The sequence below is a fragment of the Flavobacterium sp. IMCC34852 genome (assembly GCF_030643905.1).
GTDB lineage: Bacteria > Bacteroidota > Bacteroidia > Flavobacteriales > Flavobacteriaceae > Flavobacterium > Flavobacterium rivulicola.
Genome location: NZ_CP121446.1, coordinates 2,883,015 through 2,998,357, shown reverse-complemented (window position 1 = coordinate 2,998,357; position 115,343 = coordinate 2,883,015). Strand labels below are relative to the sequence as shown.

Genomic DNA, 115,343 nt, shown 5'->3' with positions numbered 1-115,343 from the left:
TGAAATCGATTTTATTGTCTTTGCCACCATTTCACCGGATTTCTATTTCCCCGGACCGGGCGTAGCTTTACAGAAAGAATTGGGATTAAAAACCATAGGCGCTTTGGATATTCGCAACCAATGTTCGGGCTTTGTCTATGCGTTATCGGTAGCCGACCAATACATTAAAACCGGAATGTACAAAAATATTTTAGTCGTGGCTTCCGAAGTGCAATCTTTAGGATTGGATATGACCGATAGAGGCAGAGGTGTTTCCGTGATTTTTGGGGATGGCGCCGGAGCGGCTATGTTGAGCAGAGAAGAAGATGTGACCAAAGGAATCCTGTCAACCCATTTGCATTCAGAAGGAGAATATGCCAAAGAATTAGCGGTTTTAGCACCGGGAATGGGCGGTAGATGGGTAACTGATATCATAGCCGATAATAACCCGGAGGACGAAAGTTACTTTCCTTACATGAACGGACAATTTGTGTTTAAAAATGCGGTAGTTCGTTTTAGCGAAGTGATTAACGAGGGCTTGCAAGCCAACAATTTGCAGGTATCGGATATCGATATGCTGATTCCGCATCAGGCGAATTTGAGAATTTCACAGTTCATTCAGCAGAAATTCAAATTGAGAGATGACCAAGTTTTTAATAATATTCAAAAATACGGAAATACGACAGCGGCTTCCATTCCAATCGCTTTAACCGAAGCTTGGGAACAAGGTAAAATCAAAGAAGGTGACACCCTTGTTTTGGCCGCTTTTGGTAGCGGTTTTACTTGGGCAAGCGCCATTATTAAATGGTAAATTTACTTTTAGGATATAAAAAAAGCCAAACATTATGTTTGGCTTTTTCATTAACAACTATTCAAATAATTCTGTGATAATTATAAAAGGCCACCACTACCTTGTGTTTCGTTTTGATCTCTTTGTTTGCGTTGCATAGCACTGTTTTTTCCACCGCCAAACATGTAATTGAATCCTATGTAGAAAGTTTGGCTTTCCCAATAAAAGGCTCCGACCTGTCTGTAAGGAATGTTTCCGTCGAAGGCAAAATGCATGGTTTCAAAAACGTCGTTGAAACGGGCTGTGATGCTTCCTTTTCCTTTCAAAACGGTGTAAGTTGAACCAATATCCATTCGGTACATTGGTTTTCTCTCAAATTGCAATCCTAAATCTTTCCCTCTGTACATAGCAAATAAATTGAATCTCAATTTTTTAGTAGCCACAAAGTTGTTGTTTACTCTGGCGTTGAAGATAACTACATCGGCTTCGGCTCTTTCTTGTTCTTGGGTATTGGCGTTTTGCACTGTACCTCTTACGGTTCTGAAATAGGCATCGCTACTGGCATTAACCGACCACCAAGTAGCTAATTTTAAATTGGCGGAAACTTCAGCACCGATAGCATTGTTGTCATCAAAGTTGTCATAAGAAATGATATCCTGATTGATGTTGTCCGGATTTTTATAGATGATTCTTCCGATTTCATCATTGATTTGACGGTAAAAAACACCGGTTGTAATAGAACCAATCTTAGTAGTCCTGGTATAATTTACTTCGAAAGAGTTGGTAAATTGCGGTTCCAATGATGGATTTCCTCTGGATTCAACCAAAGGTGTTGTCCATTCTCTGATAGGACTAATTTGACCTATACTCGGACGGTCGACACGTCTTGAAAAGTTGAAATTAAAAGAGTCTTTGTCGCTGGCTTTGTAATTGAAAAACAAGGATGGATAAATGGCGAAAATATCGTCTTCAATGGTGCTTTGGTCGTTAATGTTTTCAGACGGAGTAGAAGAAGTCACTACATTTTGAAAGTCACCCTCAATTTCATATTGCTCTAAACGAACACCGGCTTGAACGCTCCATTTTTTCCATTGTTTTCCGATATTGGTATAAAAGGAATGAATGTTTCGGGTGAATTCAAAATTTGAATTGCCTTGTCTGTTGTAGGATTCTGAAGGTTCGCTGATGGTTTCATCAAAATAGTTGGTGATTTTTTGCAGACGCGTTTCAGCTCCGATTTCCAATTTAACCGTTTCGGATAATGGGTTTACATAGTCTAAGTTGATCTGTAAATAATCTGTTTCGCGTTTAATATCGTTATTGGTGAATCTGGTTGATGTTGGATTTTCTTGATTGAACCAATAATCCGAATTTTCAGGACTTTCGGTGTTGGAAAAATTCGCTTGAAAATCTAAAGTTTCTCCTTTTTTATCAAAATCATGCTTGTAGGCTAAATCATAAGTTTGGGTATAATTTTCCGTATCTGAATCAGAAGTTTGTCTGGAATCTCTCAGTAAAGCACCGGTATAATCAATATTGGTAAATCCGGTACCACCGCCATTTACGATATTTTGATTGGTGTAAAAGGAAAGGCTGTTTTTTTCATTGATATAATAATCCATTCCCAATTTTACCAAATGGGATGTATTTAAATTAGAACCACCAAATTCTTGACGGTTCTCAAATAACGGTCGGAAACTATTGATGTAACCATTATTTTCATTCTGTCCGTGATTGAATCCGTAGTTGGTATAGAAATTTACTTTCCCAACTTTGTAGTTGAGGTTCAAGGCCGAATTGACTTTAGGCGTTACTCCAAAAGTCACACCCGAATTGATGCTTCCGTTAAAACCGTCTTGAGAATTTTTGTGTAAAATAATGTTGATGATACCGCTCATTCCTTCCGGATTGTATTTGGCCGAAGGATTGGTAATCAACTCAATTTGTTTGATGGACGAGGACGGAATTTGTTGTAGTAACTGAGCGGCGTCAATGTTAGAAGGTTTGCCGTCAATCAAAACCCTAACATTCGAATTTCCTCTTAAGCTTAATTCCTTGGTTTGCGGGTCAACACTTACTGTTGGAATATTATTCATAATTTCCGAAGCGGTGTTACCTGATGCGATTAAATCCTTTCCGACGTTAACTACTTTTCTATCAATTTTTTGCTCAATAGTAGAACGCTCTTTTACAATTTCCACTCCGGCCAATTGTACTGCTTCTTCTTCAATGGCAATGGTGTTTAGATTGACACTTTTATTGCTTTCGGACAATGTAACTTCTTGGGTGACTTTTTTGAAACCGATAAATTGTACTTCAACAGTATATTTTTTTAAGGCTAAGTTTTTAATTGAAAAGTTACCGTTTTCTTGTGTAATGCCTCCGGTTATGATTTTGCCTTCTTCCAAAACCGAAACATTTACATAAGGAAGCGGTTGTTTGCTGTTTTTGTCGATTACTTTTCCGGTGATTGCTCCCGGATTATTGGTTTGTGCCAATAAAATGGAACATTGACTTACTAATAACAGTAGTAATAATTTAAATCTCATTTTCGTTTTTTTTGATGATTGTTTGTTGAATTATTATTTGTTTATTCGCTTCAACAGTTGTTAAATTAATTCGAGTAAGTAGACTCATTAAGAATCGATTTGTTACACTAAAAAGTAAAAAACTCTCAAAAATATTTGAGAGTTTTTTTTGGGTATATTGTTTTAGAAATTAACGTTTCATCGCAAAATGGGCACGGAATTCTCGACTTACCTGATTTTCATCTGTATAGTTCACACTAAACCAATAGTCATCAGAAGGCATCATGTTGCCATTGTAAGTACCATCCCATCCGTTTCCGTTAGGTTTGATTTGCTTGAGAATTTTTCCGTAACGATCGTAAATAATAATAACAGCTGATGGTTGGTTGGATAAATTTGTAATATTCCAAGTATCATGATAACCATCACCATTTGGGGTGAAATATTTTGGATAATTGATAACCACTGCTTGGATAGTAGTAGTGCCACAACCGTTTCGGTCTCTTACAGTGATGGTGTGCAAACCTGATGAGACATTATTGAAAATCGGACTGTCTTGGAATGGTCCATTGTCTAATTGGTACTCAAAGTTATTCCCTTGACCCGTGGCCGTAACTATAATTGATTGGGAATCTGCAAAATCCTCTTCAACACTGTAAGTTACCACTGCAGGTTCCGAAGGACTAACAGTTACATTTACGGGTACTGAAGTACATCCGGTAGCTGTTTTGGTTGCTATTACACTATAGATTCCGGGTAAAACAGCAGTATAATTGCTTCCTGTTCCTACTACTGTGCCGTCTTCACTGGTCCAAATAAAACTATGAGTTGCTGAACTCAAGCCACTATAAATAGTATAAGAGTTTAAAAGCGTTTGTGTTTCGCTGTCAAAGCAAATGATTCCGTCTGCCGGTGTTGGTTCGGGTAATGTATTTACTACTATTGATAGTGGTTTTATATCAAAACAACTTGAAGTCAAGGTATTATTGATCCTGATATAAACAGTAGAAAGTGTAGTATTACTAATTGCATTAGTTTGATCTAAAGCATCTGTCATAGTTGCATAAAAGGCAATGGCAAATTCACTACCGGTTTGTGTACCTAAAGCGGTAGCGGCTAAACTTGTCAAATCAAATGAAGTGACACCATCATTATTTCCGTCTTCATCGCAAACTGTGCTTAGAGTGTTTGGAATTGTATTAACAATCGGAGTGTCAATTATGGTTACTTCGAATGAACTTTCATCAGAACATCTAGGTAAATAAGGAGAAACTGCATAAATGTAAATAGTTTGAGAAGTGGTAATGTTTGCACCGGCATTCAATTGTATACCTGTACCGTTAGGTCCGGTAAAATACTGCCCAACAGTTAAATTCGGTAAGATATAATTTTCACAAATGGTAATATTCGGTAAATCATTAACATTAAAAATGGTAATGTTGAAACTAATTTCATTTGTACAATCGGGCGAAGTATTTGAATTAGCAAAGACATAAACGGTTTGACTTTCTGTAATAGTGTCACCTGCTTGTAAGGCTGTTCCGGTTCCGCCGGTTCCGGTGTAATAATTGCCAATGGTTAAAGGGGGCAAAGTATAAGAATTACAAGCGTAAATATTAGCTATAGCCGGAATGACCGGTGTATTATTGATGGTAATCGTAAAAGTGGTTTCATCAATACATGAGAATGAGGTTCGGATTAATGACTCTTTAAAAATATATATGGTTTGGTTGGTAGTGATAATAGTTCCGGGCAAAATTTCTACTCCTGTTCCGTTTGGTCCTCCGGATTGGGTATAGTATTTATTATTAGCGGTTAATGTTGGCAAAGTATAACTGTCACAAGCTGTAACGTTTGCCAAGACATCCGCTGAAGTTGAAAATATGTTGATTTGAAAACTGTTTTCTGCAATACAAGCCGGTGATGTGCCGGAAATAGCATAGATATAAATTCTTTGTGAGGTAGTGATCACGGTGCCGGCTGCCAACATGGTTCCGGTGCCGTTTGGTCCTGTAAAGTAATCGCCTACTTGCAAAGCAGTTAAAACATATTGGTCACAAATATCGATGTCTGACCTTGAACTGATAGCCGGTAATGGTTGAATGGTTACCGTAAAACTTGATTGATTGAAGCAAGTACTGTTAAGTCTCTTGAAAATATAAATGGTTTGGGTTGAAAGAATAACATCTCCCGGATATAATTGAGTTCCATTACCATCTGTTTCAGTGAAATATTCTCCATTAGTAAGTGTAGGCAAAGAATAACTTTCACAAGCAGTTATATCGGTTAAACTATCAATTTGAGGTTGTGAAATGTTTAATGTGAAATGTAAATTATCTGTACAATTTGCACCACCACTAGTTGTCTGTGCGTAAATGTAAATGGTACTGCTGTTATTAATTACAGTACCCGCCGGAATTTGTTGCCCGGTGCCCATTGGTCCAGTGAAATAATTACCAATCGGCAATTGAGGTAAGGTATACCCGTTGCATTGCGTAATATTTTGTGGTTGAGGCAAACCTATAAATACTTCAAAACTGTCTTCGTCACTACAAGGAGTTGTTCCGTTAGTTGTAGCATAAACATAAATAGTTTGACTTGAAGTAATTTGTGTTCCGGGTGCCAGTTGAGTGCCAGTTCCACCTGTGTTTGTATAATAATTTCCCATTGATAAAGCCGGTAAAGTATAAGAGGTGCATTCAAATACATCTACTCTGTTTCCAACTTCAATAGTTGGCAAGATGGTAACGTTAAAACTGCTATCAACAATACAAACAGGTTCTATTTCAGTAATGAAATAATAGTAAATCGTTTGTGAAGTACTGATTACCGTTCCTGCAGGAATTTGTGTGCCCGAAGCATTTGGACCGGTGTAGTATTCACCATAATTCAACGCAGGCAAAGTGTAGCTTCCACAACTGGTTTCATCAGCCGGAATTAATTCAGAAGGCTCTAAGATAGTCACCGAAAATGAAGTATTGGCAACACATGACCCCGGACCGTTAGATTGATTGTAAATGTATATTGTTTGGGTTTCCGTTATAATATCTCCCGCAAATAATGGTGTTCCGCCTCCATTGATTGCTGTAAAATAGTTACCGTTGGTTAAAGGTTGCAAAGTATAACTCGTGCAAACTAAAACATTTTCCAAGTCATCAACCAGAGGCATTGGATTAACAATTAATTCAAAACTCGTCAGGCTAAAACATCCGGTATCAGTGGCATTATATACTCTTACATAAATGGTTTGCCCTGAGGATAAAAAACTACCGGCACCACTAATGGCATTGATGCCATTAGTGGCATCATTCAAAGAAGTATAATATCTGACAGCATAAACGGAAGAAGGTTGTCCGTTTAATATGGCAGCATTTTGTGAGTTTAGACTGAACTCTGCATTATTTTGGGTTAAAGATGTAGCACATAACACCATATTTTGTGGTTGTGTAGCAGTGGGTGGTGGTGACACCAAGAGTTCGAATGATTTAACTCTGAAACAACCGTTTGGCAATTGAATTCTAACATAAATCATTTGTCCCGTAGCACCGCTATATTGAAGTGGTAGCTGATTAATGTTGTTATCAGCATCGCTTTGAGAGGCATGATAAGTAACTATAGTGGCCGGATCTAAACCTTGTTTGACTCTATTGGTATTCGAATTTAAGTCGTAAGTATAAGTCGTAGCTCCGGTATCACATTTAGACAAATTATATGGATTTGGAGAGGATATCTGAGGATAGTATTCCACAATAATAGTATCTGTTATTGGCTCACAAAAATTAGCAATACTCGTGTAAGTAACACTATAAGTTCCGGCTTGATTGATTACTAATGAAGGTCCTGTTTCACCGGCAATGGTAGTGCCATTTCTTTCCCATGAGAAAGTATATTCTGTAGCATTTAAACCGGTGTCTAAAGTATGAGTAGTGCCAAAACAAAGTGCGTTATTACCATTTGTTGTTAAGTCAAGCCCTAAAACATCTTGACCAATATTAAAACTATCCGAAGAAATAAAAATAGCAGAATCAGATTGCGGATCTAATCGGTCGGCAATAACTAATTTGATATGATAAGGTATGCCCGGTGTTAAAACCGATGCGGCTGTTAGAACAGTGGTTTGACCATTAAAATTGATGGCAGAGTTTGCCGCATTGGAACCACCATTGAAACTTCCAAAATATTGTGGATTAACAGATGGACATGAGGAATTGTACAAAAAATCTCTGATTGTAACTACTGAAATTGGGTCAGTTGTACCCGGAACTACTGCCAAATTGGTTGTTGTCCCTGTATTCATATTGGTGAGTAAAAAAGCAAAAGCATCCGAGTATTGACACTGAAAATTGCCATATTCTTCAGAAGCAAAAATAAAGTCAAAGCTAAAGTTGGGTGAAATGGGTGTAAAGTCAAACTCCAAAACCGTTGCATTATTAGAAACCATTGCTATTCCTGCTGTTGCCAAAGTACTTTCCAATGTGGTGTCACCGGTCCATGTAGCCGACCCGTCATTTAAAATAGAAGTATTTGGTCCGGCCGCATTCATTGCATTTCCGGTACTCAAAACAACACCGCTTTGCATGGGAAAGGTCGGATTTGTATTCTGAAAAAAACCAATCCCGTTTGATGAACCAAAGTTGGTTCCGGTTCTCCAGGTGATATTAGTGGCCGATACACAAGGTGAATTGATTAACACATTGTTGACCAATTGCGGTACTGTATGAGCAGTTGTGCTAACAGTTATCGGTTGCGAAAAGCCAAGAGCACTTACTAATAAGCCAATGGTTAAGACAAGTTTATTCATTGTTTATGGATTTTGACAAAACAAATATGATAGATAATGTCGTTTAAATACAAAAAAAATCGATGAAATGCATAATGTTTTATTTTTAATATATAATTTACTTACAAAAAAAATATTTAGACTTTCTTCAATTTTGACTTTTATATTCCTAAAACCAATTCATTAAAATTTATATTCTAATGATTATCTTTGCCCACTTAATAGAAAAACCATGAAACTTTCACAGATTTTAACGCAACACATTCAAGTAGCCATTCAGGAATTATTCAACGTTACCGTTGATAGAGTAGAGTTCCAGTTGACTAGGAAGGATTTTGAAGGCGATATTACAATGGTTATTTTTCCTTTGTTGAAATTAATTAAAGGCAATCCAATTGAAATAGGTACCAAAATAGGAGAGTATTTGGTCGCTAATGCTGATGAGGTTGTTCGTTTTAACGTGGTTTCGGGTTTCTTAAACTTGGTCGTTTCTGATGTTTATTATTTGAATTTTTTCAATGAAATCAAAGACAAAGAAAGTTTTGGATTTGTTTCGGCTGCGCCAAATGAGAAAGCGGTCATGGTAGAATATTCTTCGCCTAACACCAACAAACCTTTGCATTTAGGTCATGTTCGCAACAATCTTTTAGGTTATTCGGTAGCCGAAATTATAAAAGCTTCGGGTAAAAAGGTATACAAAACCCAAATCATCAACGATAGAGGAATCCATATCTGTAAATCGATGTTGGCTTGGCAAAAATTCGGCGAGGGTCAAACCCCTGAATCTGCCGGTTTAAAAGGTGATAAGTTGGTAGGAAATTTTTATGTAAAATTTGACCAAGAATATAAAGCACAAATCAATGGGTTAATGGCCCAAGGTAAAACCGAAGATGAAGCCAAAAAGCAAGCACCAATTATCTTAGAAGCCCAACAAATGCTTTTAGATTGGGAAGCCGGAAAGCCTGAAGTTATTGAGCTTTGGAAAAAAATGAACCAATGGGTTTATGATGGTTTTGCCCAAACGTATAAAAATTTAGGCGTTGATTTTGATAGTTATTATTACGAAAGCAACACCTATTTACTGGGTAAAGAAGTGGTCCAGTTTGGTTTAGAAAAAGGTATTTTTGAAAAAGATCCCGACGGTTCGGTTTGGATTGATTTAACCGAAGATGGTTTAGATCGAAAAATTGTACTGCGTTCAGACGGAACGGCAGTTTATATGACGCAAGATATCGGAACGGCTATCCAACGTGTCAAAGATTTTCCGGATGTTGGCGGTATGGTTTATACCGTGGGTAATGAGCAAGATTACCACTTCAAAGTGTTGTTTTTAATTCTGAAAAAGCTCGGGTTTGATTGGGCGGAAAGCTTATTTCATCTCTCTTACGGAATGGTCGAATTACCTTCGGGGAAAATGAAATCACGTGAAGGTACAGTAGTCGACGCCGATGATTTAATGGAAGAAATGACCAACACTGCCGGAAATATAGCCACCGAGTTAGGAAAATTAGAAGGCTATTCTGCTGAAGAAAAAGCCCAACTTTTTAAAACCATTGGTCTAGGCGCTTTGAAATATTATATTCTTAAAGTTGATCCCAAAAAACAAATCCTGTTCAACCCGGAAGAATCGGTTGATTTTGCCGGAAATACCGGTCCGTTTATTCAATATACTTATGCGCGTATTCAATCGATTTTGCGCAAAGCCAATTTTGACTTAAATGATGCGACAACAACTATCGAATTACACGAAAAAGAGAAGGAATTATTAAAACAAATTGAACTTTTCCCTGAAGTGATTCAAAATGCGGCACACAACCACAGTCCGGCATTAATAGCCAATTACACTTATGATTTGGTGAAAGAATACAACTCATTCTACCAATCGGTGTCTATTTTAGGAGAAGAAGATTCGACTAAAAAAACCTTCAGAGTACAACTTTCCAAAAAGGTTGGCGACATCGTAAAATCGGCATTTAAGTTACTCGGCATTGATGTTCCTGAGAGAATGTAAAATATAAGGTCGGATTTTCCGGCCTTTTTTTTCGATTAGAAATTAAGTCTAATATTAAAATTCGGCGTCATTTCAAGCGAATAGGTATCCACACTCTCAACCGTATTATCTGCGGTATTTACCCGATAAAAACGATTCAAACTGTTTTGGGTATTTAGTAAATTGAGAATAGAAACTGAAGTCTGTAATGTAATTTTCTCAGTCAATTTCCAATCTTTAGAAGCCGAAAAATTCATTTGAAAATAATCTTTTAACTTCGAATTATTGGGCGAATTATAAACAATATCAGGATTAGCCGCCGTAACGCTGAAGGTAGTAGGTGTAGTAATTGGTCTTCCGGTATGCCACTTGGTTCCCAAAGCCAATTTTAATTTTTGCCACTCATAAATTCCGGCCCAGGAAATGGCATGGGTTATGTCATAATTATTAGGGAAAGAAGTGTTCAGCAATGCATCAAAATTGTATTGGTTGTCATTATAACTATAGCTTAACCAAGTATAAAATCGATTAAATGACTTTTGAATCAAAAATTCGGAACCGAATACTTGATAACTTCCAACGGTTTTTTCCAACTCGAATTGATTTTGAAAACCCTGACTACTGCTGGTAATTCCGGTGACTTTTTTGTAGAAATTGTCTAAAGTCAGCAACCAATTGTTCTTTTTAAAACTCAAACCCAAAGAAACCTGATTACTTTTTTGAATCGGAATTGTCGAATTGTTTGCCAATGTCCAACGCCTTTTTTCTATCCCCAAAAAATCTTGCTGCAAATCTATAATCTGCGAAAGGGTTTGGCTTTTCTGTTCTCCTAAAATCTCCAGTCTCAGGGTCGAAGTCAAGGCTTGGTTAAATTGCACTCTCGGTTCCAAAAGAAAGAAATTAAACTTGTCAAAATAATTAGCACGAACACCGGTTTTGAGGAATGTTTTTTTGTTCTCGGTTTCTAAAACGCCTTCTGCCACAGCAACATGAGTAAGTAAAACATTGGTAATGGTTCTGGAGAAAAACGGCAAATTGATTTCGTCAAAATTGGTAATCCCTATTTCATTAAACTGATAACCGGTATTCAAAGTAATTCTATTGGAAATTACATTCGAATTCCGAACTTGAAAACCGGTGTCTAGCACTTGGTTTTTTTGGTCTAAAACCTGATTGCTTTCCAGTGTTTTAAAGGATGAATTCAAATCATAACTCGAAAAATAGCCTTTAAATTCTGTATAGTGTTTGGCGTTCCATTGGGTTTTCCATTGAATAGTCCCGCCGAAATTTTCTTGTTCTAAAGTACTGTTCTTGTTCAAACTCACCGAAGATTGGTTGAATTGTAAGGTGTTTTCAATAGCGATGACATCAATGTTCAACTCGTTTTTAGTACCAATTTTTTGCTGAAATTGTGCCGTAATATCATAAAAATAAAAGTCAACGTCGCTTTGATAATCTACTATTTCATTGGTGTTCAAATCGGTAATAACCGTATTTTGGAATATTCTGTCGCTGTAATTTCGATAGGTTGGCGATTTAAAAAAATCAGTCAATGAACGTCTGGCGGATAAGGTAAGATTGGCTTTTTCGGAAACTTTCAATTTGGTATAAAATTCGGCACTAATGAGGTTGGTGCTAAAGCTGTTGTTCGTGGCTTCAACCGTTTTGGTTCGCGATGAAATATCGACCAAACTCGAAACACTTTCCCCATAAAAAGCAGAACTACCGTTTTTAGTAATCGATATGGTTTGCGCCAAGGATGGATTGAAGGCCGAAATCAGACCAAAAAAGTGTCCGGTTTGAAACATTCGAATACCATTCCACAGAAACAGATTTTGATCGTGTGTGCCACCGCGAACATTAATGTTGGATATGGTTTCATCAATACTTATAATTCCGGGAACTTGTTGCATGGTTTGCAAAACATCGGGCTCAATTAAACCGGGTAAAATACCAAATTTTTTAGGCTTTACCTCAATGGTGCCATCAGTTTTCTTGCTGATTCCGGTGGTCAAATACCTTTGGGTAACTACTTCATCAAGCGATTGGGTTATAGATTTTAACCTGAATTTCGGACAATTTGGAACATTTAAATCTTCGGGATTAATATTGAATGATTCATATCCTTGGTGCTCAATTTGAATTAAATCTGAAGAAATTTTCGGAATTATAAAATGACCTTCGGCATCGGAAAAAGTAATAAAGCTCATTTTTTCTATTCTTATGGTCGCATTTTCTATTCCTTTTCCGCTCTCGGAATCAAGCAAAAAACCACAAAGTGGCTTGTCTAATTTTTGATCGTTATAAATGGTAAAATATTTTTCGCTGACTGGTTTAAATTGCAGTTTTGTCTCTCGCTTTAAATATTCTATTTTTTGTTCTAATGACCATTTTTTTTCAGGCGCAACCAAAGCATACACCACAATCTCGTCTTCAATGTAACTGAATCTTACCTCATGTTGCTTACTGATGATGTTCAAAATGTTTTTCAATGGAATTTCTTTCCTGTCTTTTTGGGCATTACCCAAGAAAGAAAAGAGACTAAAGAGCAGTAAAAAAAAGAATCTGTTATTGAGCATCCAGACTTTCTAAGCGGTATTCGTTTTTACTTACTTGGGTTGATTTTAAATGATAAGTTGTGGCCAAAATTTCTAAAGACAAAGCTATATTTTTTGCCGGAATTGTACCAGTAAATAATTGTGAATTGTCAATGTTTTTTATAACCAAAGATACGTTAAAATGTCTTTCCAATTCGCTTACTATTGATTTTAAATCTTCTTGATAGAAAACGAGTTCGTCATTTAACCATTCCGGACTTTGAACTGTGCTTTCGGGAATTGTGATGGATTTTCCATTATCAAATGCAATGCTCATGCCTTTGGTGATCACCAATTCTTGGTCTTTATAGTTTACTTTTACTTTTCCCTCGTAACAAGTAACATCAAAACGGTTGTCGCGTTGTTTGACGTTGAACTGTGTACCGAGAACAGTTACTTTACCCAAAGGCGTGTTGACTTCAAATTTTTGACCTTTGGCTACTTTAAAATATGCTTCACCTTCTAGATTTAGTGCTCTATTGTTGTCCCAATTCCATTTTTTATATTGAATTTCAGAACCCGAATTTAAGACTACTTCGGAATTATCCGGTAAAGTAAAAGTATTTAAAACACCGTTTTCAGCATATTCGGTATAAGAGGCAAAGTTTTGAAAAGTAAAAAACAGTCCCAATCCAATTACTAAAACGGCGGCTATTCTGAAAAACCAATTCTGCATGAGTGAAATGGTTTTTATTTCTTTTTTAGGAGAAACTAAGATTTTAGACAAAACCAATTGCTCGTTAAAAGTTGGTGTTTCCAACTCAGCCGAGTATTTTTTGATTTTATCGTATAAGGCAAAGTCAGGCTCAGCTTGGAATGCTGCCAATTCATTCTCAGGCATTTCACCCGAAAGCCACTTTGCTAGTTTGTAATTTTCTTCCATAATCTATAGCATTTCAGTACTAAAACAAATTTAAATTTTTTTACCCTACTTGAAATAATCAAATTCTTTGCGCAATGTTATCAACGCTAAGTGTATGCGTTTTTCAACTGCTTTAACAGAAATGTTTAGTTCAGTGGCGATTTCGGCATATTTTTTTCCGTCAATGCGATGCATTAAAAACGCCACGCGTTGGGTTTCATTTAGTTTTTGAATGGCATTTAATAATTTGGTTTTAAATTCGTCTTCTTCTACTATGAACTCCGGACTTTCATTAGTGCTTTCGCTCTTACCTGAATTTTTGGCATAATTAAGCACTACTTTTTGATGCGCAATTACGTTTAAAGAAGCGTTATTGGCAATGGTGTAAATATATGATTTGGCTTTTTCTAAAGGAACATCAGCACAATTTTGCCACAATTTGATAAAGGCTTCTTGGGTGATATCTTCCGCTTGGTCTTCGTTGCCAAATTTATAATAGAGATAATTTCGTAACGCTTTGGCATGACTTTTAAAGAAACCGGAAAAAATGTTTTCTTTGCAAATCCCTGATAATTCCTCTTCTGACATATAATTTTATGGCTTAGTCTTTTGGTAAAAATAATTATTTTTTTCAACTAAAGTAGGGTAATTTTACAAATGCGTGTTTTACTAACAAAATCAAACCAATTATTGTTTATGAAATCTATCAAATACTTAATTTTTGGATTTATATTTCTTTCTTTCGGTAGCTGCCAAAATGAAGAAGAAACTGTAATTCAAGACAACAACCAAAGCTTTGTAGCCAGTGCTCCAATTGCAGGTTTATTGTCGAGAACAGCTCAAAACCCAACTTCTTTAGACAATGTTTTGGATAATTCGAGTTGTTTTAGTGTGCAATTGCCGGTAACGGTGATTGTGAATGGTCAGCAAATAACCGTTGCAGATGAAGCCGATTATCAAATTGTACAAGCGGCCATTGACGAATTTTCAGATGATGATGATTTGGTCAATTTTGTGTATCCGATTACCATTATTTTTCAAAATTTCCAAACCCAAGTCTTGCAAGATACAGATGATTTAGACGATGTGATAGACGATTGCGGAGAGGATGACGGTTTTGATGAAATTGATTGCATCACTTTGGTTTACCCCATTACCATCAACATCTATGATAGTAATAACCAATTGGCAAACACGGTAACCATCACCAGTAACAGTAGTTTATTCAATTTTTTAGCCAATTTAGGAAGTAACACCTTTGTGGCTATTGATTACCCTATTTCGGCTGTAAATTCTAATGGACAAACAATTGTAATTAATTCTAATAGTGAGCTTGAAAATTTTATTGAAGATTCTATCGACGATTGTGATGATGACAATTCAGGTGGAAGCGGCGGTTCAGGCAGTACAGCTTTTATTGATGTTTTAACTTCCGGAACTTGGTACATTTCTTATTACCACGAAGATGATGACGATGAAACAAGTGATTTTAATGGATACACTTTTACTTTCAATGCTAACGGAAATTCAACAGCAGTGCTTAGCGGTGTAACCACTAATGGAACTTGGAGCACTTTTGTAGACAGCGGACAAAACAAATTAGAGTTGATTTTTGACGGCGTTGATTTATTGGATGAAATTGAAGATGATTGGAGAATAATTGAGTATTCCAATACACAAATTCGACTCAAAGATGTAAGCGGTGGTGACGGTAGTGTAGATTACTTGACTTTTAGCAAAAATTAAAATCAAAGACATGAAGTTTTGGCATCAAAAATTCTCGGAAAGTGAGATGGAAGAAAAACACGATATCAAACCTTTGAAGACAAGCGATAAAAGTAAAACGACTTATCTGCTCAACCAATCATTAATATGGATTTCGATATTTTTTGTCCTTATCTCAATAGTAAACTTTTTAAAAAATAATATTCACCTAACTAATATTTAAAACTATGAAAAAATTAATTTTAATTCCGGCTCTATTTTGCCTTTTTATGCTGAATGTAGCCTCGATGTGCAGTTCTGATGACGACTCATCTTCTTCGTCACAAGATCCAACTCCGGTAGTTAATACCGTTACTCAAGGTACATGGCGTGTAACCAGTTACGTGGATTCGGGAACAGATGAAACCAATCATTTTACAGGGTATGATTTTACTTTTGCTTCAGGAAATGTATTGAGTGCTACCAACGGAACCAATACTTATACCGGAACATGGTCAGTAACTAACGACAGTAGTGATGATGATAGCCCAAGTAGTGATTTAGATTTCAATATTGCCTTTGCGTCACCGGCTAACTTTGCCGATTTGACCGATGATTGGGATATTGTTACTTACAGTGCGAACACTATATCATTAATAGATATCAGTGGCGGAAACGGCGGAACGGATATTTTGGTATTCACTAAAAACTAAACCCTCTATTTAAAAGAAATTATAGTTTCTATTTTGAACCATCTCAACACAAAGAGATGGTTTTTTTATTTGGTCTTGCATAGAAGTTCTAAATCAAATCCTTAAATTTGCACTTCATTAAAACAAGCATACCATTATGTTCAATAATTTAAGTGATAAACTAGATAAAGCATTACATATCCTAAAAGGACATGGAAAAATCACGGAAGTCAATGTGGCCGAGACTTTAAAAGAAGTACGTCGTGCCTTACTTGATGCCGACGTTAATTTTAAAATTGCCAAAGATTTTACCACAAGAGTTAAAGACAAAGCCATAGGTGAAAATGTATTAACTACGTTACAACCGGGTCAGTTGATGGTCAAAATCGTTAAAGACGAATTGACCGCCTTAATGGGTGGAGAAGCAACAGGAATAAACCTTTCAGGAACGCCATCAATTATTTTGATGTCGGGTTTGCAAGGTTCGGGTAAAACGACTTTCTCCGGAAAATTGGCGAATTATTTAAAAACCAAAAAAGGGAAAAAACCTTTATTGGTAGCTTGTGATATCTATCGTCCTGCGGCAATTAATCAGTTACATGTGGTTGGTGACCAAATAGGAGTTGAAGTATATTCAGAACCTGAAAATAAAAATGCTGTTGCTATTGCTCAAAATGCAATTCAATATGCTAAATCAAATGGCTTTAATGTAGTCATTGTCGATACCGCAGGTCGTTTGGCCATCGACGAAGAAATGATGAACGAAATTGCCAATGTGCATGCCGCCATCAAACCACAAGAGACTTTGTTTGTAGTTGATTCGATGACAGGACAAGATGCTGTTAACACTGCAAAAGCGTTCAACGACAGACTGAATTTTGACGGAGTAATTCTAACTAAGTTAGACGGTGATACTCGTGGTGGAGCGGCGATTTCAATTAAATCGGTGGTTGATAAACCAATCAAATTCATCGGAACCGGAGAAAAAATGGAAGCCATTGATGTATTCTATCCTTCGCGTATGGCGGAAAGAATTCTCGGAATGGGTGACGTGGTTTCCTTAGTAGAAAGAGCGCAAGAACAATACGACGAAGAAGAAGCCAGAAAACTTCAAAAGAAAATCGCTAAAAACGAATTTGGTTTCGACGATTTCTTGGCCCAAATTCAGCAAGTGAAGAAAATGGGGAACATGAAAGACTTAGTAGGTATGATTCCCGGTGCCGGAAAAGCTTTGAAAGACGTGGAAATTGAAGACGATGCTTTCAAACATATAGAAGCCATAATCCACTCGATGACGCCATTGGAAAGAACCAAACCGGCTGTTATCGACATGAAAAGAAAAAATAGAATCGCTAAAGGTTCCGGAACTAAAATAGAGCAAGTAAACCAATTGCTAAAACAATTCGACCAAATGAGTAAAATGATGAAGATGATGCAAGGCGGTGGCGGCAAAAATTTAATGCGCATGATGGGCGGCATGAAAGGAATGAGATAATGTAAAGACGCGATTCATCGCGTCTTATTTTTTTAACAACACACAACAAGAGAACTACATGGAATTATTAGACGGAAAGAAAGTCTCCAACGACATCAAGACAGAAATCACGGCTGAAGTCAATAAAATGAAAGCCAATGGTGAAAAAGTACCGCATTTAGCCGCAGTAATTGTTGGTAATGACGGTGCAAGTTTGACCTATGTCGGGAGCAAAGTAAAAGCCTGTGAATTGGTTGGTTTTGAATCGACTTTAATCAAAATGCCAAGCACAACTTCGGAAACGGAATTGTTGAAAAAGATAAAGGAGCTGAATGAAAATGACGACATCGACGGTTTTATTGTACAGTTGCCTTTGCCGGAGCAAATTGATACCCAAAGGGTTTTGATGGCAATTGACCCGAGCAAAGATGTGGATGGTTTTCACCCTGAAAATTTCGGGAAAATGGCTTTGGATATGACTACTTTTATTCCGGCGACGCCATTTGGTATTTTAGAATTATTGGAACGATATAATGTAGAAACCAAAGGAAAGCACACGGTAGTTATTGGTAGAAGCCACATTGTTGGTCGACCCATGAGTATTTTGATGGGTCGAAAAGGTTTCCCCGGAAATTCGACCGTTACTTTGACGCACAGTTATACCAAAAACATAGCGCAGATTACTACGCAAGCCGATATTATCATCACCGCTCTGGGTGTGCCGAATTATTTAAAAGCCGAAATGATTAAAGACGACGCAGTAGTAATTGACGTTGGTATCACACGCGTTGCCGACGATACTGACCCAAGAGGTTACAAAATTACCGGTGATGTTGATTTTGAATTTGTATCCAAAAAGGCATCTTACATTACTCCGGTTCCGGGTGGCGTTGGTCCAATGACGATTGCGATGTTACTCAAAAATACGCTACTCGCCAGAGAGCAGAAACGATTGAAATTAGAATAAAAAAAATCCTGAGTTTAAGCTCAGGATTTTTTTATTTATGAAAGTTTAATTTTTACAATTTTGCTAACCAAAGAGAAGCGTTAAGGTGTAAAATAGAATGTGATGATAATTCTGTCCAACCAGGATATAAAGTATCTCCGGCAGCACCTGTTCCATCATCAGCAGGAGAACTGTCTCCAATAGCAACCACTCTTCCGGTGCCATAAGTAGCAGAGGCACACATGATATTTGAGCTGCCTTGGGTTGAGCTACCTCTCCAAATTAAACCTCTTACCGTTGAATTAGCTGTAGTGTTTATAGACATGGTGGCACCAGCGGAATATTTTAATTGGGTCACAGTTCCTTGTGAACCGTTTAAGATGGTGTTTGTTGTAGTGCTAAGTCGGTTAGATGTTGTTTCTGAAATACTGTTTAGCGTAATAGTAATTCCAAAAGGATTTGTTTTTACGGTATTATTTGACATCAAATCATTCCATGTTTTGGCAGAATCATAGCCGTCATTATTTCGGTCTGACCCATTGTGATTGGCTATCATAAATAATCCGCCACCGTTTTTAACAAAATTTATTATGGCTTTTTTTTCAGCACTGGTAAATCTTATGTTAGGCTCAGTTATTACATAGACATCATAATTTTTCAAATCTTGTGCACCTGTACCACCATAAGTAATGGCTGTTCCAGAAGGTAAAGTTTCTACAGTATGTCCAAGTTTAACTAAAGCAACACCCCAAGCTGATAAACCGCCTCTCCAAAAATTTTCGGTAGTGGTATCAGTGATATTTGATTGAGCCGGAGTGGGAAAACGTTGTGGTGAAGTATCCGCATCTATAACCCAATCTGCATTACCGGCTGTTTCCGCTTTAGTGGCATCAAATAAAAATTTCTTTGGAGTTACAGCTAAAGCTGTAGTTGTATTTGTTTTGGTAGAATTAACTTCTAAATCTTTTTCATTATCACAAGAAAAAGTGATAATTGCCATAACGACAATTAGTAATTTGCTAAATAAATTCATTTGGTTTTATGTTGGTTAATTTGTTTAAGAACAAACAAATATATAATTTACCCTAATATAAAAATTATTTTTTTCCGTTTTTGAACTTAACTTTTTCCACCACTTGCACTTTTGGGGCTTGCTTTTTGTCTTTGGGATTAAAAGGCTTTTTCTTCGAATTTGTTTTGGGCTTTGGCTTGAAGTCAGTTTTCGGTTTGAACTCTGTTTTTACCTTTTCAGATACATTTTTCTTAACCTCGGCTTGATTTTGTTTAATCACATCCATCGCATTTTTAGGATCTTCTTTCGTGCCACGCAAATGAATTACCAATCCGTTTAGGAAATTGCGCAACACTTGGTCGCCACAATCCATGTATTTCGGGTGATCGGCATTGCGAAAAAAAGCACCCAATTCGGCAGCAGAAATTCGGAAATCAACCAATTGCATGATTTCTACTATTTGGTCATCACGCAGTTGTAATGCTACGCGTAGTTTTTTAAATATATCGTTGTTGTTCATTTTCTAAATTTTACTTCGTACTTCGTATTTCTTTCTTCGTACTTTAAAACAGCCAAAGATACGCCTTTTTGAAGTTCTCTCGCCACAATTTTTCGTTGTGTTGGCCGCCTTTGATAATTACTTTTTTATTGAGCTTTTTGCATTCGCAGCGTTTGGTGTTGACCCATTTTTCAACCTTTTCCATATCCGGAATTACATCGGCATCGCCTTCATTATCGCCGCATAGGAAATATATTTTGGTGTTGAATTTTTCTGTTTTGGCCATTAAATCATTGATTTCGTTTCGATTAAACCAAAAAGATGGCGAAAGGCAACCTACTTTTCCAAAGACATCAGGATATTTTAAAGCGGCATAAAACGAAACTAAGCCACCCAAAGAACTTCCCATAATGGCGGTGTTTTTAGCATTGGTTTTGGTTCGGTAAGTTGCGTCTACTTTAGGTTTTAGGGTTTTGACGATAAAATCCAAATAAGTATCTGCTTTTCCACCGGCGTATTTGGGATGGGGAAATGGAGTTAACTCATCAATACGTTTTTCGCCGCCATGCTCAATCCCAATGACTATCACTTGAGCGTTGATACTGTCTAGTGTTTCATCAATATTCCATTCGCCTACGTAAGAGGTTTTGGCATCAAATAAATTTTGAGCATCGTGCATATAAATCACGGGATATTTTTTGGCGGAAGCCGAATAATTTTTAGGCAAATACACCCAGATTTTCTTGGTGGTTTTCAGCTGTGGTGCTTCAAGCTCAAAGGTTGAGACTTGAGGACTCGCGGTACTTTGCTGAGCAATTCCATTCCCAAAAGCCAGAAAAACAAGAAGTAGATAAATGGTTTTCAAAATATTTATTTCTCTGTTTCGGTCTCTTTAGCTTGGCCTTGTTCGGGATTGGCTTGTGACTTTTTCTTCTTCTTTTCTTCTTTTTTGTCCGGTTTTTGGGTTTTTAATAATTGGTATTTTTCTTTTTGAGCCGGATTTAAATAGCCCATAATGGTTTTTTCAATTTTCTCTTGAATTGATTTCAGTTCATTGCTTTTTTCCTCTTCAGACAAGTCACTTTTTAACAAGATATCTATTCTTTTACTGTTAGTCGTTACCTCGTTTTTAATGGCTATGTACTGCAGTTCATCAAGGGTTAAGTCTTTTTTTAGCAGTATCATATATCCTTCGATTCTTTCGTTTCTGTTTTTTTCTATTTCTTCCGGAGTTGGTTCTTTAGGGGTTTGTTGGGTGTTTGGGGTTCCCATATTTCTATTCATACCCATTCCGTAGTTGTTGCCATAACCATATTGCGCTGTAGCTTTAACGGCGGAAAAAAGAATAAGAAACAATACTATTTTTAAGCTTTTCATGGAGATTCAATTTTGTGACGTAAAATTAGCTAAAATTATTGAGTGTCAATGTTAAAAAATAAATGATTGCCATTGCTCAAAAAATTATATTTTAGCAAAAAAAACTTTTTTATTGATGAACAAATACGAAGAAAAATTAGCCTTATTAGCAGAAATGATTGCATTTTCTGTAGTTGATGGCAGATTGCATGAAAGAGAATATCTTTTTTTGACGATGATAGCCGATGAACTTCAGGTGACACAAGATGATTTTAAAGCTTTGTTTCATCAGGAAAATTACCCTAGTGTAATTAAATCTGAGTTTGAAAGAATACAACAATTCTATCGTTTGGCTCTGTTAATGCACTGCGATGGAGTATTGCATGAGCGTGAACAAATTAAAATACATGAAATTGGGATTAACATGGGATTGAATCCGCATGCTATTAAACGCGTTTTAAAAGCCATGGAAATTTCCCCGACCAAAATGATTTCTCCCGAATTTTTGCTCGAAGTTTTTCAGGAGCAATTGAATTAAAAACTTATATTCAATACCATTGAAGCATCTCGAAAGGGATGCTTTTTTATTTGGGTTTTGGTTGAACTTTTTTATGTTCTCAGGATTTTATCCATAGACTTGCCTTTGGCCAATTCGTCAACGAGTTTATCCAAATACCTTATTTTTTGCATCAATGGATCTTCAATAGCTTCGACACGGTAACCACAAATGACACCGGTGATTTTGGATGCATTCGGGTGTATTTTGGGTGCTTGATTGAAAAAGTCTTCAAAATTAGTTTTGTTCTCTATTTGTTGTTGCAATACAAGTTGGTCATAGCCGGTTAACCAACAAATAACGGTGTCGAGTTCTGCTTTTGTTCGGCCTTTTTTCTCCACTTTATTGATGTAATGCGGATAGACACTGGCAAACGGCATTAAGAATACTCTTTTGTTGTCCATGGGTTGTTGTATTAAAGTGGTGCTTTTTGGTTTGGGTCAAAATCTACCATCCATTCGATTCCATATTTGTCTCTAAACATGCCAAAGTAGGTTCCCCATGGACTGTCTGCAATTGGCATTTCGATTTGTCCACCGGCGGAAAGGCCATGGTATAATTTATCGGCTTCTTCTTTACTTTCTGTACTGATGGCAATTTTGCTTCTGTTTTCATTTTCGTTTGTTCTTCCCAAAATTTCGGGGACATCGTTACCCATCAGCATATTGCATCGGCCAATAGGCAGAGCGATGTGCATGATTTTATTTGCTTCTTTTTCTTCTATTTTGAATTCATCATTGGCCAAATCTTTAAAGCGAATAATTTTTGTAAATTCTCCTCCAAATACAGATTTGTAAAAGGTAAATGCTTCTTCGGCATTTCCGTTGAAGTTTATGTGTGGATTGATTAGTGCCATAATTTTTGTTTTTAGTGTTTAAGTTTTTTTAAAAATTTCTTGTTGTTTTTTTTTTGGTTTAATCAATCTGATAAATCTCTGCAGACATCTCATACAGATTAGTAGCATCTGTATTACTCAAGATGATTATGGTTTTCTTTTTTTCGAGTGTATTAATCCAATTAGAACAGGAACCTAATATACCGCCGGTTCTGTAATAAAACTTTTCATTAAAGGTTCCCCAACCTGTAGAACCCCAAAAACCATATGCGGTATAACCCAAGTTTTCATTTATTTCCAGCATTTTGTTTGTGGTATTGTCTGATAAGATTTTATTTCCAAAAAAAGCGTTGTTAAACAGGAGCATGTCTTGAGCGGTTGAGTACATGTTTCCGGCGCCAAAATAGTTTTCAATATAGTACGGTTCCTCTTTTACAAATGATTTTGTTTGGGTATCAAAAGTATAACTATTGGTTAAAGAATTCATTATTTTATCCGATTGTAAAACGCCGGTGTTATTCATTTTTAAAGGTTTAATAATGATTTCGTTTAGTAAGTCTTCATATTTTTTATGCGAAACACTTTCAATAATTTTATGCAGAATAATGTATTCGGTATTGCTGTAAGTACTTTTTTCTCCCGGAGAACTTATTAATTTTCCGGAACAATATTGATCGATATATTCATCTAAAGTAAGTTTTTCTTGGTAGGATTTCATGCCAATAGGTTCGGCTAAATTTTCGATACCCGATGCATAAGTAAGTAAATGATGGATGGTAACTTTATCTTTTGCTTCTCCTTTGTAAGTAGACAAATAGAATCCTATGGTTTGGTTGAGTTCAATTTTTCCTTCTTCATAAAGTTTCATGACCAAAACCGCAGTGAAAGCCTTTGTCATAGAGGCGATTTTAAATTTTGATTGCGGAGTTAATGGAATATTTGTTTCTCTGTTAGCCATGCCTATACTTGACAGGTAATCAATTTTTCCTTCTGTTGCCACCAGAATTACTCCACTAAAATTCTTTTCTTTGTGGTATTGCTCCATTATGGATTGGAACTTATTTGTTTGTCCGTAAGTGATGAGGAAAAACAGAAGTGATGATATAATTAGAATCTTTTCTTTCATACGTTTTTTTGTTTCAGAGGTGTCTTTTATTCCAATGGGCTCTTTATTCAGGTTGTTTTTAACGTGTGTCTGTGTAAGCGGTTGAATTATTACTAATTTCCATGTCTAATAATGACTTTGTGAAAATCTGCTGGATTTCCGGTATTCCGATTCCTTGCCATTACTACGAACTACTTTTATAAGGTATTCTTCTTCGCAGTCAAAATTGTATGTATATCAAATTGATTTTCTGAAATTTTATATTTCACTTTGAATGTTTTTAGTTCTCCAAATTTGAAATGATTGAGCTGCGTTTGAATTTCGTCCAATTTATGGTAATTAAAATAAACTCGACCACCACTACCTTTTTTAAATTCGGATTTTTCAGGTTCACCTTCTACGAAACTTAAATAAAGCAAACCGTTTTCGTTCAACAAGTCATAAGCGTCAGCAATTAGTTCTTTTGCTTCCATTTGCGATAAATACGGTAAACAAAAACCACCAATAATTCCGTCAAAAGCTGTGTCAATTTTGTTGATTTGTCGGCAGTCCATAACCTCAAAACGTGCTGTCGGATTGTTTTGTTGGGCAAGTTCTACCATAGTTGGCGCCACATCAATTCCAAAAATGTCAAAGTCCGGCCTACAAGACAACAGGTATTTGGTAATATTCCCAGGTCCGCAACCGATTTCTAATAGTTTAGCTTTGGGTTTGTCGATGGAGTTACAAATGAAGTTATAAGTGTCATTATACAAATCTAAATCCATGAATTTTTCTTGGTATATCTCGGCAATATTGTTCCAAGTATCAAAAGTTTCTTTGTATTTGTCCATGTTGTAATCTTTTAAAATGCTTTGAGACGTTTCTCGACCGGTAGCAGTTGATGACTGAGTTATTTCGTTCTTTCTGCCAAGATAAATAATATTACGGAAACTGACCTTGAATTTACCACTAAACTAACAATTGCTTGAAACCACTGTTAAGTGCTGTTCATCTTTTACATTTTTCAAGGTGCAATTAAATAATATACAAGTCCGAAAATCGCACTAACACCAATCCAAGTGATCATTCCGATTTTAAAGCGATGCATTGCAATGAATGAAATTATTGTCCAACCTAAAGTAGTATAGTCAAGTGAAGCGAACGAAAAGGCGTTTGGAAAAATTACTGCTTTGCCTAAATAAATGGTCAGGTTGAGAATTACCCCAACTACTGCTGCTGTTACAAGAGCAAGAATTTCTTTTACTCGTTTATTTTCCTGTGTCCGTTCAATGATTGGCGCACCAACAAGTATGAAGAGAAAGCAAGGTAAAAATGTATAAAAGGTTGTCGCTAAAAGTCCTAGGCTTCCCATTGCAAGAGAGTTTCCGAAATGGTTATGGCCAGCCATAAATCCAACAAACACAAGCACCATAATTAAAGGTCCGGGTGTAGTTTCGCCTAGTGCAAGTCCGTCTATCATTTGGAGGTTGGTCAGCCAATTGAATTTTTCGACGCTTACTTGGGCAACGTAAGGCAAAACCGCATAAGCTCCACCAAATGTCACAAATGCTGCTTTTGTAAAAAACAAGGAAAGTTTTTTCCAAAATTCAAAATCACTTGTAAGAAAGTAAAAGGCAGCCAAAGGAATAAACCAAAGCAAAACACCTACGCTTATTTGTTTCCAAAACCGAGTTGGCTTAAAACCGATGTTAGGAGTAATCGTGTGCTTGTTTATATAAAATTCCTTTTCGTCAATTTCTTTTTGTGAAGTCTTGTTGGTGTTTACATCAAATAACATTGGAAAAAACTGTCTGCAAATAGAGGCTAAGATAATTGCACCAACTATGATTAGCGGAAAGGGAACATTAAAAAAGAAAATGCAAACAAAAGCAGCCAAGGCTACAAAATAATGAAACGTACTCAGAAGAGATTTTTTTCCGATTTTAATTAGTGCGAGAATAACTATTGCTATTACCGCCGGCTTTAGTCCGCTAAATATTGCAAATACCCACGGCAGGTTTCCGAACGAGACATAAATAACACTTAGTCCAAGTAGCATAAACATTGATGGAAGGACAAACAAAATTCCTGCTGCAAGTCCGCCCAAAGTTCCGTGAAGCATCCAACCGATATATGTTGCCAATTGTTGGGCTTCGGGTCCGGGCAAGACCATGCAATAGTTCAATGCGTGTAAAAATTTGCTGTCACTGATCCACTTTTTCTTTTCGACTAAAAACTCGTGCATTATAGCGACTTGTCCGGCAGGTCCGCCAAAACTGATAAAACCAAGTTTGGTCCAAAATTTTAATGCCTCTTTGAAAGTTGGTTTCTCCATTAGGGAAGTTTATTTTTCAATTTCAATACGTTCTTTCAGAGTAATTCAGTTTTATTTTTCACAATAACAAACTTATAAATTTCTTTAAAGTTGCGTTAGATTATTGAACCGGCGAAATAATAGCCACTAACGTTTCGCGGCTTCGCGTCTGTTGCGATTCCAGCGAACTGCGTACTTTCTGCTAAGATAAAATATTTCCGTGAAGAAAGAAGTTCAATTCAAGAAAAACTAGCAATAGCGCGAAACCGCTGTTGGCAGTAGTTATTTTTTTATGATTATTGGTTTTAGCTTATAATTTTTTGGCAAGTTTATGAAGTCTTTTTCAGTGAGTATATATTCATTATCAGAGTCATTACTAAAATTTATTCTATATCTAATTTTTGAATATGAAAATCCAACTTCTCCATATTTAGAATTTTCAGGCATCAAAGTTTCACTTGAAGAATTAAAGTCGTCAAATTCGATACTTCTTTTTATTTCTTCATTTAGCTTTGCAAATTCAAAATTATCAGGAGCTAGACCTCCTAAATATGTAGTCATTTCGCCAAATTCATTTCGTTCTGTTTTTGCGATATTTTTAACTAATTGTTCAATGATAATATATTTTTCACCTTTAAGTTCAGCAATTCTAACTATTAAATTTTCCTCGAGAACAATTTTCGGCTGAACATTAATTTCAATTTGGTTTGTTATATATTTTTTTCCGTTAAATTCAAATTCAAAAGGACCAACTTTATTTAATCCAACTTTGTTGAATACTATTACTCTTTCAAAATTATCGGATTGCATACCGTGAACAGAAGTAGAACGTGTCAATTCTATTTCTGAGCCTAATTTTTCTTGAATGTTGTCTTTTAAAAAGTCAATATTTATGGAAAACAGAACACTTTCTCCAACTCTAGGTTCTGGATTGTCAATTTCTATTTTTAAATTGTTCTGACAAAATGCATTGAAATTAAAAATAATTATTATCAGGAGTGAAATGTTCTTCATTTTCAGGGGTTTTATAATTACTGCCAACGTCTTGCAGCTTGTGACAGTTGCGACGATTTATTACTGATGATTCCAAAGTTAAAATTACTTTTTGAATTTTCAGAGAAAATTCGGAGCAAGCCCAAGCGCGCAGTAGTTACAAACTGCTGTTAGTGGCTGTTTCTATTCATTTGGCATTTTCTTTCTAAACTCATTGTATAAGTTCCAATTTTTGTCAGTCAAAATTTCAAAGTCAAATGTTCTTTGTTTTTCAGAATTTTTTATGAGATTGATTACTTCTGTCGCACCAAGTTTGTCGTTAGTTACTATATAAAAGTTTCTAATTCCTTTATGTGTGTCCCGAAAAATGTAATAGTTTTTAATTTCGTTTTGTGTCAAATTGTTCTCAATAAAATACTCAAACTTGTCTAACTCGTCAAGTTCGACGTCAGTTGGCAACATAACTTTTTCGTCTTTCTTATATGATGTTGTTACTTTTATGAAATAGCAAAATTCTTCTTTATGTGGAAAATTGTCAAAAGCAACATTACCAATTAGTAAACAAGGGAAATCGTCTTTTTGATAGTCAAGTGTCTTAAATTCTTCTGGAACTGCATACGTATCTCTTTCTATTGCTTTGTTTTTGTCAATATTCCCAACATCAAAACCGTCATAAGTGATTTCATATTTGTCTGCTATTACATAAAGTTCTTCGTCAAGTGCATACAAACTTTTTGGGTTATGAATTTCTTTGCGTTCCAAATGCAACCAATAACTTTTGTCTTCTGCTTGAAATATTTCAACAAAATCAAAACCTTTATTTTTTAGGTCGTTAGCAACTTGGTCGAATTTGTCTTTTTTGTTTGAAGTAAAGAAATAACCCCAAAGCATTTTCGTCTCGATGTTAACTCCGCTTGCTTTCATATTAGAAAACATTTCTTCAATTTTTTCTAATGGAATTTTGTTTGATTGTGATTTTGAGTTGTTACAACCAAAAAGGCCTAGTATAAATGTCAACATAATTATTATCTTCATTATTCTAATTGTTGTCTTTTTGCAGTGTCGTTCTAAAATAGCCACTAACGTTTCGCGGCTTCGCGTCTGTTGCGATTCCAGCGAACTGCGTACTTTCTGCTAAGATAAAATATTTTCGTGAAGAAAGAAGTTCAATTCAAGAAAAACCAGCAATAGCGCGAAACCGCTGTTAGTAGCCGTTACTTTAGAATTTCATTCATCCAACTTTCTGTTTGTTTTTTTAAAAAGTTACTTTCTGTAAACATTTCTTCAATACTTAATTCTTCTTCATTTGTACAGCCTGAACAGATTGTAATCTTTTCTGAACTTTTGGTATTTATATTAATTAGATTTTGTTCTCTTTCACTGAGTTGGACTTTTCCTTTTTCTTCTAACTTTTTGCACACAATTATAGCTAAGTATTTTATGGCAGGTTTTTTGTCTTCAAGTCTCTTTCTGATTTCTGAGTAATTTTTATCAACGATTAGTTTAGAAAACAATTTGACAGGATTTGATTTTTTTCCGGAATAATAGCAAGCAAATCCAATCAAGTTATTTGGATCAATTTTTTTTTCTGGTGGCGGAATTTCAAATTTCTCATTTTGAGTTTCAAAATTTTCAGTTTCTTTTACACCACAACTAAGAAAAACAAAAGTCAATAGATAAAATATAAGTTGTCTTTTCATGCTGGGTTTTGTAATGGCTACTAACGTTCTGCAGCTTGTAACTGCTGCGATGATTTATTACTGATGATTACAAATATAAAATTCCTTTTTGAGTTTTCAGAGAAAACTCGGGATAATCCCAAGCCTCGCAATTATCACAAACTGCTGTTAGCGGCTGGGCGTTATTTTAAATTTATTGTATTTATTATAATTGCACCGTTAGTTTCTCTCTTTCCATAAATAGCCGGACTACTTTGTTTATTTAGATATACAATGTTCGTTATGTCCATCTTCTTTAATGGCAAAACAATTGTATCTTGGCTTTTATCGTATTTAAATACTATTCCGTCTATTGCAACTATTGGAGAATTTATAAAACTACCTTCGCTATAAGCCTCTTTTATTGCTTCAACAAGTTCAAATTTTGATTTGTCTTTATCTTGCAATAAAAAAGTGTGTGTTTTTATACTGTTTTCAGTAATTTTTTTCTGAGAAGAACAGCTTAAAAGAAAACAAGTTAAAAGGGCTAAAAATATTCTTTTCATGTAAAAAAGGATTAGAATTCTATGAATTGCTTAGCAAGCCTTGCCGCTAACGTGCCGCAGATTGTGATTGTGGCGTTCTTCACTCACTGGCGTTTTCAAATATAACTAAAATTTCAGTCAGCCGAGACATTTCTGATAAACCCAAAACCAGCCATAATCACAAACTGCTGTTAGCAGCTGCCTTTAATTTTAACTCACCCAACTTGATAAAGTCATTATTTTTTTCCATTTTCCATTCAATAGTTGAAAAATTGCAGTTTCACCACCACCACACAAGCTACCACAATGAAAACCATAAGTGACTACTGCAGTTTTTCCATCAACACAGAATAGTGGCATATCAATAGAACTAAAACCGTGAGTTTTATATTTTTTTTCAAAACGCTCCCAAAATTTATCATTTGAATCACCTTTTTGCTTTAGATGTTGAATAGAATCGATTGGTATGATTTTTTGTGTATTTAATAAATCACTTTTCAGTCTAAAATTCATTCGTTTATCAATTTGCTTGTGAATGAAAACTATGTCTTCCTTTTTGAAAATTGAATCTAGTTCGTTCATTCTAAAATACTCATCTTGGCCAGGATTTAAAAGTATGGAGAAACCTTCGGTTAGATAACCTGCGTGACCATTTTGCGATGATTCTAATTCTGTTTCGGCTACGAAATTAATTAAACTGTATATTTTATCATCAGCAACCAATTCGCTTTTTTCTTTTGGTTGGCAACTAAAAAAAGCAACAAATAATATTAAATAAATTTCTTTTCTCATTGAATTGATATGTTGTATGAGGTTGCTGCTAACGTTCCGCAGCTTGTAACAGTTGCGATGATTAATTACTGATGATACCAAAGTTAAAATTACTTTTTGAATTTTCGAAGAAAATTCGGGATAATCCCAAGCCTCGCAATTGTTACAAACTGCTGTTATGCACTGTTTTTATTCCATTATCACCGTCTAATTCCCATTTCTTTATATGCGTGAAATTCACAAAACACAAGATTATTTAAAGCCTTTTTGCTGCAATCTTTCCATTTACATTTTTCACTTGATAAACCTCTATGTTCTTTCAAAAGCTCAATTCTTAAATCTTGGTCATTATAATCCGTCCAATTTTCCACCGATTCAAGTTTAACAAACATTTGCAAGTCATATTTTTCCGGTTCATCAAGCCGCCAAAATGATTTATCCACTTTGTTTTGATAAAGTTTATACCAACCACTTTTCTCAATCAATTCGAAATTTGATTCGATTCTTTTCAGAACAATTTCATCAACATAAAGTATTTTCTCTTTTAGCATATTAATTCTGAAATAGTGCATAACGTGCCGCGGCTTGCAACAGCTGCGACGATTTATTACTGATGATTCCAAGTACAAAACTTGGCTTTGAATTTTCGGAGAAAATTCGGTGAAAGCCTAAACCTTGCAATTGTTGCAAACTGCTGTTAGCGGTAGTTTGCTATAACTCTATTGTCTCGTTATATTTTAAACTCATTTCCCAAATTTTATCTTCATCATCACCGTCATATTGGCCAACAATACAATTAGCAGCCTTAACATACCAATTTTCATTATTGTTGAAAATGAATTTTTCACCTTCCTTTTTAATTTCTATCTCATTAAAACTATCAGGTATTGATATAAAATCTACGCCATTAAAAATTACATCAATAGTTAAATCTGGTTCATCATATTTGAACGCATAATCTACGTCAAAATATTGTTTTTCACTTCTAAGTATTAAGGTTGAATGACTAACTGTATACATCCAAATTCTATAAATGCGTTGACTATTAAATTTTGATGACTTGCTCATTTGTTCTAATTTGAGATATTTTGTGGCAAATTACCGCTAACGTTCCGCAGCTTGTGATTGTGGCGTTCTTCACTCACTAGCGTTTTCAAATATAACTAAAATTTCAATCAGCCGAGACATTTCTGATACGACCAAAACCAGCCATAATCACAAACTGCTGTTATACGCCGTTTTATTCTTCAATCAATGCTATTCCTTGAACAATAACATTATATGCTGAATTACTAAATTCATTGACGCCACAATATGTTACATATTCTGCTTTACATTTTTCACATTTTATTTTGTCAAATACTGCTAATCCGCCATCAGTAGCTTTTCGAAACTGTCCAATTCTGTAAAATGTTTTTGCTTCAATTTCTTCTTCAACATTTATATTTTCAGTTTTTCCAAGCCACAAGTTTTTAATTTGATTTTCAAGGTTTAATTCTAGTTCGGATTCACATTTTATGCAATTAAATTTAAAACAATTATTCAGAATACTACCTGTTGTGAAGTCAGGTTTCTTGTTGATATTTGGTTTCTTAAGCTCTTGAACTATTGTCATAATATATTACTTTTTCTTTTGAGCAACATTGGGAAATGGCGTATAACGTTCAGCAGCTTGTAACTGCTGCGATGATTTATTACTGATGATTCCAAAGATAAAACTCCTTTTTGAATTTTCGTAGAAAATTCGGGGCAAGCCCAAGCGCGCAGTGGTTACAAACTGCTGTTATACGCTGCCATTAAATTTTTATCTGCAATACTTTTTCAAAGCGACATAATTAGTGTCTGCTTTTATTTTTTCAGGTACTTTTTTCAATAAAACTTTTATTTCTTCTTTGGTAAAATACTTCTTCAGGAGATTCAATCTTTTAACACCGCTTTCGGATTTTATAAACTTAACCGCTAGCTTTTTATTTTTATTAATAATATATTCCTCAGTGATACTATCTAATGATTTGAGCATTTCCTTTTCAGAGAGTTTTTCTCTATTTTGTTCAACAAACTTTTGAGATTCTGTTGTGAATTCTTCCTTTATCCTTTCATTTTCCAAAGAAAATTGTTGGTCAAGATTTGATTTACATGCGGATATTGTCAAAATGCAAATTAATATTAAGATTTCTTTGAAAAATTGTGTTTTTCTCATAGGTCGTGTGATGGTTGCGTATAACGTTTCGCGGCTATCGGTCTGTTGCGACGCCAACGAACTGCGTACTGTCTGCTAAGATAAAATATTTTACGTGAAGAAAGAAGTAAAACTCAAGAAAAACCAGCAATAGCTGATAGCCGCTGTTATAGGCTTGGGCTTTTTTACATTTCAAATTTTCTAGTTTTCTTTTTATAAGTTTCTTTCGCAGTTCTGACAATGTCGATTCTTGATTCAAATATGGAATACTCCTTAGTGAAAGGAGTTAAATTTCCATTTAGGAACTTATTAGACCAAGAAATCTTTTCAGGAAAGAACTCTTGGTTATTTCTCTTGTATTTTAGAACAGTATTTTCTTCTTCGGTTGTCTTCCTAACAATATAATGTGCTTTGCTTTTAGCTTTCTTGAGTTCTTTTGCTAAATCCACGAAAGCCAGGCTTTTCAGTGTGTCAGTTTCGCTGGCTATACAGAACGAACCTCTAATGTTTCCCTCTGTAAATACACCGAAAAGTGAGTTATTGTCTTTTAAAAACGTCACGAAATTTTTATTGTCTATAGTAAGTAGATATTCTGGTTTTAAACCAATGTAATTTGGATATTCGTATTTTATTTCCTCTCCATCAGGGTTGAAGTTCCTTTCTGTTTGATAGATGTAAACTTTTTTAGGGTCAAAAATGAAAACAATATCAAGATAACATTTCATGTCTTCTGGAACTAATGGAGACGGCACTTTGTTTGATTTCACCCAAGCGTCATTAATTGAATCTTCTCTTGAAATTATATATTCTACTTTCTGATTTTGTTTTTCTGCGTCTTTTCTACAGCTAGTAATTCCACAAGCAATTATGATAGAAAGTAAATATGTGAATTTTAATTTCATAGTTGTAAAGTAGGTTGCCCTTGCCTATAACGTTCTGCGGCTTGTGATAGTGGCGTGTTTCAATCACTTACCATTCCAAATATAATTAAAATTTCAATTAGGGAGAACTTTTCTGATAAAAACTAAAACCAGCCATTATCACAAACTGCTGTTATAACTTCGGTTTTCCTACCAACTTGAGCACTCAATCTTTGCCAGTTTCAACTTCGGCTTCTCCTTTTCATTTTTTTTATAATTCTGTGTGGTTTTTTTTAAAAAAATATTTTTCACACACTTTTGGTGTGAATTTTTTTTAAGTAAAATATTTTCACACAACTTTTAAACGCTAAATTTTCTCAACACTAACTTTTTCTACGTCAAAAGTTTGTCATATTTTTTTCTACTACTTAATTTTCGATTTCATTTTTCAAGCAAACTTTTTTGGATTTTTTCTAGCTTAAAACTTCAGTTGTAGAATAAGGGAAAACTGAGTTATAACGTGCCGCAGATTGTGATTGTGGCGTTCCTCAATCACTTGCGTTTCCAAATATAACTAAAATTTCAGTCAGCCGAGACATTTCTGATAAACCCAAAACTAGCCATAATCACAAACTGCTGTTATCGCCAGTATTTTACTTTTTCACATCATAAGCTTCCGGCAACTTTAGCGCAAAACTTTTCATTTTTTTGCGACTAATTTTCCCAGTAATTTTATAATTTTCCTTTTCAAGAAACTGAACTAAAATCGGATAATTATGCTTTTCATTTACATTTACTAATTTACCACTTACGAAGTTAAAAAGATTAAAATTCCAATAACTATGATTTTGATAACTTAACAATTGCATAGTTATAATTTCATAATTTCCATCACCATTTAAATCTCTTTCAATGCGATTCTCATATTGTTTATCATCAAATGAGATTTTTATGAAGCCTTGGTTTGCTTGTTGAAAAAGATAAATAACTTTCACATTCATAGAAGCCGTTCCGTTTCCCATGTATGGAGCAATAATCTTTAAATCTTTCAATCCATCTCCATTAATGTCCGCAACTCTGATTGTGTCTATGGCGATTGGATTAAATCCCATATTTTCCTTGAACTGTTTGATTTCCACATCTTTTTTAGAAACCTTGATTATTGAGTTTTCAAACCAATGCTCTTTGAATGAAGTCAATTGAATAGTCAAAGATTCTCCATTTTTATAAAAGCTTGAAATGGTTTGTGAAAATTCTACTTTATCTTTTGTGTCATTAATTTTCCAATTGTTGTAAGCCTTAAACTTTACGGCTGGATATTTTTCAAAAGCGTATTGACCACTAACAATTAGCGGCAACAAAAAGAAAAATGTTATTTTTAATGCTTTCGTCATGAATATTGGCGATAACGTTCCGCAGCTTGTAACTGCTGCGATGATTTATTACTGTTGATTCCAAATATAAAACTACTTTTTGAATTTTCGAAGAAAATTCGGGACAAGCCCAAGCGCGCAGTAGTTACAAACTGCTGTTAGCAGTAGTTGCTAAATCATCCACGTCCACACTTTTATAAACAGTAAGTTGATTCCAATAAAACTCAAAACAACCGATAAAATTGAAAAGTAAAAGTCTTCTCTTTTTCTGATTGACAATATTCCAAATATGAAACTTACAATTAAAGCTAATCCGAGATACAATTTCACGTCCAATCGGGTAAGTTCTGTAATTCCGAAAAGCGCTCTGTTTTTACCTCTTGATTCATTAAAGATTTGGGCAATTCTGTAATTCTGATAAATTATACCGATTATAGATACTAAACTAATGAATATCGAAATGTGATATTTTTTCATTGATAAGTGGTTGTTTTTACCTTAAAGTTGTGGCAATTACTGCTAACGTTCCGCAGCTTGTAACAGTTGCGATGATTAATTACTGATGATACCAAAGTTAAAATTACTTTTTGAATTTTCGGAGAAAATTCGGGAATAACCCAAGCCTAGCAATTGCTACAAACTGCTGTTATGCTCAGTATTTTTTTTCGTAATATAGGTCTTTCGCTTCTTTCAATGCCCTTTCAAATATATCCTTTCCAAACTTTTCAACGATTAGATTTTCCATTTTTTCTGAATAACATTTTCTGAAATCATCTACAATACAACCTCCATTACCATAAATAATCCCATATTTGGTTTTAATGTAATTGTCGTAGAACTTTGTAAACTCTGTGTCGAATTCTGCTTTTAAACCAAAAGATTCACAATAGTAATAACCTTGGCTAAAATCTTTGGCCGCTTTTTCCATTCCACTTTCACATGTTCTTATTGACCATGAAATTTTCTTTTCTTGGGAATGTAATATTCCACAAAGAAGCAGAAAAAAAAATGTTATCGATATTCTCATAAGGTGTTTAAATATTGAGCATAACGTTCCGCCGCTTCTCGTCAGTTGCGAACTTCGGAACCGATTATTTTCTGTTAAAGATAAAAATTCTTGCGAAACGTAAACGTGAACTTACCACAAAATTCGCAATTGCGAGAAACGGCTGTTACCAGCTGGCTTTATGCTTATTTCAGCAAAATTTACTTTTTATAGTTAGCCAAATCAATTCTAACTTATTTATTTTTTTTTCATGAAACGGTGGAGTTTTTAAAAAGTTTCTCCAAATAAGTAATCGTTCTTTAAAGTCCATTAGTGGATAAACGGCTATCATTTTTTTACCTTCTTCATCCCAAAATTCAATTCCATCTTTACTTAAAAATACAATTTCATCATTTGTGCTTATATCAGTATTTTTTATGTTTCTTCCATTAAGTGCGTTATCAATATCTTCGATTAATATTTCTACATCGCAAATATCTTTATAAGTGTTTATAAAACTAAAAATCCATTCCGCTTCGCTTGTTAAAGCTATTTTTTCAATAATTCCGCCTTCAAATTCGTTTATAAATTCCACATTATATAGTTTTGTCTTATTCATGTCTTTTCGCAATATTGAGTAAGCTTGCTGGTAACGTTCCGCAGCTTGTAACTGCTGCGATGATTTATTACTGATGATTCCAAAGATAAAACAACTTTTTGATTTCCGCTAGGAAATCGGGGTTAAGCCCAAGCCACGCAGTAGTTACAAACTGCTGTTATAAGCTGTTTCTTAACTTCAATATACTTCCAGAAAAATTTCACCGCAACCAATTCGAATTACTTTGCCACTTTCAAAAATATAGAAAATATCGTCGTTCTCATTTGGCTTTTCTCTCAATGTTAACTCCTCAGGTTTCCTTGGTTCATCATTTTGGTAAAATGTTATTTCGGTCAGCGAATCTTCGCGATTTCCACTTTGATTTTCAACTACTAAATTATTTACATTATTATGAACTAAAATTATCTGTTCTGGTTCTTCTTTATTTACCCAAACTCCAAAACTTTTTCGGCAAAACAATTTCAGTTGATTTTCTGCTACACGGTAATCGAAACCCACAAAATCAAAATTGTTATGGACGTCAATTAATCTGTCGTTAAATTTCAATGCGTAATTGTCGATAATCTTAAAATTGGTTGTCATGATTCTTATGCGTTCTGGAAATGGCTTATAACGTTCCGCAGCTTGTGATTTTGGCGTTCTTCACTCACTTGCGTTTCCAAATATAACTAAAATTTCAGTCAGCCGAGACATTTCTGCCACAACCAAAACCAGCCATAATCACAAACTGCTGTTAGTGGTAGTGGCGTTTTCAATCGATTGTTTGAAGTCTTCAATTTCCTCTTTGCCTTTAACTTTAAATATTTTCAATAATTGATCAAAATTTAATTTTCCAGCTAGATAATAGTTAATTAATATATCATCAACTTTGCCCATGTCATATTCATAATAAAGCTCAAACATACATTGAATTCGCTGTTTGTTTTTTAAAATCAAAATTAAACGGTTGTCAACACCATTAGAAAAATTGGAGTCGAAACCTCTCGAACTTCCGGTTGATTTTCCGTAATAATCATTATTTACTATTTCGATTTTTTCGATTTCATCTAATAGATATTCATCTTTATCTATAATTATAGAGTTAGATTTGAATTCTAAAAAGCCTTCTAATTTCCCGTGCAATTTTTCCGGTCTATGAATCTTCGAAAACTTATAAAAAGTACCGCCGAAAAACATAAAGAGAAAAATATACATTAGTGATTTATCGATGTACATATAATATTTTGAATCGGGAAAGTTCTCATTGATACGCCATGTAATAAATCCTATAACAAATAAAAGAAATATTAGGCTGTTAATTGTCCAATTAAACTTTTTCGATTTTATGAATATGTTAAATCTTTGCAATTTCGTTCTTTTTAAATCGGTGTTGAGCCATTACCACTAACGTTCCGCGGCTTGTGGAAGTTGCGAACTTCGTAACCGCTTATTTTCTGTTAAAGATAAAAATTTTGCGAAAAGGAAACTTGAATTTAGCAGAAAACTCGCAATTGCCACAAACCGCTGTTAGTGGCTGCCTTTATTTTTTTTCAGTTTCACTTCCAGTTTCTTTTCCAGTTTCTTTTCCAGTCAAATTGTCCAAGTCTGGTGTTGCGCTAACTTGAGAAACAAACCACATCGTTCCTTTAGTCTTCCATATTCTGTTTGCCCAAACTATTCCGATAAATAAGCCCAATAAAGCAACAATAATCGCAATAATCAGTCTTATTTCGGTTGGATTTGGAAAATATATAAATGCTGCAATTCCTAAACCAATTAAAAGCGGCGAAGCAACAATTTGAAGCCATCCAATAATTTCCATTATGTATTCAAAAACTCTGTGCATAATGTCTTTTTTAAGCGATTTCTGTGAAGGTTGCCACTAACGTTCTGCGGCTTGTGATAGTGGCGTGTTTCAATCACTTACCATTCCAAATATAATTAAAATTTCAATTAGGGAGAACTTTTCTGATAAAAACTAAAACCAGCCATTATCACAAACTGCTGTTATAACTTCGGTTTTCCTACCAACTTGAGCACTCAATCTTTGCCAGTTTCAACTTCGGCTTCTCCTTTTCATTTTTTTTTATAATTCTGTGTGGTTTTTTTTAAAAAAATATTTTTCACACACTTTTGGTGTGAATTTTTTTTAAGTAAAATATTTTCACACAACTTTTAAACGCTAAATTTTCTCAACACTAACTTTTTCTACGTCAAAAGTTTGTCATATTTTTTTCTACTACTTAATTTTCGATTTCATTTTTCAAGCAAACTTTTTTGGATTTTTTCTAGCTTAAAACTTCAGTTGTAGAATAAGGGAAAACTGAGTTATAACGTGCCGCAGATTGTGATAGTTGCGACGATTTATTACTGATGATTACAAATATAAAATTCCTTTTGAGTTTTCAGAGAAAACTCGGGATAATCCCAAGTCAAGCAATTATCACAAACTGCTGTTACCAGTAGTACTTTTAGTTTAAAAATCTATTTTGTACATTCTTGGGAATTCTTCATTGTATATCAACTTCAGTGTATCTCCAATTTGAAAATTGCCTTTTTCGTCTATGTGATAATAAGTCATAAACTCAGAATTTTTTACGAGATATTTACAGTTTATGAGCCAATCATTTTTCGATTTTTTTCTGTCAACTACGATGCATTCTGTCACCTTTCCATTAATTCTTAGCGCTTCGTTTTCTCGGTAGTTTTGAAATATTGCATATGTTGGACCGACAATCAAAATTGATAAAGCACAAATCCCTTTCACTTTAATTGAGCTGAAATTTTGATTTGATCTTTTTATTATGTTGTAAACAAAATAGGGTACAACTCCGAAAATTAGAATAAAGACAAACCAAACCAAATATTTATATTTTGGATATGCTATTTCTTTTGGGATAAAATAAATGAAAATTAGTAATATGATTGTTGAACCAATCCAGAGTTTATTCGACTTTTTTTCTTCCATTTAGGTTCTATTTTCCGGTGAGTTGCTGAAGTATTACTGGTAACGTTTCGCCGCTAACCGACTGTTGCGAAGCCAGCGAACTGCGTACTGTCTGCTAAGATAATAGTTTTACGTGAAAAACAGACGTGAAACCACTAAAATCCAGCAATAGCGGTTAACGGCTGTTACCGGCTGGCTTTATAATTTATCCAGTATAATTTGTTTTCCACCATACTTTTCAAAGTTTCTATTGTTAATTTTTCTACGTCTAAATTATCTTCCTCTATTTTCACAAGTTCCTCTGAAACTTGACTACAGTAATGATGAAAAATTAAACCAACTTTATTTTCCAACTTTTCTTTTTTCAAGTCATGGAAAAATTTAATCCATTTGTCAGCTTCTTTATATTCAGAGTTTTCAGTTTGAGTTTTTCTCAAATTTAGCTGTTCTTGTTTCTGAATTAGTAATCGCTCGATGCGGTTATTGGAGTATCTTTTTCTTTCGAGTTTCTTTTTTTCTTTTTCTATGTTAAATTTCTCTTCTTCTTTCCATTCACGGCAACCAATTACAGAACCACAATTGCAATTATCTTCACTAAGATCAGTTACATAAGAATGTAGATTAGGAATTGAAAATTTTGTCAATACATTTTGAAACCGAAAATTAGAGGCTTTTCCAACTTCTATAATTACATTTTCGAGAGCATTATTTTCTAATATTAGAAAGTTATATTGGCACATTTTTAAGATATTTTTGTGAGCTTGCCGGTAACGTTCTGCGGCTTGTGATAGTGGCGTGTTTCAATCACTTACCATTCCAAATATAATTAAAATTTCAATTAGCGAGAACTTTTCTGATAAAAACTAAAACCAGCCATTATCACAAACTGCTGTTATAACTTCGGTTTTCCTACCAACTTGAGCACTCAATCTTTGCCAGTTTCAACTTCGGCTTCTCCTTTTCATTTTTTTTTATAATTCTGTGTGGTTTTTTTTTTAAAAATATTTTTCACACACTTTTGGTGTGAATTTTTTTTAAGTAAAATATTTTTACACAACTTTTAAACGCTAAATTTTCTCAACACTAACTTTTTCTACGTCAAAAGTTTGTCATATTTTTTTCTACTACTTAATTTTCGATTTCATTTTTCAAGCAAACTTTTTTGGATTTTTTCTAGCTTAAAACTTCAGTTGTAGAATAAGGGAAAACTGAGTTATAACGTTTCGCCGCTATCCGACTGTAGCGAATCCAGCGAACTGCGTACTGTCTGCTAAGATAAAATATTTTCGTGAAGAAAGAAGCACAACTCAAGAAAAAACCAGCTATAGCGGATAACGGCTGTTATAAGCTGGCTTTTTATTCCTCTTGGCCGTTTCGTTTTCATTTCTATTTATTCTCTTTCAGATGCTCATTTGTTTTAGTAGCATAAAGTATTATGGCTGGAGCTACAAGTTCACTTTTATGAGGTTTTTTAAAAAACATAAATGCAAAATCACGATTAATCATAGCATTTATATTTATGACATAATCACTTGTTTTTTTTGTGTTTATATCATATGTTTTGGAGTAATAGTTAGCTAGGTTTGATAGTTGAAATTTTAATCTGGTCCCGTCTTTAGTTTCCGGTTGGATGGCAGTATTGTTGTCATCATAATATGACTGTAATTCCAAACAGGCGAAAATATTCTTATCGGTTATATTGATATCGTAATCTTCTAAATTGATTTCAACTTTATTTTTGGTTCCTTTCTCAATGGTAAAAATTGGGCTTTCAAATAGTAGTTCATTTAACTCTAAATATTGCAGAGTCATAAAATTCCCAGTTTCATGAGCAGCATAAAATTTTATTTTATAAGTAGTCTTATATTTCACCTTTTCAACGAAAAAAGTCAGCCTTTTAATCACCTTGTTTTTCAAATCATTTTCACGAAATATAAGCCCGTAATCAGGATTGGCGGTTAGTATTGATGATTTTCTTTTTACAAATCGACACTCTTCACCAATTACAATTTCTTTAGGTTTTGAATTTGGAATAATTACTTCGTCTAAATCATAAGCTGTTTTGGTAAGTAAAATTATTTCGGTCAGATTCTCTTTTTTATAACCTATCGTTTTATAGTTTAATTTGTTAAAGCATATTGAATCAAATGTAATATCTTTAGGTAAACGGGTAATACTGTCCTTACTAGTTAAATTCGAGAAAATTGGTTTTTTATTTGCATAAAGTGTATAATTTACTTCACTAATAAATTCCAAAGTTTCATTATCTATAGGGATAAACTTTTGAACTTGAGCAAAAGTTGTGCACGTAAAAAATAATAGTAGGTATTTCATGATTTGTTTTTTCTGCGCATTTTTGGGAAGCTAGCTTATAACGTGCCGCAGATTGTAACTGCTGCGACGATTTATTACTGATGATTACAAATATAAAATTCCTTTTTGAATTTTCAGAGAAAATTCGGTACACAAACCAAGCCACGCAGTAGTTACAAACTGCTGTTAGCAATAGTTTTTTATCCATTCCAACTCAGATTTCTTCTTCATTATATTCAAAAACATACCTATTTAGAATGTTATAAATAGTTTCAAATGAATGAGCTTTATTTACGTGATTTTTTATATCCTCTGAATCAATAAACTGAGTTAAAACATCTTCGTCTTTTTCAATACTTTTTATTAATACACTTTTAATTTCATCAATTTCAAATTCACCTATCATTTTCCATTCCGGAATTACATCTACAGTTGGATTATAAAATGTATTTGCCAGAAATCGCGTGATAAAATTATCACTGATTTTATCAGAAGTTAATTTAAAACTCCATTTATTTCCTGCGCTATCAAAAGCAATAGAATTCGAATTGCCTTTTAAAACGCCTAAAACTTTTGCTTTACTCAAATAAGTTTGATTGGGAATTAAATCAACAGCATTGTTATAAATTGATATGATAGGAAACTTAGGTTTCATTTTTAATCTATTTAACTTTGGTTTAGCGGACTTTAAAAATTATTGCTAACGTTCCGCAGCTTGTAACAGTTGCGATGATTAATTACTGATGATACCAAAGTTAAAATTACTTTTTGAATTTTCGAAGAAAATTCGGGATAATCCCAAGCCTCGCAATTGTTACAAACTGCTGTTATGCACTGTTTTTATTCCATTATCACCGTCTAATTCCCATTTCTTTATATGCGTGAAATTCACAAAACACAAGATTATTTAAAGCCTTTTTGCTGCAATCTTTCCATTTACATTTTTCACTTGATAAACCTCTATGTTCTTTCAAAAGCTCAATTCTTAAATCTTGGTCATTATAATCCGTCCAATTTTCCACCGATTCAAGTTTAACAAACATTTGCAAGTCATATTTTTCCGGTTCATCAAGCCGCCAAAATGATTTATCCACTTTGTTTTGATAAAGTTTATACCAACCACTTTTCTCAATCAATTCGAAATTTGATTCGATTCTTTTCAGAACAATTTCATCAACATAAAGTATTTTCTCTTTTAGCATATTAATTCTGAAATAGTGCATAACGTTTCGCCGCTAACCGACTGTAGCGAATCCAGCGAACTGCGTACTGTCTGCTAAGATAAAATATTTTCGTGAAGAAAGAAGCACAACTCAAGAAAAACCAGCTATAGCGGATAACGGCTGTTACAAGCTGCCGTTTTTATTCTCCGCTTACTTTCCGCAACTCTGTCAATACCTTGTTTCCTTCTTCAAATAGTTTTACCCAGGCAAAAGAATTATTTTCAAAGTTTTTCATTTCTTCTTTTCCAGCATAGATACCTTTGTTTGTTAAAAGATAAAATATGACTTGATTTTTTTCTGGTAAAGCTGTTGTTTCTGATTTAATAGATTTGTCGAGAAATGTCTGTGCAAAATTCACAAAATGTTTTGCCGCAACATTTACATTTTCATGCTGCCCGCCACCAATGACACCGCCGCCAGAACTTAAATACAAACTTGCGTCACCAGTTTGATAAGCGACTGTACTTGCTGTTGCTCCGCCCATTTCCCAGTCCATAACTACACCATAAACAATTGTTTTGTCTTTCGACAACGAAAGTCCAAGCTGTTCAGGTGTTACTTTAAAAGCCATACTTCGTAAGTCTTCAAAAGTGTTTTCCTGTGTTTTATGGATTTTCGTTTTTAGAGTATCTTGAGTTATTGCTACTTCATTTCTCTCTGTTGATTTATTTCTACAACTTGTAAAGAAGAAAGCAATACAGCTTATTACAATAAGTCCAATAATTGTATATGTCATTTTCATTGTAAATTTCTAAATTATAGTGGGATTAACGGTTGCTTGTAACGTTTCGCGGCTATCAGTCTGTAGCGAAGCCAACGAACTGTGTACTGTCTGCTAAGATAGAGTTTTTACGTGAAAAAAAAGGTGCAACTCAAGAAAAACCAGCTATAGCTGATAACCGCTGTTAGTGGCAGTGTTTAATTCCATGATAATTTTCTTTATATTTCTTCTGTCTTTCAAAATCGTTATTGGCTGAAATGAAAAAGCACTTACAGTTGGCCTACTGTTAACTAAAATTCTATTTCCATCTTGAATTATAGTAATTTCTTCGCCCCAAGAAAACCAAGAAGTTTTAGTTTTTGCAATAAAGTAACCTGATTTGTAGAAATTAGTTGTTTCAAAATTCGCTTTTTTAATTGCTTTGTCAAGTTTTTCAAATGTTAAGTCTTCAACTTCAAATGATTCAAAAGTTTGGTTTTGCCATAATCTTTTTCCAGTAAAAAGCGTTAGAAAAATTCCGATTGTTGTAACGACAAAAGCCGGAATTCTTAACTCCTCAATACTATTCTTAAAACTTGAATTCAGCATTATGTAACCAATTGCTAAAATTGCTAAAGGAAATAGGATGAAGAAAAAACGACTATAAAAATCAGAGAATTTTGTTGGCCATTTTTTTGTCCGTTTAATATCTTCTAATTCTTTGTTTGTCATTTATTGCAGATATGTTGATGTTTGCAGGTTGAACATTGCCACTAACGTTCCGCAGCTTGTAACTGCTGCGATGATTTATTACTGTTGATTCCAAATATAAAACAACTTTTTGATTTCCTCTAAGAAATCGGGTAGAAGCCCAAGCGCGCAGTAGTTACAAACTGCTGTTAGCAAACGTTTTTATCTTTTATAGATAAGAGAATCTTCTATTCCTTTTACTGTTTCATACCATTCTTGGTCATCTAACATAAACATTTCGAGAGGCAAATCTAACTTTTCACCATCCATTGAATTTTGAACTGAGTTTATAGATGCTGCTCGTGAATTATCAGTATATGTATCAAGTACAAAACCAAGCATTAATATACTTTCATTATTTCGTACCATTACGTAATGATAAACCTCTTCAATCACACTGACTTTTGAGAAATTAAATCGAAATTTTTTTAGTAATTCTCCAGAGATTGGATTAATTGGAGTACCTACTGTAACTTGTGTACTTTTTTGAACGGTTTCTGTTTTTACATTTTCGCGATTTCTTTCAAGAACAAACATAGTTGGCAAGTCAGAGTCAATTACGATTCTATCAATCCTATTTGTTTGACAAAAGTCAATTACATCTTTTGATTTCATTGCAGTATATTGAGTGGCTTGCTTAGTCCATTCAACTAACTTTTCAGGTGTTGTGAAAGCTCCTAACACCATTAGTCCATCTTGATTAAAAACACAAGTCAAATCTAAAGTAGATTCTTTTTCTAAAGTTTTCCAATCATCATTTGTTTCTTCATTATTTACTGAGCTTAATATCAAAAATGAATTTCCATTAACAATTTCGTCAAATGCTTTTTTATAGTTTTCGGGGCTTTGATTTTTGTTATATTTTTCAAGTAAGGCAATTAATTTAATGTTGTCAGGATTTTTATTTTTAGTTGATTTCTTTTTATTGCCGAAAATTTTGTCAAGTATTCCCATATTATGATTGTTTCTCTAAAATGTTTGCTAACGTGCCGCAGATTGCTACAGTTGCGACGATTTATTACTGTTGATTCCAAATATAAAACTACTTTTTGAATTTTCAGAGAAAATTCGGTGAGAAACCCAAGCCCAGCAATTGTTGCAAACTGCTGTTATAAGCTGCCTATTTCTGTCTGTTAAAAGTGTAACCTTTTAATAAACTTCCATCTTCGGCTTTATAATAATATATTACTTTATTTTCGGTTATTTTTAAACAATGCATTTCATTTTCTACTCGACTTATAGGATCAATTAATGAATAATATTTTCCTTTTTTGGAAATTATATTAATTTTTTTTTCTGACTTATATTTTTTATATTTTTTCCATTCTCTTTTATTCGGTAACTTATAATCGAATCTTGTCATTGTTGAATCTGACGAAATATAGATTTCGGTCACTCCATAACTATAAACAGTGCTATAATTATGAGCTCTTCCAAAATAGATTTTTTCGTCTGATTGAACATCCGAGATAAAAATCGTAAAAAATAATGTTATTATTAATTGCATTGTTTCTGGGTTGCTTATAACGTTCCGCCGCTTGCGACAGTGGCGACTTTTAAAATTATTAGATGTAAATATAATTAAAATTTGAACTTAGTATTTTCCGCCTAAGAAAAATAAAACCAGCCATTGTTGCAAACGGCTGTTACCGCTAGGTTTTACACATCGATTACAGACACAAAATAGACTTAGCCGAGAAACGTAATCAGCGTCCAAACAAGTTACTGTTGAACTTCCACAAAGCCTAAACCTTACCAAACACAAAAAAGAACAAAGCTCAGAAACGTAATTCGGTTACAGATATTTTTTTTCAACGCAAAACTTAAGAAACTTGATCTTTTCGGCTCAATTTTCCATTAAAATTAAACCACAAAAAGACGAAGAATATGATTTTTAAAACGCAACCAAAACTTAGCGGTAACGTGCCGCGGCTTTGCGACTGTTGCGAAGCCAGCGAGCTGCGTACTTTCTGCTAAGATAAAGTTTTTTCGTGAAGAAAAAACGTAAAGGTGACGAAGCAACCAGCAATAGCGCGAAACCGCTGTTATATGCTGGCCGTTTTTTTCCACTTCCATAATGCAAACGCAAACAATGAAAAGAAAATAAATATGCTTATTATTAAACAAAAGATTAGTCCAACAGGTATATATATTGTATTCCATTTATAAGCAATCGGATTTCCAAGATAATATCCCGGACTGTTATAATCACTCAAATCAGAAAATACAAAGTAAACAAACGGAATATTAAACATTAAATATTGAGCAGCTTTAATTCTAAATCTTAAGTATTTCTCAATCACCAAAAAAATAGAACCTAATACTAAATATATTAATGATACGAATATTGCGAAATCATTTCCAGAAATTACGTAGTATGTGTCATCAATATTCAAAACTTGTTTGTTTTGACTTATGATTGAATACAAACACAAGATTAATCCTGTTACGAAATATAAATGTGATATTTTAATTGTTTTTTTCATCGTAAAATCTGACGCCGGCTTGCATATAACGTTCTGCGGCTTGTGATAGTGGCGTGTTTCAATCACTTACCATTCCAAATATAATTAAAATTTCAATTAGGGAGAACTTTTCTGATAAAAACTAAAACCAGCCATTATCACAAACTGCTGTTATAACTTCGGTTTTCCTACCAACTTGAGCACTCAATCTTTGCCAGTTTCAACTTCGGCTTCTCCTTTTCATTTTTTTTATAATTCTGTGTGGTTTTTTTTAAAAAAATATTTTTCACACACTTTTGGTGTGAATTTTTTTTAAGTAAAATATTTTCACACAACTTTTAAACGCTAAATTTTCTCAACACTAACTTTTTCTACGTCAAAAGTTTGTCATATTTTTTTCTACTACTTAATTTTCGATTTCATTTTTCAAGCAAACTTTTTTGGATTTTTTCTAGCTTAAAACTTCAGTTGTAGAATAAGGGAAAACTGAGTTATAACGTTCCGCAGCTTGTAACTGCTGCGATGATTTATTACTGTTGATTCCAAATATAAAACTACTTTTTGAATTTTCGAAGAAAATTCGGGACAAGCCCAAGCGCGCAGTAGTTACAAACTGCTGTTAGCAGTAGTTGCTAAATCATCCACGTCCACACTTTTATAAACAGTAAGTTGATTCCAATAAAACTCAAAACAACCGATAAAATTGAAAAGTAAAAGTCTTCTCTTTTTCTGATTGACAATATTCCAAATATGAAACTTACAATTAAAGCTAATCCGAGATACAATTTCACGTCCAATCGGGTAAGTTCTGTAATTCCGAAAAGCGCTCTGTTTTTACCTCTTGATTCATTAAAGATTTGGGCAATTCTGTAATTCTGATAAATTATACCGATTATAGATACTAAACTAATGAATATCGAAATGTGATATTTTTTCATTGATAAGTGGTTGTTTTTACCTTAAAGTTGTGGCAATTACTGCTAACGTTCCGCAGATTGTAACTGCTGCGATGATTTATTACTGATGATTTCAAATATAAAACTACTTTTTGAATTTTCGGAGAAAATTCGGGATAAGCCCAAGCGCGCAGTAGTTACAAACTGCTGTTATATGCCGTTGCGTTCATCGTCTAATTGGATTCTTTTGCGTTTTATTGTTTCTATATCGACTTCCAAACTTGAAATTTCATAATCAACTTTTCTGTTGTTCTGATAAATTGCTGCAACTACTATAAAAATATAAAACAAGAAACATGATACAATGGCAGATTTAAAACCAATCCATTCGATTAAATTTCCTCCGCCTTTCATTGGAAGAAAGGGCATTGCTATCATAAGTAAAGTAACCACTACTATATTTTTGACAATATTCCATCTCTTTTTAGGAAGTTCTGCCAATTTTTCTTCTAAAACTTTTTGTTCGGCTTCTAATTCTGTTTTGGTCATATTTTAGCAGGTTTTTGGCAATGGCATATAACGTGCCGCAGATTGTGATAGTTGCGACGATTAATTACTGATGATTACAAATATAAAATTCCTTTTTGAGTTTTCAGAGAAAACTCGGGATAATCCTAAACCTAGCAATTATCACAAACTGCTGTTAGGAGCTGGCTTTATAAATCGGATTTTATTTTTTTCTCTTTCAACCAAATCTTGAGTTTTTCCAAAATCTCTTCCTTTTCAGTTTTCCCGATAGTTTTTCTTTCCGGCAATTCCCATTCTGTTAGCCCTTCAAAGGAAATCAGAATATCAAACTCTTTTACTCCAGAAACTTCAAAATAAATTTCGCAAACTTGGTTTTCTTGAACGAAATAAATTGTTCCACTTCTGCCTTCAGATTTCATGTGGAATCCATTTTCACGAATAAGTTTTTCAACGTTATCTTTTTTCCAGCGCTTTATTTTCCATGCTTCAAGTTCTTCTTGCGGAATAGTTAGCAAATAGGTGTCTTCAGAAATCTTTTTTTCTGTCCAACCTTTAGGTAAAAAATACTTCTTTAAGTTCATTTTTGTGTAAGTTCTGAAAGCTTGCTCCTAACGTTCCGCCGCTAACCGACTGTTGCGAAGCCAGCGAACTGCGTACTGTCTGCTAAGATAATAGTTTTACGTGAAAAACAGACGTGAAACCACGAAAATCCAGCAATAGCGGTTAACGGCTGTTAGTGGCTGTTATTTTTTGTCAAAGTATTTGTTTGAAAACTCAATTATTTCTTCGGTAGTTATGCTGTCCGTTGTTGAACCTCTGTAGTCATATCTATTTCCATCCGTTTTAGCAAAATCACTCCAATTATTATGAAGACATTTCATTAAGTTGATAAGTTTTAATGTCACAATATCTATATCCGCTAATTGACTTTTTACTATACCATATTCAAATTCTCTAAGTTTAAAATTGTTAACATCAGATTCCATTGAAATTATTCTTTTATAAAAATCGCCTTGTTGAAAATTTATAAGTGATTTTTCTAGTATTTCCAATGCTTGAATTGTCAATTTTATGTACTCAGGTTGTTCGTAAGATTCAGTTTCAGGATTAAAAATTGCAAATTCTCCTTGTGCTATATAATTAAAAATTCTATTGATTTTTAAAAGCAAATCCTGTTTGTATGAATAAAATTGTACGAAAGCAATAATCTTTGCCGCTACATCTTTATGAATTTTTTGAGGTGTGAAGTATTCTGCAAATTCAATTTCTGGAAGTCCAATAAACTCATTTAACGTTCTAATTCCTTTACCATCTTTTTTGTCACTTAACAGTAATGCTTTTAAAATATGAGTTAACTCTAATTTCAAGTAATTTCTATAAATGCCTATTTTTCTGGTTGCTTCAATAAAAAGACCATTTTGGTTAGTTTCTAAAACTGCAATTATATCGGCAAATTTATCAAAAGTGTATCGCCATCTTCCAATTTGTTTGTCGAGTAGTGAGTTGTTAACTAACTCGTCAATGAAGTCGTGCTGTATTTTAGGCATATTGTCAAAATCTTTGTTGACGTAATATTCCCATGCTTGCTTTCTTACGAATGCAAGCAAATTTATATTTTGACCATTTGATTTTAATTCTAAAAAGTGTTTAAACTCTTCAAATGTTACGGTGGTTTTTGTGCCATCAGATAATTCAAATTCAAAACCTGGCTTTACACCAATGATTAAAAAGTAATAATCAGAACTAGAAATTCTTTCTTTGCAATTTTCAAGTGAATCTTTATCACAGTCTGCACCAAAATCTGGCTCTTCAGACATTAATACTCTGAAACCACTTTTGCCTAAAAAATATCTCAATGCTCCTCGGAGATCGTAAAACTCCGATATTATTGAACTGATGAAAATTGTTGGTTGTAAATTCATAGAATTGTCCGGTTTTGGGGAATAATAGCCACTAACGTTCCGCCGCTTGCGACAGTGGCGACTTTTAAAATTATTAGATGTAAATATAATTAAAATTTGAACTTAGTATTTTCCGCCTAAGAAAAATAAAACCAGCCATTGTTGCAAACGGCTGTTACCGCTAGGTTTTACACTTCGATTACAGACACAAAATAGACTTAGCCGAGAAACGTAATCAGCGTTCAAACAAGTTACTGTTGAACTTCCACAAAGCCTAAACCTTACCAAACAAAAAAAGAACAAAGCTCAGAAACGTAATTCTGTTACAGATATTTTTTTTCAACGCAAAACTTAAGAAACTTGATCATTTCCGGCTCAATTTTCCACTTAAAATTAAACCACAAAAAAACGAAGAATATGATTTTAAAACGCAACCAAAACTTAGCGGTAACGTGCCGCCGCTTGGTAGTCGTGGCGACTTTTTAAACAATTAGTTGTAAATATAATCAAATTTTGAACTTGGTACTTTCCGGCTAAGAAATACAAAACCAGCCATGCTACCAAACGGCTGTTACAAGAAGGTTTTCATACTAACTTGAGTACACAAACTTTGCCAGTTTCCACTTCGGATTTTTATATTTTGACTTGCCAAGAAAACTCATCCTTAAAATCATTAAAACATTCAATACATATCCAACGATAACCGTCTTCCGACATATATCCTTTTTTTAAATCAACGTCATTTAAAGAAAACTTGTCATTGCAAAATTCGCAATGATCGTGTTCCCATCCTTCACCATATAAAAAGTAATCTCTTAGTTCGAGTTTAATTCCTTTCAAATATTTTTCTTGACCTTGTCGCCGCCAATCGTCTGCAGCAGGTTCTTTATCCTGACTTTTTTCATTCATAATTATATACTTTCTGAAGAAAACTTTCAAATACTATTTAGAAAACGAAAACCGAAATATTATACTGAATTTCCGTTAAAAAACTAAACGTCGAAAACTTTCTTGTAACGTTCCGCAGCTTGTAATTGCTGCGATGATTTATTACTGATGATTCCAAAGATAAAACAACTTTTTGATTTCCGCTAGGAAATCGGGGAGAAGCCCAAGCGCGCAGTAGTTACAAACTGCTGTTAGCAACCGGTTTTATTTCTCGTTTAATATTTTATATAGTTTATCAAAATCACCACTCATTCCAAAACCGTCTTTATTTGCTTTTGTTCCATGAATTTGACTAGAGCTACATTCAAAGCATATCTTTGCGATTCCAACTATTTTTGATTTTCTCCTGAATATCATAATGTCTCTGTAAACGTAAACGCAAGCTAATGCATATATTTCTTCATGTTCTTTTTGAGTGAATATTTGGTTTATCTCATCAAATTTTTCCGAATCAATTTTGGTTTTTAAGTAGCCTAATTTTTCCAATTTCTTTATAAATGTTGTGTCGCTAATTGATTTTGGTATATCATTTAAAATCACACCCATTTTCAACGAATCTAATTCCGACTTCTTTTGATTATCATAAAGTTCCCCAATTTGGTCTTCTCTGATTTTATTTTTGTAATGAATTAATTCATCATACTCAAAATATTTATCTCCAGTTATTTTTGGTTCTTGTAAACAGGTTCTTCAAAGACAACTTCAGGTGTTTCGACACTATTTTCTTCTTGTTTGGGATTTGAATTGCAACCAAAAAGTGTAATTATAAATATGAATAATATTTGTTTCATTTTTCTTTTTGAAATCTGTTTGTCTAAGTTAGGAAAACTGGTTGCTAACGTTCCGCAGCTTGTAACTGCTGCGATGATTTATTACTGATGATTTCAAAGATAAAACAACTTTTTGATTTCCGCTAGGAAATCGGGGCAAGCCCAAGCGCGCAGTAGTTACAAACTGCTGTTAGTGGCTGGCTTTTTTGTTAATTTTTGTCCAATAATTTTTCTCAAAACTTTTCCATTCATTAATTTTTCCCAACGAATCTCTTTCTTCTTCTAATATGTTCAAGCAATCAATGCAAATCAGACTGTCGTTTCTTTTTAATAAACATTTATTCGAGTTCTCAAGTTTTATGAAATAATCGTTTTTTTTACATATTCCGCCAACAGTTTCATACACTGAAATATTTTCAATGTTTTTGTTCTTTTCTATTGTCAAAACATAACCACCACCTTTATATTTTTCAATTTCTTTTATGAAGCCTTCTTCCTTTCTTGGAAAATATTCCATGTATTCGTCAATCATTGTATTTTGATTACATGAAAGAACGCATAATAGTGAAATTAAGACAATTTTCTTCATAAGGAAATTCGTTTAAAGCTTGCCACTAACGTGCCGCGGCTTGATACGGTAGCGGCAATTTACGAAAAATATTAAAAGAAAGACGAAATAGGAGTGAACCGGGTATTTTCCAAGAAAGATAAACGAGCTATCGTAACAAACCGCTGTTACCAGCAGTTTATTTTAAGTACATCTTAAACCAAGCCTTCGCTTCTTTGTAAAAAGCATTTTTTTTATTTTCGGCGAGGAATTTTTTTATTTGAATTTTATAGAATTTGCACCCACCACAAACTGCTATTTCTTCTTCAGAATTATATATTAGTTCGATTTTGTTTAATGTTTCATTTGATAAACTAACTCGCTTCTCTTTATTTAATTTTCTACAAACAAATGCCGCCAACACTTTTTCAGCATTATTTTCAGATTCAATTAGCTCTTGGCATTTGCCAAAATCTGATGTCGATAGGAGATAAGTAAACTTTGCTACTACTTCCGTTTGCCTTCCACTAGCAGAGCAACCAAAACCAATCGTAGTGTTTAAGTCAATATCATCTTGTGCGTTTGCTGTTGTCCAAACACAAATAAAAAACATGAATTTTAGCAGATAGTTCATATAAATTGCTGGTAACGTGCCGCGGATTGTGATTGTGGCGTTCCTCATTCACTTGCCTTTCCAAATATAACTAAAATTTCAGTCAGCCGAGACATTTCTGATAAACCCAAAACCAGCCATAATCACAAACTGCTGTTAGCAACTGGCATTATTTATCTTTCCATATTCCCAGTTTACTTTCTCTGGCTAATATTTCTGCGGATTTTATTTTCTCTATGAACTGATCATATTTCTCTTTGTCGACGTGAACAATTACATTTGAATCTTCCGGAGTATAAATTTTCTTTTCTGTTTCCGACAACTCTTTGTATGTGTTTGGTCTCATCATTGTTCCGCCCGGAAAACAACCATTTTTAATTAAATATTCATTGATTGTTTCTCCATTTTTATCAATTAGCCAACAATAATTAATGTTTGCTTTTTTATCAACTAATGTCGAAATCAAAACAACTTTTGCATCTTTATTTTTATCAATCCAATTTTGAATTAATTCGTCAGCATTCTCAGATGTTGGCGCTCTAAAAAAACCTGTTCCCAAAAGACAATAAACATTCAAACTATCCTTTTTGTTTTCACCAAAAATTGATTTAAATTCTAACTCATTGAGATTGATTTTATCACTTTGGCTTTTACAGCTTTGAAGCATAATGACTAAAAAAAGCAATGTAAATAGTTTTCTCATAAGTTTCTTTTGTTGCACAATCTAAAATGCTAGTTGCTAACGTTCCGCGGCTTCGCGACTGTTGCGATGCCAGCGAACTGCGTACTTTCTGCTAAGATAAAATATTTTCGTGAAGAAAGAAGTTCAACTCAAGAAAAACTAGTAATAGCGCGAAACCGCTGTTAGTAGCCGTTTTTTACCATATGATGTCTCCGTTAGATAGTATTTTTTTTGCGTAATGTTTATTTTTAATTGAGGCAAGTGTGATAAAATCAGGATGATTTCTAACATATTTTTTTTCATAGTATGTTTCCTCAATTTCAAACTCAATAATTTGAAATAACTGAAATTCTTTGTCAACAGATGCAGGATGAATGGCGAGGTTGTTAGTTTCCAAATCATTTCCAACACTTGGATAAATTATGCAGTCATAGTTAAATGAAGAATTAGGATCATTTCTGACTTCAAGAATTCTTTCTGAAAACAGTGCGCTTATAAAATATTCATAATGATGAGAAATTGGCTTTGTAAATTCCCTCCCTAACAATTTAAAATAATGGCGTGACCATTCGACAAAGAGTTGTGAATTTTCTTCACCATATTTTTCAATTGCTGCCGTAGCATTTTGTACTCCTTTGTTAATTAATATTGCTCTTTCGCTGTGTGAAATGGGATAAGAAATTATTTCTTTTTCAGTTTTTGTTTTCCAAAATCCGACAGTAATAATCTTGTCTTTTGGAGGTTTAATTTCCTTTAATGCAGTATCAATGTTTTCTGCTGTGTATAAAACATTAGTTTTAGGTGTATTAGCTCTGTTGAATTTGTTAGTTTCTTTTACGATGTCTAATGAAGGATACTTTAAATACTTAACATTGTCTAATCGTTGATTTTTTTTCGTTACCCATTCGTTAACTACAAGTCGATAAGTACGATAAACAGTTAATTTATTTGATATTAAAGGAACATAATTGAAAGCATAACTAATATAGTTTTTAAAATTTTCAAAGTCATCAAGGGTAAATGATGAATAATCTAATTTTTGAAGTTTTAAATCTAGTTCTTCATAAAATTTAAAAACCTTGATGAATTCTTTTTCTTCAGCTTCTGTAATTTTTTGATTATTAAGTATTCTATAAGATATACTCTGTTCTGGTGTAATATGATTATCACTACTCCATCTTTTCAAAAGGGGAATTTCTGGTAAATCTCTAAAACTTAATTGCCAATTAGGTGTACTCATGTGTGTTAAAATGGCTACTAACGTTCCGCAGCTTGTAACTGCTGCGATGATTTATTACTGATGATTTCAAATATAAAACTACTTTTTGAATTTTCGGAGAAAATTCGGAGCAAGCCCAAGCGCGCAGTAGTTACAAACTGCTGTTAGCAACCGGTTTTATTTCTCGTTTAATATTTTATAAAGTTTATCAAAATCACCACTCATTCCAAAACCGTCTTTATTTGCTTTTGTTCCATGAATTTGACTAGAGCTACATTCAAAGCATATCTTTGCGATTCCAACTATTTTTGATTTTCTCCTGAATATCATAATGTCTCTGTAAACGTAAACGCAAGCTAATGCATATATTTCTTCATGTTCTTTTTGAGTGAATATTTGGTTTATGTCATCAAATTTTTCCGAATCAATTTTGGTTTTTAAGTAGCCTAATTTTTCCAATTTCTTTATAAATGTTGTGTCGCTAATTGATTTTGGTGTATCATTTAAAATCACACCCATTTTCAACGAATCTAATTCCGACTTCTTTTGATTATCATAAAGTTCCCCAATTTGGTCTTCTCTGATTTTATTTTTGTAATGAATTAATTCATCATACTCAAAATATTTATCTCCAGTTATTTTTGGTTCTTTGTAAACAGGTTCTTCAAAGACAACTTCAGGTGTTTCGACACTATTTTCTTCTTGTTTGGGATTTGAATTGCAACCAATAAGTGTAATTATAAATATGAATAATATTTGTTTCATTTTTCTTTTTGAAATCTGTTTGTCTAAGTTAGGAAAACTGGTTGCTAACGTTCCGCAGATTGTAACTGCTGCGATGATTTATTACTGATGATTACAAATATAAAACTCCTTTTGAATTTTCGAAGAAAATTCGGGATAAGCCCAAGCGCGCAGTAGTTACAAACTGCTGTTAGCAGCAGTTTTTATGATGAACCGTTAACTTGTAAGTCAAATAAAGTTTCAGATTCCAAGTAATATTTTACATTCCAAAAATGACTACAGCCATCAAACCAAACTTGCCAATTCTTTTTCCAATCTCCAAGCTCATTGTAGTATTCCTCTTTTGGATTTTCATGTAAACTAGATCTACTCCAAAGAAAATTAATCATCAAATATTTTTTTCCAGATTCATCTATAAATCCTAAATATTGTCTGATGTATTTTTGAAGGTTATTATGTATAACTGGACATTTGCCTTTTTGATTCAAGCGACTTTTATTTATTAGCTTTAATTTATCATGTAATTTTTTTTCAAATAACAGAATTTCTTCTTTCGTTGGTGTAAATCTATTTTTGTCCTCTAACCAATTGTATGAAGTATTCTTGTATGAACTTGGAAATATTGCGCCACGAAATTTCTTCCCTTCAATTAGATTAATTGATTGGCCAATAATAATGTTCGAAAACATTAGAAAAAAAAATGTTGTTGTCAGAAATCTGTTCATGTGAAATTGCTGCTAACGTTCCGCAGCTTGTAACTGCTGCGATGATTTATTACTGATGATTCCAAATATAAAACTCCTTTTTGAATTTTCGGAGAAAATTCGGAGCAAGCCCAAGCGCGCAGTAGTTACAAACTGCTGTTATGCACTGTTTTTTTCGCTTCGTTGAGTTTAAAAAACCAAACTCCAAAAACGATTGTCAGAGTATATATTCCAACTAAAATTATGTCCTCAAATTCATTTTCAAAAAATCTCTTATCAAAAGTATATAACGCAATCCATACAGAACCAATCGAATATATACTCAAAACTAGTTTAATTATATTTTTTGACAAAGAAGTATTCTTAAGAATCATTTGGATTATCCAAAAAAATATCATTACCGGAAACGATAAAACTAATCCAAACAGTATATAAATAACTAGTACTGTTCCTAATTCCAATAATGCCTTTAGCGACGATATATCTGAGAAAACTCCCCAAATCATAAATACTAAAATAGGAGATATGATAGTAGTAAAAAGCCAGACTTTAATCAAATATTTCATATATGTACTTTCGTTTGAAAATAGTGCATAACGTGCCGCGGCTTGTGATTGTGGCGTTCTTCACTCACTAGCGTTTTCAAATATAACGAAAATTTCAGTCAGCCGAGACATTTCTGATAAACCCAAAACCAGCCATAATCACAAACTGCTGTTATGCGTAGTATTTAATCTTTTTCACTATATAATTTTTCTGCTTCCACTCGTGACCTTTCAAATATGTCCGAGCCAAACTTTTTTAAGACTAACTTTCTCATTGTCTTTGAATAACATTTTGAATAATCAGTAATTACACAGCCTGCATTTCTTGTAATTATTCCATACTTCTTTTCTCTGTATTCGTCGATAAACTTGCTCAAACTTGGATTTGTCTCAAATATTAATCCATAAGAAAAGCAATTATATATTCCATTTTTAAAATCAATTTTGGCGGCTTTTTTTCCGTTTTCGCAAGACAATTTTGTCCATACAATTGAGTCATTTTCTGTTTTTGTTTTTTGAGAATAAGTATTTCCAAAACCAAGTATAAATATTAAAATAAAAAATGTTCTCATAATAGATGATGTTCTGAATATTACGCATAACGTGCCGCAGATTGTAACTGCTGCGACGATTTATTACTGATGATTACAAATATAAAATTCCTTTTTGAATTTTCAGAGAAAATTCGGTACACAAACCAAGCCACGCAGTAGTTACAAACTGCTGTTAGCAATAGTTTTTTATCCATTCCAACTCAGATTTCTTCTTCATTATATTCAAAAACATACCTATTTAGAATGTTATAAATAGTTTCAAATGAATGAGCTTTATTTACGTGATTTTTTATATCCTCTGAATCAATAAACTGAGTTAAAACATCTTCGTCTTTTTCAATACTTTTTATTAATACACTTTTAATTTCATCAATTTCAAATTCACCTATCATTTTCCATTCCGGAATTACATCTACAGTTGGATTATAAAATGTATTTGCCAGAAATCGCGTGATAAAATTATCACTGATTTTATCAGAAGTTAATTTAAAACTCCATTTATTTCCTGCGCTATCAAAAGCAATAGAATTCGAATTGCCTTTTAAAACGCCTAAAACTTTTGCTTTACTCAAATAAGTTTGATTGGGAATTAAATCAACAGCATTGTTATAAATTGATATGATAGGAAACTTAGGTTTCATTTTTAATCTATTTAACTTTGGTTTAGCGGACTTTAAAAATTATTGCTAACGTTTCGCCGCTAACCGACTGTTGCGAAGCCAGCGAACTGCGTACTGTCTGCTAAGATAATATTTTTACGTGAAAAACAGGCGTGAAACCACGAAAATCCAGCAATAGCGGTTAACGGCTGTTATGAGCTGTTTTTATTTTTCGCGCAAATTTTTCCATTCTTTCCAGAATGTTAAGTAGCCTTTTCTGTCAAATTCGTCGCTTGGGATATTTCTAGGTTTACTTTGATTGTAAAAATTTTCTACTTCGTCAGCGAACTTATAAACTATTTCTTTGTATAAATCTTTATTAATTATAATCTCATTTCCGTTTTCTAAAATGTGTTGAATGTTTTGATTGTCAATGTGATTAATTTTCCAATCAATTCCATTGTCACAGCCTTGAATTATTACGGTTTCCTCTTTTTCGTCTGCAATAAAGAAATGTCCACAACAAGGTAAAAGCTGATTCGAATAATCGTCTTTATCATAATTCTCTTTTGTTGAGCGCAAAAGAGATAACGCAGTTGAACTCAATGTCCAATCTCCGCTTTCATAGTTTGATATAATTTCATTTCCAATTCTTAATTCTACATGACCATGCGCACAAAGATCATTTCCGTCATCTACATTTTTTATCCAATGCAAATCAAGTATTTTTATTTCGAAAAGATTATTATTTTCCATTTATTGCGAGTTCCAAAAAAATAGCTCATAACGTTTCGCGGCTATCAGTCTGTAGCGAAGCCAACGAACTGCGTACTGTCTGCTAAGATAAAAGTTTTTACGTGAAAATAGAAGTACAACTCAAGAAATTCCAGCTATAGCTGATAACCGCTGTTAGCGGTTGTACCACTTTCATTTCAAACTTTTTCGATTAAAGTTATATGATTAATTAAAATACTGAAATTTTGGCTCTCTAACATCATATGTCATTTAATAGTCAGTATTTTAGAATGTTGAGTTATTTTAGAGGGTTTATTTTTTTAGTCTAAATCATTACTTATTCTCCAAAAACCATCTGTTTCATCATCCATACGTTCTATATCGTTCTCATAAGCCTTTGTCCAATCAATCCCTTCTGTTTCGCCCAATTCATTTTCTCTCAAATATTTATGATATGTTGCTTCACTTTTCTCATGCATTTCATCACATCTGTTTAACACATCACGAATAAAACAATCGTTTAATTTTTCTTCTGGGAATTGTCTTAAAACTATTTTTTTTCCTATTTGTTTAACTGTCCTTTTGTATATTTTTTTAACGGATACATTTTCCTTTCCCATATAAAGATAGCTATAACAATAGTACATGTGAATTACTATATCTAGTAAAGTCTTGACTTTTACATGTTTCACTTTTCCACCTTTCCAATCTATAAAAAATCTGTCGGTCTCGTTTTCTACATACTTGACAGTAAATTCCCAAGGGTCTGCTTCACCAAAAAAAGTATAATAAGCTGAAAATGGCATAAATCATTATTTTAAGTTCGTATATGATACAATTACTATTAATTACGTTAGGTTATTGAATTCTTCGAGTGAGTTTCGGTATAACCGCTAACGTTCTGCGGCTTGTGATAGTGGCGTGTTTCAATCACTTACCATTCCAAATATAATTAAAATTTCAATTAGGGAGAACTTTTCTGATAAAAACTAAAACCAGCCATTATCACAAACTGCTGTTATAACTTCGGTTTTCCTACCAACTTGAGCACTCAATCTTTGCCAGTTTCAACTTCGGCTTCTCCTTTTCATTTTTTTTATAATTCTGTGTGGTTTTTTTTAAAAAAATATTTTTCACACACTTTTGGTGTGAATTTTTTTTAAGTAAAATATTTTCACACAACTTTTAAACGCTAAATTTTCTCAACACTAACTTTTTCTACGTCAAAAGTTTGTCATATTTTTTTCTACTACTTAATTTTCGATTTCATTTTTCAAGCAAACTTTTTTGGATTTTTTCTAGCTTAAAACTTCAGTTGTAGAATAAGGGAAAACTGAGTTATAACGTGCCGCGGCTTGCAACAGCTGCGACGATTTATTACTGATGATTCCAAGTACAAAACTTGGCTTTGAATTTTCGGAGAAAATTCGGTGAAAGCCTAAACCTTGCAATTGTTGCAAACTGCTGTTAGCGGTAGTTTGCTATAACTCTATTGTCTCGTTATATTTTAAACTCATTTCCCAAATTTTATCTTCATCATCACCGTCATATTGGCCAACAATACAATTAGCAGCCTTAACATACCAATTTTCATTATTGTTGAAAATGAATTTTTCACCTTCCTTTTTAATTTCTATCTCATTAAAACTATCAGGTATTGATATAAAATCTACGCCATTAAAAATTACATCAATAGTTAAATCTGGTTCATCATATTTGAACGCATAATCTACGTCAAAATATTGTTTTTCACTTCTAAGTATTAAGGTTGAATGACTAACTGTATACATCCAAATTCTATAAATGCGTTGACTATTAAATTTTGATGACTTGCTCATTTGTTCTAATTTGAGATATTTTGTGGCAAATTACCGCTAACGTTTTGCCGCTTTGCGAAGGCGGGGATTTTTAGCACTAAACTTCATTAAATGCACTAAGCATTAATTTAGCACTTCAATGTCATAGAAGCACGAAAACCCCGCTTTTGCAAAACGGCTGTTAGCGGTTCGTTGTTATTTCGAAATTTTGATTTTTAGTCAAAATCCTATTTTCTATTTTCACTTTTGAGTTATTTTGGTTACTATTTCACTCCGTAATTTTAAAAATTTAAATACAGTTTAGTTTTTAATTTAATGGATAAAATTTGTGTCTTAATAATTAAAAGAAACTACCAATTGTTATAAACGTACAAATAGTCAATGCTAAAACACTAACTAATGTTAAGAAATCCTTTTGGTTTTTTATTAAAAATATTATTCCGATGATTAAAAAGACTATTTGTGCAAGTAAAAATGGTATTGTCAGTAATTCTCTAAAAACACCTATTAAAACAAAGTCTATTTTATAAAAGTTAATAAAGTAAATAAGGATGAAATAGAATACAATTCCAAAATTTATAATTGTCAAATTTCTGTTTGTTATTAATTTATTCATATTTTCTAATTTAGTTATTTTTGTTACAATGACCGCTAACGTTCCGCCGCTTCTCGTCAGTTGCGAACTTCGGAACGAATTATTTTCTGTTAAAGATAAAAATTCTTGCGAAACGTAAACGTGAACTTACCACAAAATTCGCAATTGCGAGAAACGGCTGTTATGGGCTGTTATTTTTACTTAATTGTTATAAATTGCCTAACACATTCTGGTAAGTCGTTTGTTGCTTTTATAGTTTTATCAAGATATAAGTTTATAATCACACCTTTTCCATTTACACTCCCTACAATAAGCAAACTATCATATGAATCTACTTTCGATAAATAACCAATCAAATCAGTTTTTAAAACTGAAACTTTTATTTCTTTCGGATTTTTAATTTGAGCAATCAATTCTTTTTGATGCCTTGGTAAATCTATTATTGGTTCATAACTCCAAGTAAAAACATAGTCTTTACACTGAATCATATTCCCCATTGTTTTACACTCATTTGGAGCAGTAAAATATTGTCCGCAAAATTCGCTCGAATTCTCTTCTAATGTAGTTTGTCCATAAGTAAAAAATGGAAGAATGATGAGAATTCTCAATATAATATAAGTCTGTATTTTATGCATGTTTTCTATTTTGCAGAGTTGTCGAATAATAGCCCATAACTAGCTTATATGTATGAACAAATCATACATATCCGCCCAAATTTGGTGGTATAGGTATGAGTGGTATCATACTTTTGGTTCGCTTGTGCTAATATATTAAAAATATTACAAATTATCATACGGACTTTTTATTTGTTGTAAACTTTTCGTGCTCACATGCGTATAGATTTCCGTTGTCTTGCTTCGACTGTGGCCTAATAATTCCTGTATGTAGCGCAAATCTGTGCCGCTTTCCAACAAATGGGTAGCATAACTGTGACGCAACCAATGCAATGTTACCGGCTTTGAAATGTTCGCCTTTTCCAACGCTTGCTTAAAAATACTTTGCAAACTCTGCTCTGAGTAAGGTTCGCCCTTTACTTGTCCCTCAAACAACCAAATCTTAGGTTTATAACATTTGTAATAATCCCGCAACAACTCCAAAACCCTCGGACTCAAAGGCGCAATCCGATCTTTTTTGCCCTTGGCTTGTATGATTTTTACAATATTCCGCTTCGAATCGATGTCGCTGAGTTTTAAAGTGAGCAGTTCTTTTCTTCGCAAACCGCAACTGTAAATCAAACACAACATCGCTCTGTGTTTAATATTGCCATGCGCTTCCAAAATTTGTTTGACTTCTTCTTTGCTCAAAACATTGGGCAATACTCTGGCACGCTTCGGCCGATGAATGCTTTCAATCTCAATTTTTTTATTCTGAACCGTCGTGAAAAACAACTTAATTGCACTCACCACTTGGTTTTGATATGATGCCGATAAGTTGTTCTTCAAAATGTATTCGTTGTTGTATAAAATAACATCGTCATTAGTTATATCAGAAGGACTTTTTTGATTAAAGAAAACCAAAAAGGATTTAGCCGCATCCATGTAAACCGTAAGCGTACTTTCGCTGTAACGTTTAGAGCGAAGCCAACGCTTAAAATTTTCCAAACTCCTCAAACCTTCTGCATTGGGCGACAGTTCCGTCAATGTGCGCAGTCCCAATTGTTTTCGATTATTTTCCGTATCAGGCAAATGCCAATACCCATTTGATTGACTCCATCGAACACCCGGAAAACTTTTGATCCATGCAATTAAAGCGTCATCCTTTCCAAACCAAACGCCAATGCGCACTTCGCCTTTGTACTTTACTATTTTAGCATTCCATTTCATATAAAGAAATTAAAATAAGAATAAAGATACAATAAAATGAAATCAACAGCTCAAAAATGTAAGTTATTTTTTCTTTTATGAAAAGTAGAAAAAGTTATCCGAAGCTCTTTTTTACCGTTCCGAAAGCCATAAATGGTTGTCCGAAAAGTAAAATTGACACTCCGAAAAGCATTCGAAACAGTCCGAAGTAGATTTGAAAGTGTCCGAAGCATTAGCATAATAGTCCGAAGCTTTTTTTCGTGAGTCCGAAGCTCGTTTGTGGGAGTCCGAAGCTCGTTTGAAGGCTGGGAAGGCCTGGAAATGCTCGAAAGTTGGTTTTTGGGCCAAAAATTAAAAATCTATTTTAATCGCAATCAATTTTAGGATGTCTACGTTAGTTTTTGAGTCTTTAATGTCGATTCGGATGCCTCGACCTTCCGCATAAACTTTGGCCGCTTGAAGTTCGTTTTTGATAGATTGGGAGATGTTGCTTTGCAGGATGGCATCGGTGGCTTTTTGGCCAAATACAAAAGCGACTTTGAAGAATTTATCTCGGGGCAATAAGTAAATCAGGATTCTTTTTTTATCCTTAATTCTGAAACTCCAACCGAATTTTTCACCGGCAAAAGACCATTCTTCGGTAGCATTAGGATATAATTTTTTGGTATGCTCCGCAAAAGTTTGCCAATACACATAGGTGTCACCCAAAGCATCTTGAAGTTGCTCCAGGGTTGGGTTTTCCGATTTTTGGGTGAAAATGCTTTTCATGAAATATTGGCTAATTTGCGTTGCAAGGCCTGAAATTTTTTCTATATTTTTAGGTTGCTTTAGGTATTAATAATTTGGCACCAATCCGCAACCACCACAATTACCGCAAGAATTAGTACGAGTTGTTGTTTCAACAAGCTTTTTTCCCGTGGTATATTCATAATCGGCTACTGTTCTTTTATAAGAATTTGAAATATAGCCTTTGCCATTACAAGAGGTACATGATTTTGGGCGCATTGTATATTTGTATAGCGCTGCATTTTCTAAATTATCTATCTTTTCATAAACCTCCATTTTTTGTTTTGGGTCATCATGCAATGCCTCCATCATCACTAAATCACCTTCGTAAATAGGTTTTCCGGGTACGACGTAATAAATTCCTTTGGTATTGGTGTTGTAATAAAAATTGCCTTGCAGTTGAAACAATCTTCTTTTAAGCACATTTTCAGGAAGGTTCAGTTTATTTTGTTCTTCTGCCCAAACTTTATTCTTTTGTAACTCATTGGCTTTGGCAACTTGATTGGCTTTATCGGTGGTGTTAGTCAACTCAAAAGTCTCCGTAAGCTGACCGTTTGTTATGTTGTAGGTATTTATGAAACTTAAATAATAACCGTCACGAACTCTTTTATGCTCCAGCATTTTAACGGTTTCCGGATCGTCGTAAGTTGGACATAATCTTTGTGAAAACGACGAAATATTATTTTCGTTTGGATTATGAGTTTTAATTTTGAATGTAGTATTGTCGGCTTTTTTTACCAAAATTTCATTGGGTTGATAAACAATGTAGTAACCATTTTTATAAAAATAAATCTTGCGGAACTTATCAATGGGTCCCGGACTTTCTTCAAAGAATTTTTTGGTTTCTACGTCATAGGTGCGACCATTTGCAAAATCATAGATGTCGCCTTTCTTTTTGAGTACACGTATTTTTTTGCCCGATTCATATACGTCCATAGAGCCTATTTTATCTACAATGACTTCTGATTGAAAAGTTTTGGGGTCAATTAAAAGAAGTTTATTAGCATTCTTCTTTTCAAAATTATAGTCCAAAACAGCTAATCTTCCATCCGAAGTGAAATGGCAATGGTCGTAATTCCAACGCGTAACTTTAAATGTATTTAAGTCGACTAAATTCCTAACCGATGTATTGTCTCTGATAATAATAAAATTTAAATCGGGATCAGCTGTGGTAAAGAAAGAATATAACATTTTATAAGGCACTCCGAAATCAGCGGTCTTTTTTACCCATATTGGTTTCTTTGATGCCATATCCCACAAGATGGTTTCCGCAGTTGAAATAGTCAGGCATTTGTTTCCGTCTTTGCTAAAGAAAGCATCCTGAACCCAATCACTTGGAGTATGAATACCGGTTTGAGCCTTAGAAAAAGTAACAAAAAGTAAAAGCGTAAGGCATAATAAATGTTTCATAACTAAGCATTTTAGTAAGTCAAAGTTAAAAAAAACAACAAGTATTGAAATACGGTATCTGTCGTATTTTATATCCTTTCTTGTAAACTCTTAATTTCATCGTGGTATTCGGCGGCATTAAGTTCGTTATTGATTAAGCTATATTGTTTATTCTAAAAAACTTCAGCCTAAATAATTTCTGCTTGGTTTTGCTAAAAATATTTCAAGAATACTTGAATTGCTATGCTTTAAAATTGATATCCAATTCTGATGAGAGGAGATACTTTTGTCCAATTCCACTGATTGACGTCATAATTTATATCACCATATAATTTAGTATGTTCAGAATAGTCTTGAGATGGTACATAATAGTCTGAAGTTTCAACTCGGGTCGATTTGTCGTTGGTAAATGTCTTCATAAAATACACCTGGAGTTCAGCGGCAACCACTAAATTTTTAGTAATGGCATATTGTGGTTTAAAAACCGGACCCAATCCAAAACCATAAATCTTCCCAATCCTGTCTTCAACAGTTATAATTTGATGGGAAAAGGTGCTGTTGTCAATCAAGTTTGTTATATGAGAATCGTAATCATAATCTCCACTTCCTTCCAAATAATAAACAGAAGCCAGGTCAATTCCGAAGTCAAAATCAAAATTATTGGCCAAATGGATGCGCTTCGCAATACCTACAAAAACATTGATATGGTTCTGGCTATAGTGGTAGTTTTGATTTATATTTATTTTGGTATTCTCATTAGTGTTGATGTACTCAAAATCCTGATGCTCCTTAATTTCTCTTATAGTAATTCCCAATCTTGCCCGGAAAACAACATCATTTTTAGTCCTTTCGTAGCTAATTCCAAAAGCATTTGAAAACGAATTTCTTGAATAATTGTTCCTTTCGGTTGGATAAGTGGACAATAACCAATCATCATTATAAAACTCCCTAAGTGAATTTTGAATGGGTTGATAAAACTCAATAGAAATTGTGTTTTTCTTTTTGGTTTCCGGCTTTGTTGTTTCCTGAGCGGAAATATTGCAGGCGATTAGAATGAGGAGTAAAGAGAATTGTTTTATCATAATTCTTATGTTATTGATAGTTTACTTTGCAACGCCTGAATTTCATCGCGGTATTTGGCGGCTTGCATGAAATCTAACTCTTTGGCCGCTTTTTCCATGGCTTTTCGGGTTTCACGAATTTTCTTTTCGATTTCCGCTTTGGATAGATACAGACTTTCCGGCTCGGCGGCTTTGGCGATTTTGTCTTCGTAATATTGCGTCGAAACCGAATTGCCGCTCAAGGCATTGCCCAAACTTTTGTTCAAAGCTTTGGGAACCAAATTATGCTCAGTATTGTAATTGATTTGCTTTTCTCGACGATAATTGGTTTCGTCTATGGTTTTTTGCATTGAAGCAGTGATTTTATCCGCATACATAATCGCTTTTCCATTTACATTTCGAGCAGCCCTACCAACAGTTTGCGTCAAGGAACGATGACTGCGTAAGAAACCTTCTTTATCGGCATCCAAAATCGCGACCAATGACACTTCGGGTAAATCTAAACCTTCGCGGAGTAAGTTTACGCCAATCAACACATCGAATAAACCTTTGCGCAAATCCTGCATAATCTCTACGCGTTCCAAAGTATCAACATCCGAATGAATATAACGACATCGAATAGAAACTTTGGTCAAATATTTCGTTAGTTCTTCCGCCATTCTTTTGGTTAAAGTCGTAACCAAAACCCTTTCATCGACTTCACAACGTTGCTGAATTTCTTCGATTAAATCGTCAATTTGGTTTAAACTCGGCCGCACTTCTATAATCGGGTCCAATAAACCCGTTGGGCGAATGACTTGCTCTACATAAATCCCTTCGGACTTTTGCAATTCATAATCAGCAGGTGTTGCCGAAACATAAACGACTTGGTTTTGCATGCTTTCAAACTCCTCAAACTTTAGCGGACGGTTGTCCATAGCAGCGGGCAATCGGAAACCGTATTCCACCAAATTCTCTTTGCGACTTCGGTCACCACCGTACATAGCGTGAACCTGAGAAATCGTCACGTGACTTTCATCGACAACCATCAAATAATCATCCGGAAAATAATCAAGCAAACAGAAGGGTCGCGTGCCCGGAAGACGTCGGTCTAAGTAGCGCGAATAATTTTCAATTCCCGAGCAATAGCCCAATTCACGTATCATTTCTAAATCGAAATTGGTGCGTTCTTCCAAGCGTTTGGCCTCAAGATGTTTGCCGATTTCTTTAAAATAATCGACTTGTTTTACCAAATCTTGTTGGATATCCCAAATCGCTGCTTGTAACACATCGGGTGAAGTCACAAACATATTGGCCGGATAAATGTTGAGTTTTTCGTAGCGCTCGATGACTTTAGAAGATTTGGCATCGAAGGCTTCAATGTCTTCAATTTCGTCGCCAAAGAAATGCACGCGAAAAGGTTCATCGGCATAACTTGGGAAGATTTCCACAGTATCGCCTTTAATTCTGAAGGTTCCCGGTGTAAATTCAACTTCGGTTCTTGAGTATAAACTTTGGACCAAGCGATGTAATAATTTGGTGCGCGAAATGACTTGGCCTTTGTCAATCGAAATCACATTCTTTTGAAACTCCACCGGATTTCCGATACCGTACAAACACGAAACCGAAGCGACTACTAACACATCTCTGCGCCCTGATAATAGGGCAGAAGTAGTGCTCAAACGCAGTTTCTCTAATTCGTCATTGATAGACAAATCTTTTTCAATAAAAACACCTGTAACGGGAATATAGGCTTCGGGTTGGTAATAGTCGTAATACGATACAAAATACTGCACCGAATTGTTAGGGAAGAATTGCTTAAACTCAGAGTACAACTGAGCTGCCAGGGTTTTATTGTGTGCCAAAACCAAAGTCGGTTTCTCCACTTCCTGAATCACATTCGCCATGGTAAATGTCTTTCCCGAACCGGTTACACCCAAAAGGGTTTGGTATTTTTCACCACTAACAATGCCTTTGACGAGTTTGTCAATCGCTTGGGGTTGATCGCCGGTAGGTTGGTATTCGGATACGACTTGGAATTTCATATTTTAAGTACGATTTAAGAAGTACAAAGTACGAAGTTTTATTTGGTTTGAATATTACTTTTTGTTGTTTTTATGGCCGAAACAATAATGGCTGTTAATTCTTTTGCCTCTTTCATTAAAGGTTGAAAAACAGCTTCTAAATTTAACTTTTCCATTTGACAAACCTCAAAAAGTAACTCTAAAAAATAATCGCTTTCATCAATTTCTTCTTCAACAATTTTGAGTTTGTTTAAAAAATCTGCAGATGATTTAGCCCGTTGTGACGCTCTGTAATTGGCTCCGACTGAGCTTGAACTTCTGATTAATTGATTGATATAGGCATTATACTCTCTGGTTTTTGGTAATTGTGAGCATAGAATCTAACAATCCAAAGCAAACTTTTTTGTTCTTTGTTTCAAATCATTCGTCATAGATATAAAATTAAAATTTCTACTTCCCACTTCGTACTTCCCACTTCGTACTTCCCACTTCGTACTTCCCACTTCGTACTTCCCACTTCGTACTTCCCACTTCGTACTTCGTACTTTTAAAATATTTGCTGTTGTTTTTTGGTCAAAAAAGTCCAAGCAACAATTCGGCTTATCTTTTGGCCTTGCGCCATGTCGATGGTTTTGATATCAGCAGCGCCTACTTTTCCCAGAGTTTTGTATATGCTTTTCAAATTGTCTTTTTTGGAAACCAAAGTCGTAAACCACAAACATTGTAGCGGATATTTGGCACTTTCATAAATCATTTGGGTGATAAAACCAATTTCGCCACCACTGCACCACAATTCTGCATTTTGGCCACCGAAGTTTAAAGTCGCTTTTGAAGTTTTTACATTACTTAAAGTATTCACTTTTCGCAACGCACTTTTTGCCGCTTCTTCGGCTGAGTTATGAAACGGCGGATTGCAAATGGTGAAGGCAAATTTGTCTTCGGGTAAAATGATATTTTTGAAAATAAATCTCGGCTCCACTTGCAATTGCAGACTGATAGCGTCAATTAGTTTCGGATTATCAGCGATGATTTTCTTGCAGTTTTGAAGTGCTTTTTCATCGATGTCGGTGCCCAAAAAACTCCAACCATAAGCACTGCTTCCAATAATCGGGTAAATACAATTGGCACCAATCCCAATGTCTAAACCAATCACATTTTCGCCTTCGGGAATGATTCCGTTGTGGGTAGTGGCCAATAAATCAGCGATATAATGAATGTAATCCGCTCTTCCGGGAATCGGCGGACAAAGATAATGGGTTGGAATATCCCAATTTTGAATGTCGTAGTTTGAAATCAATAAAGCTTTGTTCAAGGCTTTCACCGCTTCCGGATTACTGAAATCAATGGTTTCTATGCTGTGTTCGTTAATATGTACAAAGTTTTGCAATTCCGGACAAGCTTTTATTAAAGCTTCAAAATCATACCGAAATCGGTGTGGATTTCTCGGATGCAAACTTGTTTTTTCTGAGCTATTTTGAGTTTTCAAGGGCTGTTATTTTTAGTCCCAACATTCCATCAGCAATAAATCGCCTTCGGTGTGGGTAATGGTGACGATGCCGTCTGTGGTAACGTGATTGCTGCTTCCGGTTCGATAACCAATGGTTAAATCTTCATTGTTCAACGAATAAAAAAGATTTTGGGTAGAAATCCCGCGTACTTTTCCAATCGGAATTAAGGAAAGTATGGTGTTAGCCGTGTACCATTTTTCAAAAGTATTGGGCAACAAAAACACTTTAGAATGATCGTCGAGAATCACGACTTTTAATTGATTGCGATAAGCAACGATGTTGGTCAAATTGGTAATCGTATGGTCAGCTCGTCTTCCGGTAGCCCAAATCACATTGGCCGCTTTGTGTCCTTTTTCGATTAAATAATCAAATGCTTTTTCCAAATCGGTTTTGTCTTGGTTGGGTGCGTACACAATTTCAATCGGGTATTGTTTTTCTTTGTAATACTCCGAGTCAAAACCGCGGTCAAAATCGCCTAACAATACATCGACTTTAATCCCCAATTCCAAAACACGCTCAATAGCCGAATCGAGTACAATGACTAGTGGCGACCATTCGAGCAATTGGCCTAACAATTCTTGGCTACACATTTCGCCATTGGCAATGATTAAAGCCGGTTCTTGGTCGTCGCGAACAATGTGGTGTGATGACATTTATAAGTACAAAGTTAAAAGTTATAAGTAAGAAGTGGTAAAAATAACTAAAACTCTTCACACTTCTTACTTTGTAAATCGTACTTCGCACTGCTCATTTACTGGATTACGTATTCCGAAACCTCTGTTTTACTTAGGCGAAAATAGCCTAAGGCGAAATTGTTAAAATTAGTTTGATTGACAATATTACCTCTAACAGAGGCTGTTGGAGTGGAAAATGGTCCCATGCTGTTGGTTCCCGTTTGCTCCAATAAAATATCCATATAATTAAAGTAGTTTAGGGTCACACCGTTTAAGGTGAATTTCAAAGTATCACCGGGTTTTAAATCTTCGCTGAAATACAAACCAAACATTTCGTTGTTTTGAAAAAATCGGTCTTCGATTACACCATATTCGGGGATGACTTTGTACGGATCATCAATTCTTACCAAATAATGATTGGTTTCGTTGACCAAATCGTTGAAAAAGAATTTTACTTCAGTTTCGTTACCCAAAATACCGCCTTCATCATCTTGTTCTACTCTTGTTACGGTTGGCGTATTCAAAAGTTTTTCGGTAGAAGTATAAGTTTCACCTTCGTAAATGACGGTTAGGGTGTAATCTTCGTTAACTACAGGATTAAAGTTAAGGCATTTGTAAATACCCGGTTCAGTATCTTGGGTGAAATTAAAGACTTCATTGGCGCTATTGGTAATATAAACTACAGCATCAGTCACCGGCGGAATTTCGTTGGAGAAATAGTCCGTTGTGGTCGAAAGTTTTACGATTTGTTCATTGCCCGAAGTTCCGTTTAGCCATTGAATTGAGGCTTCAATGACCAATCTTGGTGCAGAGGTTGATAGGTCAACATCAACGACTTTTTCGCATGAACTGAGTGAAAGTAAAATCAGGAATAAACTATAATATATCTTTTTCATGGTTTAAAATTTAACGTTATAAGTAGCGCTCGGGACGAAGCCGAAAATAGACAAACGAAGCGCTTCATTAGAACCCGTTTCTTGGTTTTGTCTGAAGGTGATAGAAGCAGCGTTTTGTCGGTTGTAAATGTTGTAGATGCCAAAAACCCATTCGGCTTGCCATTTTCTGCCTTTGTTTTTTCGCGGCGTCAAAGTAGCTGAAACATCTAAGCGATGGTACATCGGTAAATTATTTTCGTTTCTGGAACTAAAAATTGGAACCGTGATGCCTTGGTATTCATATTGACCGGTTGGGAAAGTAACCGGTTGACCGGTTTGTAAAATAAAATTGGAACTGAAACGCCATTTTTCATTTAATTTATAATTGCCAACAATAGCTAGATTGTGGAGTTTGTCAAAACCGGTTCGGTACCAATCTCCGTTGTTGATTCCGGTTTCTTCAGGTGTTCTGCCCACTACTTGCTGTTCCGTTCTGGATAAAGTATAAGAAACCCAACCTTTGAATTGTCCGGTGTTTTTTCGGAACAAAACTTCCAAACCGTAAGCTCTGGCTTGGCCGTTTAAAACCACTCTTTCAATGGCTTCATTCGCTATCAAATTAGCGCCGTCGATATAATCTACACGGTTTTTGATTTTTTTATAAAAGGTTTCCACTTCCAAGGAATACACATCGTCATTAAAGTTTCGGAAATAACCCAAGGCAAATTGGTCTAAATTCTGCGGTTTCAAATATTGGTCACTTGGCGCCCAAACGTCTAAAGGTGTTGGCGATTGTGTATTTGAAATCAAATGTAAATATTGGGTCATTCGGTTGTAGCTTGCTTTGATAGATTGGTCATCATTTAAAGTATAAGCTATCGAAAAACGCGGCTCAAGATTGTTGAATTGAGCAATGGTTTCATTCTTGCCGTAACTCACTGTTCCTGTCGGTTCAGCACTTTCGTAGATTTGAAATTCGGAATTAAAAGTTACCGGTTGGTTATCGGCATAAGTATTCAATGTCTGTTGGCCCAATCGCAGAAAATTGCTGAATCGAAGTCCGTAAGAAAGCGAGAGATTCTTGGCAATTTGGTGTTCGGCATCTAAATAAACGGCATTTTCCAACGCATATTTTTTGTCCAATTGGTCGGGATTAATCCCTGATTCTTCACCAGTAGGTTCAATTTTACCCGGATTAAAGTCATAATAATTGGATTGTACTCCGTAAGTCAGTTTGAATTTGTCGGTTAAATAATGTTTGAAATCGTATTTGAAATTGTAATTTTTGATACCGCTGTCCCAATTGAACCCGATGAAATCCAATCGAAGGCCATAGTAATAATCAGAATAAATGAGTGACAAGTTGGAGAACAGCTTATCCGAAAACAAATGGTTCCAGCGGAAATTAATCACCGCATTCCCGTAAGTGTTCACAAAACTGTTGTTCAGTTGGAACACATCTCTGCCAAAATAGCCCGAAAGATAGACGTTGTTTTTCTCGTTGATGGAATAACTTAGTTTGGTGTTCAAATCATAGAAGTAAGCCAAATTCGGATTGTCAAACAATTTCAAAAACAGATGTGCATAAGAACCTCTTCCGGCAAAAACAAACGAACCTTTGTCTTTTACAATTGGTCCTTCGGCCAAAATGCGGCTTGAAATTAGTCCGATACCACCGTTCATGTGAAAGTCATTTTTGTTACCTTCTTTTTGGTAAATGTCTAAGATAGAGGATAATCTTCCACCGTATCTCGCGGGAATGCCACCTTTGTACAGTTTCAAATCTTTAATTGCATCCGGATTAAAAACGGAGAACAAACCAAATAGGTGAGAAGAGTTGTAGATAGTGGCTTCGTCTAATAACACTAAGTTTTGATCAGCACCGCCGCCGCGCACATTAAAACCCGATTGTCCTTCGCCGGCATTGGTCACACCGGGAAGTGTCAGTATCGATTTAATCACATCGACTTCCCCAAAAATCACCGGCATTTCCTTGATTTCCTGAATGGTGAGTTTGTTGACACTCATTTCCGGTTTTCTGACATCTATGCGTTTGTTATTTTGTACAATGACTACTTCCTTGAGTTGTTGACTGGTTTCCGTAATTAAAAAGTTTTTTTTGATGTCTTTGTTAAGTTCAATCGTTTCCTCTAGGGTTTGATAACCCACATAGCTAATAGATAATGTATAATTGCCTTTGGGTAAAGTGATGGAATAAAAACCATATTCATTTGTTGTAAGACTGGTTTTGGTTTGAGCAATGTAAAGCGAAACCCCAATAAGCGTCTCTTTATTTTTCCCATCAGAAACCAATCCGCTGAGCGTGAATTTCTCTTGTGAATTGGCTGAAAACGTTAATAATATTAAAAATATGGAAGTTAGAATATTTTTTGACATAAATTTGACGTTTGTTAGTACAAAAATCTTAATAAAATTGGTTTTTCACTCCTAATCATTTGTTAAGGTTTGGTTAATAGAGATAATAATTTTCAGCTAATAGATAATTTAAACCACAAAAAAGCAGTTATAATGAAGTCGGGTTTTACTTTATTGTTTTTACTTGTTTTTATTTTTAAAGGTTTTTCACAATTTGAAACGCCTAAAAAGACGTTGAAAATTGCGCCGGTGAGTAATCCTTCCGGTCAAGTGGCGCCTACTTCCTCTAAATCATTTACTTATCCGAGTATTTTTGATAAAAAAGACAAACTTTTGGAAGGTGTTTCCTTGCTCAAGAAAAAACCAGAAGCGGAAAAAAGCATTATGGAGAAGGAGCAATTTGAAAATCCATCCAAACAATACACTGACAAAATGAACCAGAAAAACAGCGATGGTGAAATTTTGGAAAAGTTCAAAAGCGATAGTTTTTTGGGACAGTTCAAAACCGGTACCAAAATCATCAGTATTGCCTGTAGAGATCATGAAGCACCCGATGGCGATTTGGTTAGAATTTGGCTCAATGATAAAATCGCAGTAGATGCTATTTTACTTGAAGTAAGCTATAAAGAGGTTTATTTAGATTTGACTGAAGGCATCAATAAAATAGAAATCGAAGCTTTAAACCAAGGAGAATCCGGACCAAATACCGCTCAATTTGTGATTTACGACCAAAAGAAAGGCATGATTACCACTAACAAATGGAACTTGACTACCGGTGTCAAAGCCAAATTGATCATCCTAAAAGACGACGGCACTTTAGAAGAGCAGAAATAAAAAAAAGCGACCGTTTTGGTCGCTTTTTTTATTGGAATTAAAATCTGTATTAAACCAATTTTGATAAAATAGTATTGAAAGTTTCGCTTGGTCGCATGGCTTTGTCGGTCAATGCTTTTGTGGGTTGGTAATACCCGCCAATTTGCTGAGGTTTTCCTTGTGCGCCGATTAATTCCTCGTTAATCTTAGCTTCGTTAGCATTTAATTCTCCTGCAATTTGGGTAAACTTAGCTTGTAATTCAGCATCTTTGGTTTGAGCTGCTAAAGCTTCTGCCCAATACATCGCCAAGTAGAAGTGTGAACCTCTGTTGTCAATTTGGCCGACTTTACGGGCGGGAGATTTATCGTTGGCTAAGAATTTTTCGGTGGCAACATCTAAAGCTTCGGCTAAAACCATCGATTTTGGGTTGTTTTGGGTTTGTGCCAAATGTTCTAATGAAGCGCCAAGAGCTAAAAATTCGCCTAAAGAATCCCAACGCAAATAGCCTTCTTCAATAAATTGCTCAATGTGTTTTGGGGCTGAACCACCGGCTCCGGTTTCGAATAAACCACCGCCATTCATTAATGGAACAATAGACAACATTTTGGCCGAAGTTCCTACTTCTAAAATCGGGAATAAATCGGTTAAATAATCACGCAATACGTTTCCGGTCACTGAAATCGTGTCTAATCCTTTGCGGATTCTGTCTAAGGTCAGTTTGGTAGCATCAATCGGATTCATGATGCGAATGTCTAATCCGTTGGTATCGTAGTCTTTTAAATATAAATTTACTTTTTTGATAATTTCTCTGTCGTGCGCTCTGTTTTCATCCAACCAGAAAATGGCCGGTGTGGCAGATAAACGCGCTCTGTTTACGGCTAGTTTAACCCAGTCTTGAATCGGAGCGTCTTTGGTTTGACACATTCTGAAAATGTCTCCGGTTTCAACGGCTTGTTCCATATATACATTGCCATCAGCATCTAAAACTCGAATGGTTCCGTCAGCTTCGGCTTGGAAAGTTTTGTCGTGTGAACCGTACTCTTCTGCTTTTTGGGCCATTAAACCCACATTCGGAACAGAACCCATAGTTCTTGGGTCTAATGCGCCGTTAGTTTTACAATCTTCGATAGTGGCTACGTAAAGTCCGGCATAACAACGATCCGGAATTAAAGCAAAAGTATCTTGGGCTTTGCCTTCTTTGTTCCACATTTGACCCGAAGTACGAATCATTGCCGGCATTGAAGCATCAACGATAACATCTGAAGGTACGTGGAAGTTGGTAATTCCTTTATCAGAATTTACCATGGCTAAAGCCGGTCCATTGTTGATAGCTGTTTCAATAGCAGTTTTGATTTCTGCCTCTTGAGGATGACCGACAATCTTGGCGTATAAATCGCCTAAACCATTATCGGCTTTGTAGCCTAATGATTTGAAAACGTCACCGTATTGGGCAAAAACATCTTTGAAATACACTTCCACCATCGCGCCGAAAATAATCGGGTCGGACACTTTCATCATCGTGGCTTTTAAGTGTGCCGATAATAAAACGCCTGCTGCTTTGGCTTCTTCAATAGTTTGAGAGACAAAAGTTTTTAGGGCTTTTAAATTCATTACCGAAGAATCGATTACTTCGCCTGCTTTTAAAGCAGATAAGCCTTTTAATTCTTTGGTCGAACCGTCTTTGCCGACGAATTCTATTTTGAATTGAGCCGCATTGGCTACCGTAACCGATTTTTCAGTACCGTAGAAATCGCCTTCGGTCATGAAAGCTACTTTGGTTTTAGAATCTTTAGACCAAGCGCCCATAGAATGTGGGTTGGCTTTGGCGTAGTTTTTAACAGCTTTTGGTGCTCTACGATCGGAGTTACCTTCTCTTAAAACCGGATTTACGGCTGAACCCAATACTTTGGCATAAGAAGCTTTAATGGCTTTTTCTTCGTCGGTTGTTGGATTGTCGGGATAATTCGGAACGTTGTAACCGTGAGCTTGTAATTCGGCAATAGCATCGGTCAGCTGCGGAATAGAAGCGGAGACGTTGGGTAGTTTTATGATGTTGGCTTCAGGCGTTGTAGCCAGTTGGCCTAATTCGGCTAAAGCATCGCTTACTTTTTGGTCTTCTTTTAAATAACTCGGAAAATTGGCTAATATTCTGCCGGCCAGTGAAATGTCTCTTAATTCAATATCAATATTAGCCGGAGCTGTGAAGGCTTGTACTATAGGCAAAAACGAATGCGTGGCCAACATTGGCGCTTCATCCGTTAAAGTATAGTGGATTTTTGCTTTTTGTGTCATTGTAAAGGGTTTTATTCGTAATGTTTGTTTGTGTTGTATCGCCTCAAAAGTGTTTGTTTTGAAGCATGCAAATATAAAGAAATCAAGGCGAACCTTTTACGAAATCGATTGAATTATCAAATCGACAATTAAAGGGAAAAAAAATATTGAATTGCTAAAATATCGAATTTAAATTATCAGGAATAAAAAAAGTCCCGACAAAATCGGGACTTTTTTTATGAGCACAAAGCGAAGTATTATCTTCTTCTTTCTTTGATTTTTGCTTTTTTACCGGTAAGTTCTCTAAAGTAGTAGATACGAGCTCTTCTCACTTTACCTCTTTGGTTTACTTCAACTTTTTGCAATGCAGGCATGTTTACCGGGAAGATACGCTCTACACCAACAGCACCTGACATTTTGCGGATTGTGAAAGTTTCAGTCAATCCGGCACCTTTTCTTTGAATAACAACTCCTTTGAAAAACTGAGTTCTTGTTTTTTCACCCTCTTTAATTTCGTAGTACACAGTGATAGTGTCACCGGCACCAAACGCAGGGAAATCTTTTTTTGTCGATAATTCGTTGTTAACGAAATCTACTAAATTTGCCATTTTTAATACTTATTATGGTTTAAATCTGAGCAACATTCACGGTTTTCGCCAGAGGTTGGTCAAATGTGGGGGCAAATATAGAAAAGAATTACGAATTATGAATTATGAATTATGAATTTTTTTTATGATTTTTGAAGAGTGTAAAGTATTAAAAGTCAAATTATTATGGGTTAGTCTAACAACTCATAACTCATAATTCATAACTTTTTCTACTCTTCAAGTAAGTCAGGTCGCCTGTTTTTGGTATGTTCGTACGCCATATCTTCCCGCCATTTTTCTATTTTGGCAAAATGACCGCTGGTCAATACTTCAGGCACTTTCCAACCTTTGTAATCTGCCGGTCGTGTATATATCGGTCCCGATAGTAAGTTGTCTTGAAAACTGTCAGTCAAGGCCGAAGTTTCATCGCTTAAAACACCCGGAATCAAACGGATAATCGCATCGCAAAAAACAATGGCACCAATTTCACCACCGGAAAGTACATAATCACCGATGGAAATTTCTTTGGTAATAAAATGATCGCGAACGCGTTGGTCCACGCCTTTGTAATGTCCGCACAGAATAATAATATTCTCGTACATCGACATGGTATTGGCCATTTTTTGGTTCAAAGTTTCTCCGTCGGGCGACATATAAATGATTTCATCATAGTCGCGTTGGCTTTTCAAATGGGTAATACAATCGTCTATCGGTTGAATCATCATCACCATTCCGGCACCACCGCCAAATTGGTAATCATCAACACTTTTTTGCTTGTTGGTCGTATAATCTCTCAGGTTGTGAAAATGCACTTCCACCAATCCTTTTTCGATGGCACGTTTCATAATTGAGCCTTCAAACGGACTGCGCAATAAATCGGGTAATATGGTAATGATGTCTATTCGCATGGCGATAAATATTGGGCAAAGATAACCATAATGAGTTGTTGATAAAATAAACCTTATTCAAAATGAACTTTTTCTATATTCGCAAAAAACACAATGCAATATGGAAGTAAAAGAGAATCTTGATTTTGGAAAAGGATTTATCAGTGGTTATGCGTCAATTTTTTTAGGGATATTATCCTTTTTGGGAGTATTGTGTTTCAAATACCCGGAATGGTTGACTACCCCAGAATTCAGAGAGGTTTATACCGGTGAGTCAATGAAAACTCTTCTTACTTCTGCCATTATAGCTTCTTTCTTTTTCGGATTAATCAGTTTTATAGTAAGTAAGCAAAAGAAGTTTGCTTTAATAGGTTTGATTTTTTGCACTTTGGCCATTGTTTTGGGTGGATTTAATGTGGCACCATCGGCTGTTGGAGCGACCAAGTGGCATTTAGGGTTGGATTGGTTATTGTTAGATTTGCTTTTGATGGCGGTTATTTTTATTCCGATAGAAATGGTTTTTCCCAAACGTAAAGGACAAAAAACCTTTCATGAAGAATGGCGAACCGATTTGGTTTATTTTGTGGTTAGCCATTTGTTAATTCAGTTTTTCGGGGCAATCACGCAACAACCGGCTAAATTGTTTTTTGGTTGGATGGGACTTTCGGATTTGCAATCTTGGGTTCAAAATTTGCCTTTTTTGATTGAATTGTTCATGGCATTTTTTATTGCCGATTTGTTCCAATATTGGACCCATCGATTTTTTCATAGTCATCATTTTCTTTGGCGTTTCCATTCCATTCATCATTCTACAGAGAATATGGATTGGTTGGCCGGATCGAGAACTCATTTTGTAGATATTTTTGTGACCCGTTCCATGGCTTTTATCCCGCTTTACGTTTTTGGGTTTTCCACTATAACTTTTAGTGTTTATGTAATATTTATGGCGATTCATGCGGTATTGATTCATGCCAATACTCGAATAAATTTTGGTTTTTTAAAATATATTTTCGCCACACCACAATACCACCATTGGCATCATTGTAAAGATTCTGAGCATTACGGGAAAAACTTTGCAACCGTTTTTCCGTTTATAGATAAAATTTTTGGAACTTATTATTTGCCGGGTGAAGAATGGCCCAAAGATACCGGTTTATTAGAAGCCAATTATCCGAAGGGTTATTTGAAACAAGCGATTTATCCATTTACGAAGAGTCCGTTTGACAATGATTTGAAAATGGAGGAATATTCCAAAAGGTAATTATTTCTTCGACGCCAAAATCGAATACACCATCGGAATTTTGTTGTCAAAGTGTTTGATTCTGTACTTTCCTTTTTCAAATTCTTCGGTTTTGTTGAAACAATTGTACGGCGAATAATCATATTCTTCAAACGAATTGATTTCTAAACCACTTTGAATTAAACTGTTCAAAATCTCCGAAATCGGATGGTTCCAAGTGATGGTTTTAGTGGCTATTTCGGCTTCGCGGTCGGCGTAAGTTCCGGTTTCGTTTTCAACGATTGGTTCTACATTAAAATAGTTATAGAAAACCGTTTCAAAATCATTGTCAAACATCCAAACCACAGGGTGAAAATCGGCCATGATGAATTTACCGTTAGGCTTTAAAAAATGCGAAACAACCTTCGCCCATTTCTCCAAATCGGGAAACCAACCAATGGTGCCGTAACTCGTGAAAACAAGATCGAATTTTTCGGTGATGAAATTCGGCGCATCATAAATATCGGAACAAACAAATGTCACGTCAAGGTTTAGTTTTTGCGCTAATGCTCGGGCTCTGTCAATAGCCTTGTCTGATAAATCTAAGCCGGTTACTTTGGCACCCATTCGCGCCAACGACATCGTGTCTTGACCAAAGTGACATTGCAAATGCAATATTTTTTTCCTTGAAACATCACCAAGTAAGTCCAACTCAATGTCGTTCAGTGTCGATTTTCCCTTCAGAAAACCTTCCATATCATAAAACTCGGAAGCGATGTGAACATCAGTCTTGTTATTCCAAGTTGCTTTATTGATGTTAATATAGTCGGATGGCTCTTTCATCTATTCTCTATTTTTTTTCTTTTTTTAAACTCCAAATTGTCTCAAATGATGGTCCAAATGCATGGTGTGCATTTTGCTCCATTCCTCATAAGTCATCTCACCAAAAAAAGGATGTTTGGTGGTTTTAATGGCTTTCTGACCCAGTTCCGAAAAAACGTTGATTCTCTCAATCAGACCTTGCTTGGCGGCTTCAAAATCATAAGTCTCCTTTCGGATAAAAGCCGGAGCAGTAGGACTGTTTTTTTGGTATTCTTTGGAATTCAAAATTTTATTCCGAACTAATTTCCCAATGATACGCATCAAAAAATTGGCTTTCATTGGTGTTTTTCCAAAGGCAAAATCCAATGGAGCCTGGCAATGTGACAACATTTGGTCTACGGTCATTTTTCCCCATAAAGCTTTGCTGTTTGGAGTGAGTTGGTTGATTCTGGAAATGATTAAATCGTTGTCAGCTTGACTGAAAATAGAACTCATGGTTTTGTTTTTGGTTACCAAATTTACAATATAATGTAGTAACTTTGCACCACAATTTTAACAATTCAAACCATGGAAAACGGAATATACGCTAAATTCAACACCACCAAAGGGACGATTTTAGTAAAACTAACACACGATTTAACCCCGGGAACAGTAGGAAACTTTGTAGGCTTAGCCGAAGGGCAACTGGAGAATTCGGCCAAACCTATGGGAAAACCTTATTACGATGGCTTAAAATTCCACCGAGTAATCCCCGATTTTATGATCCAAGGCGGTTGTCCTCAAGGTATAGGTTCGGGCGGTCCGGGTTATAATTTTGATGATGAATTTCATGTGGATTTAAGACACGACAAACCGGGTGTTTTATCTATGGCGAATGCCGGTCCGGGAACTAATGGTTCTCAGTTTTTCATCACACACGTACCAACTACTTGGTTAGATGACAAGCACACCGTTTTTGGGCATGTGGTAGAAGGACAAGATATCGTAAACGAAATTGCCCAAGGCGATATAATCGAAAGCCTTGAAATCGTAAGAGTAGGTGACGAAGCGCAAAAATGGAATGCCATCGAATCTTTCAGAACTTTTGAAGGATCCAGACAAAGAAGAATCGAAGAAGCCAAAAAAGCGGCTGAAGCGGCTATGGAAAAAATTGCCGCCGGTTTCGAAAAAACGGACAGCGGGTTGCGTTACAAGTTCATCCAAAAAGGCAACGGAAAAAAGGCCGAAGCCGGAAAGACAGTTTCGGTTCATTACACCGGACAATTAGAAAATGGTAAAACATTCGACTCGTCTTACCCACGCAAAAAACCAATCGAATTCCCATTAGGAAAAGGTCATGTAATCGAAGGTTGGGATGAAGGGATTGCCTTGTTGCAAGTTGGAGATAAAGCGCGTTTTGTAATTCCTTCTTATTTAGGTTACGGTTCAAGCGGCGCCGGTGGTGTAATTCCGCCCAATGCAACTTTGATCTTTGACGTAGAATTAATGGACGTTAAAGGATAATATAAAACTTAAGTTTTGATTAAATAAGAATCCCAATCTTTTACGGTTGGGATTTTTCTTTACATTTACTTGAACCAATAAAACCAATAATTATGAAATACAAAGTACTAGCATTGGCTGTTTTGGCCACCATTATTTATTCGTGTGCCTCAAAATCGAGTGTGCCGACTGCAGCAACACCAAAAGAAGAAGTAAAGGCAGCTGTTACCTTGACCGCCGAATTAGCCGAAGGGAAAAGCCTATACGAGAACAGTTGTGCCAGATGTCATTCTTTGTACAAAGCTAGTGATTTCAATGCAGAACAATGGAAACCGATTGTGGCCAGAATGGCGCCCAAAGCCCGTTTGAATGAAGCACAAGGCCAAAAAATTTACAATTATCTGACTATGCAGTAATAAAAAAAAACACTCTTCAAGAGTGTTTTTTTTTATTTATACGGTAAAACCATCAGGAAGGATAGCGCCTTTCTTGACGACTATTATACCGTCTTTTATGGTGTATAAATCGTTGTTGGTGTCTTCTAAATGTTTGCCGCCGTTAAGTCGGACATCATTTCCTATGCGACAGTCTTTGTCGACTATGGTGTTGTTGATATAACATCTTTCACCAATACCAATATTGATAATACCTTGAGTCGAATTGGTTCTGATTTCTTCCAGGTTTTGGTAATAATCATTTCCCATCAGATAAGAGTTTAGGATGGTGGAACCAAAACCTACACGACTTCTGATACCTATAACCGAATGTTCCACCGTTACACCATTCAATATACAACCTTCTGCTATAACCGATTTGTCTATCGTAGAAGCACCGGTAATTTTGGATGGCGGTAAAACCCTGGCGCGGGTATAAATTTTGCTCGAATTATCAAAAAGATTGAACTTCGGAATGTCATCGGTTAATCCTAAATTGGCTTCAAAGAAAGAATCTATGTTTCCAATGTCGGTCCAATATCCTTCGTATTGATAGCTTAATACTTTTTGTTTGCCAATGGCTTGCGGAATAATTTCTTTACCAAAATCTTTGGTGTCGGGATTTTTCATCAACTCGACCAACAATTCTTTATTGAAGATATAAATTCCCATTGAGGCCAAATAGTGTTTGCCTTCTGCTTTAGATTCTTCACTGACTTCCGATGTCCATTCGGGTAACAAACTCACATTAGGTTTTTCAATAAAGGAAGTAATGTAATTTTCGGAATCGGTTTTCAAGATACCAAATTCGGGCGCTTCTTTGGCCGTTACCGGTAAAGTGGCTATAGAAATCGCAGCACCGGAATCATGATGGGCTTTGATCATGGCGTTAAAATCCATTTGATACAGTTGGTCACCCGACAATATCAAAGCATAATCAAACTCATGGTTCATAAAGTGATGCATGCATTGGCGAACGGCATCAGCAGTGCCTTGGAACCAAGTTGGGTTATCCGGCGTTTGCTCTGCGGCCAAAATATCTACGAATGCTGTACTGAAATGGCTAAAGTGATAAGTGTTTTTAATGTGTTGGTTTAAGGAAGCCGAATTGAATTGTGTCAAGACAAACATTCTTTTAATATCAGAATTGATACAATTGGAAATCGGGATGTCTACCAAACGGTATTTTCCGGCAATCGGAACCGCGGGTTTGGAACGGGTTTGTGTCAGTGGTGCTAATCTTGAACCTTGTCCGCCACCTAAAATAATGGCTAATGTGCTTTTATTTATCATTGCAATATGCTTTAGTTGTTTGATTATGCTTTTTCTTTTTCGAATCTGTTGATTACTTCTTCGTAATAATTGTATGTTGTTTTGGCGATGGCAGTCCAGCTGAATTTATCCAGAACTCTTTTTCTGCCGGCTTTGCCCATTTGGGTGGCCAAAGGTTCATCTTCTAACAATTGGTTGACTTTGGTGGCAAAGTTTTGTTGGAAAGCTTCCGGATATTTTGGGTTGAAATCCGTTCGGGAAATGCTTTCGAGCTCAATTAAATAACCGGTTTCGCCTTCGACTATAATTTCGGGAATACCGCCAACGGCGGAGCCAACAACGGGAGTTTCGCACGACAAAGCTTCGAGATTGATGATGCCGAAAGGTTCGTATAAAGACGGACATGCAAAAACGCGGGCATGACTGTAAAGCACTTTGATTTTTTCTCGCGGTAACATTTCGGAGATTAGAATTACTCCGTTGCGCTGTGCTTTTAGTTCGGCTATTAATGCTTCGGTTTCTTTGGCGATTTCTTCGGTATCCGGTGCGCCTGCGCAAAGTACTATTTGACAATTTTTATTAAAATATTTGGCGGCCGAAATCAATTGCGAAATGCCTTTTTGGCGCGTTATTCTTCCCACAAACAGTACAAACGGAATGTCGGGATTGATGCCGTATTCTTTGAGTAAATCATTGTCAAATGTCGGGGCATAAAAATCAGGATCGATACCGTTGTGGATGACGGTTACTTTTTCGGGAGCAACACCATAAGCTTCGATAACGTCGGTTTTCATTTGTTCGCTGACAGCAATAATACCGTCGGCAGTATTGTAAGCATGGTGTTCAATCCATCGGGACAAAAAATAACCGTTGCCCAATTGTTCTACTTTCCAAGGTCGGTGCGTTTCTAAACTATGTGTCGTCAATATTAACGGCGATTGCAGTAATTCTCTCGAAAAGATTCCGGCCAAATGCGTGTACCAAGTGTGGCAATGAATGACATCGGCTTGTAAAGTATGCTGCGACATTTCGACATTTTTACTCAAATTATGAAACATCTTGATATGCGGATTGTTGTGGTCTTCGGGTTTGGTTAAGGAAGATTGGATTCCGAGTACATTCATGGATGCCATAGTTTCTTCTTGGTTACCAAAACAACGGACTTCTACTTCGCCTAAATGAGCCAATTCCTGACTCAAAAAATCAATATGTACTCCGGCGCCGCCGTAAATATTTGGTGGAAATTCATTGGTAAATAAAGCAATTTTCATAGCGTGAAACAGGGAATGATTTATTAAAACCTAAATGTATAAAATATATTCAACTTAAAGAGTAACAGAACCATATAAAAACTATACAAAATTGGGTTTCCTGTTCTATTTTTGTAAAGAAACATTCAGATTATGGAAAATACAACACAAGAGGCTTTGCTATGGCATGAATTTGAAAAAGTAGTAATGCGAATCGGAACAATACTTGAAGCAAAAGATTTCCCCGGAGCCAGGAAACCGGCCTATCAGTTGGTCATTGATTTCGGAGCTGAAATTGGTATCAGAAAGTCATCGGCACAGATTACCAAAAGATATTCGAAAGAGGATTTAATTGGGAAACAGATTGTCGCAGTAGTTAATTTCCCCAAAAAGCAAATAGGCAACTTTATGAGTGAATGTTTGGTTTTGGGTTCGGTCAATGGTGATGAAGTTGTTTTATTGACTTCAGATTTGAAAGTGGAAAACGGTTTGAGAATCGCATAAAAAAAGTCCAAAACTTTTCAGCTTCGGACTTGTTTTCTACTAGTCACTAATTACTTTATTAGTTATATATCATCAAAATCGATATCAGTGAAACTCTTTTCAGATGTTTTCGTTTCTTCAGCTGTTTCCTGAATGTATTCTCTTTTGAAGTCTTTTTGGTGTCTTTCTGAAATTACTTCCTCGCCTTTGTGGTTCAAAACGTAAGCGGTCATTTCTTCAAGGATTTCGGTGAAAGCGGCGAAATCTTCTTTGTACAAATAGATTTTGTGTTTCTTGAAGTGGAATGAACCGTCTTCTTCAGTAAACTTTTTGCTTTCAGTAATGGTAATGTAATAATCGTCTGCTTTGGTAGCTCTCACATCGAAGAAATACGTTCTTCTGCCTGCTCTTAAAACTTTAGAAAAAATCTCATCTTTTTCTAACATATCATTTTCTCTCATATTCTTTCAGTCAATTAATAGTGTTTCTGTACAGTTCAAAAATGGTAAAATTTTTGTTACCAAACAACATTTAATTTAATTCTTTTTCCGAAAGTTGTTTCAAATACAACTCAGCATAATACCCCGGTTGGTTTACCAATTGATTATGAGAACCTTCTTGTATGATTTGGCCTTCCTCTAGGATGATAATTTTGTCGGCATTCTTGGCAGATGACACTCGGTGACTTACAATAATGGTGGTTTTGTCTTTAGAAATTTGGAGAAGATTATTTAAAATTTGCTCTTCGGTTTCGGTGTCTACTGCTGATAAACAGTCGTCAAATAACAGTATTTCCGGATTCTTGATAATCGCTCGGGCAATGGAAACCCTTTGTTTTTGTCCGCCTGAAAGTGTGATTCCTCGTTCGCCTAATATGGTTTCGTATTGGGCGCTGAAATTCATAATGTTATCGTGAACTACGGCATTTTTGGCGGCTGCCATTACTTCGTCATCAGTGGCATTTTCTTTACCGAATTTGATATTGTTTTTGATGGTATCCGAAAACAAAAACGCGTCCTGCGGCACTATGCCGATACTGTTGCGCAAATCATTCAAATTGACTTGGTCTATCGCTTTGCCGTCAATGGTGATTTGGCCTTCTTTGATGTCGTACATACGGGTGACCAAAGATAAAATACTCGACTTTCCGGAACCTGTTTGGCCTAAGATGGCTAAGGTTTCTCCTTTTTTAACTTTAAAGGAAATATTTTTCAGTGCTGTAATTTCAGTATCTTCATAAGTAAAACTTACGTTCTTGAACTCGATTTCGCCTTGAATATTGGTGTTTTCAGTGGCTTTGTTTTTGATTTCAGGCTCAATTTTCAGGAATTCATTGATTCTTTTTTGCGAAGCTTCGGCTTCTTGAACTAAGGATGAAACCCAACCTATAGAAGCCACAGGCCAAGTCAGCATGTTGACATACAGGATAAATTCGGCTATGGTTCCGATACTTTTAATCGAACCCTCGACATACATCAATCCGCCAAAATAAATCACAACCAAGTTACTCACGCCAATCAGCGCAATCATCAACGGTCCGAACAGCGATTGCACCCGCGCCAAACTCATACTTTTGGTTTTACTTTCTTTAGCTAAATCAACAATTTCATCTTGGTACTGTTTTTCCAAGGCATAAGCTTTCACCACACGAATTCCGGAGAAAATTTCTTGGGTAAAACTCGAAATCTTGGACAAATACTGTTGGAAAGTCGTGCTTCGTTTGTTGATTTCGGTACTCAATCTAAAGATGATAAAAGATAAAATCGGCAAAGGTAATATGGTGTATAAAGTCAGCAACGGCGATACATTATACATATAAATAATCACTACGGTAAATCGAATAAAGGTATTAATGGTGTACATTACCGCGGGTCCGACATACATGCGTACTTTGGCCACATCTTCACTGATGCGGTTCATCAAATCTCCGGTTCGATTGCGCTTGTAAAAATTTTGGTCTAACACTTCGTAATGTTGGAACACTTCGTTTTTCAAATCAAACTCTACGTGACGCGACATTACGATTAAAGTCTGGCGCATCAGGAAAGTCAAAACCCCGGCAATCAAAGTGGTACCCACAATCCAAAGGACGTTTTGAATCAATTCAGTTTTGATCATGTCGCTTGTCATTTTGTTGCTGTGAAAATCTTCAATCGCTTGAAATGACTGACTGATAAGCTTGGGAGTGAAAAGAGAGAATATTTGGGCTACAATAGTGATTAAAATTCCTAATAAAAAATGGAATTTGTATTTGACAAAATATTTGTTTAAATATTGAAGTTCTTTCATGCTTATTTTAAAGAAATGGGCTTTATGATTTAAATTATGTTAAAAAAATTGAGAATAGTTAAATTTCAATATTCTTTGTTTAAATTGATTTTATTAACAAATTACTAATTATTCTTGATATCGATGAATTTTATTGAATAAAATTTTATTTTTGTACCGACTTTTTAGAAAGTCTTAAATTAACACCACTTCATTATGACTTCAGAAATCACTACACCGGTCGAGCTAAAAAAAATGGACCCGGTTTTCGGTCAAGTTTCTTTTGACAATCACGAACAAATTGTTTTTTGTAATGACAAAGATACAGGATTAAAAGCAATTATTGGTATTCATAATACAGTTATGGGACCGGCGCTTGGCGGAACAAGAATGTGGAATTATGCTAACGAATGGGAAGCTTTAAATGACGTTTTGAGACTTTCACGCGGAATGACTTATAAATCAGCTATCACAGGTTTAAATCTTGGTGGCGGAAAAGCAGTGATTATTGGCGATTCTAAAATCGATAAAACTCCAGAAATGATTACCCGTTTCGGAGAGTTTGTTAACTCTTTAAGCGGAAAATACATTACCGCTGAAGACGTTGGCACAACGACTGAAGACATGGACAGAATTCACAAAGTAACCAATTATGTTACGGGAATTTCCGAATCTATCGGTGGTTCAGGAAATCCTTCTCCGGTTACAGCTTACGGTGTTTACATGGGAATGAAAGCCGCTGCCAAATACCAATTCGGTTCTGAAAACTTAGAAGGTAAAAAGGTATTAGTGCAAGGAACAGGTCACGTGGGTGAAACTTTAATCAGCTACTTAAGAAAAGAAGGAGCCGAAGTTTTTGTATCCGACATTCACCAAGATAAAATGGAAAATATGGTGGCTAAATACGGTGCCAAAATTTTCACCGGTGCAGATTTATACAGCGCTGACGTTGATATCTATTCGCCTTGTGCTTTGGGAGCTACTATTAATGATGAAACTATTCATAAAATCAAAGCCAAAGTAATTGCCGGTGCGGCTAATAACCAATTGGCAGTTGAAGCCATTCATGGTCAAATTTTAAGAGAAAGAGGGATTGCTTATGCACCCGATTTCTTAATCAACGCCGGTGGTATCATCAATGTTTACGGTGAAATCGTAAAATACGGTAAAGACCAAGCCATGAAAATGACTGAGAATATCTACAACACTACCTTGGAAATTTTCAATTTTGCAGATGTGAATAACATGACTACGCAACAAGCAGCCATGCAAATTGCGCAAAACAGAATTGACCAAAGAAAAAAAGAAAACGCTAATAAATAATTATTAGGTTTTAAAATATTCCTATTTTTGCAAAGCGAAAGAAATTCTTTCGCTTTGTTAATTTTTAAAAGTTCTTACAGGTGTTAAACAGAAGACATATTCGAGTAAAAGTGATGCAATCTATCTACGCGATGCATCAAAAAAATTCTGAGGAAATGGAGAAAGAAGAGAAATTCTTAATCCAAAGCATTGATAACATTCAGGATTTGTATTTAATCATGTTGTCGACTTTGACAGAAATCAGAAAAAAAGAAATTGTTTTTTTGGAAGCTTCCAGCAAAAAACATTTGGCCACGCCTGAAGAGAAAAATCCCAACAAAAAGTTTATCAATAATGCGGTCTTACTTCATTTGGAAGACAACAGTTCGTTGAGTATTGCCTTGGAGAAAAGAAAAATCAATAACTGGTCCTTGAACGATGATTATATTTTGATTTTGCTCAATGACATCAAACAAAGTGACTTGTATGCCAAATACATGAGCAATCGCAACAATACTTTTGAGGAAGACAAACAGTTCGTGTTGGATATGTTCACCGAATTGATTGCACCCAACGAAAAGCTCTACGAATATTTGGAAGACAACAAACTGACCTGGACGGATGATATTCCGGTGGTGAATACCCAAATTCAGAAACAGTTGAAACAATTTTCAGAGAAAAGCGAGTTCAAAGTAGTCAAGCTTTACAAAGACGAAGAGGACAAAGAATTTGTGGGTAATTTATTCCGCAAAACGGTTTTAAACGAAATTGAATTGGCCAAAGAATACATCGACAAAACGCCCAATTGGGATGCCGACCGAATCGCCGAAATTGATACCATCATTTTGAAAATGGCGATTTGTGAGTTCTTGAAATTCCCGTCTATTCCGGTTAAAGTGACCATTAATGAGTATTTGGAAATTGCCAAAGAATATTCTACCCCAAAAAGCAGTATTTTTATCAACGGAATTTTAGATAATTTGGTCAAAGAATTCCAAAACGAAGACAAAATCAAAAAAACCGGTAGAGGTTTAATGTAATTATCAGTTATGAATAAAAGAATGAATTTATTGGTTGTTGCAGCGTTATTCTTGTTGACAACCGCTTGTAAAAAAGAGACTGTAAACGATAAAGCAGTGACATTAGATACCCTTTCGGCACAACGACCGGCAGCGGAACCTAAACCAAATGTATTGCCTAACTACAAAGTACCGGCAGACGGGAAATATCCGGTAATTACATTTGAAGAAGAAGAGCACGATTTCGGAACCATCCAACAAGGGGACAAACCAACGTATGAATTCGAATTTAAAAATACAGGTGAAGCCGATTTGATTATTAGCTCGGCTCGTGGTTCTTGTGGTTGTACCGTTCCTGAGTATCCTAAAACACCCATCAAAGTTGGGGAATCGGGTAAAATCAAAGTTTCTTTTGATTCCAAAGGCAAATCAGGCGAAACCTCAAAAACCGTTACCATTATGAGTAACACCAAAGAAGGCAGCAAAATTTTGAAAATTAAAACTAAAATCGAAGTTCCTCAAAAGAACTAAAACAAAACAATTATTATGGAACAATTAAATCAATTTTTACCTTTTTTATTAGTGTTTGTAGTGATCTATTTCTTCATGATCAGACCGCAACAAAAGAAAATCAAACAAGAAAAAGAATTCGAAGCCGGACTTAAAGTAGGCGATAAAATCATCACCAAAAGTGGTTTCCACGGCAAAATCGCTGAGTTATCAGAAGGTACAGCCGTTATCGAAACCATGTCAGGAAAATTAAAGATTGAGCGTTCAGCGATTTCTTTAGAATTGACTGCTGCTGCGAATAAGAAAGCTTAAAGGAAAGTACGAAATAAGAAGTACAAAGTAAAATCCCAAACTCCTTTATTGGAATTTGGGATTTTTTATTTTAAACCTTTTTTACTTCGTACCTCGTACTTCTAACTTACTTCCTGTATTTATCGTTAAATCCTTTTCCTTCCAAAATCATCGGCGTGATTTTCTCCAAGCGAGTAACTTTAGTTTTCTCCTGCTTAGCAGTCGCCATGTATTCCCAGTATTCTTTTTGTTTGAAAGGCGTCAGTTGTTCCAAAGCGGTTTTTAAGGCTTTGTTATTATCAAGCGCTGCCTGAAAGAAATCACATTGCATTGCTTCTTTCTTTTCGGGTTTGATAGACAAACCTGCTTTTTCATTGGCGATGGCTTCGTTGATGTATTGCAAAATCAATTTCTCATTGATTTCATTAGCCGAAGTAAAACGCCATTGTCTCAATGCTTTCGTTACGCCTTCATTGGCATTGACCAAAACCTGAGCTTCATCTTTCAGAAAAACACCATTGAAAAACCACAAAGCAAAGTAGTTTTTAAAACTTCCAATGCCCAACACGTTTTTGTTATTCACTGTGTACACTTCGCCACCCCATTTATTGGTTTCCACCAATTCGGTTTTCAAAACGATAGCACGCAACAAACCGACTTCCTCGGTCCATTGGTCGTTTTTCATCCAAGGATTTTTATCTTCTTTCATGTTACTTATTAAGATTTCACACCCACTTCGTACCTAGTACTTTGTACTTCGTACTTATTTCTTCTTAGCCTTCTTCTCTTTTTTCTCCTTCTTTTCTTTCTTCGTAAAGTCAGTCGTTGCCGTCAACTCTGCAATCTTCACAATCACCTCTACCGCTTTTTGCATGCTTTCTACGGGAACGTATTCATACTTGCCGTGGAAGTTGTGACCACCCGCAAAGATGTTCGGACACGGCAATCCCATATACGACAAACGACAACCGTCCGTACCACCGCGAATCGGTTTGATTAAAGGTTTGATGCCCAAAGATTTCATCGCTTTTTCGGCCAAATCTACAATGAACATCACCGGTTCTACTTTTTCCTTCATGTTGTAGTATTGGTCTTTGATTTCGCAGATGACAATGTCTTCGCCAAATTGCTTTTTAAACGCTTTGTTGAATTTCTTGGTGATTTTGTGTATCAATTCTTTGCGCTTGATGAATTTCTTCATGTCGTGGTCGCGAATGATGAGTTCCAATTTGGTTTCCTCAATGCTGCCTGTTAAACCCGTTACGTGAAAGAATCCTTCGTAACCTTTGGTCTCTTGTGGTGTTTCGCCTTTTGGTAATTCATTGATGAAGTCATTCGCAATCAACATCGAGTTGATCATTTTCCCTTTGGCATAACCCGGATGTACCGATTTGCCTTTGAAGGTAATTTTCACACCGGCGGCGTTGAAGTTTTCATATTCCAATTCGCCTATCTGACTGCCGTCCATGGTGTAAGCCCAGTCGGCGCCGAATTTCTTTACGTCAAACAAATCAGCACCACGACCAATTTCTTCGTCGGGTGTAAAACACACTCTGATTTTCCCGTGTTGTATTTCCGGATGTTGGATTAAATATTCCATCGCGGTCATGATTTCAGTGATACCGGCTTTGTCATCGGCACCTAATAACGTCAGACCATTAGTCGTGATTAACGTTTGTCCTTTGTATTGCAATAAATCCTTGAAATAACTAGGCGAAAGAACGATGTTTTGCTCTTTGTTCAGAATGATATCACCACCATCGTAATTCGGAATCACTTGTGGTTTGACATCTTTTCCGGTAAAGTCTGGCGTGGTATCAAAGTGCGATACAAAACCAATCGTTGGCACTTTGTGTTTCACATTGGAAGCCAAAGTAGCCATCACATAACCGTGTTTGTCAATCGTGACTTGCGTCATGCCAATGGCTTTGAGTTCGTCAACCAATTTATTGGCTAAATCGAATTGTTTTTTGGTACTCGGTGTCGTAGTTGAATTCGGGTCTGATTCGGTATCGATAGTGACGTAGCTGATGAAGCGGTCGATGATGTGTTGCATGATGTATTTGTTTTTAGCAAAGATAAGAATTAGGAAGTACAAAGTACGAGGTGGGAAGTACGAAGTTTTGCCCTTCGACAAGCTCAGGGTGACACGGTGCATTTTGATTGTTTATAGTTTGATAATCAAGATTTGTTTACACAACAAAAGCCAATTGATTGCACAATTTGTCACCCTGAGCTTGTCGAAGGGCTTCAAAAGGTTAAATCGATTGTTGTGACATTTTTTTTCATTTTTAAAAAAAATGTCACAAACCTGTGACAAAATATAAAATCGATTTCAAAATTGTCACAAGAATTTAGAAGGGCATCGGTAGGTCTCCGAAGCTCGTTCTTAGGCTGGGAAGGCTTGGGAATGGGGGAAAGTTGGTTTTGGGAGGAATTGAATGTTCTTCTTTCAATGACAATTTATTTCAGATGTGTAGTATGCTGGTTTATTGTATAAATTAAATCCTCATAATTTTCATAGGTATCTGGTGATAATATTAAAATTCGACCATCGTCCATATGATACTCTCTAATAAAGTAACCTTTGGTTAAGTGATAGCTTTTCCTGGAATATTTTTGATGAGTTGATTCTATTGAAACGATGTCTTTGTAGAATAGGTGTACTCTTTTGCGACTTATCAAAAACTTTAAAGTTATTTTTTCTTCGTCTAATGAAACGGAATGAAGATCTAGAAGATCTATGATTAATACTATTACTACTAATGTTGTTAGTATCCCGACAACTAACATGAATCTGCGTTCTTCTAATTTGAAGTAGTCATTAAAATAATTGAAGATACATACCAAAGATATAATCAAACACAAAGGGGTTAAGATGGCTAATCTCGCTTTGTATAATGAACTAAACTTAGATTCTAATGTCATATTGTTTTGAATAAAAAAGAGCCTAAATGGCTCTTTTTACTATTAATACAAACTCGGATATTCCTCCGGTTTCGCTTCGTGCATAATCGCGTAAACTTTTTCAAAAACATCTTCTGCCGAAGGTTTAGAGAAATAATCTCCGTCCGTGCCGTAAGCCGGTCTGTGGGCTTTTGAGGCTAAAGTTTGCGGTTGGCTGTCTAAATATTGGTAACCGTTTTGCTCGTCTACAATTTGTTGGAGTAGGTAAGCAGAAGCACCACCCGGAACGTCTTCGTCTACTACCAGTAGACGGTTGGTTTTGGCGATACTCTTCACACAGTCGTGGTTTACGTCAAACGGCAACAATGATTGTGCGTCGATGATTTCAACATTGATCCCAACTTCCAATAATTCTTTCGCGGCTTGCTCAATGATTCTTAAAGTAGAACCATAAGAAACAATCGTGATATCGCTTCCTTCTTTTATCGTTTCTACCACGCCAATCGGGGTTTTGAATTCGCCCAAGTTGGTGGGCATTTTTTCTTTCAAACGGTAACCGTTCAAACACTCTACGACTAACGCAGGTTCGTCAGTCTCCAACAAAGTGTTGTAGAAACCTGCCGCTTTGGTCATGTTTCTCGGAACCAAAACGTGAATCCCGCGAATGGCATTGATAATCATACCCATCGGTGAGCCTGAGTGCCAAATACCTTCGAGTCTGTGACCACGTGTTCTGATAATCAACGGCGCTTTTTGACGGCCTTGGGTTCTGTATTGTAAGGTTGCTAAGTCATCACTCATGATTTGGATGGCGTACAACAAATAATCTAAATATTGGATTTCGGCAATTGGTCTCAAACCACGCATCGCCATACCTATTCCTTGTCCGAGTATAGTAGCTTCACGAATTCCGGCATCGGCCACGCGAAGTTCTCCGTATTTTTCCTGCATGCCTTCCAAACCTTGGTTTACGTCTCCAATATTTCCGGCATCTTCACCAAAGATTAACGACTCAGGGTATTTATTAAAAATTGCATCAAAATTGTCGCGCAATACCAATCTGGCATCAACTTCTTCCGCTGATTCATCGTAAGTTGGGGCAACAGTTGTCGCGCTCAAAACCGTTTTATCGGATTGCGAGAATAGGTGCGAACTAAATTTCGGTTGTATTTTATTCGTGTAATTCGTTATCCAAGTCGCCAATTGGGATTGCCCGCTTTCTTTGACCACCAAACGCAATACTTTTCGCGCCGTAGTAATAATGTCTTTGCGGATAGGTTCTTTAATCGAAGCTAAATCAGCCGTATATTTTTCTATAAAAACTTTATTCGAACTCGTCTCAGCAATTGAATTTAATAACGAAACCAATTCTTGTTGCTCTTCTTTCATAGGCGAAACAAAAGCAGTCCAAGCGGCTTTTTTGCCTTCTAGAACTTCTTTCTTAGCTTCGTTGTCAATGGCTTCTAATTCTTCGATCGTGGCCAAATTGTTATCGACTAACCAAGTACGCATTTGCGCCAAGCAATCAAATTCTGCTTCCCAAGCCAAACGCTCGGCATTTTTGTAACGCTCATGCGAACCCGAAGTCGAGTGACCTTGCGGCTGCGTCAATTCGTTGACGTGAATCAAAACCGGAACGTGTTGCTCACGAGCAATCGCACCTGCTTTTTGATAGGTTTCTACCAAAGTCGGGTAATCCCAACCTTTTACGGTCATGATTTCGTAACCGTTGTTCTCTTCGTCGCGTTGGAATCCTTTTAAGATTTCAGAGATGCTTTCTTTGGTGGTTTGGTAACGCGCGTGAACCGAAATTCCGTATTCGTCATCCCATACACTCATCACCATCGGCACTTGCAAAACTCCGGCGGCGTTGATGGTTTCAAAAAATAACCCTTCCGAAGTCGAAGCGTTGCCAATAGTTCCCCAAGCCACTTCATTTCCGGCGTTAGAGAATTTGGTCAAATCCTCTAAACCACGAACGTTTCTGTATATTTTGGAGGCTTGTGCCAATCCTAATAAACGCGGCATTTGTCCGGCAGTAGGAGAGATATCAGCACTCGAATTTTTTTGTTGGGTCAAGTTGTTCCAATTCCCGTTTTCGTCTAACGAATGTGTGGCAAAGTGTCCGCCCATTTGACGTCCGGCACTCATAGGATCATGTGCCAAATCGGTATGACCATACAAGCCTGCGAAAAACTGTTGGATTGAAAGTTGCCCAATTGCCATCATAAAAGTCTGATCGCGATAATACCCCGAACGGAAATCACCGTTTTGGAAAGCTTTCGCCAAGGCCAATTGCGGTACTTCTTTTCCGTCACCGAAAATACCGAATTTGGCTTTTCCGGTCAATACTTCCTTTCTTCCCAGTAAGCTGCATTCGCGGCTTATCTTGGCAATTCGGTAATCATTAAGTACTTCTGCTTTGAAATCTTCGAAGGTAATTTCGGTCTTGGTTTGTGCTTCAGTCATGTGTGGAATTGTTTCTTGAGAAAACAAATTTAAATAAAAAGAAGTAATTTCCACCATACTGTTGAAAAAAACTAATTTCAGTATCAATAATTTTAAAGCTATAAAAAGTGAGTTGATTGAGAAATTTTCAACGATATTTAAATATTCTAAAGAAATGTGTAATATTTAAACGATTTTTCAAGCTGTTAAAACCACTTTCTGGTGAAAAGTCCAATCAAAGTATCGGGATTGAAAGTCACGATGAAACGGATTCTTTCTCCGTAGTTTTTCTCGCCGATTTCCCAACCGTTATTGGAATATACAGGGAAATACAATTCGAAATAATCAGTCACTAAGTTCAAGCGAACACCGCTGTCGTAAACCAATTTTTCTGCAGAGTTTTTATTTTTAATCATCCCAACATCGCCGTAAACTTCAATCCAGTTCCAAATATTGGTACTTGCATTTAAAGTCGTCATCCATTGGTTGGCGGTTCGGGTTTCCAACATCGATTTAAAAAATCCGTCAGAAGGAAGCAATTGTTGGCTAAACAATCCTGTAGTTTCGGAACGACCTAAATAATCGTATTCGAATAAATAGTCGGTTGGTCTGTCTAAAGCGAAATCAAAAAAAGTAGAGATGTTTTTATTGTACAAAAACGTTCCGGCAAAGAATCTGAAGTTGAGTTGTCGGCTGTTGTCAAATAATTTTCGATACTGGACTTCCGCAGCTACTTTTCCAAAGGATTTAGAAAGTTGAAAATCGCCTAAAATGTTGTAATGCTTGGTGATTTCAGTTTTTCCGTTATAGTATTTGGCATTGAAAACTTTATAATTTTCAGTGTTTTCATCAGTGATGTAGATTGATTTCTCGCGGTCAATCATGATGTATTTAAAAGACACCATTTCTTTTTTGTTGTCTTTCAAATCATCCGGACGGAAACGTAAAAACACCATCGGATTGACTTTGGTATAGTAGGCATCGGGTGCATAATGCAAATAATGACCATTCAATTGGTAGCGAATACTGTACAAATTACTCTCGCGATTGTATTGGTTGACCATAAAGTTGGCTTTCCCCGAAAAGCTTTTGGTTTGTGTAGATATCGTCGGATTCACATCAAAATTGAAGGGTTTGTCCAAAATGGTTTTGTTGTGAAAACGAATACCGGGCAATAAACCGTCGTATAAATTGTATTCTAAAGTTGGGATGTAAACGATTTGATTGTAATTCGGGTCTTCTAAATCCTTGAAGAAAATAAATTTTATCGGTCGGCTGTTCAATCGGAAACCGCGCAAGGATTGCCAGTTGTTTCTCAAATTGAACTCGGGCACTTCATTTTTGTAATTGATGACAATTTTTTCGGCTTCGTTTCTCGGTACGGTAAAAATGCTGTCTTTGGGGAACACATCAATCCATTTTTTAAAGACAACATTTTTGCCTTTGACGCCATAAATCGGAATCGGAACATTAGTCTCGGTTTTATTTTTAAGCGAAAAACTGATGCTGTCTTTGGTTCGGGTCACTTTATCAAACTTGAAATCGATAATGTCACGTGAGTAGATGATTTTGTCAAAAAACCAAGTGATGTCTTTGGGCGAATTTTTGGTCAGCAACAACTCAAAATCATTGCGGTTGGTTTGCTTGGTTTTATTCAAGTCGATAAATTGTCGGATACTGTTTTGCACCACTTTGTTTTCGAGATAACTGTCGAGGTATTTCAAACTCAAACCGGCGCGGTATTTTGAAGCAATTTTTTCGTTGAATTTGATCAAGGTGTTTTTGGGTGCGCCCAAAGGTTGGTCCAAATTCTTTCGCGCCATCAACATGTAAAAATAACTGTATTGCCCATTGAAATCGAGACTAACCAAGTTGTAAGCGCGCAAGATTCTCAGTTTGGCCACGTTGCCCATCATTTTGGCCTCAGGATGAAAATCGTCTATGAATTTCATCATGGTGTACACTTGAATTCCGTTGATTATCCAGCTGTCTTTTCTGGGGTCGAGTTGGAGTGTATTGTGTAAATAATTATTGAGATAGGTTTTCATGAACTTAATCTCAAACATAAACTCATCGGGAAACGGAACGATAAAATTGGGCAGTTGATTCAAGCCATAAAACGGATTTCGATCATAATCGACTTGGGTAACCGTAATTTTTTCATGTGGATATTGGCCTAAATTTTCACTCACATAATTGACTATTTTATCAATAACAATCGCTCTTTGGATGTCGTTGAGTCGGTCGTCTCTTAAGTTGGAAATGACTTCTACCTGACTGTTTTTGAATACGGTATGCTCTTTTGGATTGTCAATCAGCAAATTCAAGTTCAGGCGGTTCTTGCCCGACAGTTGGTATTGATTGCCTTTGTTTTGGGTTATGGTTAAATCGGAGTTCAGGGTTAAATTGTTGGGTATTCTAATCTCTAAATTATAATCGGAAAGCGCATTGGCGGCATCGTCCAAGTTTAAATTGTTGTATTTGACAAAGGCTTTGTTTTCATAACGCGCCGGAATCAGAAAACAGTTTTTAAGGTGCATCTTTCCGTTGGCACCAAAACCGTATTGGGTGAATTTCGCATTCGGAACTTTGACAAAATAGGTGAGCTTGAAGGTAGCCTTTTGATTGGGCAACAATTTTTCGCGCAAACGAATTTGAACTACATCGGGGTATTTTTCGTCTCTTTCCCAAGTCAGCATCGATTGATTTTGGTCGATGACCGTGATGTTATCGGTTTTGCCCAGGTCTTTATTGGGTGCCAAATGAAAACTGCGGTCAAATTCATCCGAAAAGCTCTTGGCCAAAGGCGAAGTTTTACTGCTGTAAGCATGATTCCAATCATTCAAAACAATAAAACTAAGCGTGTCATTGGATTGGTTGTAAAAAGTCAGCTCTTGAATTACATTGAGTACATTGGTTTCGCTATTGACTTCCACAACCATTTTAGAATGGTGTTGGGCCAAAAGTGACTGACTCAGTAATATGAAAAACAATAGCTTTTTCAATTGAATTTATGTTGGATAAAATCGTTTAAAATTATCGTGGTGAATACTGTGGCGCCTTTTTCATTCAAGTGTCCGCAAGACGAAAAATAGCGGTCTTCGGTCACTTTGTTTTCATAATTGTACACTTCGGGGTAAACCGATTTGATTCGGTTAAAATAAGCGTCACTGTCAGAACCTTGACACATAGGCGTGGCTATGGCAATAAGGTTGATGTTGTTTTTTTGGCACAAAGATTTTATTTCCTCGTAAGCCCAATTTCTTTTCGGACTATACTCAGAAAGGTCATAGCTCATATTTTTTCCGTCGTGTCTCAAAGCATAAAAACCGTCATTGTTCAAGGCATTCGTTTTCTTATTAACAAGTGAGAAGAACATTTCCCTAAATCCGATTTTCGCATCGTTCTCAATATAGCGGTAAAACGGAATGTAAAACAGCTTGTTGTACTCGGGAATTTTTTGATAATGTTGCTGAATGGTTTTCGAAGTGTGCAAGTAAGGCATGTACATCGCTCGAACGCCATCGGAATACGAATTGCTGTTGAGGTTCAAATCGACATCCAAAATGATGTTTTTGATTTGATACTTGTTTTCCAACATTAGTTTCAAAAGCAAAGCCGTTTCGTCCAATTTGGAACCGCTCATCCCAAAATTAAACGATTTGATGCCTTTGTCGTTAAAGACTTTGGCTACCATGTGATTTTGTGTACGCGAAGAACCCATAAACAGTACGTCAAAATTTTTGTCTTTTGCAGTAAGGACGTGCTGAATCTTATTTCGTTGCGTCGATTTAAGAAAAACTGCTGTATAGGCAATATCCAACACCACCGCCGAAAGAACGGTGATGAGTAGTAATTTGCCAATAAAAGCAACAAATTTTCTCATTAGAATTGAAAGTAAATAAAGTTTTTATAATCGGTGAATATGCCTAAAGCGATGATAGCGAGAATACTCAAACTCACTTTCAACCAACTGTATTTGCCCGAAAGCGGTTCGATTTTATAACGGTTGTTCCATTCGACCATGACAAATAAAAGAATCATAATCAGAATTTCGTAATTGTAACGTTCGATGTTGAAATATTGTTTCGAAAAATGCCAGTCGGTGGCCATTCGATGGATGTACGAAACGGCTTCTTGGATGGTTTTGGCACGGAAAAATATCCAGGCCAAGCAAGTAATGGCAAAGGTTAAGAGTATATTGATGACGATTCTAAGTGAAGCGAAATTAAAAGAAATTTTAAACGCATCAATGTTGCTTCGGTTCTTGTTTAAAACCAATAGCGGAATGAAATACAAAGCATTAATCAAACCCCAAGCTACATACGTCCAGCTCGCGCCATGCCAAAATCCGCTGACCAAAAAGATGATCATCACATTTCTGATTTGGAACAACTTTGAACCTTTGCTTCCGCCTAATGGTATGTATAAATAATCCCTAAACCAAGACGAAAGCGAAATGTGCCAACGGCGCCAAAATTCCGCGATGTCTCTAGAGAAATAAGGGTAATTGAAGTTCTTCAGCAAGTCGATGCCAAAGAGTTTTGAGGTTCCCAAAGCGATATCGGAATAACCCGAGAAGTCACCGTAAATTTGGAACGCAAAATAAACGGCACCCAAGATTAGCGACAAAGAATTCATCGAACTGTAATTGTCGAAAATCGCATTGGCATACATCGCACAAGTGTCGGCGATGACTACCTTTTTTACCAAACCCCAAATGATTTGGTAAACGCCTTCTTTGGCTTTTTCAAAATCAAATTCGCGCTTGACTTTTAATTGTGGCAACAAATGCGTTGCGCGTTCAATCGGCCCGGCCACAAGCAGTGGAAAATAGCTCACGAACAACGAATAATCAACAAAGTTTTTCTCGGATTTGATTCGGCCGTAATAAATATCGATGATATAGGACAAACCGTGAAAAGTGTAAAATGAAATCCCAATCGGCAATATCACATCCAATAAAATCGGGCTGACGTTAAAGCCAATCGCCTGAAACAATTCGGCAAACGAAGTCGCAAAAAAGTTGTAGTATTTGAAGATTCCGAGAAATCCTAAGTTCATTAATACACAAATCCAGAGCCAAAGTTTCCTCGAATGTTGTGTTGCGCTGTCTTCAATTTTTATGGCTAATAAATAGCAGAGCAAAGTCGAGAAAATCAGCAAGAATAAAAACCGCCAATCCCAACAAGCATAGAAATAATAACTCGCGAAAATCAGTATGTAATTTTGTGTCGCTTTCGATTTATTGGCCACAAACCAATACAACAGAAAAACTATTGGCAGGAAAAGGGCAAATTGTAGCGAGTTGAAAAACATGTGAAAAGTAAATTAGCGGTTAGCTATTAGCGATTAGTGGATTTAACAAACTGCTAAACGCTGAAAGCTAACTGCTGAAAGCTTAAAAGTTAGGACTCAAATTGTATTTTTTGTAGAAATTATCCAAAGCTTCTACCACTTCGTCTTCAGTATCCACGACTTTGATTAAGTTCATGTCTTCCGGACTAACCGTTTTTTCTCTTTCAATCATGACCGTTTTTACCCAGTCTAATAAGCCTGACCAAAATTCGCTTCCGACCAAAATAATCGGGAATTTACCGATTTTCTTGGTTTGGATTAAGGTCATCGCTTCGAACAATTCATCCAAAGTTCCGAAACCGCCCGGCATTACTACAAAACCTTGGGAATACTTTACAAACATGACTTTGCGCACAAAGAAATAGTCGAAATTCAAGTTTTTATCCTTATCGATATATGGGTTGAAATGCTGTTCAAAAGGCAATTCAATGTTCAAACCTACCGAAGTTCCGCCGCCGTTGTGTGCACCTTTGTTTCCGGCTTCCATGATTCCCGGTCCGCCACCGGTGATGACACCGTAACCGGCTTTGCTGATTTTATAAGCAATTTTTTCAGCCAATAAATAATAGCGGTCGTTTGGTTTGGTTCTAGCAGAGCCAAAGATGGATACACACGGTCCGATTCGCGCCATGCTTTCGTAGCCGTTCACAAACTCCGACATGATTTTAAAAATCGCCCACGAGTCGTTGGTTCTTATTTCGTTCCAGGTTTTTTGTTTTAGTTTTTCCTGTATTTTATCGTCTTCATTTTGAAAATCGTCTCTCATCTTTTTAGTATAATTTTTTTTAAGCAAACGTGCTAAAGTAATTCTTTTTTCAAAAACTGCGCGGTGTAGCTTTTCTTATTTTTTACAATCTCTTCCGGTGTACCGGTGCAAAGGATTTGACCGCCGCCTTTTCCGCCTTCGGGTCCAACGTCTATAATGTGGTCTGCCAATTTGATGACGTCCATATTGTGTTCGATTATCAAAATCGTATTGCCTTTGTCGACCAATTTGTTAATAACATCCATCAACACACGAATGTCTTCAAAATGCAAACCGGTTGTCGGTTCATCCATGATGTAAAACGTATTTCCGGTGTCTTTTTTGGACAATTCTGTCGCCAATTTGATGCGTTGCGCTTCACCGCCGGAGAGCGTTGTGCTTTGCTGTCCCAAAGTGATATAACCCAAACCAACATCTTGTATGGTTTTGACTTTTCTGTAAATTTTCGGAATGTTTTCAAAGAAATCCACCGCTTCATCCACGGTCATGTTCAATACATCTGAAATGGATTTGCCTTTGTATCTTATTTCTAAGGTTTCTCGATTGAAACGCTTGCCTTGGCAGGTTTCACATTCCACATAAACATCCGGCAAGAAACTCATTTCAATTGTTCTAACACCCGAACCTTCACAAGTTTCACATCTTCCGCCCGACACATTAAAACTGAAACGGCCGGCTTTGTACCCGCGAATCATGGCTTCCGGCGTTTGGGTGTACAAACTCCTGATTTCCGAAAACACATCAGTATACGTAGCCGGATTCGAACGTGGCGTTCTGCCTATCGGACTTTGATCAATGTCAATCACTTTGTCGATGTGTTCTAAACCTTCAATTTTTTTATACGGTTGCGGTTTTTTGACGCCGTTGAAATAATACGCATTCAAAATAGGGTAGAGCGTTTCATTAATCAAGGTCGATTTGCCACTGCCCGAAACTCCGGTCACACAAATTAGTTTGCCCAATGGCAATTCGATAGAAACATTTTTCAAATTATTTCCTGTCGCGCCGGTCAATGTCATGAATTTACCATTGCCTTCTCGGCGTTTTTTGGGCACTTCAATTTTCATTTCCCCATTCAAATACATCGCCGTAATGGTGTGTTCGTTGAGCAATTCCTTTGGCGTGCCTTTGCTGATGATTTCACCGCCAAATTTTCCGGCTTTCGGTCCAATATCGATGACATAATCGGCTCGTTCTATCATGTCCTTGTCGTGTTCTACGACTAAAACAGAATTCCCGATATCTCTCAATTGTTCCAAAGAATGAATCAGTTTTTCATTGTCTCTTTGGTGTAAACCGATACTGGGTTCGTCCAAAATATACAATACGCCAACGAGTTGGGAACCAATTTGCGTAGCCAAACGAATGCGCTGTGCTTCGCCGCCCGAAAGCGATTTGGAACTTCTGTTTATCGATAAATAATTCAAACCCACATTCACTAAAAAACGCAAACGGTCTTTGATTTCTTTGACAATTTCGGAAGCAATGATGGTCTGTTTTTCAGATAAATGTTGGTCTAAATCCTCAAACCATGCCGATAAATCCGAAATATCCATAGTTGATAAATCGAAGATATTTTTTTCGTGAATTCGGAAATACATCGCTTCTTTTTTCAAACGCGAACCGTGGCATTCCGGACATTCAATTTCGTCCATGAATTCTTTTGCCCAGCGTTTGATGGAAGTCGAATTACTTTCATCGTATTGGTTTTTGATGAAATGCGAAATGCCTTCGAACTCTATTTTGTATTCTTTGGTGATGCCCAAAGTTTTCGATTCTACGGTGAATTTTTCCTTTCCGCCTTGTAAAATGATTTGCATCGCTTCTTCCGGAATACTTTCGATAGCATCAGCTAGGCTAAAGCCAAATTTCTCTCCGATGATTTCCAATTGCTTGAAAATCCAAGATGATTTGTATTCGCCCAACGGAGCAAAACCGCCATTTTTGATGGATAATTTCGGATTTGGGATAATCTTTTTTAAGTTGATTTCGTGAACTGTCCCCAAACCTTTACATTCTTCACACGCGCCTTTTGGGGAATTGAACGAGAATAAATTCGGCTCCGGATTTTGATAGGAGATGCCCGAAGTCGGACACATTAAGTTTCTACTGAAATAACGCACTTCATTCGTGTCTTGGTCCAAAATCATCAAGACATTTTCACCGTGATACATAGCGGTTTTGATGCTTTCAGCAAGGCGTTTTTCGTTATCCTCATTATTCTCAATCACCATTCGGTCGATGACAATTTCGATGTCGTGGGTTTTGTAACGGTCGAGTTTCATACCGGGAAGCAAATCTTGTACTTCACCATTCACGCGGACTTTTAGAAAACCTTGTTTGGTAATTTGTTGGAATAACTCGGCGTAATGCCCTTTTCTGGCGCGGATAATCGGGGCCAAAATATTAATGCGTTTTCCGTTAAAGTTTTGAATAATCAAATCCTTGATTTGCTCATCGGAATACGAAACCATTTTTTCGCCGGTGACATAACTATACGCTTCGCCACCACGCGCGTAAAGCAAACGCAGAAAATCGTAAATTTCGGTTATGGTACCAACCGTTGAACGCGGACTTTTACTCGTCGTTTTTTGTTCAATGGCAATTACGGGAGAAAGCCCATCGATTTTATCAACATCCGGACGTTCCAATCCGCCCAAAAATTGGCGTGCATAAGCCGAAAACGTTTCGATATAACGACGCTGACCTTCGGCATAAATGGTGTCGAAAGCCAAAGACGATTTCCCCGAACCCGAAAGACCGGTGATTACCACCAGTTTTTCGCGAGGAATGTTGATGTCAATATTCTTCAGATTGTGTACTCGAGCGCCGAGAACTTCAATAGTATTTTCTGTTTCAATCATAGCAATTGGGCAAAACGCAAAGGTAGTGTTTTGGATGCAATTTTTGAATAGACGGTTGAGAAGTTATTGTTAAAAAGAATTGCTATTTTTGAAGAAAATCAATGTCTATGAAAATCTTTTTATTTATTGGAACTTTTCTTTTGAGTACGCTTTGTTTTTCTCAAAGTTTTGATGAAAATGATTCGAAATCAGTAACGATAATCACCACAATGGACAGTTTGTCGTTTTACACAAATAAGTATAGAGACATTTCAAAGACTATGAAAGTGACCAATTGTAAGTCCATGAGAGTTAGTTATGTTTATTTGAACGGCAAAGTACTTAGTCCGGAAAGAATGAATTCTATGAGAGAGAAAATAATTGCCGACTACAAGAGCGGAAAATCGTTTGCAGATTTGGCGAATGAGAACACGATGGATAATTCGAAGGATGGCGATTTGGGTTGGTTTGAAGAAGGAATGATGGTTAAAGTTTTTGAAGACGAAATCAAACGCCATAAAAAAGGAGACATCTTTACCGTTGATATCCCTGAGAATAATTGGTATTATGTTGTTTTGAAAACTTATGATGATGTCAAGAAAATAAAATTTGAAATTACATTAAAGTAAACTTACTCAATCACCATCTCTTTCAATCGTTGGCGATAGCTTTCGAGTACATCAATTTTAGACAGAAAGCCAAAGTATTTTCCTTTAAAAATAACCGGTAGAATGGTTGCTTTCGAAGTTTCAAACAGTTTCATTATTTTTTCGGGTTTGTCTTCAAATAGGATTAATTCTTTGGGTTGGCTCATGATTTCAGACATCGTCATGAACTTGACATGGTTCGGATTGAAAATAAAAGCTTTGACTTCTTCAAAATCGACCAAACCAATTAATGATTTGTCTTCGTCGACAATCGGAATCATTTTTTGTTCGGTAGTAGCAAAAATATCCACCACTTTTCCCGGTGAATCCTGTAGGCTTAGGGTTTTGTAATTTTGTTGTACCAAATTGTAAAAGTTAATACTCTGCAAGATGTTTTTGTCTTTGTCGCTGGTAAAAACTTCGCCTTTGTCAGCCAAACTCTTAACATCCATGGAATGTTTTTCAAACTGCTTGGAAACCGCAAAACTCACTGAAGAAACAATCATTAAAGGCACCATTAAGTCATAACCGCCGGTAATTTCCACGATAAGGAAAATTGCGGTTAACGGCGCATGAAACAAACCGCTCAAGATTCCGGCCATGCCTACTATGGTGAAATTGGCTATGGGTAAATGATGCGTGAAGTTGAGCAGATTAATCGATTTGGCCACAAAATAACCCAAGTATGAACCCACAAAAAGCGAAGGCGCAAAGTTGCCGCCGTTTCCGCCACTTCCTAAGGTTAAACCGGTGGCAAATGCTTTTAACAACATGGTAACACCAACAAAGGCCAACAAAACCCATTCGCTTTTAAAACGTTCGAGCATGGTATTGTCTAATAAAAGTCCGGGGTTTTTAGACGCTAAGGTTTTGATACTTTCATAACCTTCTCCAAAAAGCGTTGGGAAAAAGAAAATCAAAACCGCTAATAAAAAAGCACCTATAAAAGCTCTTCGGTATCCTTTATTTTTAAAGCTACCGAAAAACTTTTCCACTTTCTGAAAATTCCGGGCATGATATACTGAGGTCAATCCGGCTAAGATTCCGAGTAAAATATAATAAGGCGTATTGTGGTAATCAAATCTGAGTGTTTGTTGGAAATTCAAGATTACATCGTCGCTCAAAGTGATAGTTGAAATCAAAGCACCGGTCGCTGCCGAAATGATAATCGGGATAAAAGCCGAGATGGAAATATCCGTCAAAACAACTTCGATGGCAAATAAAACTCCGGCAATCGGAGCGTTGAAGGCTGCACCAATTCCCGCTGCGACACCACAAGCTAAGAGTAGAATTCGGTCTTTTTGGGACAAATGGTATTTCTGCGCGAAGTTGGAACCAAAAGCCGCACCGGTAATCACAATCGGGCTTTCCAATCCGGCAGAACCACCGAGACCAACCGTTAGAGAGCTGGTTACGATTTGGGCATACATTTGCTTTTTAGGCATGATGCCACCTTTTTTGGCTACCGCATATAAAACTTTAGAGCTTCCTTTTTCGATTTGGTTATTCAGAAAATTGCGGACTACAAATACGGTTAATAAGATTCCGGCAATTGGCAATAAACTGTTGATGTAAGGTAATTTCAAAAAGCCATTGATGTCGTTTGCCAAAAGAAAAATATTGTGCGCAAAACTCTTGAGCAGAATTACAGCAAACGAACAAGTAATGGCCACAGCAACACAGGCGAAATAGATAAAGTTTCTTTCGCTCAATCGGTCTTTCAAAAGGAAAACCAGGTTTTCGGCTCTTCTGAAAATACTTCTGAATACAATTTTAAAAAGGGAAGCTTTGTTCGACGGCATTTATTCAAACATTAGAAACGCTAAGATACTTTTTAAATTCTGAATTATAAAATCAAATAAGTTATAATCTAAAATCCAACCGCTTTGTCATCTCCTCTGAAATCGGCACCGCCTTCCAGTTTTCCGTCGGGTAAAACTAAAATAGCGTCGACTTTACCAATAATCGGGGCTACTTTTTCATTGATTTTATAGCCTTTTTTGGCCAAGCCTTCCAATAAGACTTTATCAAATTTTCCGGGTTCAAACTGAATTTCGTCAGGCAACCATTGGTGGTGAAATCTCGGTGCATTGACAGCTTCTTGAACGCTCATCTGGAATTCGGTTACGTTGAGAATCGTTTGCAAAACCGAAGTAATAATCATCGAACCACCGGGTGAACCCAATAGCATAAAAAGTTTACCGTTTTTCTCGACGATTGTTGGGGTCATCGAACTCAACATTCTTTTTCGTGGTGCAATGCTGTTGGCTTCGGCACCAACCAAACCATAAGAATTCGGAACGCCTGGTTTAGACGAGAAGTCATCCATTTCATTGTTCAAGAAGAAACCCAATTCGTCACAATACAATTTAGAACCATAAGCGCCATTAATAGTGGTGGTCACCGAAACGGCATTGCCTTCAGCATCCACAATAGAGTAATGGGTAGTTTCATCGCTTTCGTAAACAGAAACCTCACCATGACTGACATCCGCTGATTTGGTGGCTTGGTCAAAAGTAAAAGTACTCATTCGGTTTTTCAAATAGTTTTTGTCTAACAATCCTTTTAGCGGAATTTTGACAAAATCCGGGTCGCCCAGAAAATAATTTCTATCAGCATAAGCCCTGCGTTCGGCTTCAGTTAAAACTTGGATGTATTTTTCAGCATTGTGACCAAATGAACTTAGCGGATAAGGCTCAATCATTTTCAGGATTTGTGCCAAAGTAATCCCGCCGCTACTTGGTGGCGCCATTGATATGATGGTCAAATCTTTGTGTTGAAACGAAATCGGTTTGCGCCAAACGACTTGGTATTCGGCCATATCTTTCATCGAAATAATACCGCCTTTTTCTTGGATAAAATCTACCAGTTTTTGAGCGGTTTTGCCTTTGTAGAATTCGTTACGGCCTTTTTTCAGAATTTGTTCCAAAGTGTTGGCTAAAGCCAAATATTTGATGGTGTCACCAACGTTAAAAGTCTTATTGTACAAAGTCTTATCACCGCTAATTTTTACAATAATTGCTCTGTTTTCGTCGAGTTTTTCTTTTTCTTTCGGAGTTACTATGATCCCTTTTTTGGCTAAAGCGATTGAAGGTTCAAACAAATCCTTGAGTGGTAGTTTTCCAAACTTTTTGTGGATTTCAAAAATCCCGGCGATGCTTCCCGGAATGCCAACGGATAAAGCACCGTCAATACTCAGATTCGGAATGACATTGCCATTTTGGTCTTGGTACATGTTTTTGGTCGCTTTGGCCGGAGCTTTTTCGCGAAAATCTAATGAACCGATTTCCCCATTCGCTTTGCGATACACCATAAATCCGCCACCGGATATGTTCCCCGCATAAGGATAAGCCACAGCAAGTGCCAATTGTGTTGCAATCATCGCATCAAAAGCATTGCCGCCTTTTTTGATGATATCGACACCAATTTGCGAAGCTTCTTCCCGTGCCGAAACCACCATCGCTTTTTCGGCAATTAGTCCTTTTTGTTGGGCGAAAATGAAATTGGGAATCAGTAAAAAGACGATGAGACTTTTTTTCATAAAGTGGCTAATTTATCTTGGCAATGTTGGCGTAATTCCTCAAAAAATAAGGTGAATTCATTTTCAAATTCGGGGTAGTATTGTTTTAATTCAACGATGGATTCGTCCATAGCGACTCGATGCTTGGTGCGATAATCCATTTGGAACATAATCATTTCCAAACCTTCAATTGTGGCATAACTCACCAGCCAATTGCGCCCAATCATATAAGGCATCATGCCTTTGGCTCTTTCGGTCAGGATTTCGTAATTATCTTTAAGTAAGAGATAAAAATCCTGAGCATAATCTTCCAATTTGACCTCAGAGTAGTTGCTCCAATTTTTGGCCAAAAAATGATCGTAGAAAATATCCATAATCACACCCGAATAATGACCGTATTTCTCGTGTAATCTATGTTTGCTTTGCCTATAAATAGGATGCATATCGGTAAAACTATCGATGGAACGATGCAAGAGAATTCCTTTTCGGATTTCGGTTGTATAATCCTCATAATGATGCCCGCGAATACTGTCCGCCATAAAATTCCCAATTTTGAGTAAATCGTTGTCGCCGGATAGATAAATGTGGGCTAGGAAGTTCATGTGCCTAATTTAGGAATTTTAAATTATAAATTTTGAATTTTAAATTAGAATTGAAAAATGTCATTCTTTATATTTGTAAACATTTAAAATTTACAATTCAAAATTCAAAATAGAAACTAATGACTCTTATAAAATCAATCTCAGGAATTCGAGGCACTATAGGCGGAAAAGTTGGGGACAATTTGACTCCGGTGGATGCCGTAAAATTTGCTTCGGCTTATGGTACTTTCCTGAAAAACAATATACAAAAAGACAAGCTAAAAGTAGTAATTGGTCGTGATGCTCGTATTTCGGGACCGATGATTCACAATTTGGTGGTCAATACTTTAATCGGATTAGGCATTGATGTGATTGATTTAGGGTTGTCGACTACGCCAACCGTGGAAGTAGCTGTGCCATTGGAACAAGCAGACGGCGGAATCATTTTAACGGCTTCTCACAATCCGAAACAATGGAATGCTTTGAAGTTGTTGAATGCCAAAGGCGAATTTTTAAGTGGTGCCGATGGTGCTAAAATTTTAGAAATAGCCGAAGCCGAAGCATTTGATTTTTCGGATGTGGACAGTTTGGGTGAAATCACAGCGAATGATGCTTATATGGATATTCATATTGATGAGGTTTTAGAATTGCCTTTGGTCGATGCTGAAGCAGTGGCCAAAAGAAAATTCAAAGTCGTGGTTGATGGGGTGAATTCTTCCGGAGGCATTATCATTCCGAAGTTATTGGAACAAATGGGCGTGGAGTGCGTGAAATTGTATTGCGAACCGAATGGTCATTTTCCGCATAATCCGGAACCCTTGAAAGAGCATTTGGGCGATATCTGCAAATTGGTGGTAGAAGAAAAAGCCGATTTCGGGATTGTAGTTGACCCTGATGTGGACCGTTTGGCTTTCATTTCTAATGATGGCGAAATGTTTGGTGAAGAATATACTTTGGTGGCTTGTGCCGATTATGTGTTGAGCAAAACGCCGGGTAATACCGTTTCGAATATGTCTTCTTCACGAGCGTTGCGTGATATTACCGAAAAACACAATGGCAGTTACCAAGCGAGTGCTGTAGGTGAAGTGAACGTAGTCGAATTGATGAAAGCTTCGAATGCGATTATTGGTGGTGAAGGCAATGGCGGAATTATTTATCCTGAGTTGCATTACGGTCGCGATAGTTTGGTAGGCGTGGCTTTGTTCTTGACCCATTTGGCGAGTTTAGACATGACGGTTGCCGAATTAAGAGCTTCGTATCCGCAATATTATATGAGCAAAAACAAAATCGAATTGACACCGCAAATTGATGTGGATGCGATTTTGGAAGCGATGACTGAAAAGTATAAAAATGAAAATATTTCAACGATTGACGGTGTAAAAATTGATTTCCCGTCAGAATGGGTTCATTTGCGCAAATCCAACACCGAACCAATTATCCGAATTTATACTGAAGCACCAACGCAAGAAGCAGCAGATCAATTGGCTTTGAGAATTATTGACGAGATTAAAGCTGTGGCCGGGATTTAATCGGAACATATATTGAAAAAAGTAAAAACCCTGAACTACAATTCAGGGTTTTCTTTTATTGATAAATCCACATCAAAACGGGCTTCTTTGCCTTTTTTAAGATTGGGTCAATGACTTTCATGTTGCTGTTGGAAATCGTTGGACAACCCCAACCTTCTGGAGTTCCTTTTGGATAAACTTCTTTGTCGGCTACTTTTTCCCACGAATGGAACACAATGTAACGTGATTGCGCATTGTTATTGGTTTTCTCCAAACCGTGAAGAACATATTTGACATTGATTCCCCAATCACTCCAAGCTCTTTGCCCGATTTTGTATTTGCCCAAAGCCGAACAATGACTGCCGTCTTTGTTGCTGAATGTTGGGTTGTCTTTTGACCAATCTTGGCTCCATGGATAGTTACAACAACCGTGGCCAACCAGCATTTGATGGGTGATTTTATTTTGTTTAAAATCATATACAAAAAACCGATTTAATCCTGAGTGAACGCTCATGTCAATCAGTATACAAAAATCCTCATTGAAGTTGTTTTTTTGACAAAAAGTCAAAGCTTCCTTGGCCTTGTTCTCGGTTCGGGAAACATTGACTGTTGGTTTATTTTTGCTTTTGCTTTTGTAATTGATTTTATTGTAACCAAAAGCTACTACTGCAACGGCAAATAATAGAAAGACAATCTTTTTTTTCACTGTTTTGTGTTTCTATTGATAACGCAAGAGAATGATTTATAGTATGTAAGCTGAAAAATAATTTAAGGTTGCGGATTTTCATCAAAATTCACCATCCAATTGATGCCGAATTTATCGGTAAACATCCCAAAATAAGCGCCCCAAAAGGTTGAGGTCATCGGCATAAAAGCATTGCCGCCTGCAGATAAACCGTTGAAGATTCTGTCTGCTTCCGCTCGGCTATCGGTATTGATGGAAACCGAAATATTGGTTCCGATAATGGCATCGCCACTTTGTGAAGTACTGTCACTTCCCATTAAAACGGTATTTCCGATAGGCAAACTAACGTGCATAATTCTGTTAGCTTCATCTTCAGATACCGGTGGACAATTGTCATCGGCCGGCATGTCTTTAAATCTACCCATATAAGGAAATTCGCCTCCGAAAACGGATTGATAAAAAAGAAACGCAGCTTCACAGTTTCCGTTAAAAATTAAATAAGGATTTACTTGTGTCATGATTGATGCTTGTTTTTATTGATTTGTATATTTTTTAAAATTGTTTAAAATCGATTGCCAACCTTCGCGTTGGAGTGCTACCGAATGAATATTTTCCGGTTCGAAATTTTCTGTTAGGATAACTTGTTCATCCATAATATCGAATTGTACCGTTACTTTTCTCCCGTCAGCAATTTGGTAAACCAATTTTTTCCTCGGAATTACTTCTTGGTAAGTTCCGACAAAATCAAAACTCATTTCGCCGTCTTTGGAAGCCATGGTAAAAGTGAAATTTTTCCCGACATCCAAATGATTTTCTGCTTTGGGACAATGCCAATCTTCAGAAGCGAAATTCCAGTTTACTATATGTTCCGGTTGGGTGAATTTGTTCCAAACTTCTTCTAATGAAACGTCAAGGGTTGTTTTTACTGTGATGGTTTTGGTATCACTTTCGGCTATGGCTTTTAGTTTTTCTAGAGCTATCGGGAAAGTCTCCTTAAAGTAATCTAAATATTTTTCGACCAAATCTATGGTTACAGTGACAGTTGTTATGCCATTGCTTTCATTTAAATCATACCGCTCTTCGGCGCCTGACCAAGCTTTGGTTGTCTCCGTTGCGGGTTGTTCGACATATTCTTTTAATTCGCCTAAATGACGGAATAGCATGGTTTCAAAAGGTTTGTTGAGGGCAATCTCCGAATTCATTCCGCTGCCATTTTGGTCTAAAAAATAAATTTTACTGCCTTGGTTCCAATCCGAAATCGCATAAGAACCTTCGCAGAATGCGCTGACCCAGGCTTCGTAGTTTTCTTCATCCCAAAGTGAATACCAAACTTTCTCTTTAGAAGCATTGATATCAATGCTGAATGTTAGTCTTATCATAGTTTAATGAGTTTTTTTGAGGATAGTAAAGTTAAGGAAAGTCTCTTTTGAAAAACTTATCGCTCATAAAATTCTATCGGTAAGCCATCGGGATCGCTAATGAAAGTGAATCTTTTTCCAGTGTATTCATCTATTCGAATAGTCTCGGCGATGATGTTGTATTGTGCCAAATGATCTACGACGGTTTCAATATTATCTACTTCAAAAGCCAAATGGCGCAAACCTGTAGCTTCCGGTCTTGAAATCCTTTTGGGCGGATTGGGAAACGAAAACAATTCGATTATATAATTACCGTTAAGCGAAAGGTCTAATTTGAAGGATTGTCGTTCTTCGCGATACACTTCCTGAATGATTTGCAAGCCCAGAATTTCGGTATAAAATTTTTTAGAAAGCTCATAATTCGAACAGATGATGGCAATGTGGTGGACTTTGTTGAGCATGAACTACATTTTTTTCTTAGCGACTTTGTTGTGCAGTTCATTGACTTGTTGTAAAGCAGCACTGCAATACCAAACCGTCATTTCAGCTTCAAAAATTTTGGCTTTTACCGCCGGATCAGATTCGACCAAAGCGTTGGCAGCTTCTAGTGTACTGACGTTGAATATAAAAATGCCACGGTAATTTTTGTCGTTTTTCATGAATGGTCCGGCCACGACCAGTTTGCCTTCGTCGGCCAGTTTGTTGATGTTGGCCATGTGACCTTCGAAAAGTTGGGCCCGCTCTTCTTTGGTTGCGGTTGTATTGCTCCCGGTTTTCAAAATGCAAAACACATAGGTTTTCATGCCATACTCATCGGCATTGAGTGATTTGGCTAGTTGCTCATCATAGTCCGGATTGCTTTCTTGGGCAAAGCCTAAGGCGGACAACAATAAAAGGATAAAGGTGATATTTTTCATGGGTATTGGTTTTGATTTTCTTTTTCTTTTTCTTTTTCGGTTTGGTATTTATTGATTTTAACCACAGCTTCACGACCGATTTTTTGGGCGTAATAATAGCCAATTGTCAAGCCTATACTATACCAATAGTAGTTCATTTGTTTTAGGATTTAACCAAAGTTAAGCTTTTTCTTCGGGTAATGAGAAAGCTGTAAAACACTAAAAAGGGCAAGGTGAACAAGGTTATTTTCGGATTCCAATCGAGCAACCCTATAAAGAGCAGCATCAGAAATAGCAAAGCGATTCCGGTTGAAGCCAAGAGTACCACCCAAAATTTTGGCTTAGGTACCAAAAATGAAAGCAGTAAAACAATTTGTCCCAATAATGGCAAAAGGATGAACGGATGTAAAAAGGCTTCGGGTGTATCACCCATTTTGAGCAACAAATCGTATTCGATTTCGGCGATGAATTCGCTTTCTTTTCCCCATTCCAAATAACCTATGAATGACGAAAGGAACAAACCCAAGATGATTTTTTTAAGCAGAGACATAAACAAAAATGATACTAAAAGTAATCATTTTGTCGAAAGCATCAAATAGGAAACCTAAAAATCTCGGTAACTTATCATCTTAAAAAGATACTTTATAAATTAATCCCGCCGTAAAAGCTCTTGTCAATCCATCGGGACGAATATCGCGCACTACAAAAGGCGTTGCCAAAGAAAGTTCTAAACTGCTTTTTGAATTGAGCGTGTAACTGGTTATCAAATTGCCGTTAATAGTCAAACCATCCGAACCTTTGATGGTTTCGCGTTGGCTGAAAATATTTTCATAACTGTCTTCACCCAAATGGTATAAGAACAACATATTCGGTTTGAAAGTAAATTTTTTATTTGGCGTTTGATAAGTATAAGTCGTGCGGAACAAAGCGTCTGATTTTCTCTCGAATAAATTGGTTGACGGGAAATCATCGGTACCACTGTATTCGGCGAAATAAGAGTTTTTGTTATTATTGAAAACCGGAATTTGAAAACCAAAATTAAAATCCCATTGCGAATATTTATAATTGGCGGCCAAAATCAAATCGAATGTACCCAAGCTCGCCTGATAATCTAAAGGCAAAGAATAGCCGTTGATTTTAGCATTAGCAGTCGTAAACGGAAACTTGAATCCGGATAAAATGCTCCATTGCTTTTGGTCTTTTTCGGCGAATTTGTAATTGCTGATTAAATAAGCATCGCCAAATTGTCCGCGTTGACCAAAACTGCCATCGGCTACAGAATAAGTAAACTTAGCACTCAACGCCCATTTTTCACCAAATGCTCTCGAATAAGTTACATAGGATGAAATGTAAGTTACATCAGCTTCGCCAACGCCGTAAATGCTTCCGGTTTCGATTAGATTTTTGTTTGAGTTTTCTTTGTCAAAACTATTGCCAATAGAACAAACCCCGGCATCACTACAACCTTGAGCGTAAACAGTTGAACACCCGATTATCGATATCCAACTAATAAAAACAATCTTTTTCATAGTCATTTAATTAGATTGTAAAGCCGCAATTGCAAACAAATGGTTGTATTGCTGGCAATGAATTAAAACATAAGGATAATCGGCAAGGTTTACCTGCTGTGGTATTGAATAAGTCACATCCGGATTGACATTGCCTAAGTTGACAAAGTCAGAC

General features: G+C 35.9%; 116 protein-coding genes (2 of these 116 cut by a window edge). 18 read left to right on the top strand and 98 right to left on the bottom strand.

From position 1 onward, the window contains the following. On the top strand, positions 1-790 hold the 3' portion of the coding sequence (locus tag P7V56_RS13015; protein ID WP_171222287.1) for a 3-oxoacyl-ACP synthase III family protein. Its footprint begins 218 nt before the window's first position; the window shows 790 of its 1,008 coding nt (coding positions 219-1,008); its start codon lies beyond the left edge, outside the window; the stop codon is at positions 788-790. Positions 791-870: 80 nt separating this feature from the next. Here P7V56_RS13015 and P7V56_RS13010 read toward each other — a convergent pair whose 3' ends face one another. Continuing rightward, positions 871-3,318 carry a TonB-dependent receptor gene (locus P7V56_RS13010; protein WP_171222288.1) on the bottom strand — a complete coding sequence of 816 codons (2,448 nt, stop codon included), beginning with the start codon at positions 3,316-3,318 and terminating at the stop codon, positions 871-873. A 169-nt stretch (positions 3,319-3,487) separates the two neighbouring features. Further along, positions 3,488-8,098 carry a T9SS type B sorting domain-containing protein gene (locus P7V56_RS13005; RefSeq protein ID WP_171222289.1) on the bottom strand — a complete coding sequence of 1,537 codons (4,611 nt, stop codon included), beginning with the start codon at positions 8,096-8,098 and terminating at the stop codon, positions 3,488-3,490. Between the two features lie 211 nt (positions 8,099-8,309). Between P7V56_RS13005 and argS the strand changes: the two genes are divergently transcribed. Beyond that, positions 8,310-10,088: an arginine--tRNA ligase gene (gene argS, locus P7V56_RS13000; RefSeq protein WP_171222290.1), complete on the top strand. Its 1,779-nt coding sequence runs from the start codon at positions 8,310-8,312 to the stop codon at positions 10,086-10,088. A gap of 35 nt (positions 10,089-10,123) precedes the next feature. On the opposite strand, the gene P7V56_RS12995 is transcribed toward argS, so the two are convergent. The 3 genes from P7V56_RS12995 to P7V56_RS12985 are packed head-to-tail and all read right to left on the bottom strand — an operon-like array spanning position 10,124 to position 14,114. Continuing rightward, on the bottom strand, positions 10,124-12,646 hold the full coding sequence (locus P7V56_RS12995; RefSeq protein WP_171222291.1) for a TonB-dependent receptor: 2,523 nt from the start codon (positions 12,644-12,646) through the stop codon (positions 10,124-10,126). Then, complete coding sequence (locus tag P7V56_RS12990; RefSeq protein ID WP_171222292.1) at positions 12,636-13,547, bottom strand: FecR family protein; 912 nt, start codon at positions 13,545-13,547, stop codon at positions 12,636-12,638. Before P7V56_RS12990 ends, P7V56_RS12995 begins: the two co-directional genes overlap by 11 nt. 45 nt (positions 13,548-13,592) lie before the next feature. Next, entirely contained in the window at positions 13,593-14,114 is a 522-nt protein-coding gene (locus P7V56_RS12985) for an RNA polymerase sigma factor (RefSeq protein WP_171222293.1), read from the bottom strand. 108 nt (positions 14,115-14,222) lie between these two features. On the opposite strand from P7V56_RS12985, the gene P7V56_RS12980 reads away from it, so the two are divergent. From P7V56_RS12980 to P7V56_RS12965, 4 genes are all read left to right on the top strand, one after another. Beyond that, a complete protein-coding gene (locus tag P7V56_RS12980) occupies positions 14,223-15,272 on the top strand; it encodes a lipocalin/fatty acid-binding family protein (RefSeq protein ID WP_171222294.1) in 1,050 nt (349 codons plus the stop codon). Between the two features lie 206 nt (positions 15,273-15,478). Next, positions 15,479-15,943, top strand: a complete 465-nt coding sequence (locus tag P7V56_RS12975; RefSeq protein WP_171222295.1) for a hypothetical protein — start codon at positions 15,479-15,481, stop codon at positions 15,941-15,943. A 136-nt stretch (positions 15,944-16,079) separates the two neighbouring features. Beyond that, positions 16,080-17,417, top strand: coding sequence for a signal recognition particle protein (gene ffh / locus P7V56_RS12970; RefSeq protein ID WP_171222296.1), 1,338 nt, complete (start codon positions 16,080-16,082; stop codon positions 17,415-17,417). Between the two features lie 58 nt (positions 17,418-17,475). Then, positions 17,476-18,363: a bifunctional 5,10-methylenetetrahydrofolate dehydrogenase/5,10-methenyltetrahydrofolate cyclohydrolase gene (locus P7V56_RS12965; RefSeq protein ID WP_171222297.1), complete on the top strand. Its 888-nt coding sequence runs from the start codon at positions 17,476-17,478 to the stop codon at positions 18,361-18,363. A gap of 52 nt (positions 18,364-18,415) precedes the next feature. Here the strand turns inward: P7V56_RS12965 and P7V56_RS12960 are convergent, their stop codons facing one another. The 4 genes from P7V56_RS12960 to P7V56_RS12945 form a co-directional block, all read right to left on the bottom strand. Further along, positions 18,416-19,375, bottom strand: a complete 960-nt coding sequence (locus tag P7V56_RS12960; RefSeq protein ID WP_171222298.1) for a hydrolase — start codon at positions 19,373-19,375, stop codon at positions 18,416-18,418. A gap of 64 nt (positions 19,376-19,439) precedes the next feature. Next, complete coding sequence (locus tag P7V56_RS12955) at positions 19,440-19,874, bottom strand: DUF1456 family protein (protein ID WP_171222299.1); 435 nt, start codon at positions 19,872-19,874, stop codon at positions 19,440-19,442. Positions 19,875-19,917: 43 nt separating this feature from the next. Continuing rightward, positions 19,918-20,721 carry an alpha/beta hydrolase gene (locus tag P7V56_RS12950; RefSeq protein WP_171222333.1) on the bottom strand — a complete coding sequence of 268 codons (804 nt, stop codon included), beginning with the start codon at positions 20,719-20,721 and terminating at the stop codon, positions 19,918-19,920. A gap of 2 nt (positions 20,722-20,723) precedes the next feature. Next, entirely contained in the window at positions 20,724-21,230 is a 507-nt protein-coding gene (locus P7V56_RS12945) for a hypothetical protein (RefSeq protein WP_171222300.1), read from the bottom strand. Between the two features lie 115 nt (positions 21,231-21,345). Here P7V56_RS12945 and P7V56_RS12940 point away from each other — a divergent pair, with 115 nt between their 5' ends. Further along, entirely contained in the window at positions 21,346-21,747 is a 402-nt protein-coding gene (locus tag P7V56_RS12940; protein ID WP_171222301.1) for an excinuclease ABC subunit B, read from the top strand. Positions 21,748-21,818: 71 nt separating this feature from the next. Here the strand turns inward: P7V56_RS12940 and P7V56_RS12935 are convergent, their stop codons facing one another. From P7V56_RS12935 to P7V56_RS12640, 60 genes are all read right to left on the bottom strand, one after another. Then, positions 21,819-22,169, bottom strand: coding sequence for a DUF2200 domain-containing protein (locus P7V56_RS12935; RefSeq protein WP_171222302.1), 351 nt, complete (start codon positions 22,167-22,169; stop codon positions 21,819-21,821). Between the two features lie 11 nt (positions 22,170-22,180). Next, a complete protein-coding gene (locus P7V56_RS12930) occupies positions 22,181-22,621 on the bottom strand; it encodes a VOC family protein (protein ID WP_171222303.1) in 441 nt (146 codons plus the stop codon). A 58-nt stretch (positions 22,622-22,679) separates the two neighbouring features. After that, entirely contained in the window at positions 22,680-23,726 is a 1,047-nt protein-coding gene (locus P7V56_RS12925) for a serine hydrolase domain-containing protein (RefSeq protein WP_171222304.1), read from the bottom strand. A gap of 176 nt (positions 23,727-23,902) precedes the next feature. Then, on the bottom strand, positions 23,903-24,538 hold the full coding sequence (locus P7V56_RS12920; protein ID WP_171222305.1) for a class I SAM-dependent methyltransferase: 636 nt from the start codon (positions 24,536-24,538) through the stop codon (positions 23,903-23,905). Positions 24,539-24,711: 173 nt separating this feature from the next. Continuing rightward, positions 24,712-26,022, bottom strand: coding sequence for a chromate efflux transporter (gene chrA / locus P7V56_RS12915; protein ID WP_171222306.1), 1,311 nt, complete (start codon positions 26,020-26,022; stop codon positions 24,712-24,714). A gap of 261 nt (positions 26,023-26,283) precedes the next feature. After that, positions 26,284-27,015, bottom strand: a complete 732-nt coding sequence (locus P7V56_RS12910) for a hypothetical protein (RefSeq protein WP_171222307.1) — start codon at positions 27,013-27,015, stop codon at positions 26,284-26,286. Between the two features lie 162 nt (positions 27,016-27,177). Next, complete coding sequence (locus P7V56_RS12905) at positions 27,178-28,029, bottom strand: DUF695 domain-containing protein (protein WP_171222308.1); 852 nt, start codon at positions 28,027-28,029, stop codon at positions 27,178-27,180. Between the two features lie 179 nt (positions 28,030-28,208). Then, positions 28,209-28,694 carry a hypothetical protein gene (locus P7V56_RS12900; protein ID WP_171222309.1) on the bottom strand — a complete coding sequence of 162 codons (486 nt, stop codon included), beginning with the start codon at positions 28,692-28,694 and terminating at the stop codon, positions 28,209-28,211. A 161-nt stretch (positions 28,695-28,855) separates the two neighbouring features. Beyond that, a complete protein-coding gene (locus P7V56_RS12895) occupies positions 28,856-29,218 on the bottom strand; it encodes a hypothetical protein (RefSeq protein WP_171222310.1) in 363 nt (120 codons plus the stop codon). Between the two features lie 189 nt (positions 29,219-29,407). Beyond that, positions 29,408-29,989, bottom strand: a complete 582-nt coding sequence (locus tag P7V56_RS12890) for a hypothetical protein (protein ID WP_171222311.1) — start codon at positions 29,987-29,989, stop codon at positions 29,408-29,410. 179 nt (positions 29,990-30,168) lie between these two features. Then, positions 30,169-30,519, bottom strand: a complete 351-nt coding sequence (locus P7V56_RS12885) for a hypothetical protein (protein ID WP_171222312.1) — start codon at positions 30,517-30,519, stop codon at positions 30,169-30,171. Between the two features lie 160 nt (positions 30,520-30,679). Continuing rightward, the gene (locus P7V56_RS12880) at positions 30,680-31,036 is read right to left on the bottom strand and encodes a hypothetical protein (protein WP_171222313.1); all 357 of its coding nucleotides are present in this window, start codon (positions 31,034-31,036) and stop codon (positions 30,680-30,682) included. Between the two features lie 172 nt (positions 31,037-31,208). Continuing rightward, positions 31,209-31,583 (bottom strand): hypothetical protein, encoded by a 375-nt coding sequence (locus P7V56_RS12875; RefSeq protein WP_171222314.1) that lies wholly within the window; start codon positions 31,581-31,583, stop codon positions 31,209-31,211. A 189-nt stretch (positions 31,584-31,772) separates the two neighbouring features. Continuing rightward, entirely contained in the window at positions 31,773-32,168 is a 396-nt protein-coding gene (locus P7V56_RS12870; RefSeq protein WP_171222315.1) for a hypothetical protein, read from the bottom strand. Positions 32,169-32,332: 164 nt separating this feature from the next. Continuing rightward, a complete protein-coding gene (locus tag P7V56_RS12865) occupies positions 32,333-33,049 on the bottom strand; it encodes a hypothetical protein (protein ID WP_171222316.1) in 717 nt (238 codons plus the stop codon). A gap of 611 nt (positions 33,050-33,660) precedes the next feature. Next, a complete protein-coding gene (locus P7V56_RS12860; protein WP_171222317.1) occupies positions 33,661-34,401 on the bottom strand; it encodes a hypothetical protein in 741 nt (246 codons plus the stop codon). A 150-nt stretch (positions 34,402-34,551) separates the two neighbouring features. Beyond that, positions 34,552-34,857 (bottom strand): hypothetical protein, encoded by a 306-nt coding sequence (locus P7V56_RS12855; RefSeq protein ID WP_171222318.1) that lies wholly within the window; start codon positions 34,855-34,857, stop codon positions 34,552-34,554. Between the two features lie 175 nt (positions 34,858-35,032). Next, entirely contained in the window at positions 35,033-35,308 is a 276-nt protein-coding gene (locus P7V56_RS12850) for a hypothetical protein (protein WP_171222319.1), read from the bottom strand. A gap of 268 nt (positions 35,309-35,576) precedes the next feature. After that, positions 35,577-35,984: a hypothetical protein gene (locus tag P7V56_RS12845; RefSeq protein ID WP_171222320.1), complete on the bottom strand. Its 408-nt coding sequence runs from the start codon at positions 35,982-35,984 to the stop codon at positions 35,577-35,579. A gap of 177 nt (positions 35,985-36,161) precedes the next feature. Beyond that, a complete protein-coding gene (locus P7V56_RS12840; RefSeq protein WP_171222321.1) occupies positions 36,162-36,566 on the bottom strand; it encodes a hypothetical protein in 405 nt (134 codons plus the stop codon). A gap of 138 nt (positions 36,567-36,704) precedes the next feature. Then, the gene (locus P7V56_RS12835) at positions 36,705-37,199 is read right to left on the bottom strand and encodes a hypothetical protein (protein ID WP_171222322.1); all 495 of its coding nucleotides are present in this window, start codon (positions 37,197-37,199) and stop codon (positions 36,705-36,707) included. A gap of 304 nt (positions 37,200-37,503) precedes the next feature. Next, complete coding sequence (locus P7V56_RS12830; RefSeq protein ID WP_171222323.1) at positions 37,504-37,809, bottom strand: hypothetical protein; 306 nt, start codon at positions 37,807-37,809, stop codon at positions 37,504-37,506. Between the two features lie 630 nt (positions 37,810-38,439). Beyond that, positions 38,440-38,931 (bottom strand): hypothetical protein, encoded by a 492-nt coding sequence (locus P7V56_RS12825; protein ID WP_171223421.1) that lies wholly within the window; start codon positions 38,929-38,931, stop codon positions 38,440-38,442. A 164-nt stretch (positions 38,932-39,095) separates the two neighbouring features. Then, positions 39,096-39,650 (bottom strand): hypothetical protein, encoded by a 555-nt coding sequence (locus P7V56_RS12820; protein ID WP_171223422.1) that lies wholly within the window; start codon positions 39,648-39,650, stop codon positions 39,096-39,098. Positions 39,651-40,296: 646 nt separating this feature from the next. After that, complete coding sequence (locus P7V56_RS12815; protein ID WP_171223423.1) at positions 40,297-41,244, bottom strand: hypothetical protein; 948 nt, start codon at positions 41,242-41,244, stop codon at positions 40,297-40,299. A 193-nt stretch (positions 41,245-41,437) separates the two neighbouring features. Then, the gene (locus tag P7V56_RS12810) at positions 41,438-41,878 is read right to left on the bottom strand and encodes a hypothetical protein (protein WP_171223425.1); all 441 of its coding nucleotides are present in this window, start codon (positions 41,876-41,878) and stop codon (positions 41,438-41,440) included. A 196-nt stretch (positions 41,879-42,074) separates the two neighbouring features. Next, positions 42,075-42,425 carry a hypothetical protein gene (locus tag P7V56_RS12805; protein ID WP_171222312.1) on the bottom strand — a complete coding sequence of 117 codons (351 nt, stop codon included), beginning with the start codon at positions 42,423-42,425 and terminating at the stop codon, positions 42,075-42,077. A gap of 160 nt (positions 42,426-42,585) precedes the next feature. After that, positions 42,586-43,182 carry a hypothetical protein gene (locus tag P7V56_RS12800; RefSeq protein WP_171223418.1) on the bottom strand — a complete coding sequence of 199 codons (597 nt, stop codon included), beginning with the start codon at positions 43,180-43,182 and terminating at the stop codon, positions 42,586-42,588. A gap of 150 nt (positions 43,183-43,332) precedes the next feature. Then, complete coding sequence (locus tag P7V56_RS12795) at positions 43,333-43,878, bottom strand: hypothetical protein (RefSeq protein WP_171223417.1); 546 nt, start codon at positions 43,876-43,878, stop codon at positions 43,333-43,335. A 180-nt stretch (positions 43,879-44,058) separates the two neighbouring features. Continuing rightward, the gene (locus P7V56_RS12790; RefSeq protein WP_171223416.1) at positions 44,059-44,850 is read right to left on the bottom strand and encodes an SseB family protein; all 792 of its coding nucleotides are present in this window, start codon (positions 44,848-44,850) and stop codon (positions 44,059-44,061) included. 166 nt (positions 44,851-45,016) lie between these two features. Beyond that, complete coding sequence (locus P7V56_RS12785; protein WP_171223415.1) at positions 45,017-45,403, bottom strand: hypothetical protein; 387 nt, start codon at positions 45,401-45,403, stop codon at positions 45,017-45,019. A 1,590-nt stretch (positions 45,404-46,993) separates the two neighbouring features. Next, on the bottom strand, positions 46,994-47,299 hold the full coding sequence (locus P7V56_RS12780) for a hypothetical protein (protein ID WP_171222318.1): 306 nt from the start codon (positions 47,297-47,299) through the stop codon (positions 46,994-46,996). Between the two features lie 168 nt (positions 47,300-47,467). Beyond that, entirely contained in the window at positions 47,468-47,806 is a 339-nt protein-coding gene (locus P7V56_RS12775) for a hypothetical protein (protein ID WP_171223414.1), read from the bottom strand. A gap of 167 nt (positions 47,807-47,973) precedes the next feature. After that, positions 47,974-48,366, bottom strand: a complete 393-nt coding sequence (locus P7V56_RS12770; protein ID WP_171223413.1) for a hypothetical protein — start codon at positions 48,364-48,366, stop codon at positions 47,974-47,976. A 162-nt stretch (positions 48,367-48,528) separates the two neighbouring features. Beyond that, a complete protein-coding gene (locus P7V56_RS12765; RefSeq protein ID WP_171223412.1) occupies positions 48,529-49,707 on the bottom strand; it encodes a DUF4062 domain-containing protein in 1,179 nt (392 codons plus the stop codon). 612 nt (positions 49,708-50,319) lie between these two features. After that, positions 50,320-50,595 (bottom strand): hypothetical protein, encoded by a 276-nt coding sequence (locus P7V56_RS12760; protein ID WP_171223411.1) that lies wholly within the window; start codon positions 50,593-50,595, stop codon positions 50,320-50,322. 243 nt (positions 50,596-50,838) lie between these two features. After that, positions 50,839-51,180, bottom strand: a complete 342-nt coding sequence (locus P7V56_RS12755; protein WP_171223410.1) for a hypothetical protein — start codon at positions 51,178-51,180, stop codon at positions 50,839-50,841. A gap of 414 nt (positions 51,181-51,594) precedes the next feature. Then, positions 51,595-51,993, bottom strand: a complete 399-nt coding sequence (locus P7V56_RS12750) for a hypothetical protein (RefSeq protein ID WP_171223409.1) — start codon at positions 51,991-51,993, stop codon at positions 51,595-51,597. Between the two features lie 157 nt (positions 51,994-52,150). After that, complete coding sequence (locus P7V56_RS12745) at positions 52,151-52,564, bottom strand: hypothetical protein (protein WP_171223408.1); 414 nt, start codon at positions 52,562-52,564, stop codon at positions 52,151-52,153. Between the two features lie 169 nt (positions 52,565-52,733). Continuing rightward, positions 52,734-53,267: a hypothetical protein gene (locus tag P7V56_RS12740; protein WP_171223407.1), complete on the bottom strand. Its 534-nt coding sequence runs from the start codon at positions 53,265-53,267 to the stop codon at positions 52,734-52,736. A 175-nt stretch (positions 53,268-53,442) separates the two neighbouring features. Then, entirely contained in the window at positions 53,443-54,486 is a 1,044-nt protein-coding gene (locus P7V56_RS12735) for an RES domain-containing protein (protein ID WP_171223406.1), read from the bottom strand. A 156-nt stretch (positions 54,487-54,642) separates the two neighbouring features. Continuing rightward, positions 54,643-55,230 (bottom strand): hypothetical protein, encoded by a 588-nt coding sequence (locus P7V56_RS12730; protein ID WP_171223405.1) that lies wholly within the window; start codon positions 55,228-55,230, stop codon positions 54,643-54,645. 182 nt (positions 55,231-55,412) lie between these two features. Then, positions 55,413-55,898, bottom strand: a complete 486-nt coding sequence (locus P7V56_RS12725) for a hypothetical protein (RefSeq protein ID WP_171223404.1) — start codon at positions 55,896-55,898, stop codon at positions 55,413-55,415. Between the two features lie 161 nt (positions 55,899-56,059). Beyond that, positions 56,060-56,479: a hypothetical protein gene (locus P7V56_RS12720; protein WP_304986228.1), complete on the bottom strand. Its 420-nt coding sequence runs from the start codon at positions 56,477-56,479 to the stop codon at positions 56,060-56,062. Between the two features lie 164 nt (positions 56,480-56,643). Continuing rightward, entirely contained in the window at positions 56,644-57,030 is a 387-nt protein-coding gene (locus P7V56_RS12715) for a hypothetical protein (protein WP_171223403.1), read from the bottom strand. A 182-nt stretch (positions 57,031-57,212) separates the two neighbouring features. Then, a complete protein-coding gene (locus P7V56_RS12710) occupies positions 57,213-57,653 on the bottom strand; it encodes a hypothetical protein (RefSeq protein WP_171223425.1) in 441 nt (146 codons plus the stop codon). A 183-nt stretch (positions 57,654-57,836) separates the two neighbouring features. Next, positions 57,837-58,328 (bottom strand): hypothetical protein, encoded by a 492-nt coding sequence (locus P7V56_RS12705; RefSeq protein ID WP_240976714.1) that lies wholly within the window; start codon positions 58,326-58,328, stop codon positions 57,837-57,839. Between the two features lie 338 nt (positions 58,329-58,666). Beyond that, positions 58,667-59,152 (bottom strand): hypothetical protein, encoded by a 486-nt coding sequence (locus tag P7V56_RS12700; RefSeq protein WP_171223328.1) that lies wholly within the window; start codon positions 59,150-59,152, stop codon positions 58,667-58,669. 675 nt (positions 59,153-59,827) lie between these two features. Then, complete coding sequence (locus tag P7V56_RS12695) at positions 59,828-60,184, bottom strand: hypothetical protein (RefSeq protein ID WP_171222313.1); 357 nt, start codon at positions 60,182-60,184, stop codon at positions 59,828-59,830. A 771-nt stretch (positions 60,185-60,955) separates the two neighbouring features. Then, on the bottom strand, positions 60,956-61,393 hold the full coding sequence (locus tag P7V56_RS12690; protein ID WP_171223329.1) for a hypothetical protein: 438 nt from the start codon (positions 61,391-61,393) through the stop codon (positions 60,956-60,958). Between the two features lie 144 nt (positions 61,394-61,537). After that, a complete protein-coding gene (gene xerA / locus P7V56_RS12685) occupies positions 61,538-62,581 on the bottom strand; it encodes a site-specific tyrosine recombinase/integron integrase (protein ID WP_171223330.1) in 1,044 nt (347 codons plus the stop codon). A gap of 330 nt (positions 62,582-62,911) precedes the next feature. After that, complete coding sequence (locus P7V56_RS12680; RefSeq protein WP_171223331.1) at positions 62,912-63,328, bottom strand: DUF3788 family protein; 417 nt, start codon at positions 63,326-63,328, stop codon at positions 62,912-62,914. Positions 63,329-63,394: 66 nt separating this feature from the next. After that, the gene (locus P7V56_RS12675) at positions 63,395-64,756 is read right to left on the bottom strand and encodes a hypothetical protein (protein ID WP_171223332.1); all 1,362 of its coding nucleotides are present in this window, start codon (positions 64,754-64,756) and stop codon (positions 63,395-63,397) included. Positions 64,757-64,983: 227 nt separating this feature from the next. After that, positions 64,984-65,817 (bottom strand): hypothetical protein, encoded by an 834-nt coding sequence (locus P7V56_RS12670; RefSeq protein ID WP_171223333.1) that lies wholly within the window; start codon positions 65,815-65,817, stop codon positions 64,984-64,986. Between the two features lie 5 nt (positions 65,818-65,822). Further along, entirely contained in the window at positions 65,823-67,820 is a 1,998-nt protein-coding gene (uvrB, locus tag P7V56_RS12665; protein ID WP_171223334.1) for an excinuclease ABC subunit UvrB, read from the bottom strand. A gap of 38 nt (positions 67,821-67,858) precedes the next feature. Beyond that, entirely contained in the window at positions 67,859-68,179 is a 321-nt protein-coding gene (locus P7V56_RS12660; RefSeq protein ID WP_304986263.1) for a four helix bundle protein, read from the bottom strand. 167 nt (positions 68,180-68,346) lie between these two features. Further along, the gene (gene rlmF, locus P7V56_RS12655; RefSeq protein WP_171223335.1) at positions 68,347-69,285 is read right to left on the bottom strand and encodes a 23S rRNA (adenine(1618)-N(6))-methyltransferase RlmF; all 939 of its coding nucleotides are present in this window, start codon (positions 69,283-69,285) and stop codon (positions 68,347-68,349) included. Positions 69,286-69,297: 12 nt separating this feature from the next. Beyond that, positions 69,298-69,960 (bottom strand): thiamine diphosphokinase, encoded by a 663-nt coding sequence (locus P7V56_RS12650; protein WP_171223336.1) that lies wholly within the window; start codon positions 69,958-69,960, stop codon positions 69,298-69,300. 98 nt (positions 69,961-70,058) lie between these two features. Then, positions 70,059-70,877 carry a DUF4249 family protein gene (locus P7V56_RS12645; protein WP_171223337.1) on the bottom strand — a complete coding sequence of 273 codons (819 nt, stop codon included), beginning with the start codon at positions 70,875-70,877 and terminating at the stop codon, positions 70,059-70,061. A gap of 3 nt (positions 70,878-70,880) precedes the next feature. Then, positions 70,881-73,253, bottom strand: coding sequence for a TonB-dependent receptor (locus P7V56_RS12640; protein ID WP_171223338.1), 2,373 nt, complete (start codon positions 73,251-73,253; stop codon positions 70,881-70,883). Positions 73,254-73,385: 132 nt separating this feature from the next. On the opposite strand from P7V56_RS12640, the gene P7V56_RS12635 reads away from it, so the two are divergent. Then, positions 73,386-74,066 carry a hypothetical protein gene (locus tag P7V56_RS12635; RefSeq protein WP_171223339.1) on the top strand — a complete coding sequence of 227 codons (681 nt, stop codon included), beginning with the start codon at positions 73,386-73,388 and terminating at the stop codon, positions 74,064-74,066. A 49-nt stretch (positions 74,067-74,115) separates the two neighbouring features. Here P7V56_RS12635 and P7V56_RS12630 read toward each other — a convergent pair whose 3' ends face one another. The 3 genes from P7V56_RS12630 to trmD all read right to left on the bottom strand — a co-directional run bounded on the left by P7V56_RS12630 (position 74,116) and on the right by trmD (position 77,812). Further along, positions 74,116-76,338 carry an NADP-dependent isocitrate dehydrogenase gene (locus P7V56_RS12630; protein ID WP_171223340.1) on the bottom strand — a complete coding sequence of 741 codons (2,223 nt, stop codon included), beginning with the start codon at positions 76,336-76,338 and terminating at the stop codon, positions 74,116-74,118. Positions 76,339-76,574: 236 nt separating this feature from the next. Beyond that, positions 76,575-76,925 (bottom strand): 50S ribosomal protein L19, encoded by a 351-nt coding sequence (rplS, locus tag P7V56_RS12625; protein WP_171223341.1) that lies wholly within the window; start codon positions 76,923-76,925, stop codon positions 76,575-76,577. Between the two features lie 209 nt (positions 76,926-77,134). Beyond that, positions 77,135-77,812 (bottom strand): tRNA (guanosine(37)-N1)-methyltransferase TrmD, encoded by a 678-nt coding sequence (gene trmD, locus P7V56_RS12620; protein ID WP_171223342.1) that lies wholly within the window; start codon positions 77,810-77,812, stop codon positions 77,135-77,137. Positions 77,813-77,912: 100 nt separating this feature from the next. On the opposite strand from trmD, the gene P7V56_RS12615 reads away from it, so the two are divergent. Next, a complete protein-coding gene (locus tag P7V56_RS12615; protein ID WP_171223343.1) occupies positions 77,913-79,052 on the top strand; it encodes a sterol desaturase family protein in 1,140 nt (379 codons plus the stop codon). Here P7V56_RS12615 and P7V56_RS12610 read toward each other — a convergent pair whose 3' ends face one another. Continuing rightward, positions 79,053-79,853, bottom strand: coding sequence for a class I SAM-dependent methyltransferase (locus tag P7V56_RS12610; protein WP_171223344.1), 801 nt, complete (start codon positions 79,851-79,853; stop codon positions 79,053-79,055). Positions 79,854-79,877: 24 nt separating this feature from the next. Continuing rightward, positions 79,878-80,327 (bottom strand): DUF1569 domain-containing protein, encoded by a 450-nt coding sequence (locus P7V56_RS12605; protein ID WP_171223345.1) that lies wholly within the window; start codon positions 80,325-80,327, stop codon positions 79,878-79,880. 72 nt (positions 80,328-80,399) lie between these two features. On the opposite strand from P7V56_RS12605, the gene P7V56_RS12600 reads away from it, so the two are divergent. Further along, on the top strand, positions 80,400-81,335 hold the full coding sequence (locus P7V56_RS12600) for a peptidylprolyl isomerase (protein ID WP_171223346.1): 936 nt from the start codon (positions 80,400-80,402) through the stop codon (positions 81,333-81,335). 92 nt (positions 81,336-81,427) lie between these two features. After that, positions 81,428-81,730, top strand: a complete 303-nt coding sequence (locus P7V56_RS12595) for a cytochrome c (protein WP_171223347.1) — start codon at positions 81,428-81,430, stop codon at positions 81,728-81,730. A gap of 36 nt (positions 81,731-81,766) precedes the next feature. Here the strand turns inward: P7V56_RS12595 and P7V56_RS12590 are convergent, their stop codons facing one another. Both P7V56_RS12590 and glgA read right to left on the bottom strand, forming a co-directional pair. Then, positions 81,767-83,041: a glucose-1-phosphate adenylyltransferase gene (locus tag P7V56_RS12590; RefSeq protein ID WP_171223348.1), complete on the bottom strand. Its 1,275-nt coding sequence runs from the start codon at positions 83,039-83,041 to the stop codon at positions 81,767-81,769. 23 nt (positions 83,042-83,064) lie between these two features. Continuing rightward, positions 83,065-84,291, bottom strand: coding sequence for a glycogen synthase (glgA, locus tag P7V56_RS12585; RefSeq protein ID WP_171223349.1), 1,227 nt, complete (start codon positions 84,289-84,291; stop codon positions 83,065-83,067). 132 nt (positions 84,292-84,423) lie between these two features. Between glgA and P7V56_RS12580 the strand changes: the two genes are divergently transcribed. Further along, positions 84,424-84,774: a tRNA-binding protein gene (locus tag P7V56_RS12580; RefSeq protein ID WP_171223350.1), complete on the top strand. Its 351-nt coding sequence runs from the start codon at positions 84,424-84,426 to the stop codon at positions 84,772-84,774. A gap of 62 nt (positions 84,775-84,836) precedes the next feature. Here P7V56_RS12580 and P7V56_RS12575 read toward each other — a convergent pair whose 3' ends face one another. Together P7V56_RS12575 and P7V56_RS12570 are read right to left on the bottom strand one after the other, a co-directional pair. Further along, positions 84,837-85,214: a PUR family DNA/RNA-binding protein gene (locus tag P7V56_RS12575; RefSeq protein WP_171223351.1), complete on the bottom strand. Its 378-nt coding sequence runs from the start codon at positions 85,212-85,214 to the stop codon at positions 84,837-84,839. 70 nt (positions 85,215-85,284) lie between these two features. Beyond that, positions 85,285-87,042, bottom strand: a complete 1,758-nt coding sequence (locus tag P7V56_RS12570) for an ABC transporter ATP-binding protein (RefSeq protein WP_171223352.1) — start codon at positions 87,040-87,042, stop codon at positions 85,285-85,287. 195 nt (positions 87,043-87,237) lie between these two features. Between P7V56_RS12570 and P7V56_RS12565 the strand changes: the two genes are divergently transcribed. From P7V56_RS12565 to yajC, 4 genes are all read left to right on the top strand, one after another. Beyond that, positions 87,238-88,344, top strand: a complete 1,107-nt coding sequence (locus P7V56_RS12565) for a Glu/Leu/Phe/Val family dehydrogenase (RefSeq protein WP_171223353.1) — start codon at positions 87,238-87,240, stop codon at positions 88,342-88,344. A 113-nt stretch (positions 88,345-88,457) separates the two neighbouring features. Next, the gene (gene nusB, locus P7V56_RS12560; RefSeq protein WP_171223382.1) at positions 88,458-89,363 is read left to right on the top strand and encodes a transcription antitermination factor NusB; all 906 of its coding nucleotides are present in this window, start codon (positions 88,458-88,460) and stop codon (positions 89,361-89,363) included. Positions 89,364-89,372: 9 nt separating this feature from the next. Next, positions 89,373-89,873: a DUF1573 domain-containing protein gene (locus P7V56_RS12555; RefSeq protein WP_171223354.1), complete on the top strand. Its 501-nt coding sequence runs from the start codon at positions 89,373-89,375 to the stop codon at positions 89,871-89,873. Positions 89,874-89,888: 15 nt separating this feature from the next. Continuing rightward, positions 89,889-90,164: a preprotein translocase subunit YajC gene (gene yajC / locus P7V56_RS12550; protein WP_171223355.1), complete on the top strand. Its 276-nt coding sequence runs from the start codon at positions 89,889-89,891 to the stop codon at positions 90,162-90,164. Between the two features lie 106 nt (positions 90,165-90,270). Here the strand turns inward: yajC and P7V56_RS12545 are convergent, their stop codons facing one another. The 8 genes from P7V56_RS12545 to uvrA all read right to left on the bottom strand — a co-directional run bounded on the left by P7V56_RS12545 (position 90,271) and on the right by uvrA (position 104,486). Beyond that, entirely contained in the window at positions 90,271-90,852 is a 582-nt protein-coding gene (locus tag P7V56_RS12545) for a YdeI/OmpD-associated family protein (RefSeq protein ID WP_171223356.1), read from the bottom strand. Between the two features lie 54 nt (positions 90,853-90,906). Next, entirely contained in the window at positions 90,907-92,199 is a 1,293-nt protein-coding gene (pepT, locus tag P7V56_RS12540; RefSeq protein WP_171223357.1) for a peptidase T, read from the bottom strand. Positions 92,200-93,113: 914 nt separating this feature from the next. Beyond that, the gene (locus P7V56_RS12535) at positions 93,114-95,519 is read right to left on the bottom strand and encodes an alpha-ketoacid dehydrogenase subunit alpha/beta (RefSeq protein ID WP_171223358.1); all 2,406 of its coding nucleotides are present in this window, start codon (positions 95,517-95,519) and stop codon (positions 93,114-93,116) included. A 185-nt stretch (positions 95,520-95,704) separates the two neighbouring features. Further along, a complete protein-coding gene (locus tag P7V56_RS12530; RefSeq protein ID WP_317174657.1) occupies positions 95,705-98,503 on the bottom strand; it encodes a gluzincin family metallopeptidase in 2,799 nt (932 codons plus the stop codon). Next, a complete protein-coding gene (locus P7V56_RS12525; protein WP_171223359.1) occupies positions 98,500-99,384 on the bottom strand; it encodes a hypothetical protein in 885 nt (294 codons plus the stop codon). Before P7V56_RS12525 ends, P7V56_RS12530 begins: the two co-directional genes overlap by 4 nt. After that, entirely contained in the window at positions 99,384-100,817 is a 1,434-nt protein-coding gene (locus P7V56_RS12520; protein WP_171223360.1) for an MBOAT family O-acyltransferase, read from the bottom strand. The genes P7V56_RS12525 and P7V56_RS12520 overlap by 1 nt, the downstream gene beginning before the upstream one ends. An 82-nt stretch (positions 100,818-100,899) precedes the next feature. Further along, the gene (locus tag P7V56_RS12515; protein ID WP_171223361.1) at positions 100,900-101,622 is read right to left on the bottom strand and encodes an LOG family protein; all 723 of its coding nucleotides are present in this window, start codon (positions 101,620-101,622) and stop codon (positions 100,900-100,902) included. 32 nt (positions 101,623-101,654) lie between these two features. Further along, positions 101,655-104,486, bottom strand: a complete 2,832-nt coding sequence (gene uvrA / locus P7V56_RS12510; RefSeq protein WP_171223362.1) for an excinuclease ABC subunit UvrA — start codon at positions 104,484-104,486, stop codon at positions 101,655-101,657. Positions 104,487-104,593: 107 nt separating this feature from the next. Between uvrA and P7V56_RS12505 the strand changes: the two genes are divergently transcribed. After that, on the top strand, positions 104,594-105,094 hold the full coding sequence (locus tag P7V56_RS12505) for a peptidylprolyl isomerase (RefSeq protein ID WP_171223363.1): 501 nt from the start codon (positions 104,594-104,596) through the stop codon (positions 105,092-105,094). Positions 105,095-105,096: 2 nt separating this feature from the next. Here the strand turns inward: P7V56_RS12505 and P7V56_RS12500 are convergent, their stop codons facing one another. The 3 genes from P7V56_RS12500 to P7V56_RS12490 form a co-directional block, all read right to left on the bottom strand. Continuing rightward, positions 105,097-106,914: a chloride channel protein gene (locus tag P7V56_RS12500; RefSeq protein WP_171223364.1), complete on the bottom strand. Its 1,818-nt coding sequence runs from the start codon at positions 106,912-106,914 to the stop codon at positions 105,097-105,099. Between the two features lie 68 nt (positions 106,915-106,982). Next, on the bottom strand, positions 106,983-108,653 hold the full coding sequence (gene ggt / locus P7V56_RS12495) for a gamma-glutamyltransferase (RefSeq protein ID WP_171223365.1): 1,671 nt from the start codon (positions 108,651-108,653) through the stop codon (positions 106,983-106,985). Beyond that, entirely contained in the window at positions 108,650-109,234 is a 585-nt protein-coding gene (locus P7V56_RS12490; protein ID WP_171223366.1) for an acyl carrier protein phosphodiesterase, read from the bottom strand. The genes ggt and P7V56_RS12490 overlap by 4 nt, the downstream gene beginning before the upstream one ends. Before the next feature lie 119 nt (positions 109,235-109,353). On the opposite strand from P7V56_RS12490, the gene glmM reads away from it, so the two are divergent. After that, positions 109,354-110,742, top strand: a complete 1,389-nt coding sequence (glmM, locus tag P7V56_RS12485; RefSeq protein ID WP_171223367.1) for a phosphoglucosamine mutase — start codon at positions 109,354-109,356, stop codon at positions 110,740-110,742. Positions 110,743-110,797: 55 nt separating this feature from the next. Here the strand turns inward: glmM and P7V56_RS12480 are convergent, their stop codons facing one another. From P7V56_RS12480 to P7V56_RS12440, 9 genes are all read right to left on the bottom strand, one after another. Further along, entirely contained in the window at positions 110,798-111,427 is a 630-nt protein-coding gene (locus tag P7V56_RS12480) for a murein L,D-transpeptidase catalytic domain-containing protein (protein ID WP_171223368.1), read from the bottom strand. 62 nt (positions 111,428-111,489) lie between these two features. Further along, on the bottom strand, positions 111,490-111,924 hold the full coding sequence (locus P7V56_RS12475; protein ID WP_171223369.1) for a VOC family protein: 435 nt from the start codon (positions 111,922-111,924) through the stop codon (positions 111,490-111,492). A 15-nt stretch (positions 111,925-111,939) separates the two neighbouring features. After that, on the bottom strand, positions 111,940-112,785 hold the full coding sequence (locus P7V56_RS12470) for an SRPBCC domain-containing protein (protein WP_240976716.1): 846 nt from the start codon (positions 112,783-112,785) through the stop codon (positions 111,940-111,942). 56 nt (positions 112,786-112,841) lie between these two features. Further along, complete coding sequence (gloA2, locus tag P7V56_RS12465) at positions 112,842-113,225, bottom strand: SMU1112c/YaeR family gloxylase I-like metalloprotein (RefSeq protein ID WP_171223370.1); 384 nt, start codon at positions 113,223-113,225, stop codon at positions 112,842-112,844. A gap of 3 nt (positions 113,226-113,228) precedes the next feature. Further along, positions 113,229-113,681, bottom strand: a complete 453-nt coding sequence (locus P7V56_RS12460) for a YciI family protein (protein ID WP_171223371.1) — start codon at positions 113,679-113,681, stop codon at positions 113,229-113,231. Next, positions 113,678-113,818: a hypothetical protein gene (locus tag P7V56_RS12455; RefSeq protein ID WP_171223372.1), complete on the bottom strand. Its 141-nt coding sequence runs from the start codon at positions 113,816-113,818 to the stop codon at positions 113,678-113,680. Before P7V56_RS12455 ends, P7V56_RS12460 begins: the two co-directional genes overlap by 4 nt. Positions 113,819-113,823: 5 nt before the next feature. Continuing rightward, entirely contained in the window at positions 113,824-114,210 is a 387-nt protein-coding gene (locus tag P7V56_RS12450; RefSeq protein WP_171223373.1) for a hypothetical protein, read from the bottom strand. Positions 114,211-114,289: 79 nt separating this feature from the next. Then, positions 114,290-115,189, bottom strand: a complete 900-nt coding sequence (locus P7V56_RS12445) for a hypothetical protein (RefSeq protein WP_240976718.1) — start codon at positions 115,187-115,189, stop codon at positions 114,290-114,292. Between the two features lie 6 nt (positions 115,190-115,195). Then, positions 115,196-115,343, bottom strand: partial view of a DM13 domain-containing protein gene (locus tag P7V56_RS12440; RefSeq protein ID WP_171223375.1) — the end only. The gene runs 269 nt beyond the window's last position; 148 of the gene's 417 nt are visible here — the last part of the coding sequence; its start codon lies off the right edge, out of view; its stop codon occupies positions 115,196-115,198.

Bases quoted from the DNA above. Each gene is read 5' to 3' on its own strand.
- P7V56_RS12590 (WP_171223348.1), bottom strand. From the start codon at position 83,041: ATGATAAATAAAAGCACATTAGCCATTATTTTAGGTGGCGGACAAGGT.
- P7V56_RS12735 (WP_171223406.1), bottom strand. From the start codon at position 54,486: ATGAGTACACCTAATTGGCAATTAAGTTTTAGAGATTTACCAGAAATT.
- P7V56_RS12835 (WP_171222322.1), bottom strand. From the start codon at position 37,199: ATGTACATCGATAAATCACTAATGTATATTTTTCTCTTTATGTTTTTC.
- P7V56_RS12920 (WP_171222305.1), bottom strand. From the start codon at position 24,538: ATGGACAAATACAAAGAAACTTTTGATACTTGGAACAATATTGCCGAG.
- gloA2 (WP_171223370.1), bottom strand. From the start codon at position 113,225: ATGCTCAACAAAGTCCACCACATTGCCATCATCTGTTCGAATTATGAG.
- P7V56_RS12615 (WP_171223343.1), top strand. From the start codon at position 77,913: ATGGAAGTAAAAGAGAATCTTGATTTTGGAAAAGGATTTATCAGTGGT.
- P7V56_RS12575 (WP_171223351.1), bottom strand. From the start codon at position 85,214: ATGAGAGAAAATGATATGTTAGAAAAAGATGAGATTTTTTCTAAAGTT.
- P7V56_RS12580 (WP_171223350.1), top strand. From the start codon at position 84,424: ATGGAAAATACAACACAAGAGGCTTTGCTATGGCATGAATTTGAAAAA.
- P7V56_RS12445 (WP_240976718.1), bottom strand. From the start codon at position 115,189: ATGAAAAAGATTGTTTTTATTAGTTGGATATCGATAATCGGGTGTTCA.
- P7V56_RS12810 (WP_171223425.1), bottom strand. From the start codon at position 41,878: ATGAAACCTAAGTTTCCTATCATATCAATTTATAACAATGCTGTTGAT.
- P7V56_RS12460 (WP_171223371.1), bottom strand. From the start codon at position 113,681: ATGAAAAATATCACCTTTATCCTTTTATTGTTGTCCGCCTTAGGCTTT.
- P7V56_RS12755 (WP_171223410.1), bottom strand. From the start codon at position 51,180: ATGGGTGTGATTTTAAATGATATACCAAAATCAATTAGCGACACAACA.
- rplS (WP_171223341.1), bottom strand. From the start codon at position 76,925: ATGGCAAATTTAGTAGATTTCGTTAACAACGAATTATCGACAAAAAAA.
- P7V56_RS12780 (WP_171222318.1), bottom strand. From the start codon at position 47,299: ATGAAAAAATATCACATTTCGATATTCATTAGTTTAGTATCTATAATC.
- P7V56_RS12865 (WP_171222316.1), bottom strand. From the start codon at position 33,049: ATGAAATTAAAATTCACATATTTACTTTCTATCATAATTGCTTGTGGA.
- P7V56_RS12885 (WP_171222312.1), bottom strand. From the start codon at position 30,519: ATGCTAAAAGAGAAAATACTTTATGTTGATGAAATTGTTCTGAAAAGA.
- P7V56_RS12845 (WP_171222320.1), bottom strand. From the start codon at position 35,984: ATGAATAAGACAAAACTATATAATGTGGAATTTATAAACGAATTTGAA.
- pepT (WP_171223357.1), bottom strand. From the start codon at position 92,199: ATGCAACACATCATCGACCGCTTCATCAGCTACGTCACTATCGATACC.
- uvrB (WP_171223334.1), bottom strand. From the start codon at position 67,820: ATGAAATTCCAAGTCGTATCCGAATACCAACCTACCGGCGATCAACCC.
- nusB (WP_171223382.1), top strand. From the start codon at position 88,458: ATGCAATCTATCTACGCGATGCATCAAAAAAATTCTGAGGAAATGGAG.
- P7V56_RS12935 (WP_171222302.1), bottom strand. From the start codon at position 22,169: ATGGACAACAAAAGAGTATTCTTAATGCCGTTTGCCAGTGTCTATCCG.
- xerA (WP_171223330.1), bottom strand. From the start codon at position 62,581: ATGAAATGGAATGCTAAAATAGTAAAGTACAAAGGCGAAGTGCGCATT.
- P7V56_RS12980 (WP_171222294.1), top strand. From the start codon at position 14,223: ATGAAATCTATCAAATACTTAATTTTTGGATTTATATTTCTTTCTTTC.
- P7V56_RS12825 (WP_171223421.1), bottom strand. From the start codon at position 38,931: ATGGAAGAAAAAAAGTCGAATAAACTCTGGATTGGTTCAACAATCATA.
- P7V56_RS12715 (WP_171223403.1), bottom strand. From the start codon at position 57,030: ATGAGAACATTTTTTATTTTAATATTTATACTTGGTTTTGGAAATACT.
- chrA (WP_171222306.1), bottom strand. From the start codon at position 26,022: ATGGAGAAACCAACTTTCAAAGAGGCATTAAAATTTTGGACCAAACTT.
- P7V56_RS12880 (WP_171222313.1), bottom strand. From the start codon at position 31,036: ATGAGCAAGTCATCAAAATTTAATAGTCAACGCATTTATAGAATTTGG.
- P7V56_RS12945 (WP_171222300.1), bottom strand. From the start codon at position 21,230: ATGAAAAGCTTAAAAATAGTATTGTTTCTTATTCTTTTTTCCGCCGTT.
- P7V56_RS12850 (WP_171222319.1), bottom strand. From the start codon at position 35,308: ATGGAAAAAGCGGCCAAAGATTTTAGCCAAGGTTATTACTATTGTGAA.
- P7V56_RS12610 (WP_171223344.1), bottom strand. From the start codon at position 79,853: ATGAAAGAGCCATCCGACTATATTAACATCAATAAAGCAACTTGGAAT.
- P7V56_RS12815 (WP_171223423.1), bottom strand. From the start codon at position 41,244: ATGAAATACCTACTATTATTTTTTACGTGCACAACTTTTGCTCAAGTT.
- P7V56_RS12600 (WP_171223346.1), top strand. From the start codon at position 80,400: ATGGAAAACGGAATATACGCTAAATTCAACACCACCAAAGGGACGATT.
- P7V56_RS12640 (WP_171223338.1), bottom strand. From the start codon at position 73,253: ATGTCAAAAAATATTCTAACTTCCATATTTTTAATATTATTAACGTTT.
- P7V56_RS12975 (WP_171222295.1), top strand. From the start codon at position 15,479: ATGAAAAAATTAATTTTAATTCCGGCTCTATTTTGCCTTTTTATGCTG.
- P7V56_RS12990 (WP_171222292.1), bottom strand. From the start codon at position 13,547: ATGGAAGAAAATTACAAACTAGCAAAGTGGCTTTCGGGTGAAATGCCT.
- P7V56_RS12720 (WP_304986228.1), bottom strand. From the start codon at position 56,479: ATGAAATATTTGATTAAAGTCTGGCTTTTTACTACTATCATATCTCCT.
- P7V56_RS12900 (WP_171222309.1), bottom strand. From the start codon at position 28,694: ATGAAAAGACAACTTATATTTTATCTATTGACTTTTGTTTTTCTTAGT.
- P7V56_RS12910 (WP_171222307.1), bottom strand. From the start codon at position 27,015: ATGAAGAACATTTCACTCCTGATAATAATTATTTTTAATTTCAATGCA.
- P7V56_RS12785 (WP_171223415.1), bottom strand. From the start codon at position 45,403: ATGCAATTAATAATAACATTATTTTTTACGATTTTTATCTCGGATGTT.
- P7V56_RS12565 (WP_171223353.1), top strand. From the start codon at position 87,238: ATGACTTCAGAAATCACTACACCGGTCGAGCTAAAAAAAATGGACCCG.
- P7V56_RS12790 (WP_171223416.1), bottom strand. From the start codon at position 44,850: ATGGGAATACTTGACAAAATTTTCGGCAATAAAAAGAAATCAACTAAA.
- P7V56_RS12770 (WP_171223413.1), bottom strand. From the start codon at position 48,366: ATGAACTTAAAGAAGTATTTTTTACCTAAAGGTTGGACAGAAAAAAAG.
- P7V56_RS12675 (WP_171223332.1), bottom strand. From the start codon at position 64,756: ATGAAACATTTATTATGCCTTACGCTTTTACTTTTTGTTACTTTTTCT.
- P7V56_RS12490 (WP_171223366.1), bottom strand. From the start codon at position 109,234: ATGAACTTCCTAGCCCACATTTATCTATCCGGCGACAACGATTTACTC.
- P7V56_RS12750 (WP_171223409.1), bottom strand. From the start codon at position 51,993: ATGAAGAAAATTGTCTTAATTTCACTATTATGCGTTCTTTCATGTAAT.
- P7V56_RS12820 (WP_171223422.1), bottom strand. From the start codon at position 39,650: ATGTGCCAATATAACTTTCTAATATTAGAAAATAATGCTCTCGAAAAT.
- P7V56_RS12955 (WP_171222299.1), bottom strand. From the start codon at position 19,874: ATGAACAACAACGATATATTTAAAAAACTACGCGTAGCATTACAACTG.
- P7V56_RS12860 (WP_171222317.1), bottom strand. From the start codon at position 34,401: ATGACGAAAGCATTAAAAATAACATTTTTCTTTTTGTTGCCGCTAATT.
- P7V56_RS12535 (WP_171223358.1), bottom strand. From the start codon at position 95,519: ATGACTGAAGCACAAACCAAGACCGAAATTACCTTCGAAGATTTCAAA.
- P7V56_RS12570 (WP_171223352.1), bottom strand. From the start codon at position 87,042: ATGAAAGAACTTCAATATTTAAACAAATATTTTGTCAAATACAAATTC.
- trmD (WP_171223342.1), bottom strand. From the start codon at position 77,812: ATGCGAATAGACATCATTACCATATTACCCGATTTATTGCGCAGTCCG.
- P7V56_RS12595 (WP_171223347.1), top strand. From the start codon at position 81,428: ATGAAATACAAAGTACTAGCATTGGCTGTTTTGGCCACCATTATTTAT.
- P7V56_RS12645 (WP_171223337.1), bottom strand. From the start codon at position 70,877: ATGAAAAAGATATATTATAGTTTATTCCTGATTTTACTTTCACTCAGT.
- P7V56_RS12965 (WP_171222297.1), top strand. From the start codon at position 17,476: ATGGAATTATTAGACGGAAAGAAAGTCTCCAACGACATCAAGACAGAA.
- P7V56_RS12745 (WP_171223408.1), bottom strand. From the start codon at position 52,564: ATGTTTTTTATTTGTGTTTGGACAACAGCAAACGCACAAGATGATATT.
- P7V56_RS12695 (WP_171222313.1), bottom strand. From the start codon at position 60,184: ATGAGCAAGTCATCAAAATTTAATAGTCAACGCATTTATAGAATTTGG.
- P7V56_RS12670 (WP_171223333.1), bottom strand. From the start codon at position 65,817: ATGATAAAACAATTCTCTTTACTCCTCATTCTAATCGCCTGCAATATT.
- P7V56_RS12545 (WP_171223356.1), bottom strand. From the start codon at position 90,852: ATGAAAGAAGATAAAAATCCTTGGATGAAAAACGACCAATGGACCGAG.
- P7V56_RS12765 (WP_171223412.1), bottom strand. From the start codon at position 49,707: ATGAATTTACAACCAACAATTTTCATCAGTTCAATAATATCGGAGTTT.
- P7V56_RS12940 (WP_171222301.1), top strand. From the start codon at position 21,346: ATGAACAAATACGAAGAAAAATTAGCCTTATTAGCAGAAATGATTGCA.
- yajC (WP_171223355.1), top strand. From the start codon at position 89,889: ATGGAACAATTAAATCAATTTTTACCTTTTTTATTAGTGTTTGTAGTG.
- P7V56_RS12760 (WP_171223411.1), bottom strand. From the start codon at position 50,595: ATGAATGAAAAAAGTCAGGATAAAGAACCTGCTGCAGACGATTGGCGG.
- P7V56_RS12840 (WP_171222321.1), bottom strand. From the start codon at position 36,566: ATGACAACCAATTTTAAGATTATCGACAATTACGCATTGAAATTTAAC.
- P7V56_RS12895 (WP_171222310.1), bottom strand. From the start codon at position 29,218: ATGAAAAGAATATTTTTAGCCCTTTTAACTTGTTTTCTTTTAAGCTGT.
- P7V56_RS12455 (WP_171223372.1), bottom strand. From the start codon at position 113,818: ATGAACTACTATTGGTATAGTATAGGCTTGACAATTGGCTATTATTAC.
- P7V56_RS12890 (WP_171222311.1), bottom strand. From the start codon at position 29,989: ATGAGAAAAGAAATTTATTTAATATTATTTGTTGCTTTTTTTAGTTGC.
- P7V56_RS12475 (WP_171223369.1), bottom strand. From the start codon at position 111,924: ATGACACAAGTAAATCCTTATTTAATTTTTAACGGAAACTGTGAAGCT.
- P7V56_RS12740 (WP_171223407.1), bottom strand. From the start codon at position 53,267: ATGAGAAAACTATTTACATTGCTTTTTTTAGTCATTATGCTTCAAAGC.
- P7V56_RS12505 (WP_171223363.1), top strand. From the start codon at position 104,594: ATGAAAATCTTTTTATTTATTGGAACTTTTCTTTTGAGTACGCTTTGT.
- P7V56_RS12635 (WP_171223339.1), top strand. From the start codon at position 73,386: ATGAAGTCGGGTTTTACTTTATTGTTTTTACTTGTTTTTATTTTTAAA.
- P7V56_RS12875 (WP_171222314.1), bottom strand. From the start codon at position 31,583: ATGACAATAGTTCAAGAGCTTAAGAAACCAAATATCAACAAGAAACCT.
- P7V56_RS12555 (WP_171223354.1), top strand. From the start codon at position 89,373: ATGAATAAAAGAATGAATTTATTGGTTGTTGCAGCGTTATTCTTGTTG.
- P7V56_RS12930 (WP_171222303.1), bottom strand. From the start codon at position 22,621: ATGGCACTAATCAATCCACACATAAACTTCAACGGAAATGCCGAAGAA.
- glgA (WP_171223349.1), bottom strand. From the start codon at position 84,291: ATGAAAATTGCTTTATTTACCAATGAATTTCCACCAAATATTTACGGC.
- P7V56_RS12995 (WP_171222291.1), bottom strand. From the start codon at position 12,646: ATGCTCAATAACAGATTCTTTTTTTTACTGCTCTTTAGTCTCTTTTCT.
- P7V56_RS12960 (WP_171222298.1), bottom strand. From the start codon at position 19,375: ATGAATTTATTTAGCAAATTACTAATTGTCGTTATGGCAATTATCACT.
- P7V56_RS12905 (WP_171222308.1), bottom strand. From the start codon at position 28,029: ATGAAGATAATAATTATGTTGACATTTATACTAGGCCTTTTTGGTTGT.
- ffh (WP_171222296.1), top strand. From the start codon at position 16,080: ATGTTCAATAATTTAAGTGATAAACTAGATAAAGCATTACATATCCTA.
- P7V56_RS12985 (WP_171222293.1), bottom strand. From the start codon at position 14,114: ATGTCAGAAGAGGAATTATCAGGGATTTGCAAAGAAAACATTTTTTCC.
- P7V56_RS12775 (WP_171223414.1), bottom strand. From the start codon at position 47,806: ATGACCAAAACAGAATTAGAAGCCGAACAAAAAGTTTTAGAAGAAAAA.
- P7V56_RS12855 (WP_171222318.1), bottom strand. From the start codon at position 34,857: ATGAAAAAATATCACATTTCGATATTCATTAGTTTAGTATCTATAATC.
- P7V56_RS12515 (WP_171223361.1), bottom strand. From the start codon at position 101,622: ATGAGAGACGATTTTCAAAATGAAGACGATAAAATACAGGAAAAACTA.
- P7V56_RS13005 (WP_171222289.1), bottom strand. From the start codon at position 8,098: ATGAATAAACTTGTCTTAACCATTGGCTTATTAGTAAGTGCTCTTGGC.
- P7V56_RS12730 (WP_171223405.1), bottom strand. From the start codon at position 55,230: ATGAAACAAATATTATTCATATTTATAATTACACTTATTGGTTGCAAT.
- P7V56_RS12800 (WP_171223418.1), bottom strand. From the start codon at position 43,182: ATGACATATACAATTATTGGACTTATTGTAATAAGCTGTATTGCTTTC.
- P7V56_RS12630 (WP_171223340.1), bottom strand. From the start codon at position 76,338: ATGACACAAAAAGCAAAAATCCACTATACTTTAACGGATGAAGCGCCA.
- glmM (WP_171223367.1), top strand. From the start codon at position 109,354: ATGACTCTTATAAAATCAATCTCAGGAATTCGAGGCACTATAGGCGGA.
- argS (WP_171222290.1), top strand. From the start codon at position 8,310: ATGAAACTTTCACAGATTTTAACGCAACACATTCAAGTAGCCATTCAG.
- P7V56_RS12650 (WP_171223336.1), bottom strand. From the start codon at position 69,960: ATGTCATCACACCACATTGTTCGCGACGACCAAGAACCGGCTTTAATC.
- P7V56_RS13010 (WP_171222288.1), bottom strand. From the start codon at position 3,318: ATGAGATTTAAATTATTACTACTGTTATTAGTAAGTCAATGTTCCATT.
- P7V56_RS12520 (WP_171223360.1), bottom strand. From the start codon at position 100,817: ATGTTTTTCAACTCGCTACAATTTGCCCTTTTCCTGCCAATAGTTTTT.
- P7V56_RS12795 (WP_171223417.1), bottom strand. From the start codon at position 43,878: ATGACAAACAAAGAATTAGAAGATATTAAACGGACAAAAAAATGGCCA.
- P7V56_RS12725 (WP_171223404.1), bottom strand. From the start codon at position 55,898: ATGTTTTCGAACATTATTATTGGCCAATCAATTAATCTAATTGAAGGG.
- P7V56_RS12500 (WP_171223364.1), bottom strand. From the start codon at position 106,914: ATGCCGTCGAACAAAGCTTCCCTTTTTAAAATTGTATTCAGAAGTATT.
- ggt (WP_171223365.1), bottom strand. From the start codon at position 108,653: ATGAAAAAAAGTCTCATCGTCTTTTTACTGATTCCCAATTTCATTTTC.
- uvrA (WP_171223362.1), bottom strand. From the start codon at position 104,486: ATGATTGAAACAGAAAATACTATTGAAGTTCTCGGCGCTCGAGTACAC.
- P7V56_RS12690 (WP_171223329.1), bottom strand. From the start codon at position 61,393: ATGCATAAAATACAGACTTATATTATATTGAGAATTCTCATCATTCTT.
- P7V56_RS12830 (WP_171222323.1), bottom strand. From the start codon at position 37,809: ATGCACAGAGTTTTTGAATACATAATGGAAATTATTGGATGGCTTCAA.
- P7V56_RS12450 (WP_171223373.1), bottom strand. From the start codon at position 114,210: ATGTCTCTGCTTAAAAAAATCATCTTGGGTTTGTTCCTTTCGTCATTC.
- P7V56_RS12925 (WP_171222304.1), bottom strand. From the start codon at position 23,726: ATGAAAGAAAAGATTCTAATTATATCATCACTTCTGTTTTTCCTCATC.
- P7V56_RS12525 (WP_171223359.1), bottom strand. From the start codon at position 99,384: ATGAGAAAATTTGTTGCTTTTATTGGCAAATTACTACTCATCACCGTT.
- P7V56_RS12700 (WP_171223328.1), bottom strand. From the start codon at position 59,152: ATGCCATTTTCAGCTTATTATACTTTTTTTGGTGAAGCAGACCCTTGG.
- P7V56_RS12710 (WP_171223425.1), bottom strand. From the start codon at position 57,653: ATGAAACCTAAGTTTCCTATCATATCAATTTATAACAATGCTGTTGAT.
- P7V56_RS12870 (WP_171222315.1), bottom strand. From the start codon at position 32,168: ATGAGAAAAACACAATTTTTCAAAGAAATCTTAATATTAATTTGCATT.
- P7V56_RS12605 (WP_171223345.1), bottom strand. From the start codon at position 80,327: ATGAGTTCTATTTTCAGTCAAGCTGACAACGATTTAATCATTTCCAGA.
- P7V56_RS12805 (WP_171222312.1), bottom strand. From the start codon at position 42,425: ATGCTAAAAGAGAAAATACTTTATGTTGATGAAATTGTTCTGAAAAGA.
- P7V56_RS12680 (WP_171223331.1), bottom strand. From the start codon at position 63,328: ATGAAAAGCATTTTCACCCAAAAATCGGAAAACCCAACCCTGGAGCAA.
- P7V56_RS12470 (WP_240976716.1), bottom strand. From the start codon at position 112,785: ATGATAAGACTAACATTCAGCATTGATATCAATGCTTCTAAAGAGAAA.